Annotated in this window: 107 protein-coding genes, 5 tRNA genes and 3 pseudogenes (1 of these 115 running past the window's edge); 66 read left to right on the plus strand and 49 right to left on the minus strand. The window is 59.0% G+C overall.

All coding sequences use genetic code 11. The annotated features are described in order from the left end of the window. Positions 1-106: 106 nt before the first annotated feature. Complete coding sequence (locus tag V5D86_RS05550) at positions 107-451, minus strand: hypothetical protein (RefSeq protein ID WP_414595700.1); 345 nt, start codon at positions 449-451, stop codon at positions 107-109. 179 nt (positions 452-630) lie between these two features. Between V5D86_RS05550 and larA the strand changes: the two genes are divergently transcribed. From larA to folP, 3 genes and pseudogenes are all read left to right on the plus strand, one after another. Then, positions 631-1,872 (plus strand): nickel-dependent lactate racemase, encoded by a 1,242-nt coding sequence (gene larA / locus V5D86_RS05555; protein ID WP_414595701.1) that lies wholly within the window; start codon positions 631-633, stop codon positions 1,870-1,872. A 1-nt stretch (position 1,873) separates the two neighbouring features. Further along, positions 1,874-2,983 carry a (Fe-S)-binding protein gene (locus V5D86_RS05560; RefSeq protein ID WP_414595702.1) on the plus strand — a complete coding sequence of 370 codons (1,110 nt, stop codon included), beginning with the start codon at positions 1,874-1,876 and terminating at the stop codon, positions 2,981-2,983. A gap of 41 nt (positions 2,984-3,024) precedes the next feature. Then, positions 3,025-3,747, plus strand: a pseudogene (folP, locus tag V5D86_RS05565) (dihydropteroate synthase); the annotation flags it as partial. Positions 3,748-3,777: 30 nt separating this feature from the next. Here folP and V5D86_RS05570 read toward each other — a convergent pair. Then, positions 3,778-3,990, minus strand: a complete 213-nt coding sequence (locus tag V5D86_RS05570; protein ID WP_414595823.1) for a DUF2116 family Zn-ribbon domain-containing protein — start codon at positions 3,988-3,990, stop codon at positions 3,778-3,780. Positions 3,991-4,089: 99 nt separating this feature from the next. Between V5D86_RS05570 and V5D86_RS05575 the strand changes: the two genes are divergently transcribed. Together V5D86_RS05575 and V5D86_RS05580 are read left to right on the plus strand one after the other, a co-directional pair. Then, entirely contained in the window at positions 4,090-4,320 is a 231-nt protein-coding gene (locus tag V5D86_RS05575; RefSeq protein WP_414595703.1) for a hypothetical protein, read from the plus strand. Positions 4,321-4,364: 44 nt separating this feature from the next. Beyond that, the gene (locus V5D86_RS05580) at positions 4,365-4,709 is read left to right on the plus strand and encodes a hypothetical protein (RefSeq protein WP_414595704.1); all 345 of its coding nucleotides are present in this window, start codon (positions 4,365-4,367) and stop codon (positions 4,707-4,709) included. Here V5D86_RS05580 and V5D86_RS05585 read toward each other — a convergent pair whose 3' ends face one another. Beyond that, complete coding sequence (locus V5D86_RS05585; protein WP_414595705.1) at positions 4,710-5,246, minus strand: SIS domain-containing protein; 537 nt, start codon at positions 5,244-5,246, stop codon at positions 4,710-4,712. Position 5,247: 1 nt separating this feature from the next. Beyond that, positions 5,248-6,291, minus strand: a complete 1,044-nt coding sequence (locus tag V5D86_RS05590; RefSeq protein WP_414595706.1) for a TIM barrel protein — start codon at positions 6,289-6,291, stop codon at positions 5,248-5,250. A 115-nt stretch (positions 6,292-6,406) separates the two neighbouring features. Between V5D86_RS05590 and V5D86_RS05595 the strand changes: the two genes are divergently transcribed. The 12 genes from V5D86_RS05595 to V5D86_RS05650 all read left to right on the plus strand — a co-directional run bounded on the left by V5D86_RS05595 (position 6,407) and on the right by V5D86_RS05650 (position 15,628). Beyond that, the gene (locus V5D86_RS05595) at positions 6,407-7,006 is read left to right on the plus strand and encodes a hypothetical protein (RefSeq protein WP_414595707.1); all 600 of its coding nucleotides are present in this window, start codon (positions 6,407-6,409) and stop codon (positions 7,004-7,006) included. Beyond that, complete coding sequence (locus tag V5D86_RS05600) at positions 7,003-7,701, plus strand: hypothetical protein (RefSeq protein ID WP_414595708.1); 699 nt, start codon at positions 7,003-7,005, stop codon at positions 7,699-7,701. The genes V5D86_RS05595 and V5D86_RS05600 overlap by 4 nt, the downstream gene beginning before the upstream one ends. Further along, positions 7,694-8,983, plus strand: coding sequence for a glycosyltransferase 87 family protein (locus tag V5D86_RS05605; RefSeq protein WP_414595709.1), 1,290 nt, complete (start codon positions 7,694-7,696; stop codon positions 8,981-8,983). The genes V5D86_RS05600 and V5D86_RS05605 overlap by 8 nt, the downstream gene beginning before the upstream one ends. 91 nt (positions 8,984-9,074) lie before the next feature. Next, positions 9,075-9,440, plus strand: coding sequence for a 50S ribosomal protein L7Ae (gene rpl7ae, locus V5D86_RS05610; RefSeq protein WP_414595710.1), 366 nt, complete (start codon positions 9,075-9,077; stop codon positions 9,438-9,440). A 12-nt stretch (positions 9,441-9,452) separates the two neighbouring features. Continuing rightward, the gene (locus tag V5D86_RS05615; RefSeq protein ID WP_178197452.1) at positions 9,453-9,665 is read left to right on the plus strand and encodes a 30S ribosomal protein S28e; all 213 of its coding nucleotides are present in this window, start codon (positions 9,453-9,455) and stop codon (positions 9,663-9,665) included. A gap of 5 nt (positions 9,666-9,670) precedes the next feature. Further along, on the plus strand, positions 9,671-9,910 hold the full coding sequence (locus V5D86_RS05620; RefSeq protein WP_414595711.1) for a 50S ribosomal protein L24e: 240 nt from the start codon (positions 9,671-9,673) through the stop codon (positions 9,908-9,910). A gap of 5 nt (positions 9,911-9,915) precedes the next feature. Next, complete coding sequence (ndk, locus tag V5D86_RS05625; protein ID WP_414595712.1) at positions 9,916-10,365, plus strand: nucleoside-diphosphate kinase; 450 nt, start codon at positions 9,916-9,918, stop codon at positions 10,363-10,365. A 56-nt stretch (positions 10,366-10,421) separates the two neighbouring features. After that, positions 10,422-12,170, plus strand: a complete 1,749-nt coding sequence (gene infB / locus V5D86_RS05630; RefSeq protein ID WP_414595713.1) for a translation initiation factor IF-2 — start codon at positions 10,422-10,424, stop codon at positions 12,168-12,170. Positions 12,171-12,182: 12 nt separating this feature from the next. Further along, on the plus strand, positions 12,183-13,538 hold the full coding sequence (locus V5D86_RS05635; RefSeq protein ID WP_414595714.1) for a phospholipase D-like domain-containing protein: 1,356 nt from the start codon (positions 12,183-12,185) through the stop codon (positions 13,536-13,538). A 79-nt stretch (positions 13,539-13,617) separates the two neighbouring features. Then, positions 13,618-14,028, plus strand: a complete 411-nt coding sequence (locus V5D86_RS05640; protein ID WP_414595715.1) for a 30S ribosomal protein S6e — start codon at positions 13,618-13,620, stop codon at positions 14,026-14,028. Then, positions 14,028-15,266, plus strand: a complete 1,239-nt coding sequence (locus V5D86_RS05645; protein WP_414595716.1) for a translation initiation factor IF-2 subunit gamma — start codon at positions 14,028-14,030, stop codon at positions 15,264-15,266. The genes V5D86_RS05640 and V5D86_RS05645 overlap by 1 nt, the downstream gene beginning before the upstream one ends. A 5-nt stretch (positions 15,267-15,271) precedes the next feature. Beyond that, positions 15,272-15,628, plus strand: a complete 357-nt coding sequence (locus V5D86_RS05650) for a PIN domain-containing protein (RefSeq protein ID WP_414595717.1) — start codon at positions 15,272-15,274, stop codon at positions 15,626-15,628. On the opposite strand, the gene V5D86_RS05655 is transcribed toward V5D86_RS05650, so the two are convergent. Then, positions 15,629-16,459 (minus strand): methanogenesis marker 8 protein, encoded by an 831-nt coding sequence (locus V5D86_RS05655; protein WP_414595718.1) that lies wholly within the window; start codon positions 16,457-16,459, stop codon positions 15,629-15,631. A gap of 95 nt (positions 16,460-16,554) precedes the next feature. Beyond that, positions 16,555-17,034, minus strand: coding sequence for a peptidylprolyl isomerase (locus tag V5D86_RS05660; protein WP_414595719.1), 480 nt, complete (start codon positions 17,032-17,034; stop codon positions 16,555-16,557). 93 nt (positions 17,035-17,127) lie between these two features. Between V5D86_RS05660 and V5D86_RS05665 the strand changes: the two genes are divergently transcribed. Continuing rightward, positions 17,128-18,564 (plus strand): NCS2 family permease, encoded by a 1,437-nt coding sequence (locus V5D86_RS05665; protein ID WP_414595720.1) that lies wholly within the window; start codon positions 17,128-17,130, stop codon positions 18,562-18,564. A 27-nt stretch (positions 18,565-18,591) separates the two neighbouring features. Here the strand turns inward: V5D86_RS05665 and V5D86_RS05670 are convergent. From V5D86_RS05670 to V5D86_RS05690, 5 genes and pseudogenes are all read right to left on the minus strand, one after another. Beyond that, a pseudogene (locus tag V5D86_RS05670) lies at positions 18,592-19,755 on the minus strand (AAA family ATPase); the annotation flags it as partial. Positions 19,756-19,830: 75 nt separating this feature from the next. Further along, positions 19,831-21,177, minus strand: a complete 1,347-nt coding sequence (locus tag V5D86_RS05675) for an ATP-binding protein (RefSeq protein WP_414595721.1) — start codon at positions 21,175-21,177, stop codon at positions 19,831-19,833. A gap of 252 nt (positions 21,178-21,429) precedes the next feature. Further along, a complete protein-coding gene (locus V5D86_RS05680; protein ID WP_414595722.1) occupies positions 21,430-23,424 on the minus strand; it encodes a hydantoinase/oxoprolinase N-terminal domain-containing protein in 1,995 nt (664 codons plus the stop codon). Positions 23,425-23,532: 108 nt separating this feature from the next. Next, entirely contained in the window at positions 23,533-23,949 is a 417-nt protein-coding gene (locus V5D86_RS05685) for a winged helix-turn-helix transcriptional regulator (protein WP_414595723.1), read from the minus strand. An 8-nt stretch (positions 23,950-23,957) separates the two neighbouring features. Then, positions 23,958-24,770 (minus strand): hypothetical protein, encoded by an 813-nt coding sequence (locus V5D86_RS05690; RefSeq protein ID WP_414595724.1) that lies wholly within the window; start codon positions 24,768-24,770, stop codon positions 23,958-23,960. 186 nt (positions 24,771-24,956) lie between these two features. Between V5D86_RS05690 and V5D86_RS05695 the strand changes: the two genes are divergently transcribed. Together V5D86_RS05695 and V5D86_RS05700 are read left to right on the plus strand one after the other, a co-directional pair. Then, on the plus strand, positions 24,957-25,973 hold the full coding sequence (locus V5D86_RS05695; RefSeq protein ID WP_414595725.1) for a radical SAM protein: 1,017 nt from the start codon (positions 24,957-24,959) through the stop codon (positions 25,971-25,973). A gap of 304 nt (positions 25,974-26,277) precedes the next feature. Then, positions 26,278-27,354, plus strand: a complete 1,077-nt coding sequence (locus V5D86_RS05700) for a hypothetical protein (RefSeq protein ID WP_414595726.1) — start codon at positions 26,278-26,280, stop codon at positions 27,352-27,354. Positions 27,355-27,934: 580 nt separating this feature from the next. Here V5D86_RS05700 and V5D86_RS05705 read toward each other — a convergent pair. From V5D86_RS05705 to V5D86_RS05715, 3 genes are read right to left on the minus strand one after another with little or no spacing between them, the layout of a single operon-like run. Then, positions 27,935-28,723: an endonuclease gene (locus tag V5D86_RS05705; protein ID WP_414595727.1), complete on the minus strand. Its 789-nt coding sequence runs from the start codon at positions 28,721-28,723 to the stop codon at positions 27,935-27,937. A gap of 1 nt (position 28,724) precedes the next feature. Next, the gene (locus V5D86_RS05710; protein WP_414595728.1) at positions 28,725-29,957 is read right to left on the minus strand and encodes a DNA methyltransferase; all 1,233 of its coding nucleotides are present in this window, start codon (positions 29,955-29,957) and stop codon (positions 28,725-28,727) included. Then, a complete protein-coding gene (locus V5D86_RS05715; RefSeq protein WP_414595729.1) occupies positions 29,950-30,531 on the minus strand; it encodes a hypothetical protein in 582 nt (193 codons plus the stop codon). The genes V5D86_RS05710 and V5D86_RS05715 overlap by 8 nt, the downstream gene beginning before the upstream one ends. Before the next feature lie 256 nt (positions 30,532-30,787). On the opposite strand from V5D86_RS05715, the gene V5D86_RS05720 reads away from it, so the two are divergent. Both V5D86_RS05720 and V5D86_RS05725 read left to right on the plus strand, forming a co-directional pair. Continuing rightward, a complete protein-coding gene (locus V5D86_RS05720; RefSeq protein WP_414595730.1) occupies positions 30,788-31,522 on the plus strand; it encodes a hypothetical protein in 735 nt (244 codons plus the stop codon). Between the two features lie 5 nt (positions 31,523-31,527). Then, entirely contained in the window at positions 31,528-31,752 is a 225-nt protein-coding gene (locus V5D86_RS05725; protein ID WP_414595731.1) for a hypothetical protein, read from the plus strand. A gap of 119 nt (positions 31,753-31,871) precedes the next feature. Here the strand turns inward: V5D86_RS05725 and V5D86_RS05730 are convergent. Beyond that, a tRNA-Lys gene (locus V5D86_RS05730) sits at positions 31,872-31,948 on the minus strand. 152 nt (positions 31,949-32,100) lie between these two features. Here V5D86_RS05730 and V5D86_RS05735 point away from each other — a divergent pair. Further along, on the plus strand, positions 32,101-32,586 hold the full coding sequence (locus V5D86_RS05735; protein ID WP_414595732.1) for an HPP family protein: 486 nt from the start codon (positions 32,101-32,103) through the stop codon (positions 32,584-32,586). Then, positions 32,586-33,344 carry an MBL fold metallo-hydrolase gene (locus V5D86_RS05740; RefSeq protein ID WP_414595733.1) on the plus strand — a complete coding sequence of 253 codons (759 nt, stop codon included), beginning with the start codon at positions 32,586-32,588 and terminating at the stop codon, positions 33,342-33,344. Before V5D86_RS05735 ends, V5D86_RS05740 begins: the two co-directional genes overlap by 1 nt. Here V5D86_RS05740 and V5D86_RS05745 read toward each other — a convergent pair. After that, the gene (locus V5D86_RS05745; RefSeq protein WP_414595734.1) at positions 33,334-34,173 is read right to left on the minus strand and encodes a hypothetical protein; all 840 of its coding nucleotides are present in this window, start codon (positions 34,171-34,173) and stop codon (positions 33,334-33,336) included. The two genes, V5D86_RS05740 and V5D86_RS05745, sit on opposite strands and share 11 nt — an antisense overlap. A 49-nt stretch (positions 34,174-34,222) precedes the next feature. On the opposite strand from V5D86_RS05745, the gene V5D86_RS05750 reads away from it, so the two are divergent. From V5D86_RS05750 to V5D86_RS05770, 5 genes are read left to right on the plus strand one after another with little or no spacing between them, the layout of a single operon-like run. Continuing rightward, the gene (locus tag V5D86_RS05750) at positions 34,223-34,552 is read left to right on the plus strand and encodes a DUF167 family protein (RefSeq protein WP_414595735.1); all 330 of its coding nucleotides are present in this window, start codon (positions 34,223-34,225) and stop codon (positions 34,550-34,552) included. Further along, on the plus strand, positions 34,542-34,946 hold the full coding sequence (locus V5D86_RS05755; RefSeq protein WP_414595736.1) for a Toprim subdomain protein: 405 nt from the start codon (positions 34,542-34,544) through the stop codon (positions 34,944-34,946). The genes V5D86_RS05750 and V5D86_RS05755 overlap by 11 nt, the downstream gene beginning before the upstream one ends. 38 nt (positions 34,947-34,984) lie before the next feature. Beyond that, positions 34,985-35,578: a dTMP kinase gene (gene tmk / locus V5D86_RS05760; RefSeq protein WP_414595737.1), complete on the plus strand. Its 594-nt coding sequence runs from the start codon at positions 34,985-34,987 to the stop codon at positions 35,576-35,578. A gap of 1 nt (position 35,579) precedes the next feature. Beyond that, complete coding sequence (coaBC, locus tag V5D86_RS05765; RefSeq protein WP_414595738.1) at positions 35,580-36,767, plus strand: bifunctional phosphopantothenoylcysteine decarboxylase/phosphopantothenate--cysteine ligase CoaBC; 1,188 nt, start codon at positions 35,580-35,582, stop codon at positions 36,765-36,767. Positions 36,768-36,769: 2 nt separating this feature from the next. Then, positions 36,770-37,636: a pantoate kinase gene (locus V5D86_RS05770; RefSeq protein ID WP_414595739.1), complete on the plus strand. Its 867-nt coding sequence runs from the start codon at positions 36,770-36,772 to the stop codon at positions 37,634-37,636. Here the strand turns inward: V5D86_RS05770 and V5D86_RS05775 are convergent. After that, the gene (locus tag V5D86_RS05775; RefSeq protein ID WP_414595740.1) at positions 37,620-37,922 is read right to left on the minus strand and encodes a DUF357 domain-containing protein; all 303 of its coding nucleotides are present in this window, start codon (positions 37,920-37,922) and stop codon (positions 37,620-37,622) included. The genes V5D86_RS05770 and V5D86_RS05775 overlap by 17 nt on opposite strands. A 114-nt stretch (positions 37,923-38,036) precedes the next feature. Between V5D86_RS05775 and V5D86_RS05780 the strand changes: the two genes are divergently transcribed. The 5 genes from V5D86_RS05780 (at position 38,037) to V5D86_RS05800 (ending at position 42,687) form a co-directional block, all read left to right on the plus strand. Further along, positions 38,037-38,420, plus strand: a complete 384-nt coding sequence (locus V5D86_RS05780; RefSeq protein ID WP_414595741.1) for a carboxymuconolactone decarboxylase family protein — start codon at positions 38,037-38,039, stop codon at positions 38,418-38,420. Positions 38,421-38,425: 5 nt separating this feature from the next. Beyond that, positions 38,426-39,250 (plus strand): 4Fe-4S binding protein, encoded by an 825-nt coding sequence (locus V5D86_RS05785; protein ID WP_414595742.1) that lies wholly within the window; start codon positions 38,426-38,428, stop codon positions 39,248-39,250. 251 nt (positions 39,251-39,501) lie between these two features. Then, positions 39,502-40,356, plus strand: a complete 855-nt coding sequence (locus tag V5D86_RS05790; protein ID WP_414595743.1) for a ribose-phosphate diphosphokinase — start codon at positions 39,502-39,504, stop codon at positions 40,354-40,356. Between the two features lie 5 nt (positions 40,357-40,361). Beyond that, positions 40,362-41,765 carry a proline--tRNA ligase gene (gene proS / locus V5D86_RS05795; protein ID WP_414595744.1) on the plus strand — a complete coding sequence of 468 codons (1,404 nt, stop codon included), beginning with the start codon at positions 40,362-40,364 and terminating at the stop codon, positions 41,763-41,765. A gap of 1 nt (position 41,766) precedes the next feature. Next, positions 41,767-42,687: a MarR family winged helix-turn-helix transcriptional regulator gene (locus V5D86_RS05800; RefSeq protein ID WP_414595745.1), complete on the plus strand. Its 921-nt coding sequence runs from the start codon at positions 41,767-41,769 to the stop codon at positions 42,685-42,687. A gap of 17 nt (positions 42,688-42,704) precedes the next feature. Here V5D86_RS05800 and V5D86_RS05805 read toward each other — a convergent pair whose 3' ends face one another. From V5D86_RS05805 to V5D86_RS05820, 4 genes are read right to left on the minus strand one after another with little or no spacing between them, the layout of a single operon-like run. Further along, positions 42,705-43,445 carry a class I SAM-dependent methyltransferase gene (locus tag V5D86_RS05805; RefSeq protein ID WP_414595746.1) on the minus strand — a complete coding sequence of 247 codons (741 nt, stop codon included), beginning with the start codon at positions 43,443-43,445 and terminating at the stop codon, positions 42,705-42,707. Next, complete coding sequence (locus tag V5D86_RS05810; RefSeq protein ID WP_414595747.1) at positions 43,442-44,206, minus strand: ABC transporter ATP-binding protein; 765 nt, start codon at positions 44,204-44,206, stop codon at positions 43,442-43,444. The genes V5D86_RS05805 and V5D86_RS05810 overlap by 4 nt, the downstream gene beginning before the upstream one ends. After that, positions 44,200-45,327, minus strand: a complete 1,128-nt coding sequence (locus V5D86_RS05815; protein ID WP_414595748.1) for a FecCD family ABC transporter permease — start codon at positions 45,325-45,327, stop codon at positions 44,200-44,202. The genes V5D86_RS05810 and V5D86_RS05815 overlap by 7 nt, the downstream gene beginning before the upstream one ends. Further along, complete coding sequence (locus V5D86_RS05820) at positions 45,327-46,601, minus strand: hypothetical protein (RefSeq protein WP_414595749.1); 1,275 nt, start codon at positions 46,599-46,601, stop codon at positions 45,327-45,329. Before V5D86_RS05820 ends, V5D86_RS05815 begins: the two co-directional genes overlap by 1 nt. Before the next feature lie 161 nt (positions 46,602-46,762). Here V5D86_RS05820 and V5D86_RS05825 point away from each other — a divergent pair, with 161 nt between their 5' ends. The 8 genes from V5D86_RS05825 to V5D86_RS05860 all read left to right on the plus strand — a co-directional run bounded on the left by V5D86_RS05825 (position 46,763) and on the right by V5D86_RS05860 (position 56,777). Continuing rightward, complete coding sequence (locus V5D86_RS05825; RefSeq protein ID WP_414595750.1) at positions 46,763-47,533, plus strand: tRNA (adenine-N1)-methyltransferase; 771 nt, start codon at positions 46,763-46,765, stop codon at positions 47,531-47,533. Between the two features lie 202 nt (positions 47,534-47,735). Continuing rightward, positions 47,736-47,812: transfer RNA gene (locus V5D86_RS05830), tRNA-Lys, on the plus strand. 103 nt (positions 47,813-47,915) lie between these two features. Then, entirely contained in the window at positions 47,916-48,188 is a 273-nt protein-coding gene (locus V5D86_RS05835) for a DNA-directed RNA polymerase subunit H (protein ID WP_414595751.1), read from the plus strand. A 4-nt stretch (positions 48,189-48,192) separates the two neighbouring features. Further along, on the plus strand, positions 48,193-51,795 hold the full coding sequence (locus tag V5D86_RS05840; RefSeq protein ID WP_414595824.1) for a DNA-directed RNA polymerase subunit B: 3,603 nt from the start codon (positions 48,193-48,195) through the stop codon (positions 51,793-51,795). Beyond that, positions 51,792-54,611, plus strand: coding sequence for a DNA-directed RNA polymerase subunit A' (locus V5D86_RS05845; RefSeq protein WP_414595752.1), 2,820 nt, complete (start codon positions 51,792-51,794; stop codon positions 54,609-54,611). The genes V5D86_RS05840 and V5D86_RS05845 overlap by 4 nt, the downstream gene beginning before the upstream one ends. A 1-nt stretch (position 54,612) precedes the next feature. Continuing rightward, positions 54,613-56,055: a DNA-directed RNA polymerase subunit A'' gene (gene rpoA2 / locus V5D86_RS05850; RefSeq protein ID WP_414595753.1), complete on the plus strand. Its 1,443-nt coding sequence runs from the start codon at positions 54,613-54,615 to the stop codon at positions 56,053-56,055. Then, positions 56,055-56,342, plus strand: a complete 288-nt coding sequence (locus V5D86_RS05855) for a 50S ribosomal protein L30e (RefSeq protein ID WP_414595754.1) — start codon at positions 56,055-56,057, stop codon at positions 56,340-56,342. Before rpoA2 ends, V5D86_RS05855 begins: the two co-directional genes overlap by 1 nt. 6 nt (positions 56,343-56,348) lie before the next feature. Further along, positions 56,349-56,777 carry a NusA-like transcription termination signal-binding factor gene (locus V5D86_RS05860; RefSeq protein WP_414595755.1) on the plus strand — a complete coding sequence of 143 codons (429 nt, stop codon included), beginning with the start codon at positions 56,349-56,351 and terminating at the stop codon, positions 56,775-56,777. 40 nt (positions 56,778-56,817) lie between these two features. On the opposite strand, the gene V5D86_RS05865 is transcribed toward V5D86_RS05860, so the two are convergent. Next, positions 56,818-57,876 carry a radical SAM protein gene (locus V5D86_RS05865; protein ID WP_414595756.1) on the minus strand — a complete coding sequence of 353 codons (1,059 nt, stop codon included), beginning with the start codon at positions 57,874-57,876 and terminating at the stop codon, positions 56,818-56,820. Between the two features lie 53 nt (positions 57,877-57,929). Here V5D86_RS05865 and pyrF point away from each other — a divergent pair, with 53 nt between their 5' ends. From pyrF to V5D86_RS05880, 3 genes are all read left to right on the plus strand, one after another. Beyond that, positions 57,930-58,574, plus strand: coding sequence for an orotidine-5'-phosphate decarboxylase (gene pyrF, locus V5D86_RS05870; protein WP_414595757.1), 645 nt, complete (start codon positions 57,930-57,932; stop codon positions 58,572-58,574). 150 nt (positions 58,575-58,724) lie between these two features. Beyond that, the gene (locus V5D86_RS05875; RefSeq protein WP_414595758.1) at positions 58,725-64,346 is read left to right on the plus strand and encodes a hypothetical protein; all 5,622 of its coding nucleotides are present in this window, start codon (positions 58,725-58,727) and stop codon (positions 64,344-64,346) included. After that, positions 64,343-65,170, plus strand: coding sequence for a hypothetical protein (locus V5D86_RS05880; protein WP_414595759.1), 828 nt, complete (start codon positions 64,343-64,345; stop codon positions 65,168-65,170). The genes V5D86_RS05875 and V5D86_RS05880 overlap by 4 nt, the downstream gene beginning before the upstream one ends. Positions 65,171-65,509: 339 nt before the next feature. Here V5D86_RS05880 and V5D86_RS05885 read toward each other — a convergent pair whose 3' ends face one another. From V5D86_RS05885 to hypB, 3 genes are read right to left on the minus strand one after another with little or no spacing between them, the layout of a single operon-like run. Continuing rightward, a complete protein-coding gene (locus V5D86_RS05885; RefSeq protein WP_414595760.1) occupies positions 65,510-66,286 on the minus strand; it encodes a tRNA pseudouridine(38-40) synthase TruA in 777 nt (258 codons plus the stop codon). After that, the gene (purD, locus tag V5D86_RS05890; protein WP_414595761.1) at positions 66,283-67,605 is read right to left on the minus strand and encodes a phosphoribosylamine--glycine ligase; all 1,323 of its coding nucleotides are present in this window, start codon (positions 67,603-67,605) and stop codon (positions 66,283-66,285) included. The genes V5D86_RS05885 and purD overlap by 4 nt, the downstream gene beginning before the upstream one ends. 11 nt (positions 67,606-67,616) lie before the next feature. After that, on the minus strand, positions 67,617-68,267 hold the full coding sequence (gene hypB, locus V5D86_RS05895; protein WP_414595762.1) for a hydrogenase nickel incorporation protein HypB: 651 nt from the start codon (positions 68,265-68,267) through the stop codon (positions 67,617-67,619). Positions 68,268-68,681: 414 nt separating this feature from the next. On the opposite strand from hypB, the gene V5D86_RS05900 reads away from it, so the two are divergent. The 5 genes from V5D86_RS05900 to V5D86_RS05920 all read left to right on the plus strand — a co-directional run bounded on the left by V5D86_RS05900 (position 68,682) and on the right by V5D86_RS05920 (position 74,187). Beyond that, on the plus strand, positions 68,682-69,239 hold the full coding sequence (locus V5D86_RS05900; RefSeq protein ID WP_414595763.1) for a hypothetical protein: 558 nt from the start codon (positions 68,682-68,684) through the stop codon (positions 69,237-69,239). Further along, on the plus strand, positions 69,224-69,622 hold the full coding sequence (locus V5D86_RS05905; protein ID WP_414595764.1) for a hypothetical protein: 399 nt from the start codon (positions 69,224-69,226) through the stop codon (positions 69,620-69,622). The genes V5D86_RS05900 and V5D86_RS05905 overlap by 16 nt, the downstream gene beginning before the upstream one ends. Positions 69,623-69,708: 86 nt before the next feature. Beyond that, positions 69,709-71,004: a Glu-tRNA(Gln) amidotransferase subunit GatD gene (gene gatD, locus V5D86_RS05910; protein WP_414595765.1), complete on the plus strand. Its 1,296-nt coding sequence runs from the start codon at positions 69,709-69,711 to the stop codon at positions 71,002-71,004. After that, positions 70,997-72,865, plus strand: a complete 1,869-nt coding sequence (gene gatE, locus V5D86_RS05915; protein WP_414595766.1) for a Glu-tRNA(Gln) amidotransferase subunit GatE — start codon at positions 70,997-70,999, stop codon at positions 72,863-72,865. Before gatD ends, gatE begins: the two co-directional genes overlap by 8 nt. Before the next feature lie 113 nt (positions 72,866-72,978). Beyond that, entirely contained in the window at positions 72,979-74,187 is a 1,209-nt protein-coding gene (locus V5D86_RS05920; RefSeq protein WP_414595767.1) for an MFS transporter, read from the plus strand. On the opposite strand, the gene V5D86_RS05925 is transcribed toward V5D86_RS05920, so the two are convergent. From V5D86_RS05925 to V5D86_RS05935, 3 genes are read right to left on the minus strand one after another with little or no spacing between them, the layout of a single operon-like run. Beyond that, on the minus strand, positions 74,099-74,755 hold the full coding sequence (locus tag V5D86_RS05925) for a HemK2/MTQ2 family protein methyltransferase (protein ID WP_414595768.1): 657 nt from the start codon (positions 74,753-74,755) through the stop codon (positions 74,099-74,101). The genes V5D86_RS05920 and V5D86_RS05925 overlap by 89 nt on opposite strands. Before the next feature lie 4 nt (positions 74,756-74,759). Then, positions 74,760-75,266, minus strand: coding sequence for a hypothetical protein (locus tag V5D86_RS05930; protein WP_414595769.1), 507 nt, complete (start codon positions 75,264-75,266; stop codon positions 74,760-74,762). Between the two features lie 5 nt (positions 75,267-75,271). After that, positions 75,272-75,676: a hypothetical protein gene (locus V5D86_RS05935; protein WP_414595770.1), complete on the minus strand. Its 405-nt coding sequence runs from the start codon at positions 75,674-75,676 to the stop codon at positions 75,272-75,274. Positions 75,677-75,769: 93 nt separating this feature from the next. On the opposite strand from V5D86_RS05935, the gene V5D86_RS05940 reads away from it, so the two are divergent. Together V5D86_RS05940 and V5D86_RS05945 are read left to right on the plus strand one after the other, a co-directional pair. After that, on the plus strand, positions 75,770-76,033 hold the full coding sequence (locus V5D86_RS05940) for a hypothetical protein (RefSeq protein ID WP_414595771.1): 264 nt from the start codon (positions 75,770-75,772) through the stop codon (positions 76,031-76,033). Between the two features lie 11 nt (positions 76,034-76,044). Continuing rightward, positions 76,045-76,215 (plus strand): hypothetical protein, encoded by a 171-nt coding sequence (locus tag V5D86_RS05945; RefSeq protein ID WP_414595772.1) that lies wholly within the window; start codon positions 76,045-76,047, stop codon positions 76,213-76,215. Positions 76,216-76,236: 21 nt separating this feature from the next. On the opposite strand, the gene V5D86_RS05950 is transcribed toward V5D86_RS05945, so the two are convergent. Genes V5D86_RS05950 through V5D86_RS05960 form a run of 3 tightly spaced genes read right to left on the minus strand, consistent with a single transcriptional unit; the run spans position 76,237 to position 79,446 of the window. Continuing rightward, positions 76,237-77,616: a hypothetical protein gene (locus V5D86_RS05950; RefSeq protein ID WP_414595773.1), complete on the minus strand. Its 1,380-nt coding sequence runs from the start codon at positions 77,614-77,616 to the stop codon at positions 76,237-76,239. Between the two features lies 1 nt (position 77,617). After that, positions 77,618-78,385, minus strand: coding sequence for an ABC transporter ATP-binding protein (locus V5D86_RS05955; protein WP_414595774.1), 768 nt, complete (start codon positions 78,383-78,385; stop codon positions 77,618-77,620). Further along, complete coding sequence (locus V5D86_RS05960; protein WP_414595775.1) at positions 78,382-79,446, minus strand: FecCD family ABC transporter permease; 1,065 nt, start codon at positions 79,444-79,446, stop codon at positions 78,382-78,384. Before V5D86_RS05960 ends, V5D86_RS05955 begins: the two co-directional genes overlap by 4 nt. Before the next feature lie 165 nt (positions 79,447-79,611). Between V5D86_RS05960 and V5D86_RS05965 the strand changes: the two genes are divergently transcribed. Continuing rightward, positions 79,612-80,346 carry a class I SAM-dependent methyltransferase gene (locus V5D86_RS05965; protein WP_414595776.1) on the plus strand — a complete coding sequence of 245 codons (735 nt, stop codon included), beginning with the start codon at positions 79,612-79,614 and terminating at the stop codon, positions 80,344-80,346. On the opposite strand, the gene V5D86_RS05970 is transcribed toward V5D86_RS05965, so the two are convergent. Then, a complete protein-coding gene (locus V5D86_RS05970; RefSeq protein ID WP_414595777.1) occupies positions 80,330-81,076 on the minus strand; it encodes a class I SAM-dependent methyltransferase in 747 nt (248 codons plus the stop codon). The two genes, V5D86_RS05965 and V5D86_RS05970, sit on opposite strands and share 17 nt — an antisense overlap. Positions 81,077-81,163: 87 nt before the next feature. Between V5D86_RS05970 and V5D86_RS05975 the strand changes: the two genes are divergently transcribed. The 3 genes from V5D86_RS05975 (at position 81,164) to V5D86_RS05985 (ending at position 84,310) form a co-directional block, all read left to right on the plus strand. Next, positions 81,164-81,736: an MBL fold metallo-hydrolase gene (locus V5D86_RS05975; RefSeq protein ID WP_414595778.1), complete on the plus strand. Its 573-nt coding sequence runs from the start codon at positions 81,164-81,166 to the stop codon at positions 81,734-81,736. 96 nt (positions 81,737-81,832) lie between these two features. Next, positions 81,833-82,513: an HVO_0476 family zinc finger protein gene (locus V5D86_RS05980; RefSeq protein WP_414595779.1), complete on the plus strand. Its 681-nt coding sequence runs from the start codon at positions 81,833-81,835 to the stop codon at positions 82,511-82,513. A 219-nt stretch (positions 82,514-82,732) separates the two neighbouring features. Further along, positions 82,733-84,310, plus strand: a complete 1,578-nt coding sequence (locus V5D86_RS05985) for an ATP-binding protein (RefSeq protein ID WP_414595780.1) — start codon at positions 82,733-82,735, stop codon at positions 84,308-84,310. Here V5D86_RS05985 and V5D86_RS05990 read toward each other — a convergent pair. The 3 genes and pseudogenes from V5D86_RS05990 to V5D86_RS06000 form a co-directional block, all read right to left on the minus strand. Continuing rightward, complete coding sequence (locus V5D86_RS05990; protein ID WP_414595781.1) at positions 84,216-84,944, minus strand: HAD-IB family phosphatase; 729 nt, start codon at positions 84,942-84,944, stop codon at positions 84,216-84,218. The two genes, V5D86_RS05985 and V5D86_RS05990, sit on opposite strands and share 95 nt — an antisense overlap. A 121-nt stretch (positions 84,945-85,065) precedes the next feature. After that, positions 85,066-85,839: pseudogene (locus tag V5D86_RS05995) on the minus strand (ABC transporter permease); the annotation flags it as partial. Between the two features lies 1 nt (position 85,840). Next, the gene (locus V5D86_RS06000; RefSeq protein ID WP_414595782.1) at positions 85,841-86,731 is read right to left on the minus strand and encodes an ATP-binding cassette domain-containing protein; all 891 of its coding nucleotides are present in this window, start codon (positions 86,729-86,731) and stop codon (positions 85,841-85,843) included. A 71-nt stretch (positions 86,732-86,802) separates the two neighbouring features. On the opposite strand from V5D86_RS06000, the gene V5D86_RS06005 reads away from it, so the two are divergent. Continuing rightward, positions 86,803-87,513 (plus strand): TraB domain-containing protein, encoded by a 711-nt coding sequence (locus tag V5D86_RS06005; RefSeq protein ID WP_414595783.1) that lies wholly within the window; start codon positions 86,803-86,805, stop codon positions 87,511-87,513. Beyond that, positions 87,510-88,166 (plus strand): FAD-dependent thymidylate synthase, encoded by a 657-nt coding sequence (gene thyX / locus V5D86_RS06010; protein ID WP_414595784.1) that lies wholly within the window; start codon positions 87,510-87,512, stop codon positions 88,164-88,166. Before V5D86_RS06005 ends, thyX begins: the two co-directional genes overlap by 4 nt. Positions 88,167-88,184: 18 nt before the next feature. On the opposite strand, the gene V5D86_RS06015 is transcribed toward thyX, so the two are convergent. Beyond that, on the minus strand, positions 88,185-88,661 hold the full coding sequence (locus V5D86_RS06015; protein WP_414595785.1) for a nitroreductase family protein: 477 nt from the start codon (positions 88,659-88,661) through the stop codon (positions 88,185-88,187). Between the two features lie 170 nt (positions 88,662-88,831). Between V5D86_RS06015 and msrA the strand changes: the two genes are divergently transcribed. The 3 genes from msrA (at position 88,832) to V5D86_RS06030 (ending at position 89,738) form a co-directional block, all read left to right on the plus strand. After that, positions 88,832-89,392: a peptide-methionine (S)-S-oxide reductase MsrA gene (gene msrA, locus V5D86_RS06020; protein ID WP_414595786.1), complete on the plus strand. Its 561-nt coding sequence runs from the start codon at positions 88,832-88,834 to the stop codon at positions 89,390-89,392. Positions 89,393-89,434: 42 nt separating this feature from the next. Beyond that, positions 89,435-89,626 (plus strand): 30S ribosomal protein S17e, encoded by a 192-nt coding sequence (locus V5D86_RS06025; protein WP_414595787.1) that lies wholly within the window; start codon positions 89,435-89,437, stop codon positions 89,624-89,626. A gap of 35 nt (positions 89,627-89,661) precedes the next feature. Then, a tRNA-Arg gene (locus V5D86_RS06030) sits at positions 89,662-89,738 on the plus strand. Between the two features lie 124 nt (positions 89,739-89,862). On the opposite strand, the gene V5D86_RS06035 is transcribed toward V5D86_RS06030, so the two are convergent. The 3 genes from V5D86_RS06035 to V5D86_RS06045 form a co-directional block, all read right to left on the minus strand. Continuing rightward, positions 89,863-90,354: a hypothetical protein gene (locus tag V5D86_RS06035; protein WP_414595788.1), complete on the minus strand. Its 492-nt coding sequence runs from the start codon at positions 90,352-90,354 to the stop codon at positions 89,863-89,865. Positions 90,355-90,438: 84 nt separating this feature from the next. After that, the gene (gene rqcH, locus V5D86_RS06040) at positions 90,439-92,376 is read right to left on the minus strand and encodes a ribosome rescue protein RqcH (protein WP_414595789.1); all 1,938 of its coding nucleotides are present in this window, start codon (positions 92,374-92,376) and stop codon (positions 90,439-90,441) included. Between the two features lie 38 nt (positions 92,377-92,414). Further along, the gene (locus V5D86_RS06045) at positions 92,415-93,104 is read right to left on the minus strand and encodes a TetR/AcrR family transcriptional regulator (RefSeq protein WP_414595790.1); all 690 of its coding nucleotides are present in this window, start codon (positions 93,102-93,104) and stop codon (positions 92,415-92,417) included. A 153-nt stretch (positions 93,105-93,257) separates the two neighbouring features. Between V5D86_RS06045 and V5D86_RS06050 the strand changes: the two genes are divergently transcribed. Then, positions 93,258-95,918: an MMPL family transporter gene (locus V5D86_RS06050; RefSeq protein ID WP_414595791.1), complete on the plus strand. Its 2,661-nt coding sequence runs from the start codon at positions 93,258-93,260 to the stop codon at positions 95,916-95,918. 175 nt (positions 95,919-96,093) lie between these two features. Then, positions 96,094-96,168, plus strand: a tRNA-Thr gene (locus tag V5D86_RS06055). A 115-nt stretch (positions 96,169-96,283) separates the two neighbouring features. On the opposite strand, the gene V5D86_RS06060 is transcribed toward V5D86_RS06055, so the two are convergent. After that, positions 96,284-97,474 (minus strand): DUF1015 family protein, encoded by a 1,191-nt coding sequence (locus V5D86_RS06060; RefSeq protein ID WP_414595792.1) that lies wholly within the window; start codon positions 97,472-97,474, stop codon positions 96,284-96,286. Positions 97,475-97,561: 87 nt separating this feature from the next. Then, complete coding sequence (gene hypE, locus V5D86_RS06065) at positions 97,562-98,608, minus strand: hydrogenase expression/formation protein HypE (RefSeq protein ID WP_414595793.1); 1,047 nt, start codon at positions 98,606-98,608, stop codon at positions 97,562-97,564. Positions 98,609-98,695: 87 nt separating this feature from the next. Here hypE and V5D86_RS06070 point away from each other — a divergent pair. After that, a tRNA-Arg gene (locus tag V5D86_RS06070) sits at positions 98,696-98,767 on the plus strand. Positions 98,768-98,843: 76 nt separating this feature from the next. Here the strand turns inward: V5D86_RS06070 and V5D86_RS06075 are convergent. The 7 genes from V5D86_RS06075 to V5D86_RS06105 form a co-directional block, all read right to left on the minus strand. Continuing rightward, positions 98,844-99,341 carry a YbhB/YbcL family Raf kinase inhibitor-like protein gene (locus V5D86_RS06075; protein WP_414595794.1) on the minus strand — a complete coding sequence of 166 codons (498 nt, stop codon included), beginning with the start codon at positions 99,339-99,341 and terminating at the stop codon, positions 98,844-98,846. Then, positions 99,342-99,866, minus strand: a complete 525-nt coding sequence (locus V5D86_RS06080; protein WP_414595795.1) for an adenine phosphoribosyltransferase — start codon at positions 99,864-99,866, stop codon at positions 99,342-99,344. 542 nt (positions 99,867-100,408) lie between these two features. Continuing rightward, positions 100,409-101,506 (minus strand): SPFH domain-containing protein, encoded by a 1,098-nt coding sequence (locus tag V5D86_RS06085; protein WP_414595796.1) that lies wholly within the window; start codon positions 101,504-101,506, stop codon positions 100,409-100,411. Beyond that, on the minus strand, positions 101,506-102,018 hold the full coding sequence (locus tag V5D86_RS06090; RefSeq protein WP_414595797.1) for a hypothetical protein: 513 nt from the start codon (positions 102,016-102,018) through the stop codon (positions 101,506-101,508). Before V5D86_RS06090 ends, V5D86_RS06085 begins: the two co-directional genes overlap by 1 nt. A 32-nt stretch (positions 102,019-102,050) precedes the next feature. After that, positions 102,051-102,419, minus strand: a complete 369-nt coding sequence (locus V5D86_RS06095; RefSeq protein ID WP_414595798.1) for a hypothetical protein — start codon at positions 102,417-102,419, stop codon at positions 102,051-102,053. 10 nt (positions 102,420-102,429) lie between these two features. Continuing rightward, complete coding sequence (locus V5D86_RS06100; protein WP_414595799.1) at positions 102,430-103,971, minus strand: hypothetical protein; 1,542 nt, start codon at positions 103,969-103,971, stop codon at positions 102,430-102,432. A gap of 2 nt (positions 103,972-103,973) precedes the next feature. Beyond that, entirely contained in the window at positions 103,974-104,906 is a 933-nt protein-coding gene (locus tag V5D86_RS06105; protein WP_414595800.1) for a hypothetical protein, read from the minus strand. 292 nt (positions 104,907-105,198) lie between these two features. On the opposite strand from V5D86_RS06105, the gene V5D86_RS06110 reads away from it, so the two are divergent. Both V5D86_RS06110 and gltB read left to right on the plus strand, forming a co-directional pair. After that, positions 105,199-107,385 (plus strand): glutamine synthetase III, encoded by a 2,187-nt coding sequence (locus V5D86_RS06110; protein ID WP_414595801.1) that lies wholly within the window; start codon positions 105,199-105,201, stop codon positions 107,383-107,385. 24 nt (positions 107,386-107,409) lie between these two features. Beyond that, positions 107,410-111,816 carry a glutamate synthase large subunit gene (gltB, locus tag V5D86_RS06115; protein ID WP_414595802.1) on the plus strand — a complete coding sequence of 1,469 codons (4,407 nt, stop codon included), beginning with the start codon at positions 107,410-107,412 and terminating at the stop codon, positions 111,814-111,816. A gap of 174 nt (positions 111,817-111,990) precedes the next feature. On the opposite strand, the gene pyrG is transcribed toward gltB, so the two are convergent. Continuing rightward, positions 111,991-112,895 carry the 3' portion of a glutamine hydrolyzing CTP synthase gene (gene pyrG, locus V5D86_RS06120; protein WP_414595803.1) on the minus strand. It continues 712 nt past the right edge of the window, so the window shows 905 of its 1,617 coding nt (coding positions 713-1,617); the start codon falls outside the window, past its right edge — the gene reads right to left on this strand; its stop codon occupies positions 111,991-111,993.

Below are 112,895 nucleotides of genomic sequence, written 5' to 3' on the forward strand. Positions count from 1 at the left end.
ACCGTTTCAAATCCACGAGGATGTCTATATGACACCAGAATTAGGAAACACACTACTATCAGTATGGATCGGATGGGCCGGGGTCGTCCCCGGCCCTGGAAAATAATCAGTTCTTGGCCTTCTTTTTGGACTTCTTCTCCTTGCCCTCGGAGACGACGTCCTCCTCGAAGTCGAGCCTTCCGTAGAAGATCTCGCGGCACTCGAACATGCGCTTGCCGATGGACTTTCCCTTTGCGGTGAGGGTGTATATCTTCATCAGGCGCCTTCCTGCCTCGAGGTGCATCTCGAGCAGACCCAGCTCCACAAGTTCGTCGGCGGTCTTGATGACCGTCTTGTAGTTCTTGGCGATACGGAGCATGTCCGTCGCCATGATCTTCTCGTTCTCGTAGATGAGCGAGATTATGTCCACAGCGTACCTGCTGGACAGAGGAGACTGATAATCTGTAATCATGGTCTGCGGGAGCGCTTGCCGATTATAAATCGTTTCGGGCATTACAGATGTACGTCCAGAACGCATCCATGGCACAATCGTGTGATTCACCGCCAATGGATTGGCCCATGACACACGCATCGCTCACGCGCGTGTGCGAAGTCTTATAATTGAAGTCCACGCATCAAGTCGTGATTCAAATGATCGTTGATGTGAAGTACGGAAAGGACGGGGTTCAGAAAACCAGCATCCCCGATCCGAACTACATCGGCACATTCTACCCAAAGGATGTCGTCTGCGGTGACCCGGACGAGGTCATCGGGAGCTCCATCGACAATCCCCTGGGCTATTCTTCGATGGAGGAGTTCCTGGAGGGCGGTGAGGATGTGGTCTTTATCGTCAATGACGGGACGCGCCCCACCCCTACCGCGAAGGTGTTGGATGCCCTGTCCAAGAGAATGGACCTCAGGTCCGCCCGCTATCTGATCGCGACCGGCACCCACAGGGACATGACCCGTGAGGAGTACGACATGGTCTTCGGATCCCACTACGAGGAGCTGAAGGACAGGATAATCTGCCATGATGCCAAGAAGTCCGAGTGCGTCAACCTCGGGACCTCGAAGAACGGCACCCCCATGGAGGTCAACAAGATCGCCGTGGACGCGGACCGTCTGGTCATCATAACGTCCGTCGAGCCCCACTATTTCGCCGGATACACCGGCGGAAGGAAGTCCTTCCTCCCCGGAGTCGCATCCTACCGCACAGTGGAGGCCAACCACAAGCTCGCGATGAGCGAGGCCGCGCAGTCCCTGGCCCTCGACGGCAATCCCGTCCACGAGGACATGATGGACGCGCTCGAAGTGATCAAGGGGAAGAGGATCTTCTCCATCCAGATGGTCCTCGACAGGCACCAGAACATATTCAAGGCCGCCTCCGGGGACCTGAACGAGGCATTCCACAAGGCGATCGGGTGGGCTAACGAGGTCTTCTCGGTGCCGATCCCCGAGAAGGCGGACGTGGTCGTCTCCGTGGCACCGTATCCCATGGACGTCGACCTGTACCAGTCCCAGAAGGCCCTCGACAACGGGAAGTGGGCCCTCAAGGAGAACGGGAAGATCATCATGGTCTCCAAGTGCAGGGAGGGTACCGGCAGCGACACCTTCCTGAAGCAGCTCTCGACCTCCAGCGACCCGTTCGAGGTCCTGGAGAACCTCAAGGCCGAGTACAAGCTGGGGTACCACAAGGCCGCTAAGATGGCGGAGATCGCCACCTGGGCCAGTATCTGGGCCGTCACCGATCTGGAACCCTCGTTGCTGGAGGGTGCAAACATCAGACCTTTCCCATCAGTCCAGGCGGCTGTGGATGAGGCACTTAGGGAGAATCCGTCCTCCAGGGTCATGGTGCTCATGGACGGAAGCGTCACCATACCGAGGCTTGAGTGAAATGTCGGACACAAAGGAGTTCAAGGCGGACAGCCTTGAGAAAGTAAGGAACGCCGTCAACGTGTGCACGATGTGCGGGTTCTGCAAGAGCGTATGCCCTTCGTTCAAATCGATCGGATGGGATTCCGCATTGTCGAGAGGACGCATCGTCCTGACATACGGTCTTCTCACCGGGGACCTCGAGCCGGACGAGTCGGTGGTCAGGAACATGTACACCTGCACCACCTGTGCGGACTGCGTCCGCAGATGCCCCTCCAAGGTGGACATCGTGGACATCATCGAGCTCTGTCGCGCGGACCTCGTGAAGGCGGGACACATCCTCCCCAAGCACAAGGCGATGTGCGAGAACATCCTCGAGACCGGAAACCCCTTCGGGGAGAAGGTCAGCAGGGAGGAGGCACTTGGAAGGAAGCCCCACAAGGCGAAGGTCGGATACTTCGCGGGATGCACGGCGACGTACCGCTCCAAGGAGACCGCCCGTGCGACCATGTCCATACTGGACAAGATGGGCGTGGACTTCACGACCCTGGACGAGCTGTGCTGCGGATCCGTCATGCAGAGGGTCGGTTGGTCGCAGGACGACGTCACCGACCTCATGAGGAAGAACGTGGAGGCCATCAAGGCCCAGGGCGTGGAGACCCTCGTGCTCTCCTGTGCCGGATGCTACAGGATGTTCAAGCACGAGTATCCCAAGTACGTCGATGTCCCGTTCGAGGTCCTTCACATAACCGAGTTCCTGGCTGACAAGGACCTCAAGCTGAAGCCCATGGACGGGGTCGTCGCCACGTACCACGATCCCTGTCACCTCGGAAGGCACTGCGGTGTCTATGATGCTCCTCGCGCCGTCATCGCCAAGATCCCCGGCCTGGAGTTCAAGGAGATGGAGTTCAACGGGAAGACCAGCCATTGCTGCGGCGGGGGCGGAGGGGTACGTTCCGCATATCCCGAGGAGGCGATGGACATCGCGTCCACCAGGCTGGACGAGGCCTCCTTCGCGAAGGTCCTCATCACCTGCTGCCCCTTCTGCGTCAACAACCTGAGCGCGGCCACGGGCGAGAGGGACATACAGGTCCGTGACCTCGTGGAGCTCATCGACGAGTTGATGGTTTGATCAAAACCCTCAGGCGGCCCCTCGGGGGGCCGCCCCTTATCATGGGGATCCTCAACGTGACCCCAGACTCCTTCTCGGACGGCGGATGCTGGGCGGACCCCTCCGTCGCGGTCCGTCATGCCATGGACATGATAGATGCCGGGGCGGACATCATAGACATAGGCGGGGAGTCCACCCGTCCCAACTCGGAGCCCGTCTCCGCGGACGACGAGATCGCCAGGCTGGAGCCGGTTCTGAGGGATCTCGTACCGTCCGTCAGCGTCCCCATCTCCGTCGATACCATGAAGACGCGGGTGGCGGAGCGTTGCATATCGATGGGCGTAGACATCGTCAACGATGTCTACGGGCTCCGTGATGCGGGGATGCCGGAGCTCTGCGCGTCCGCCGGCGTCCATGCCGTCATAATGCACATGCACGGGATGCCGAAGTCGATGCCGGTCGCGATGCAGGGGGACTTCATGAACGAGATCCGTGATTTTCTCAGGGAGAGGACGGAGGTCGCACTCGATGCCGGGATCCGTGCGGACCATCTGGTCATGGACCCCGGCATCGGTTTCGGTAAGGATCCCGATCAGAATCTCGAGATACTCGAGAACAGTTCGTTCTTCTCGGACGGGTACCCGGTACTCTCGGGATCATCCCGGAAGAGGTTCCTGGCCACCAAGTTCCCCGGTATGGGCCGGGACGAAGCCTCTGTCGAGGCGGCATTGGTGGCCTCCGGGTCCGGTGCGGACATAGTCCGCGTCCACGATGTCGCGTCCGTCTCCAAAAGAATGAGGTGCCCGGACGTCCGATCATGCGAGCTTCATGATCACGCCGACCGTGACCACGATGGCGCATACAATGACCGCAGAGCCCCAGAAGCGGTATTCCTTGCGCTTCTCATCCCTCTCGCGTTTCGTCTCCCCCGATCTGCATTCCTTGTCGCAATACTCCTCGCCGAAGGGGATGGGATCCCCGCAGAATCTGCAATGGGAGTGTTCGGGAAGTCTAAGACCGGCAACCATGGGGCACGATATAACTTCGCTAATAGATAAACCGTAACTGATGTGTTCTTAAACCCGGCGTACGAATCCAATCGTCGCTGCTGTATGCAGGGTGGTATCATGGTAAGATTCACATTGCTGAACAGGTCCACCAACGCAAGGATGAGGTTCGATGCGTTGCAGGGGGACAAGGTGGAGGAGGTCATGTCCGCGGCCATAGACGTGTGGGGGTGTGAGAGCGGGCTGGTGCTGAGGGACGGGTACTCCCTTCTGAGTCCGGATGTGGATGTGGACGACTGCATATTGGACAATGATGTGGTGGAGGTCCTTCCAGACCCGTTCCGCCGATGACATGAAATACGGCCTGTGTGTGGGGGCGTCCCGGAGTTCTTCAAATGATCGGGAGGATGGGTACTACGGCAGACGTCGTGTTCGGTCCGCATGCCATGGCATCTATATTCGATGCGGTCGAGAGGTCCTGCATGTCCGGCGGTCTGACCGGCAGCATTGAGGCCGATGACAAGGGACGGTTCTGCGTGGTCACAGGCGCCGGCACCAATCAGGTCGGCATGTTCTTTCCATCGGAGGGGACGGAAGCGACCAAGGAGATGATCGACGAATTCAAGAGGCATTCCGAGTCGGGAGTCCTGATCGTTATCGATCCAGAGATCTCGGAGCTCGCGATATATTCCGTGAAGGGCGGCGATGCGACGTTTGCTTCCGCCTTGATGTCGGAGTGATCAGACCCATATGGCATGACGATAGCGCATGTCCTGTTCGCTGATCCCTTTGCGTTCCATGATCTCCGCGACGATGATATCGAACAGTATCAACGCGGAATCCTCGAATATCGTCCCCAGGGGGGCCGTCTTGCGGATCTCCTCGCTCTCCGGCACTTCCATGATCAGTGAGACGTCCGACGTCCCGGTGAGCGGGCTGGAGGCGGTCCCGGTGATGCACACGGTCTCCGACCCGATGTGTCTGGCTATCTCGGCGGTCTGAACGACGGACGAGGTCTTGCCGGTGAAAGATATCAGGATCGTGAGGTCCTCCTTCCCGATTATGGGGGTCGTCATCTCGCCGACGAAATGGACGTCCAGGCCGAGTTGGACCAGACGCACGGCGAACAGCTGTCCCACCAGTCCGGACCTGCCGGACCCGTAGATGAAGACCTTACGTTTCTCGAGGATGCTCGCGATCAGCGATTCCTTGGAATCAGGGTCGACGGATCCGACGGCCAGTCTTATGTTCTCGAGAAGGCCGTCGGGTTGTGTCAAGTCACTCACCGGCGGCTGCCGCGGCTTCCGACTTCTTCTTCTCCTTGAGGTCCTTAGCGGCCTTCTTCGCAAGGATCCTCTCCTGGATGATCCTCATGTACATCGCATCGTGTTCGAGCAGCGGCGATGTGGAGATTATCGTGCAGTCGGGCCTCATCTCCATGAGCGCCTCTGCGAGGGGCTCGAACTTCAGGTCGCCCTTCTTGATCGGTGTGAGCCTCTTCTCGTTGTTCTCGTAGTACTCGACTCCGGCGAAGGCCGTGTGAAGGGGACCGTCGCAGTACGGTGCGACGTTCTCGATGAGATCTATGAAGTCGTCCGGGTCCAGAAGGGTCCCGTTCGTGCGGGAGTGGTAGTGGGAGAAGTTGATGACCGGTGTGAGTCCATCTATGTCGCTGCAGAGGTTGAGCACCTGCTCCAGGGACCCGAACACATCCTGCTGGCCGGTAATCTCTATCCCGAGCCTGGGCTTCAGTCCGTTTCCCTTCCACCAGTCGACGATGGCGCCGATGTTCTGGTATATGTTCTCCTCGATCTCCTCCGAGGGCTTGTTCTCGTCGTATATGCCGAGGCTGGTGACGACGATGTCCCCGTCCAGCGCATCCAGGATGAGCCCCGCGTGCCTTATGTTGTCCATGCAGGAGTAGGTGAGGACCTCGTCGTCCCCTCCGATGTCCATGTAATAGGGCGTATGGATGGACAGTTTAACGTCCATCCTCTTCGCCATGTGCCCGATGCCGCTCAGGCTCCCGAACGTGTTGGCCACGGGGGACGGCATGTACAGGAGGTCGTCGTCCTCGTCGATGGGCTCGTCCGGGTCGCTGATAGGGTCCCCGTCCCTCAGGATCTCGACGACGAAGTCCTCCGTGATGTCATTGATCGTGAGGCCGACCTCCTCGTCTTCGGGAGGACGCGGATATGCTCCCGCACGAACCATCTGTATCTCCAGAGCGCTGAGGCTGAGGTTGTGCACATCCTCGATACCGTCTTTTAGGGTGCGTCCTTTGCAGGACAGCGGTATGCCGGCGGGGCCGAACCTTATCATGAGTCTCGCAAATCCCCTTAAGTAAATAAGGGGTTCGTTCGCAACGGGTTGTTTCGCCGCATTACGGTCGCGTAGTGAATAGGATTATAATCAGAATGCGTTTCGTCCCCCTACAATGAATTCCGGAAGACTAGTAGCGACGGCAAGTGCTATCCTAGCGGTAGCGTCGTTGGTCGTCGCTTGGTGCAACTACGAGGGCATCATGGCGGTGATATCGTTCTTCGCTCTTGTCTTCGGAATCGTCGCATCGAAGCGCTGTTCGGCCAGGATGAACGTCTTCATCATGATCGCCGCGGCAGCGTCCCTGGTGTGCACGTTCCTCTCGGTGACGATCCTGTCCCCGGAGGGCTTCTCCAACGAGGCAGGTGAGCCGAGCACGTTCTGGTTCGTGCTCATCGGACTGGTCCACAGCGTCCCGATGATGCCCCTGACGATGTCCATGTTCGTCATCATAGCATCGGTCACGGGTGCGTCCTACAACTGGGCGATAGTCCTCGGTCTCAGTCCGTTCATAGGCATGGGCATGGAAGTGCCAGGGTTCGTACTCGAGTACGTCTTCGAAGGTGCGGACAACTGGATGACCGACAACGGGTACATCCTGCACCATTTCCTGATGACCTGCCTGGTCATGATCCTCTACGCGTGGTACCTGTCCCATGACCTCAGGAAGAAGGGACTCATCATCACGGAGCACGGCATGGAGGTGCTGGAATGATGACCCCCGAGCAGAATGCGAGGGAGGTCAGGACCGCATGGGCGATGCTGGTCCTGTGTCCCCTGTCGTTCATGGTCATAGCCATCTTCCCCATACTGGGGATCGCGCCTGGGATAGAGGCGGGGCACGACCCCATCTATCTGATCGCGACCTGCATCGCATGGGCGCTCGTCTCGATGCTCCTGCCGGTGCTCAGGCTCGCCCGGCTGGTGTCGATGCCCAGGATGTTCCTCCTGGCCGTCTACGGGAACATGTACTTCTACGTGATATCGCTGAACCTCGGGTTCTACCTCAACCTGAGCTGGTGGGGGGACATGGGCCATGTGATCTCGTCCACCATCGTCACGATGATCGTCTTCATCGCACTGTGCGTGATCGAATGCAGCTCGCCCAAGCATGTGACTTTCGGCCGCAGGACGGGGATGGTCGCTATGCTGGTGCTGGTCTCCCTGAGCTTCGGAGGCATATGGGAGATGATCGAGGGGTTCGTCGATTTCGCCGGCGGAGGCTCCTACATGGTCTACAGCGCCCGTGACACGATGGGCGACCTGACCGCGGACCTTCTGGGCGTGATCATCGTGGCCGTCCTGACATACTGGTATCTCGGAAAGCACACGCCCTGGGACATATTCTCCAGTCTGAGGTTCGGAAGGGATGCGTTCGAGGTCTCCGGATCGGAAGATTCAGATGTCTGACATCAAGCGCATCCTATGGGGGGACGATGTCCGTCGCGCCACCACCGTCATGGCGGCGCTGTTCCTGGTCGCCTGCATAGTGTACCTGCTCGTCGTGTACTTCGCGGGCATCGAGACGGAGGTCATCCGCGACAGGTTCTGGAAGAACGCGGAACCGCTGTTCAACGGGGAGTTCCCCGTGATGGAGTATCCTCCCCTGGCGATAGTCTTCATAGCCATACCCAGGTTCTTCGGGAACACGCCCTGGAGCTACGAGACCGCGTATGTGGCGGAGGTGTTCGTATTCGTCGTCATAGGCCTACTGCTCGTGTCCAGGCTGGCCCGCGTCCTGGGGTATGACCGCATCAAGGCGATGATGGCCTACTCCATACTCGTGGTCCTGATGATCGAGTTCGTCCTGGACCGGTTCGACATATTCGTCATGGTGATCACGCTCGCATCCGTCCTGATGTTCGCCGAGAGGAGGTACAACTGGGCGTTCGTCCTGCTGGCCGTCGGCGTCCTGGTCAAGCTGTACCCGGCGATCCTGTTCCCGGTATATGTCCTCCTGATGATGAATCAGGGCAGGATGCGCGAGATGGCCGTCGGAGCCGCGTCGTTCGTGACGGTCGGGCTGGTGGCGGTGGCCGTATGCTGGGTCATAAATCCCGAGATAATAACCAACTTCCTGTCCTACAATTCGGGCAGGCCCCTCCAGATCGAGTCGGTGGCGGCCTCCGTGATCTACTTCTTCTCCCTGTTCGGGGTGTCAGACATGTGGATCCAGGAGGCATCCGCCGAGAGCTTCTGGTCGGACAACCTCCGCGGGGCGATCCCGGACGCGGTGTCGGAGGTCCTGCTGACGTGCACGGTCATCGGGCTCATCGCGGTATGGGTCCTCTCCGCGTACCTTCTGAAGCGTCATCCCGGACAGGGATCGAGGCTGGCCGCACTCGCGATGCTGGCATGCATGCTGGTGTTCCTGGTGGTCAACAAGGTGTTCTCCTCGCAGTACGTCATCTGGCTTATCGGCCCGGTGCTGCTGGTCATGCTGGTCTGCAACGACGGGTTCGGGAGGAGGGTGTTCATGCTGACCGTCGCCATCATCCTCCTCACGCAGCTGAACTTCGCATACAACATAGGGTACCTGGGAGGCGGGGACGCCATCAATTCCCTGGGGATGGCGATCCTGTTGGTCAGGAACATCCTGACGGTGTACATGTTGGCGGTCGTCCTCCGCAGGATGTTCTCTGTCGGTGACGGGGATGCGGACGGACAGGGGTCCGACGCCGTCCTCGCCTAACCATTAAATAAGAGCATCAGATAGGTCGGGCCTGCTCTCAGAGCCGATGAATGATGAAGGCGCGCTTGAGCGCCGGAAAGAGGTAATTGAAATGTCCGTATACGTGAAATTCGAGACTCCCAAGGAGATTTCTGACAAAGCCTACTCCCTCGCCGAGATGGCAAGGGATGGCGGCAAGATCAAGAAGGGAACCAACGAGGTCACCAAGGTCGTCGAGCGCGGCAACGCCGCCATCGTCATCATGGCCGCAGACGTCGAGCCTCCCGAGATCCTCGCCCACATGCCCGCACTGTGCGACGAGAGGAACGTCCCCTACGTCTACGTTCCCAGCAAGACCGAGCTCGGTACCGCTATCGGCCTCGACAAGCCCACCGCTTCCATCGCAATCATGGATGTCGGAAAGGGAAAGGCCCTCTGCGACGAGATCGCCCAGGCAGTCAAGAACCTGAAAGGCTGAAGGTGAACTGGAATGGTAGACACCGACAGCATACCCGCCGAGGTCGTCGAGGTCATCGGCAGGACCGGAATGACCGGGGAGGCAACCCAGGTCAAGGTCCGTGTCCTCGATGGACGCGACAAGGGCAGGATCATCACCAGGAACATCATGGGACCCGTCAGGATGGGAGACATCCTCATGCTGAGGGAGACATCCAGAGAAGCCAGGAAACTGGGAATGAGGTGATTCGAATGGTCGACACTTCCAGGAAATGCTCCTTCTGCGGGGCATCCATCGAACCCGGTACCGGCAAGATGTACGTCAAGAAGGACGGGACCATCCTGTTCTTCGAGTCCAACAAGTGCTACAAGAACATGATCGAGCTGAAGAGGGTCGCCAGGACCACCCTGTGGACCGAGAAGGCACAGATCGAGAAGGCGACCAAGCTCAAGGCCCTGGAGAAGTCCGAGGCCTCCGATAACGCGGAGTGATCCCGATGGAGCAGACCTACCTCATGGTCAAGCCCGACGGAGTCCAGCGCGGACTCTGCGGCGAGATCGTCTCCCGCTTCGAGAAGAAGGGGCTGAAGATCGTCGGCATGAAGCTGATGACCATCTCCAAGGAGACTGCGGAGAACCACTACGGGGAGCACAAGGGCAAGCCCTTCTTCCCCTCGCTGATCTCCTACATCACCTCCGGGCCCGTCCTCGCGATGGTCCTCGAGGGAGAGAACGCCGTGACGATCTGCAGGGGAATGATGGGGAAGACCAACCCTGCCGAGTCCGCACCTGGGACCATACGCGGAGACTACGCCATGGTCACCGGCATGAACATCATCCACGGTTCCGATTCCGTCGAGTCCGCCAAGAGGGAGATCTCCATCTTCTTCAAGCCCGAGGAGCTCATCTCCTACGAGAGAACCTCGGACAAGTGGATCTACGAGTGATACGATCGCGAAACTCCTTACCAAAACCACTTATCCTATTACTGAGGTGTTTAATTATGGCCATAAGGCAACCCGTTGTCAGCGTTCTGGGTCATGTCGACCACGGCAAGACCAAGCTTCTTGACCGCATCAGAGGCACCTCGGTCCAGGCAAGGGAGGCCGGCGCCATCACCCAGCATATCGGCGCCACCGAGGTCCCCATCGACCACATCTACAAGATGTGCGGTTCGATCATCGGAGGGAAGAAATTCGATGTCCCGGGACTCCTGTTCATCGACACCCCCGGGCACCAGTCCTTCGTGACCCTCCGTGCCAGGGGAGGGTCCCTTGCCGATCTCGCGGTCCTAGTCATCGATGTGAGGGAGGGCCTGATGCCCCAGACGATCGAGTCGATACGCATCCTGAGACAGTACAAGACCCCCTTCGTCATCGCCCTCAACAAGATCGACACCATCGAGGGGTGGATCTCGGAGGAGGGAAGGCCCTTCATCCTATCGGAGAGGCAACAGCAGGACCACACGCACGCGGTCTTCGACGAGAAGATGTACAATGTCATCGCGCAGCTCGCTCAGGAAGGCATCTCGTCCGACAGATACGACAGGATAGACGACTTCACCAAGGCCGTGGCACTGGTGCCCATCAGCGCGAAGGCCGGGGAGGGGATACAGGACCTCCTGCTAGTCCTCATCGGTCTGGCCCAGCGCTTCCTGGAGACCCAGCTCGAGAAAGGGGAGGGACCGGGGAAGGGGACCATCCTGGAGATCAAGGAGGAGCGCGGACTAGGAAAGACCCTGGACATGATCCTCTACTCCGGTACACTGAGGAAGGGGGACACCATCGCGATGGGGACGCGCGGCGCACCCGTCGTCACGAAGATCAAGGCCATCCTGAAGCCGAAGCCTCTCGATGAGATCCGCGATCCCAGGGACCGCTTCGACTCCGTCAAGGAGCTCCATGCCGCCGCAGGGGTCAAGATTTCCACTCAGAACTGCGAGGGAGTCATCGCAGGTGCTCCCATCATCGTGGTGAAGGGTCCGAACGACCCTGCCATAAAGGCTCTCGCCGAGGAGACCAGCATCAAGATCGAGACCCAGGAGAACGGCGTCACGATAAAGGCGGACGCCATCGGGTCGCTGGAGGCGCTCGCGTACGAGGCTAAGGCGCACAACATCCCCATCAGGAAGTACGGTATCGGGGAGATCACGCGCAGGGACATAGTCGAGACCGCGTACGCGGACAAGAAGAACTGTGTCATCCTGGGGTTCAACTCCGCCCTGTCCAAGGATGCCGAGGCCGAGCTCGCCAACCACGAGGACCTGAAGGTCTTCAGCAACCAGATCGTGTACCAGCTCATCGACGACTACATCGAGTGGGTGGAGGAGAGCAAGAAGCAGACCGACTCCGACAAGAGGGCGGTGTTCTCGTTCCCTGCCAAGTTCGTCGTGCTTCCCAACTGCATCTTCCGCGCCAGCAAGCCCGCCATCGTCGGTGTCAGGGTGCTTGCCGGCAGGATACGCCCCGGGGAGAACCTCATAGGTCCTGACGGACGCGACATGGGGAGGATCAAGAGCATACGCATCGGCGAGGACGTCCAGAAGGAGGCCAAGCAGGGCGACGAGGTCGCGGTCGCCATAGAGGGTGTGACCGTCGGGAGGCAGATCGACGAGGAGAACGTCGTGTATGTGGACCTCATCGAATCCGGATACAAGCAGCTCCAGGGCCTCGAACTGACAGCCGACGAGAAGATGACCATGGAGGAGACCGTGGCCATCAAGAGGAAGGAAGAGCCTTTCTGGGGAATGTGACGGGGGCGACCCTTGACATATCTCACAGTCCCCTTCTTCACGTACATCTTCGCAGTGCTGCCGGTCTGGCTGCCGCTATTGGCAGTGGACCTGGCGGCGCTGTACATACTCCTGTTCAGGGAGAGGTTCGATCCCAGGACCTTCGTGTTCTGGGTGGCCATAGTGTTCATCCTGCCGTTCGCGGGGTTCATACTGTACCTCATGTTCGGATGCACCCTGTTCATGCGGTCGGACGGGAGCAGGAAGCACGCATCCGACCGCAAGTACATGGCCGGTGTGCAGTCGGACACCCCCGATGGCGACACCCGCCTGTCCCGCATCCTATCGGAGTCCGGTGCCGACATATACACGTCAGGCAACGATGTGAGGCTCCATTGGGACATGGGTGCGGACGGACGCGACTTCCTGAGCATCATCGAGACGGCCGAGAGGACCATACACCTGGAGATATTCGGCCTGCCCCGCGACAAGGCACTCGTGCAGGCCCTGGAGAGGAAGGCACGGGACGGCCTGGAGGTCAGGTTGATCACATCCGTCGTCGGGTTCGGAAGGACCCCTGGGCTGCACGCCCTGAGGTCCGCAGGGGTGAGGCATGCGACGTTCCACAGCGGGTTGAACTCGCTGTTCATGATCAAGACCGCGAACCGCTGTCTCAGGGAGATCCTAGTGGTCGACGGCGACCACGCATTGACCGGGCTGGGGGCGGGGATCGAGATCAAGGGTCCCGCGGCCGCCCGTCTGGACCGCAGGTTCATCGCGGACTGGGAGCACGCCTCCGGAGAGGTCTGCGACATCGTCGACTATGACGGAGGGCCCAAAGGCGGATGCGGGGTCCAGTGCGTATCGTCCGGGCCGGACTCTCCCGGTCTTCCCATGTTGCACGGCTACTCGGAGTTGATCTCCGGCGCGAGGCAGAGGCTGTACGTCACGTTCCCCTATCTCGTCCCGACGGACGACATGTACAACGCGGTGAAGCAGGCGGCCATAGCCGGCACGGATGTCAGGATACTCATCCCCGCCAAGTGCAGGCATTGGTATCAGGCATGGAACTCCCTCGCGGCATCCAATCCCCTGATGATGTCAGGTGTCCGGGTGTACTTCGCCCCCAAGGCATTGGTCAAGTGCCTGGCGGTGGCGGACGGAAAGGTCTGCGCCGTGGGATCGGGGATATTCAATTCCCGCTCCATGAGGGCGGACTACGGGGAGAACGTCGTCGTGTTCTCGGAGGATGCGGCAGGGGATGCCGAGCGCGAGTTCCTGTCCGAGCTGGAGGATGCCACCGAGTGCCTGCCCGAGGAGTACAGCCGTCGCAGCTTCACGGACATGCTGAAGATCGCGGTGTCCCGCATGTTCATGTTCTTCAACTGAGTCCCGGGCCCGGCGTCGTGCTTTAAAAGCAATACCTTTATTAATGCGCCCCTGATAGCCGACCCCTACAGGTGTTCAAATGGCAGACTTCAAAGTCATAGTGAACGATGTTAAGACTGGAAAGTCTTACAATGTCGCGGTCACCGGTCACCACGCGAACTCTCTGATTGGCGTAAGCATCGGAGAGGTCGTCGACGGAGTGTTCGTTGGCCTTCCCGAATACAAGCTCAAGATCACTGGCGGATCCGACAGGAACGGAACTCCCATGAGGGGGGACCTTCCCGGAAACAAGAGGGTCAAGCTCCTTCTGTCCGACGGTCTCGGATTCCACGAGATCTACCACGGTGAGAGGAGGAGGGTCGCCGTTCGTGGTGCCACGATCTCCGACGCAATCGTCCAGATCAACATGAAGGTAACCGAGTACGGACCCAAGACCATAGAGGAGATCCTCAACCCCGCACCCGAGGGAGAGGCTCCCGCGGAGAACTGATGAAAGTTCCAAAGCAGCCCGAGATCAACATCGGGATGATCGGGCACGTCGACCACGGGAAGACGACCCTCACAAAGGCTCTCTCCGGCGAGTGGACAGACCGTCACTCGGAGGAGTTGAAGAGAGGGATCTCCATCCGTCTCGGGTATGCTGACGTCGCGTTCTACAAGTGCCCCGAGTGTCAGGGCGCAGCTTGTTACGGCACCACCAAGAAGTGCAAGAACTGTGGCGCGGATGCCGAGTTCCACAGGGCGGTGTCGTTCGTGGACGCACCGGGCCACGAGACTCTCATGGCCACCATGCTGTCCGGAGCCGCCCTGATGGACGGGGCCCTGCTGCTGGTCGCGGCCAACGAGAAGTGTCCCCAGCCCCAGACCAAGGAGCATCTGATGGCGCTGTCGATCATCGGCATCGACAAGGTCATCATCGTCCAGAACAAGATCGATATCGTCACCAGGGAACAGGCGATCGAGAACTACAAGCAGATCAAGGAGTTCGTCAAGGGGACAGTCGCGGAGGATGCACCGATCATCCCGATCTCTGCCAACCGCGGCGTCAACATCGACATGCTCATCGAGGCCATCGAGGAGCACATCATCTCCAAGATCGTAAGGGATCCCGATGCGACCCCGCTCATGCACGTCGCACGTTCCTTCGACATCAACTCCCCCGGTGCGAAGCCGGAGGAGCTGAGGGGCGGAGTCCTCGGGGGCAGCCTCATGCAGGGTACCCTGAAGGTAGGGGACGAGATCGAGATCGCTCCCGGAAGGAAGACCGAGGTCGCAGGGAAGACGGTCTACGAGAATATCCGCGCGACGGTCACATCCCTCGAAGCAGGGGGCAAGTCCGTCAAGAAGGTCGTCCCCGGGGGGCTTATCGCCATCGGGACCGGACTGGATGCGGCCATAACGAAGTCGGACGGCCTTACCGGAAGGGTCATCGGACGCCCCGGAGAGCTACCTCCCGTGGTCCATGACTTCGAGATGAAGACCGTCCTGCTGGACCGTGTGGTCGGTTCGTCGGCAGAGCTCAATGTCGACGAGATCAAGAGCAACGAGCCCCTCATGCTGAGCGTGGGAACGGCAACCACCGTCGGCGTCGTCAAGAGCGCCAGGGCAGGTTCCGCCGAGGTCACCCTCAAGATCCCCGTATGCATCCTGCCCGGGCAGAGGGTCGCCATCTCCAGGCGCATCTCCAACAAGTGGAGGCTCATCGGATACGGTATCGTCGAGCAGTGATCGTCATGCAGACGGTCGTGCTCGACACAAACGCCTTACTGATGCCTTTTGAGATCAGGATCAATCTGGACCTCGCCCTGCAGGACCTGCTCGGCGAGGCCAGGATCGTCGTCCCCGGACCGCTGGTGGGGGAGTTGAAGCATTTGGACCACAAGTTCTCCGGTGCCGCGCTGGCTCTGGCCCGCAAATACGAGATAATCCCGACCGAGGCCACCGGGGACAGCGCCGTGGTGGAGCTGGCGAAGAGGGAGAACGCCTATGTCCTGACCAATGACAAGGAGCTCCGCAGGCGCCTCAGAAGGGAGAAGGTCCCGCTGATCTATCTGAGATCGGGGACCCATCTGACCATAGAGTCGTACTGATCAGATCAGCGGGGACGGAGGCTCCTGAGATCCCTGGCTGGGGTCCCACGCCTTCTTCCCGAGTTCATCCAGCTTGTCCTGCACGAGTTCCTTTCCTGCGGCGCTGGTCCCGTAGACGGGGACCTTGCGGCCTGCTATGAGGGTATCGGGCCTGTTGGACGCCTCCACACGGAGATACTTGGATGCGCAGGATGTTATGACATCGAACGTGTCGAATGCGAGTCTCGCGTCCTCTTCCGACATACCGGTGGTGTGGACTCCGACGAGGATCAACCTGTCCCCGTACTTCTGGCGCATACTGACGGCATCGCGGACGAACGGCGTGGTGACAGCGACCTTTCCGAATCCCATCGAGAACGCCTTGTCCACACCGGCGACCATGTCGATCCTCGCGGTCTCCGGGTCGAGCATGTTCTCCGGTCCGATCGCCTCGACGACCTTGGGTATCGGTTCTGTCTCACAGATCCCTGATATGCGGCCACCCATCCCCTGGACGAGCTTCGGGTCCGTGAACACCGCGGTTCCGCACCCGTCCGCGGCTATGACGGCCGCGTCGATCTTCCCGTTCATCAGAGCGAAGCTGAGTATCTCGGAGATCCCGAACGAGAGGAAATTGGCCATCTCGGTCTCCCTATCCTCGTTGCACATGCCGAAGTGCTCTATGCGGTACTCGATGTTCTTCCTTATGGATTCACAGTTGAGTTCCTCTATCCCGCGTTTCTCCGCGAAAAGCGGGCAATGCTTGACGCGGGGCTCGGTGACCTCGACGACCTTTCCATCCACGATGGTCACTCTGCTCAATCCAAGGCATTCCATCACGTGCTTCGACATGGGTTGACTCCGGTCGGGAATCGATGGTCAGAAAAAAATAATCTTCGTTCCGATGGGAATGGAAATGGTTTCGTGCCGGGTTCCCGGCACGGGTCTCACTCGACGACCTCGGCCTTCTCGATAACGACATCGCTGAGAGGCTTGTCGTTGCGGTCTGTCTCGACGCGTCCGATCTTGTCGACGACGTCCATCCCGGAGACGACCTCTCCGAAGACGGGGTGCGCGTAGGGTGTGCGGGGGTCCTCCTTGTCGAGGTACGTGTTGTCGACGGTGTTGATGAAGAACTGGCTACCTCCGGAGTTGGGCCTGCCGGTGTTGGCCATGGAGATGGTCCCCCTCCTGTTGGAGTGGCCCTTTCCGAACTCGTCCTGGATGGTGTATCCGGGTCCGCCCATTCCGGTTCCGTCGGGGTCTCCGCCCTGGATCATGAACCCGTCGATGACCCTGTGGAAGATGACGCCGTCGTAGAAGCCCTCTTTCGCGAGCTTCACGAAGTTGCCGGTGGTGATGGGCATGTCCTCGTTCATCTTGAGGGTGATGTCCCCCATGTTGGTGTGAAGGATGACCTGTGTCATTGTGCCAGGGAAACCATCGGTCGATTTATGGTTGTTGTCTGTCCGTCACGGGCACTGACCCTTCAAATACGTACATGACCGTCCAGTCTTCGGATGCGTGACATATTCGGGCTGAAGGAACATGGGACCACCCCCATGAAGGAGGCCGTGGCGGGATTGACGACATTCCTGTCCATGGCGTACATCCTCATCACCGTGCCGGGGATACTGGGCGATGCCGGGATGGAATGGGGCGCGGTCTTCCTGGCATCCGCGATATCGTCCATCGTCGGGACCCTGGTGATGGCCCTCTACGCTAACGTCCCGTATGCTCTGGCCCCCGGCCTCGGGATGGCATCCTTCTTCACGGTGACCGTCTGCGGATCGATGGGATTCTCCTGGCAGGAGGGTCTTGCCATAGTCTTCATATGCGGTCTGGTGAACATAGCGATAACATTGACGAACGTCCGTAGGAAGATCATCGCGTCCATTCCCCGGAGCCTGCAGTACGCCATATCCGGAGGGATAGGGCTCTTCGTCGCGTACATCGGGATCCTGCAGGTCGGTCTGATCGACCTGAGCGCCGGCGTGCCGGAGCTGGCGAACCTCGCACAACCGGCAGTGGCACTCTTCATCCTCGCATTGGCTCTGGTGCTCATCCTGATGGGGAAAGGGGTCAACGGCGCGCCATTGATTGTGATCATCGCGATATCCGTGATCGGCATCCCGTTGGGATTGACCGACATGGGCGATACCGTCAGCATATCCGATGCGTTCTCGCAGCTTTCCGGTTCCGTCGGTGCGATATTCTCCGGGGAGGGGATCCCCGCGCTCTTCACTGATGCCGACAGACTCCCGATGGCCGTGGTGGCGATCATCTCGTTCAGTCTCGTGGACACCTTCGACACGGTGGGGTCCTTCATCGGGACCGGTAGGAAGAGCAAGCTGTTCACCGACGAGGAGCTGACATCGGAGGGGGAGGGCGGGTTCAACACCAGGATGGACCGTGCCCTGGTGGCCGATTCGGTTGCGACGTCCGTCGGGGCGTTCGTCGGGACCACCAACACCACGACCGTCATAGAGTCGATGGTCGGCATATCGGAGGGCGGCAGGACGGGTCTCACTGCGGTCGTCGTCGCGGTGTGCCTGGCGGCGACGATGTTCGCATCACCGTTGATAAGCGCGATCCCCGTGGCGGCATACTCCGCGGTCCTGGTGGCCGTAGGGATACTGATGATGTCCTCGTTCAGGAACATCGACTGGGAGGACTTCTTCGAGGCGGTCCCCGCATTCTTCGCGGGCCTGTTCACCGCGCTCTGCTACAACATCAGCTACGGGATAGGACTGGCCTTCATAACGTTCTGTCTGATGAGGCTGGTGTCCGGAAGGGGGAGGGAGGTCAGTCCGATGATGTGGGGGATTTCTGCGGTGTTCGTTCTGATGTTCGCCGTCCAGGCCCTCGTGCGATCGTCCCGATCGGTTCTTCTTGAGCTTCCTGCCGACCATGGACAGGTATGCCAGCAGACTCTCGATCTGGATGCGTTCCAGTGAGGCGCTCTGCATCCCCGAGCCGCATTGGGCGATGCGATAGTCGGTCTCGCCGATCTTGTCCATCAGCCTCACCATGTCCGCATCCCCGAGTCCTATGCCCAGTGCCTGCTGCTGGATCCCAGATATCACCTCGCGGCCGGTCATCCCGCCCTCGATCATCATGGTGTCCAATGTGTCGCGGGCCTTCATGACATTCCCGGAAAGGGCCTCCTCGATCATCTTCTGGGTGGCGTTCGTGGCAGGGGTCTCCACCAGTCTGAACACCGTGTCGAGGTCCACCTTCCTTCCTGATGCCGACGAGGCCTGCAGTATCCCTAGGGCCACGCGCATGTCCCCTTCGGATGCGCGGGCTATGCCGTCCGGGACCCCCTCGGAAAGCTGGACGCCCTCCGTCTCCGCGATCTCCGAGACGCGCTTGGCCAGAACCTCGCGGGGGATCGGATTGAAGGTGACGGTGCTGCACCTGGACCTCACGGGGTCTATGATCATGGACGGATGGTTGCAGGCGAGGATGAACGCGCAGTTCCCGGAGTACACCTCCATGGTGCGCCTCAAAGCCTCCTGAACCTCCTTGGAGAGGGAGTCCACCTCGTCAATGAACGCGACCCTGAACCTGACGCCGTCTATGGACGATGTCGTGGCGAACTCCCTGATCCTCCACAGGGGGCTGGAATCCTTCCTGATGACCGTCTTGGACGATGAGTTCCCGTCCTCGTCGACATCGGACTTCTGCTCCACCGGCCTGGATTTGGTGAGGTCCGAGGCATCGATCTCCAGGAAGTTCCCTGCGGTCATGCCTCCCAGGACCTCGCGTGCCAGTATCAGTGCGCATGTCGTCTTCCCGGACCCGGGAGGACCGGAGAGGAGGAGATGGGGGAGGCTGTCGCCGGACGTGAACGATCTCAGTCTGTCGACAGCTTGAGGCTGGCCGATAACCTCGTCCAGGCTCTGCGGCCTGTACTTCTCCATCCAGACAGAATCCATCTTGATCATGGGGACATGTCGGTGTCCGTTATAGAACTGGCGGATGGGCCTCCTTCGGAGGTAATCACGGAGGCGCTTGTCAACAGAGTGTACAATGTCGAATGCAGGATTGTCGATGACGGGGGAGTCCCGCACGTTATATTGGGGTCTGCACTGTCCCTGAGTTAAATCTTTTAGGCCCAGGGCTTGAGGGAGCACGCATCTCATGAGCCCTGGGGTTTTTGGACGATCGAATCCGTTTCAAACAGCATCCGAGGTTCGGGAGATCGATCCCCTCACTTTTTAGATGAACGCCGCCATGTAGAGTGGCAGGCACCGAATGCCATCCACCTCTCTCATGTCTTTCGTATATAGGATGAATGAATCTCCGAGGCGCTTTCCAAACTTGTTCCGGAATTTATCCAGGGATGAGTGAGAGAGATGATCCGATGATTTTACTTCAATGGGACAGATCTTCCCATTTCTTACGACCAGGAAATCTATCTCGATGTTGCCTTTGCTGTCATCACGGTCGTATCTGTGATAGAAGAACAACCTGTGGCGGTTCGACACGAGCATCTGAGATACCACATTCTCCATAAGCATCCCTTCGTTAATGTTCAGACGGTCACTGAGTATGGCACGATACAGTTCATTCTCGGTAAACCTGTTGTCCGCAAATGCCATGGTGGTTAGAAGTCCCGTGTCCGCCATGTAGCATTTCTGTGTGGAGATGTCCAGGTTCATCGTCAGTCCTGTTTGAGGGTCTGTGGAATTGAAGCAGATGTTTACGACTCCGGAATCCGCGAGCCACATGAAAGAATCTTCGTAATCGCGGGTGCGGGCATCCTTTCCTAGCGATGAAAGTCTGAATGTCTTCTCCTTTTTAGACAGCTGTCCAGGTATGAGGTCAAAAATGCCACGGACCTTCATAGCATACCCATTGGCAAATTTCCCTATGTCGTTACGGTACAGCTCGAGGATTTTTCTCTTCTCATTGTCTGCGGATTGAAATCTGCCTGTGTCCTTGTACAGGGAAACGACCCTGGGCATACCTCCCACTAGAACATACTCCCTGAAACGTGTCATCATGCGGCGGTGAAGCATTTCTCCCATAGGGGTCATGTCATCGAAGCATTTCTTGGCGAAATCATACAGCGAGTCATCGCCCATGGCCCACAGAAATTCCTCGAAGTCCAATGGATTCAACGCATATTCCTCTTCTTCTGAAGGTATCAGTATGTCTTTGACATTTGCTCTGACGGAGATCAGGGAGCCTGTCTCGATGTAGTCATACCTTCCATCTTCGACCAATGTTTTTATGCGCTGTCTTGCAAGGGGAAAAAGTTGTACCTCATCGAAAACTATGAGCGATTCGCGATCATACAGAGGTGTACCGAACTCTATGGACAGCTTTTCGAAGAACATGTCCAAGTTCCTCATGTCATTGATGAATGCATCTGTTATGCCTGGACTGACATTGGAAAAGTCAATCATGATGAATGATCTGTACTGTTCTTTTCCGAATTTTTTCACCAAATGGCTCTTACCGACTCTTCTTGCACCTGTTATCAGCAGTGCACTGGTGCCCCTGCTTGTTTCTTTCCATTCCAGCAGGTCGTCGTAAGCTTTCCTCCGGAGTTCCATCATAATTCGAACAGAGAGATGGTATGTATTTAAACATTCACGAATTCAAAGATTTTAGAACCATGTATTTTCACGGATTCAAAAGTTTTGTATGTGCAGCTCTTCACGGATTCAAAGGTTTTGGACATACGTGATCCGAGCGGTCTTCTCGATATTCACCATCCCATGATGCGAGCCCATGTTCTGGTATGGGGTGCTTCGCGACAGTCTCCATCGCGCAGAGATGCTGAAACGACCCGGGTGGAGGGACGGATGTCACTCGCGTCCCTCGAAGGGCCCGGAATGTCCGGTCGCGGTCATGGTGACCTCGATCTCCGACAGTATCTCGCGCCCCCTGCTCCACATGGTGCTGGTCTTCTCCGATGTGCTGATGCGTATGTTCTGGGCGTTCGCCGCCTTCAGCATCTCCGCGAGATGCTCCCCGCAGTGCTCTTCGACGAACCTGTGCGCCTCGTCCAGGCTCTGCACGAGGTGCCTCCCGTCGAACGTGAATATCTCGAACGGGGACGAGTCTTCGTCCAGGTTCTCCGGCCTTATCGTGGTGACGATGGATTCGGACAGTGTCGCGGTTATCGCCCCGACCGCGTTGCCTACGTCCGAGTCCGGATGTATCAGGACCTCCGCGTCCAGCGCCTCCCCGGCCCACCTGACCAGTACCCCTGCGGGGGCCCCGATGCCTATCATGGGCTTGTTCAGGTGTATCCTGCATCTGAAGTCTAGGCCATCCTTCGACAGGACAGCCTTTCCGAGCATCCTCTCCCCGGCGGAGCCGAGGTCGCAGCTGCCCATCTCCTCCTCTATGAGGTCCCTCATGACCTCCGTGCAGATCCTCTGCTTGATGCAGTCCTCAGCGTCCTTCAGGAACTCGTCGAGGGTCTTCCCGCTCCTCTTGGCGAGATATTCCGCACCGAGGACGGAGGCCTCCCTGTCGTAGTCCGAGAACCTTCCCAGCACGTGCAGGAGGTCCGTGGGGGTGAACGCTATCCTCTGTACGAGGTCCTTGTTCTCCAGCCAGGCGCTGTTGATCGATGAGGTGTACGTGCCCAGCTCTGCGGCGGCCTCGTCGGCCGTCAGCGGGCGCTCCCTCAGGAGGTCCATGAACATGCGGTCGGTGTCGGTCATGTGTTCGATGCTATCCGGGTCGCAGATCGGGGTGAACAGCTCGCATCCCATGGCCTGTGTGAAGGGGTCCCTCTTCTCGCGCAGGTCCGTGTTGCACAGCCCCATCGCATCGTTGAGCGACCTCTTGACCGAGTCCCATCTCATCGATGCCACGCACAGCGGTATGGCGCGGACCGAGCTCTGTACGACCTTCCTGCCGTTGACGAGTATGCGGCTGTCACCGCCTATCCCGGCGGTGGCCACGCGAGCGGCATTGATGTGCGTGAGCGTACCCCCTATCCTCATGCCATCGGATGTGAGTCTCGGGGTGCCGTTCCTGAGCACGCCGATGTCAGTGGTCGTCCCTCCGATGTCCAGCACGACCGCATCCCTCCTCCCGGTCAGGGTCATCGCCCCGATGAGGCTGGCGGACGGTCCGGAGAGCACGGTCTCTATGGGCTTCTCCTTGGCCAGGGACTCGCTCATGAGGGAGCCGTTCCCGCGGACTATGGTCAGGGGCACATCCAGACCCATGTCCGAGAACACCCTCTTCACGGACGAGATGAGCCTCTCCATGATCGGGATGAGCTTGGCATTCACGATGCATGTGGATGCACGGGTCCCCACCCCTAGCTTCGACGACAGGTCGTGGCCGCAGACTGCGGGGATGTCCAGGACCTCCCTGACGATCGCACGCACCCGGTCCTCGTGGCTCGGGTTCCTGGTGGCGAACACCCCGGTCACGGCGACAGCGTCGACCTTCCCCCTGACGGATCCGAGGAACTCCCGGACTGCCGTCTCGTCCAGGGTATGCTCCTCCCCGCCGTGGTTGTTGTGGCCTCCCGCGACGGTCGTGCGGGCGTCCACGTGGACGGAGACCTCGCATTCCTGGCCGATGCAGATCAGCGCGACCCTGCAGCCCTTCCCCTCGACCACGGAGTTCGTGGCCAGCGTGCTGGACAGGGATGCGACGGAGACCTCTCCCAGAAGCGTCTGGTCCAGTGATTCCAGTGCCTTACGGACCCCTATGCTCAGGTCCTCCTTCGTCGTGGGGGATTTGGCCTTGGAGAGGACCTTGTCGGTCTCCAGGTCCATGATCACGGCATCCGTGTTCGTCCCGCCGGTGTCGAGACCCAGTCCCAGTGTCATGGTTGAGCAACGGGCGTTCGGAAGATAAATGGTGGGGTCTGGGAGACAGATGTTAGGCCATTACAGGATGACAGAAAAATCGCGAATCTGGAATGATTCTCCACGATATTAAGTCGGAGATGCAGTCATCGTTTTCGAGTACGGCATGGGTCGTGTGATCGGACATCCTCGGGAGCGTGTCCCTCGGGGATGTCCGATGCGGGCCGATCGCCCATGATTTTCCCGATACCATTCGCCCCATGAGCACATGGTCTCGAAGATCGGGGTAAAGCTACGACCCAGGTCCGTCACGCTGTGTTCTACACGCGGTGGGATCTCCGCGAACGCCTGACGGGATATCAGCCCATCTGTCTCCAGCTCCCTCAGCCTGTTTGTCAGGACCTTGGAGGAGATGCCTGGAACCGATTCTCTCAGTTCGCTGAACCTCATGGTGCGTTGGCGCAGGTCTCTGAGAATCAGGATCTTCCACCTGTCGCCTACGAGGCTCACCGTAAGTTCGACCGGGCATTCGGGAAGCTCGCTCATTGTATCGTTCACCGTAGGGGTTGCTGGGGGAAGAATGCATCGGCCGTCATTTCCAGATAGTTCTTTCCGCTGTAGTCGGGGAACTCGGATATCATGGTTCCTATGAACTCATCTGACGATCTCGATCCGGATGCAATGTCCCTCAGTCTCGAGATGTATGCGATTTTCGTCATGACGTCCTCTCTGGTCTCCGGTCTGTAGTGGGAGGTGAGGAACAGCTCATACCCTCTGTCGAGGTACCTTTGTAGATTGGATATTATGATGTCCGCGTGGTCAGGGCCCCCCACTATGGAATGGCAGTCGTGTCCGATCATGTGGACGTATGCCGCCCTTGCCGTAGGGATCTCGATCTCGTATGCCTCTTGATCCGGATTGATGATCACACGGATGCCGGCGATCTCGAGCGGTCCGCCTCCGATGATCGTATCGGTCGTGCAGGGTCCACCATCGAACGTCTTTCCGAACGTCCCGGAGAACTTTTTGACCATGGCTCTTCCGGCCCCGATGTTCGTGAAGTCCAGTGCCCCCTGAGTCATCATCTTCTCCACATTCGGCATGAATCTGTTCCCGCCGCCATGGTATGCCAGAAGCTGTGCCGCGAGTCTGATGCCATTCATACGGATGTACTCCGTTAATTCCGTTATCGATTCGTCGAACCCCGGATGCTCGATCGCGAATGCATCCCTCGTCTCGATGTTTTCTATTATGATGGCCTGATCGTCCAAGGGGTCTTTGGTGTCATACGAGTGGATCCTGATGCCGTCAAGGTCAAAGACGGTCACCTCCCCCACGTTCAGCTTCTCCACTCTTCTCGTGCTCATTGTATCTTTCTCGAACCGTGTTGGTCCCAGGAAGTAGCATGCCTAAGGAGTATTGGTATCGTCAAGAACCCGATGGGACTCTTGGTTCCCGTACGGAAACCGATGGGAGGGCGCAGATATGGGTTCCCGGCGCGTCTAATTCGGAGATGTAAACGAGAAATACTATGTTCGTGTGGTATCCATGTCATGGATGGACGTACCGGGGAATTATGCAGGAAGGCCCTTTCAGCAGGCGTCCTGAGCAGGTCGGAGTGTCTCGAGATGCTCGGTCACGACGAGACCTCGGTAGAATCGGACCTCATAATCGCCACGGCAGACGATGCTGTGCGTGGGAGGAACGGCAACTCCTGCAGCATAGGGGTCCAGATCGGAGTCGTGACCGGGCCTTGCATCGCGGACTGCGGGTTCTGCAGCTTCGCCGCCAGCACCACGGACGCGGACGACTACGTCATGCCGCCCAGGGTTCTCCGCGACTATCTGGAACATGTCACGGCATACGACGATGTGGAGTCCGTGTCACTCATGACGATCCACAATTTCGATCCGACCGACCTCATGGAGGCTGTCGACACAGCCATGGAGACCGTCCCGGGGCACGTGTCCGTATGTGTCAATACTGGGGACGTGACCGTCGAGGAGGCGAGGGAACTGAAGCGGGCGGGGGTCCGCAGGGCCTATCATTCGCTGAGGATCGACGAGGGCGACGATACACGTCTCAATCCGATGGACCGCTTCAACACGATCAAGGCGCTGATATCCGCGGGGATCGAGACCGTGACGTGTGTCGAGCCGATCGGCCCGGAACATTCCTCGGAGGACATCCTCCGCGGTTTCCTCACCGCGAGGGACTCAGGCTGCTCACATTGCTCCGCGGGCCGCAGGGTCGATGTGCCGGGGACCAGGATGCATGGCCTGGGGGAGATCGGCCTGCGTCGTCTGGAGCTGATAAGGTCGGTCCTCCTGCTGTCGTCGTTCCGTGACGGTTTCTATGGAGGCTATTATGGGGGATTCGACATGGACTATGCCGAATATGCCGGCAGCCCCAGGGACACTGCGGATTATTCTGAGCTGAACAACGGGAACACGGTAGAGGCGGTCAGGAGGCGCCTCTTTGCCAAGGGATTCACCTCAGTGAGGTGCGGTGACAATCGCCTCGTGGCATTGGATGCGGATCACCTGAGAGCGACGAAATCCATCCTGTGACGTCTCTGCGTCGTCAGAAAATCCATGATACGTTCGTCGTAACCGAACATCCTGCCTTGTGTGAGAATTCCTCGCGGGGCAGTGTCTGAATCCATGATGGCACAGCCTCAGAGAGTGCGAGTGGGAAAATGGCGGGCCTGAAGGGATTCGTTACGATTCTTGTCCAGCTTTTGAATCCATGATTCTATCGAGCCCCCTTTGAGCTCCAATAGGACGTTTCGAATCCCTGGCGAAAACCTATTAGATGACGGTTCCAAAAGCGTCCGAAACCTCTGCATTAGCCGACCCTCCAGATGGCCCCTCTTTGAGGGTCAGTCTGTCGGAGATCATCAGGAATGCCCCTGCTATCGAACGCCGTGCGGGAGAGTCCGGATGTTGGCCTTACGAGCCCGAGGAACTCATAACCAAGCTCGTCAACGGAGAGATGTCGATAAGCGATCCTCACCTGCAGGCCATACTTCTGGATTGGATTGAGTCTGCGGATTACAACAAGTTCCTGAATCTCGAATCCGGAGATGTGGTCTATGCGCAGGCCGCCAAGAGGGGGAACGTGGTCTATGCCACGAGGAAGACGAAGAAGAGGGATGCCCTCAAGACCGCATTAGATGGCAAGGTCTTCGACGAACCCCTCAAAGGGTTCAGGAACAGAAGGAGGACGAGATTGCTGCTATGCACTGTGAACTTCGACAGGTCCCGGTTCACTGCAGAACAGGCATGGGCCGCACTGCGTTCGACTCCCGTCGAGGGTTTGGATTACACATACAACGTGATGAACAGCCTCAATGCGAACATCAGCAAGATCTTCGGGAAACACGGCACGCTCACATCCAAGGAGGCACAGTCCTCCGGGTATCCTGCACCTCATTTGATCTTCGTCCTTGATGAACCCGTCATGGTGGAACGCCACATCGGGAAGGGTGGAAACATCTCATGGAGGATATGCGACCATAGGATTCTGAACAGGATCGGCAAAGGATCTCTCATGAGAAAACTCGCCAGAGTGGATCATCATGCGGCCATAGATCTGAATCCGATCTGGAAGCACGGTTTCATCGATTTCGAGGGCATAGTCTCCGAGGACGGTTCCAACTCCATCAAAGGCGTTCCCGACATCAATTCAGTGAAGGATAAAGACAAACGCACTATGCTTTTCACACATCTCGGAAACAAGTGCTTCAGGACGAGGGACGTTTCTTTCGGAAAGGGATTCAAAGATCGCATCGGCATGCTGCCTGAAGAGAAGCCCTCCGAAGCTACCAAGTGGAAGAGGGTCAGAACAGTGACCGATCTCGAATACAACCTCATCAGCGCTTACAACGAACAGCTCGCAATCGCCAGATTCAGGGATGCGATGGGGTTGCAAAGCGGTGAACCAACATGATCCTCTCAAGGTTTAGGAGTGTTCTTTCAGCTGTTCTTCACAATCTTGCCAGTTATTCACATCAGGCCATCCAGCATTTAGTACAGGCTTCAACCGGGTTTGTTCTCCAAGCATTATCCGACATCTCTGAACTATCCTACAGTTTCTTTTGCAGTCACTGCGAGGCATACAAGAGAAAGGTAGCTGACATAGCATCCTGCACGTCTTACATCAAAGATATCAACGGAATGAGACGCAAGGTCGTTTCTCCCCCTACCAGGGAGTTTCGCCCAATCAGTTTCAGACCGCCACTATGGCGTCATTTCAGGCGATTGTAGCAGCAACGTTGTTGTTATCCCGATAGCTCGTGCACGGCCACGCGACGGCACGGCCCCCGAGGGCCTCCGGCCAGGGGGCGCCGGCGAGTGGACGGCACGAAGGTCGAGGCAGAGCGAAGCGCAGCCGAGGCCTCCATTCACGGTGCCGAGCGCAGCGAAGGCAACGGGAATGGGTAGCATACGTCCCGAAGCGAGCGCAGCGAGCGAAGGGCGTATGCCGACTTGATACAGATAACCTAAGTTAAAACCACTATCAGTGGTAATCACTTCTCGATAATTGTATCATTTTCAACGTACAGAGATCCCTTGTGCGTTAATCTGTAGTGTTTTTCTTTCTTTTTTACTATGTGGCCGTTTTCAATATTCAATTCGAACATGGCTATTATTGTATTATCTATGAATTGACACCCAACCGGAGAGCAGATTAGATCGGGGTAGTATTGGTTGCAACATTTGATGTCTTGTTCCAGCTGGACGTATTCTAGTTTTTCTTTTCCATGTTTTGCTTGAACTGGAATGATGTAACCATTGCCATCACTATCGGTACCTACATAAATTTCATCAACTTCGATTTGTCCGATGCCTGTAACTTGAGTTCTCCAATGAGATTGCAACGTGTGACACGTCATTCCTAAAAATGTATCGATTAGGCGATTGTATCTGATAATGGCCAACAATGCTTGTTCGTCACTCTTAATATAATTAAGAACAATGTCTGGCGTGGAATCAAATATGCTTATGATTTTCAATGAAGGATCTGGTTCTACGTTGATAGCTTCTGATAAAAAGAATTGATATGTGGCAGTAGATACATTTCTAATAAGCCATTTTTTTCCTTTTGGAGCTGTGGATAGGATGGAATTGGGTAGTGTTTGGCGTCCACTCTTAAATGCTGAAACCAGATCGCCAATGTTTTTTGGAACATTTATATCCAGTGTATTTGCTGCATTTGTTATTTCTTCTCTATCAAAGCGAAAAGAATCTACATTTTCCTCATAGTGACTGAAGAAAATATGCTCGATGATTCTCTTGTAAATGTTAGTTTTAACCATCTTATCCTTCGTATGTTAGAACGAGAACGTTTTCATTTAAATATTCTCCACTTCCTGTGGCAAATCTTGTTCTGAACGTATCTATGCGCTCAACTCTGTATCCAACGTCTTCAGCTATTATTCCTAGCAATTCTGCTGTCCGAATGGGTATTTTGTAATATGATCCTTGGTCGCCAACGACGTATGCTAATTTTGCACCAGGGTTAAGAATACTCTTTAATGAAATGAGATGCCTAGCCATTCCTCCAAAATAATTGAGGAAGACTTTTGAATATAGGCGCTCAAAGCCCGAGTCTCTATTCAATTCTATTCTGTGGGCTTCTATTTTCTGACTGATTTCAACAATTTCTGGATATTTAAGAACATAATCGCTATCCGAATCACCTTTGTATATGTTTTTTGTGTTCGAACGAAGTAGTTGTTGTTTGATAGAACGCATTTCTTGTTTGTTGTGAACAAAACCAAGAATGACTGTTTCAAGTCTTGTAGTTCTAGAGTAGTCTTTTTCATTAGGGTAGGGCGGTGAAGTAATAACGGCATCTATTTTCTGAGTTATGTTAATAGATTCAATGTCCCTGGCATCTCCTTTATATATTGTACACGGTGTATCAAAGAAAGATCTAAATGATTGCCAATCCTTAGCAATGGTCAATACTTCATCAAGCCAAACTTCAGTGACGTTTGCATTTTTCGGCTTATTTTTAACTACACTAATCTCTGGGCTAAATTTTAGATTGCTGAATGTATTCACTGCACATTTTGCCAGTGCAAGATTATAATGATTGCAATATCTTGAACTGCTTTGGTCTATCGTATTCTTTAGTATCAATAAGTCGCTTAGAATGTTATTGTCTATCGATCCACGAATGAGCAATTTATATTCATCATCATCAAGATTCTTTATTTCACCAGAGTGTATCCTTGCAGATGCCTTTTCTGCTATAGATCTGGCATCTTTCAAGAATTGCGGATAATTGTCTATGGAGCTTGTTTTTACCGAACTTGCAAAGTAAGTCATAATATTGGCTTCAATACCAATAGATGGAATTCCGTTTTTCATGCATTCGACATTAGTTGTGCCAGTTCCACAAAATGGATCTAGTACACATTTTGTGTTGTCTATTCCAAAATCGTTAATATAATGGCGAACCAGATGAGGTGGATACGATAATACAAAACGGTACCATGAGTGTATGGCCTCATCATCAGATTCGATTCTGTTTGAATTATTCATGTTTGATCCCTGTAGCTGAACTGATTCCAGACATCTCTTTTTTCATTTTTTCTATTTGTTCTTTAAGTTCAGATGTCGATTGATTACTCCGAAGATAGTTTTCCGTGAGCGTAGCATTCGTGTTCTCGGCACCGATCTCCCTCAGAAGATAAACTACTGAGCACTTCACGAATTCCTGATGGTTCCTGAAGCACCCGGTACGTTCCACGGTACGGTCTATCTCAGCCGCCAGCCCCTTCGGGAGACTGAGTAGCACATCCACATCCTTCTTCGATTTCGATATGGCGCTTGTTACAGCTTTCCGGTACGGTTCGGTGCTGGACCTGATAGACTCTTTGTAGAATTCGAGACGGACATCGCGGTCTGCATCGCTCTTTTCCTGGAGGTAGAGCATGATTTCCGCTTCCGTGTTGCAGATGAAGTGGATGAATCTGCGGATCCCATCGATGACGCAATCCGGTCTGGACGAATGGGTGTTTCCTACCATGTTGTCGATGGCAAAAGCGAAACCGTCCGGTACCCTAACCATGAGGCTCGCGTTCTTTTTGCCATTGTCTTTTGTGATTATTCCCATATATCTATCCAAATTAGTGAGATTCTTCTAACTTTATAATTCTCATGTTACTAATAAATATCATTAAATAGATTTTATGTGATGATATAATTACAAAATACGGAGGCCGTGATAAATGGTTTACATGGACGAGTGGGAGTACAACCTATGGTTGGAGCTCCACAAAGACGAACTTCTGGCAGCAAAGGGTGCTGGATCCAAGGACTAGGAGAATCAGAAGCCGAAGGTTTCCGTATTATCGGAGTGTGAGTAAGAAATGGGAAGATATCCGTTCACAGAATGCATAAACGAATACCTGCCCACTGAAGTGGGCCACCTGTCTGCCGAGACGATCTCTACCAACGGCAGGCGTCTGAGGCAGATCGCCACGATCTTCAACCAGCTGAAGGTCGAGGGAAAGGTCAGCACAGACAATCCCCGGAAGATAACCGCCCAGGACATCGACGTGTTTGTCGGATACAGGCGTCAGACTGTCAAGGCATCCACCGTCAACAAGGATCTCAGCATCCTGATCAAGATGCTGATGTACTTCGACAACGACGCCGTCCTCAAGTTCAAGATCAAGTATCCCGCGCATTATTCCAAGCGGTACAAGAAGCGCGGAGCTTCGCTGGAAGAAGAGAAGGTCCAGGCGATTTTCGACAGGGCCTCCAAGATTAATGTCGGGAACTGGGAGCTCATGGAGGCATACGGGCTGGTCTGTCTGTCCATAAGCACAGGGTTCAGACCCAAGGAACTCCGCATGCTCTCGTTCCGCAACGTGAACAAGACGGAGCACGGCTACGAGATCCTCGCCGAGCATGTCAAGGGGGAAGGAACATACGGCAACGCCCGTTGGGTCCCCGTCCATCCGGACGGTACCGCGGCCTTCGAGAAGTATCTAGAGGCCAGGAGGATCCGTCTGGGGAGGGCCGGGAAGTCCGAGGATGCCCTCTTTCCTCCGATCAAGCACAACGGCGGATACATCTCGACGGGAGGATCCGCACGCTGAAGAGCATGGTCGAGGACGATCTCGAGATGAAGTTCGACTACAGGAAGTGCAGGCGCACTTTCGGTCAGAGGGCGATCGACGAGGAGCAGAGCATGCATGATGTTTCCCTGATCATGGGGCATGCGACCACCGCCACGACTCAGAAGGATTACTGCGACAAGGACGAGCACAACGCGGCCCGCGATATGCAGAAATACTGGTCCGGCAAAGGGGCAATAGAGGAGCAGTGATGAATCCACTTGCGTTCGAACCTACCCTTAGATTCGAGCGCACTTCTCAATATCGGAGGCGCTAAAGGCCTCGAAACGTCGAAACAATAGAATTTTTTCAGAAAATCTGGATGAGTAAGTGGCGGGCCTGAAGGGATTCGAACCCTTGGCCGTTCGATTAAGAGTCGAACGCTCTACCTAGCTGAGCTACAGGCCCACTACAAAATCTGCTCATATCACGGTATTATTTAAACTTTTGCATAATCTCGTGATCTTCGAGTTCCATTCCAGTATCCCATATATCACATATGTTCACTATCTGTGATTCCGGGCATAGGAATATATGCCGAGGCCTGGATACCGCATCCGATGTCCAAGATGAAAGTAAGGGATCTGATGACCACGCAGATCGTGACCCTCAGGCCGGACGAGACCGTGAAGAAGGCAGTTATCAAACTGGCCCTGGACAACGTCTCCGGTGCACCCGTGGTTGACAACAGGAACCACCTTCTTGGAATTCTGAGTGAGAATGACATCCTCAATATCATTCTCAACTACCAGTTCGAGCTGGACAAGGAGAATTCCGAGGCGGTCATGCTGACCTATTCGATGGACTCCTCCAGCGAGACCGACGAGAAGCTCAAGGCCATAACGGACGAGATCTCCAACATTCCCGTCTCCGACATAATGACCCGCACCGTCCTCACGACCACTCCGGACACCTCCATCATGGAGGTCCTGAAGGCCATGTTCGAGATGAAGGTCAACCGTCTTCCCGTCGTGGAGAAGGGTGTCGTAGTCGGAGTCATCTCCAGAGGAGACATCATCTTCGCTCTCTACAAGAGAAAGGTCTGATGTTGGAGGTACACGTACTCGCCAGCGGGAGCGATGGCAACTGTACCGTCATAGAGAGTGACGGCGAGGCCGTGATGATCGATGCCGGCATCAGCTGCAAGAGGATACTGGCACAGATGGACCGCGAGGGCGTCGACAGGGAGATCATCAAGGCGATCCTCATAACGCACGAGCACTCCGACCACGTGTCGGGGGCAGGGGCCACGGCCAGGAAGCTGGGGGTCCCGGTGATGTGCAACGAGCCCACGTTCTCCATGCTGAGCCTCGGGAACGTGGAGTACATCCCGATAGACCCGTCGGGGAGCTTCGACATCGGCCACATGCACATAACGCCGCTCCCGACGATGCACAATGCCGTCCAGCCCAATGCGTTCTTCACGGAGGTCGACGACATGAGCGCGCTGCTGGCCACGGACACGGGGATGCTGACGTTCCCCATAGAGGCCGCCCTAAAGAAGGCGGACATCGCGGTCATCGAGGCCAACTACGACACCAGGATGCTCACGGAGGGCCCGTACCCTCCCTCGTTGAAGCGTCTGATCGGAAGCGATCACGGACACATGTGCAACGTCGATACCGGCCGCGCGATCCGCGACACCATGACCGAACACAAACGTCAGATCTTCCTGGCCCATCTGAGCAAGACAAACAACCTCCCCGACATCGCGAGGGAGACCGTCGCGAACATAACCGGCATAAGGCGCATGTTCATAGACTGTCTCGAGTTCCCCGGGGATTCCAGGACGCTCAGGGCGTAGGCCTGATGACCGTCGCCTTCTCCGTGTTCACGAGCACGTCCGCCAGCACCTTGGGGAGCGTCACGACGTCCTCCTTCGAGAGGCTGTAGTCGCGGTCGGGTCCGGCGAACGCCGGCAGGTCCTCGAGGATCCTGATGAGTATGGGCTCCATGCCCCCATCGGGCTCTGTGCCGCTCCCGTTCTCGGGCTCCCGGACCGGTTCCGGCTCTATGTTTTGGACAGGTTCCGCCTCAGGCACGGGCTCAGGTTCCTGGACCATCTCCTGTGGGTCGTAGAACGGCTCCTCATCGAACGGCTCGTCGTCCAAGGGACCGAACTCGTCGTTCGGGTCTATCGCCGGTTCCTGTACCGGCTCCTCCACCTTTGCGGGGACCGGCTCGATGATACGGTCCCTGAGAGGCGGCTCGTCGATGCGCGTCCCGGTCGTGACCTTCTTGCCCCTGAGCCTGTCGACCTCGACCATGTGGCGTTTGCTGAGCTCCAGGATGCCGTCGTAGTATTCGCGTTCCTCGTCGGTGAGGTTCTCGATCGCCACGTTCGCCCCCCTGGCTCCGAGGATCGCCATGTTGCAGATCTTCTTCGTGCGGAGCGTGATGATGTCCTTGCAGGTCCGTTCGGCCTTCTTCTTGCGCTGTTCCGCGCCCTCGGCCATGATGGAGTCCGGGTCTATCGACATCTGGCGGTCGTATTCCTGGCGGAGCGATATCAGAAGGTTGGCCATGGCCCTGAAGAGGTCGCGCCTGGGCTGTGACAGGGACGTGTTCTTCATCTCTATCCTGTACTGCTCGCCCAGCTCGTCGTACGTCATGGGTTCAAGGACAGGACTCATCGAGAGCCCATTACGCGCACGATAGATAACGGCTTCCCTCGGCATATTGATGATTACCCTCTGCAATACGGTGAACATGAAGGTCTCGGACGTCTGCAGGTCAGGCAGCGGATACGTCGACGTGGACATCTCCGTCTCCCCGAGGTCAAACCGTCCGGGGCCGGACGGCTACGACGAGTGGCGCAGGAGGCTCATCCTCCGCGTCTCGGCGCCCCCTCTGGACGGAAGGGCGAACAAGGAGGTGTGCCAGTACTTCTCGGACCTCACCCGGATGAGGGCGGAGGTCACCAACGGGATGACCTCCCGTCAGAAGACCGTCAGGATATCCGGGGACCCGGAGGACATACTCGCGAAGCTGGTGGTCGTGGATGGACGATGAGGAGAGGCTTGGGGAGATACGCGACGTCCTGGACCGGTTGCAGGCCCTGGCCGCGGACCATGTGATCCTGGTGGAGGGGCTGAAGGATGTGGACGCCTTACACAGGGTCGGCATAGATGCGGAGTTCTACTGCGTCCAGAGCGGAGGCGGACCGCTCAAGGCGGCGGAGCACCTGTGGAGGGCCGGGAGGCCTGCAGTCATCATGACGGACTGGGACCGCAGGGGCGGGAACCTGGCGGAGAGCCTGAGGAACGACCTGGACTCTCTGTGCGTCCCGTACGACGACCAGGTCCGCAGGGACCTGTCCATCCTGTGCAGGCCCTATTCCAAGGATGTGGAGTCCGTGGACTCCGTCGTGGCCCTGTTGGAATCCCGTCTTCCTCCGGCGCCTTGATACAAATCATATAAATGCGCGCCTCATACCATCGGACGATGGGCGCCTTCATTGTCCTAGAGGGAATAGACGGTTCCGGGAAATCGACGGCCTGTGCGCGCGTCGCGGACGAGCTGAGGTCGAGGGGTCTGGATGTCATCCTGACCGCGGAGCCAACGCATGACGGGATCGGCGCCTTCATACGTTCCGGGAATGCCGGGAAGGTCTCCCAGCGGGCGGAATCTCTCCTTTTCACCGCCGACCGCTACGAGCACACGTCCGAGATCCGCAGGCAGGTCTCTGAGGGAAGGGTGGTGGTCTGCGACAGGTACTATCCATCCACCGTGGCGTACCAGTCCGCAAAGCTGGATGGGGACTCCGCGGACCTGGGATGGCTCAAGGGGCTCTGCGAGCCCTTCACGGACGAGCCCGATGCCGTGATCCTTCTGGACATGGACCCAGAGGAGTCCATGGGACGGGTCGAGGGCAGGGGCCTGGAGGAGAGCAAGTTCGAGAACATCGCGTTCCTCCGGCAGGTCCGCTCGGCCTACCTGGACCTTGCCAGGGAGTTCGGGTACAGCGTGGTCGACGCCTCCCGCTCCGCGGACGAGGTTTTCAGAGACGTCATGACGATCATTCAGGAGGTTGTTTGAGATGCATCCATCGGAGGAGATCTACTGCGAGAAGAGCACCAAGCTCAGGGGGAAGACTGTGGTCCTCGGGATCACGGGGAGCATCGCGGCCGTGGAGTGCTTCGGCACGATCCGCGAACTAGTCCGTCACGGGGCCGATGTCCAGGTGGTGATGAGCAAGGAGGCCGAGAAGCTCGTGACGCCCGATTCCCTGGAATTCGCCTGCGGTCACAGGCCGGTGACGGACCTCACGGGGATGACCGAGCACATCACGATGATGGCTGCCCGCTCCGCGGACCTCCTTCTGATATACCCGGCCACCGCGAACACGGTATCGAAGATCGCCAACGGCATCGACGACACGCCGGTCACGTCCTTCGCCACCGTGGCGATAGGGTCGGGGATCCCGGTGGCCATAGCCCCGGCCATGCACGATGCCATGTTCAGGAATCCCGCGGTCAAGGAGAACCTCGCCAGGCTGAGCTCCTGGGGCGTCATGTTCATCGGGCCCCGCATCGAGAACGAGAGGGCGAAGGTCGCATCCCGCGAGGAGGTCGTCGCATGGGTGTTCAAGATGCTCTCCAGGAACTACCTGCAGGGGAAGCGCCTGCTGGTCATCGGGGGCAGGAGCGAGGAGCCGATAGACTCCATGAGGATAATCACCAACCGCTCGTCCGGTACCATGGCGGTCGAGCTGGCCAAGCGTGCGTTCGAACGCGGTGCCGATGTCGAGCTCTGGATGGGAGGGAGCAGCGTCATGCTGCCGGACTACATCCCCACCAGGAGGTTCGCCAAGGTCAGCGACCTGGTGGACATGGTGGACTCGATCGACCATGACGCGGTCATAGTCCCCGCGGCACTGGCCGACTTCTCGCCCAGGGATGCCGCCGAGGGCAAGATACCGAGCGATTCCGGGTTCGAGCTGGAGCTGGACCCCGTTCCGAAGGTCCTCCCGCTGATCCGCAGGAAGTGCGATGTCGTGGTGGGGTTCAAGGCGGAGTCCGGGCTGTCCAGACAGGAGCTCGTGGACCGTGCCAGGTCCCGTCTGGAGAAGTACGACCTGGCGGCCGTCGTGGCGAACGACATCGACGTCGTCGGGAAGACCACGTCCGCGTCCATACTCGTGTCCGAGGACGATGAGAGGGCCATGTCCGGGACGAAGGCGGAGATATCCGACGCGATCCTAGATTTCTGCATGAAGAAGTTGTGACCATGGTAACCGCATTCTGTCCCGGCCATGTGTCCTGCATATTCCAGCCCATCACGTCGTACAACGTCCTGGGCTCCGGGTCCCGCGGGGTGGGGATCCGCCTCAGCGTCGGAGCGCACGCCAGCGTGGAGCCCAGGGACGACGGGGTGGTCAACATATGGATCGACGGCCAGCAGGCCATCGCCCACATAACCCGCATGGCGGCGGAGGACCTCGCACCCGGGAGGGGGTTCGACATACGCATAGACAACGACGTGCCGGTCAGTCAGGGGTTCGGTATGAGCGCCGCCGGCGCATTGGCGTCGTCCCTCTGCATAGCCGACATGACGGGGCAGTCCCGCACCAGGGCGTTCTCCGCGGCCCATGTCGCCGAGGTCAGGGGCGGCGGCGGGCTCGGGGACGTGGCGGCCATCGTAGCGGGCCGTGACATCCCGATACGGACGGTCCCCGGTTTCCCGCCTTACGGGAGGGTGGTGAACGCGGACTTCGGGTTCGAGGACCTCACCCTGCTCGTCCTGGGGGATGTGATCAAGACAGATTCCGTCCTGGGGGACGTTCGTCGCCTGAAGAAGGTGCGCGAGGCATCCTCCTCGTCGCTGGAGGCGTTCCTGGAGGACCCCTGTTACGACGTCCTCTTCCGCGAGTCCAACAGGTTCTCCCTGGACTCCGGTCTCGAGAGCCCGGCCATCCGGCGCGTGATCCAGGCGTTGAACGCCAAAGGGTACAACGCAGGCATGTGCATGCTCGGCAACAGCGTCTTCACGGATGCGCCCGAGCAGGTGGTATGGTCGTGCTTCGGCAGGGGCCATTTCAGGACGTTCCCCTGCCGTTCCAGCTCGAAGGAGATAATCCTCACTCATAGAGCGTGAACAGGACATCGTCGCCATCGACATCGAACAGGCCGATCCTGGCACCGCAGTCCAGCCATGCGTGCGCATAGTTCACCGCGGCGAAGGCCGTGACGTAGTCCCCCGCCTCCTTGAAATGCTTCGCATCCTCGTAGTAGCAGGTGGCCATCTCCATGAAGCTGTCCGCCAGTCTCCTGTTGTACGACTTGTCCGGCGCCGCGATCCTGATCTTGGCGAACGCCCTGGCGGTTATGTCCAGGTACTTCCCCATGCGCTCGTCCGTCACGGTGTCCAATCTCTCGGTCATGACTGTTCGCAGTGCGGGGCCCGTAATGGATGTATCGGTCCTCCGGTCATAGTGCGGGTGACGGAAGCGCACGTACCTGTCCGATTTATTATCGACGGAATCGATGACGTCCCCATGAAGGAAGATCCGAAGCAGAGGGAGGTCGCGGACAGGATCCTGGCAGCCATCGAGAGGGAGTACGGGTTCGTCCCGGTCGTCAATCAGGTGCTGTCGACCCGTCCGGACATATTCATACCTGCAGCGAACCTCTCCAAGGCCGTGCTGGAGGGCGAGGGCGACCTGGACAGGAAGACCCGCTACCTCTGCGCGATATCCGCGGCCGCCTCCAACGGAGGGGAATATTGCATAAACGTTCAGATCAAGCACGCGATAGAGGCCGGGGCCACGAGGGATGAGGTCCTGGAGGCGATGATGATCGGGTCGTACATGTCAATGACGCGCTCGCAGTCGTACGCCTTCAGGAAGTTCGCGGAGAACTTCGACATCGAGCTGGAGTGACGGTCATGACGGTAAACAGAGTGGTGTCCGTGTACTACAGCGCGACCGGATGCACGGCGAAGGTGTCCTCGGAGGTGGCGGGGAGGCTGGCGTCCTCGATCGGGGTCCCCCTCGACACGGCGGACGTGTCCATGCCCGTGTCGAGGTCCACCGGCCTGAGGTTCGGCCCGGAGGACCTGGTCGTCCTGTCCTCACCGACGTATCGCGGCAGGCTGCCCGCTGTCATAGTGGACTTCTTCAGGGACAGCGTCCGGGGCGATGGCACCAACGCCGTCGCGGTGGTCACGTTCGGAAACCGCTGTTTCGACAACAGTCTGGCCGAGATGGTGGCCATCTTGAGGGGGAACGGGTTCCTGCCCATCGCCGGAGCGGCTTTCTCGTGCAGGCATGCATATACGGATCGTTTAGGGACCGGGAGGCCGGACGAGGCCGACCTGGCCGATGCCAGGGCATTCGTGGACCGTGTTGCCGCGATGGCATCCGGGGACACGTCAGGGACCTTGGATGTTCCGGGCTCGGCCGATGCGCCTTACTTCACTCCGGTCGGACTCGATGGCATGCCCGTCGATTTCCAGTCTGCCAAGCCTGTCACGGATATGGGTCGGTGCGTATCCTGCGGGAGGTGCGCGGACCTGTGTCCGCTCGGTTCCGTGGACCGCTACGATTTCTTCGAGGTCGTTGGACGGTGCTTCAAATGCCAGGCATGCGTTCGTGGTTGTCCGGTGGGTGCAAAGTCCTTCGAGGACCCCGGGCTCATCTCGCACACAGCCCAGCTCGAGCGCGATTTCGCGGACCGCAAGGAGAACAGCTTCTTCTTCGCACGAGGTTGATCGGGTCCCGTTTTATGGTGGAAATCGCTCGTTCGACAGCTATCTTTATATGGTTGGATGATATATCCATAATTAGGCGTGGATCCCGAGGACCCGGACACAGCTTCCGGAATCGGGATCGTTACAGGCTCATCTGTGTAACCACGCTCCTCCTCCTTTTTAGGGGGCTCTGCCCCCTGCTGTTCCTTATCGTCGGACTTTCGTCCCTCCCGCGTACAATCCTTAAAATCCTTCATGTGTTACACGCGGTCATGATAATTGTAGGCGGCTCCTCCTCGAGGGACCTGGCAAAGGAACTTGCCGGGATTCTGGAATGCACTTACATCCAGGCAGCGTCCACTAAATTCCCCGATGGCGAGAGCTATACGAGGATCGACACCGAGACCCTGGATGACGACGTGGTGATCGTCCAGAACACATACCCCAACGACAATCTGATCGAGATGTTCCTGCTCCAGGACGCTGTCCGCAGGCTCGGGGCGAGGACGATCACCCTGGTCATCCCCTACTTCGGATACGCCCGCCAGGACCGTGTGTTCAAGCCCGGGGAGCCGGAGTCCGCCAAGGTCATGTGCAAGCACCTCGGCATGAACTGCGACAGGGTGATAACGATCGACATCCACAAGGAGGCCATCCTGGACTACTTCGAGTGCGACCACATGGACCTCAAGGCGGCCCCCGTCATTGCCGACTACTTCCGCGACAAGAAGATCGACCTCGTCCTCGCTCCCGACATAGGGGCGGCCAACCGTGCCAAGGACGTCGGGGAGAGGCTCGGGGTCGCGTACGACCATCTCGAGAAGACCCGCCTGTCCGGGGTGGACGTCAGGATCGCGCCCGCCAAGTTCGATGCCACCGGCAAGAACGTCCTCATCGTGGACGACATGATCGCCACCGGGGGGACCATCGTGGCCGCCGCGTCCGCTCTCCGCGAGGTCGGTGCGGAGTCCGTGTCCGTCGCATGCACCCACGGCGTGTTCGTGAACAACGCCATCGAGAAGCTCACAGGTTCTGCCCTCTCCTCGGTCCTCTGTTGCAACACCCTCGAGAATGAGGTCTCGCACATATCCGTAGCCGAGCTCATCGCCGGCGCGATCAGGGAGTGAGTGCGATGTCGATGAAAGAGGACGATTTCGCGGACTGGTACCTCGACATAGTCGAGAAGGCGAACCTCTGCGACAAGAGATACCCCATCAAGGGGATGAACGTCTGGACGCCCTATGGTTGGAAGATCATGAGGCAGATAGACACGTACATCAGGCAGGAGTTCGACTCCACCAACCATGACGAGGTCTGCTTCCCCCTCCTGATCCCGGAGACCGAGTTCGCGAAGGAGAAGGACCACATCAAAGGGTTCGACGAGGAGGTCTACTGGGTCACGCACGCGGGGCTGAACCCCCTGGACGTCAGGCTCGTCGTCCGTCCCACGTCGGAGACCGCCATGTACCCCATGTTCTCCCTGTGGGTCAGGTCTCATCAGGACCTCCCCCTCAAGACGTACCAGATAGTCAACACATTCAGGTACGAGACCAAGCAGACCCGTCCGTTCATAAGGGTCAGGGAGATCCATTTCTTCGAGTCGCACACCTGTCACGTCTCCGAGGAGGATGCCCAGTGCCAGGTCGAGGAGGATGTCGCCATCCTGGAGAAGGTCGCCAAGGCGATCTGCCTCCCGTACATGCTGTGCATACGCACCGAGTGGGACAAGTTCCCCGGGGCCCACTACACCGTGGGCATCGACACCTCCATGCCCAACGGCAGGACGCTCCAGATGGGGTCTATCCATCACTACAGGACGAACTTCTCCGTCCCGTACGACATCACGTACGAGGATGAGAACGGGGAGCACAAGCACGTCCATCAGACGACTTTCGGCATGTCCGAGAGGCTCGTTGGGGCGCTGATCGGTGTCCATGGGGACGACCAGGGGCTCGTCATGCCCCCCGGCATCGCGCCCTTCCAGTGCGTACTCATCCCGATATTCAAGAAGGACAACGCGGCACAGGTCGCAGAGGCCTGCCTGGCACTGATGAAGGTCCTGACGGACGCAGGCATCCGCGTGAAGCTCGACGACTCCGATGCCCGTCCCGGGGCCAAGTACTACGAGTGGGAGATGAAGGGGGTGCCCCTGAGGCTCGAGCTCGGAGGCAGGGACCTGGAGAACGGCGTGGTCTCGTTCGCGAGGAGGGACACCGGCGAGAAAGGGTCCATCGCGATAGACTCGCTGGTCCCCGGCATCAGGATGCTGCTCGACGTGATATCCGAGAACATGCTCGCCAAGGCCGTCGAGGTCCAGAGGTCGCGCATCCAGGACGTCGACTCGGTCGAGGACCTCCCCGAGGACAAGATCCTCAGGCTCGGATGGTGCGGTTGCGAGGAGTGCGGTCACAAGTTCGAGGACACCTACGGGTTCAAGATCCTCGGCCGTCCGTACCGTCCGGAGGAGTTCTCCGGAAAGTGCATCATATGCGGGAAGCCCGTGGACAAGGCCGCATACGCAGCACACACGATGTGATATGGACGAGGTCGACCTATACTACCAATATTCGAAGAACTCGCTGCTCGCCATGGATTACATGCACGACCATGTCCGGCCCAAGGATCTGGCGGGCAGCGAGTTCCACGCGCTATGCATACTGGGTCGCTACGGGCCGGTCCCGATGACCGTCATCGCCAGAGCGATGGACATCCGCTTCAGCGGTATGACCCGGATAGCCGATTCGCTGGGATCCAAGGGGCTGGCGGCCAGGGAGCAATCGGGAGACGATCGGCGCATCCAGACCCTTGCACTGACCTGTGCCGGCACATCAATGTTCCGGTCCATCCTGGAGATGCAGAATCGCATCCATGCATATTGTACCATGGACCTGTCCGATGACGAGGTGTCCGTCCTGGAGAGGTTCAACGAAGGCATCGAGACGGTCCTCGCAAGGGACTATGAGACCTTCTATTCCGGGGCATCCGCCCTCTTCTGGGATTCAAAGGACGATCGGGAATCCCCCGGGTACAGGTCGTTCCTATTCGAGCGCAACCTGATCAACGGCATAGTGATGCGGCGCATCATAGCGTCCATGGCGAAGTCGAAGGGCATCAGCAAGGTGGAGTACGGTCTGCTGGAGGCCGTATACATGCTGGGGGAGAGACCCATCGGGGATCTGGCGGACAGGCTGCTGGTCCTAAGGAGCGACATGACCTACACATTGGACAAGCTGGTCTCCAGGGGCTTCGCGGAACGTAAGACGTCTGCGGACAACCGGCGTGTGGTCATGGTGGGTCTCACGGAGTCGGGTTGGGACATGGCGGAATATCTGGTGTCCGAGCGCGACCGTCTTGTGAGGTCGTTCCTGTCAGGTCTCACCTACGATCAGAAGGTGAGCATGTCCACCGTCGTCGTCAAGCTGCGCAGGCGCATAGACATGCTCGATACATTGGGTTGAGTCCGCAATGCCGTTCCTCACGGCCTCCACCAGATCGCATTCTTCTTGAACGGGATGCGCTCCTCCACCCTACCATTCACGGATTTGGATTGGAAATACCCGTGGATCCTGACATCCGTCTCCTCATCAGTCCCGTCCGGGAACAGGCGCGCACGATAGAATGACGCTATCTCCTCCACGCTCCTGGACATCCTCTTCTCGGCATCCCATGTTTCGACGGATGGATCGTGTCCCATCCTCTCGAGCAGGTCCAGTATAGGAGGGGATTCCGTGCAACGGCGTTCCACCTCCAGCATCTCGCAGACCGCATCCATGTGCGGGTCCATGGAATCCGTCCCGATGACGACATAGCATGTGCCCGTGCAGAGCTGGCACATGCGATCCAGTGAGCTTTGCGAGATGATCGCGGGGGTCATGTTTGCCAGAATTAGGTCATAGGAGCGGTCCAGCCCCCCTCTCCATCCGTCACTGTTCCAATCAGATGACATGAACTCGGCGTTCGGCACCCCTTCGGACTCTGCCAGCCTCTTCGCCTCGTGTATCATCGCCGGCGAGATGTCCAGACCGGTGACGCTGGAGAACCTAAGGGACAGTGCGATGGAAACCTGTCCCGCTCCGCACCCTATGTCCAATGCCGACCCGTATCCGCCTGTGTGCGTCCGACCTATGCACATCAGGAGCGCGTCCGATCTCCAATCGGGTATCGGCAGTTTAGCGAAGTCCTTCGCTCTGGAGTCCCATATCGTTTGCTCGTTCATGTCTGTGCCTCCACACTCGGAACGATCAGTGGGACCCCGTCCGATTCCGTGACCTTGCAATCCATGTCGTACACCTTTCCTATGAGGTCCGGTGTGATCGTCTCGCACCCTCCGGCGGACAATATCCGGCCATCCTTCATGAAGACGAATACGTCTGCATAGTGGACCGCCAGGTTGATGTCGTGCATGCTCATCACGGTGATCGTCCTGCCGTTGGATGCGGTGCTTTTGATGAGTCTCATCGTCTTGTGGGAGTTGGCGATGTCCAGGGCGCTGGTCGGCTCATCCAGGACCAAGAGGTCCGGTTCCTGCACGAGCGCTCTGGCGATCTGCACCTTCTGGAACTCCCCTCCGCTTATCTCGTCCGCGTAGCTGAGCGACAGCTCCGACAGGCCTATCCTGGAAATCATCGAGCTGGTGAGGTCCAGGTCGTTCCTGCAGTAGTTGATGTTCATGTAGGGGCGTCTTCCAAGCAACACCGATTCGTACACGGACATCTTGGCGGAGATCGCGTTCTGCGGGACGTAGGCTATCATCCTGGATCTCTCCCTGTTGGAGAGGTCGTGGACGTCCGAGCCGTTCAATGTCACATGTCCGGATTCCGGGTTTATGAAACCCATCATGCAGCGGAGCAGGGTGGTCTTCCCCGCACCGTTGCATCCCAGGAGCGCTACCGTGCTGCCGGGTTCGACATCGAACGCGGCCTTGTCCAGTATGCGCCTCTTGCCATACGAGAATGATACATTGTCAACATTCAGCACCTTCTACTCCTCCTTTTGCTGCTGGTGTACAATATGAACAGGAAAAGCGGCCCTCCCAGCGCAGAGGTCAGTATGCCGACCGGAAGGCTGGTGTAGAGGATGTCCGAGAACGCATACGATGCCACCATGCTGGAGACCAGCAGGACGGCGGCTCCGACCAGCGCGGACCCTGCCAGGACGAAGCGGAAATCGTTTCCGACGAGCTTTTTCACGATGTGCGGGGCTATGAGCCCTATGAACCCGATGATGCCTGTGAACGAGACCGCTAACGAGGTCACGAGTGCGGACACCACCAGGGCGACGATGCGAGTGCGTTCCAGGTTTATGCCGAGGCCTCTGGCAGTCTCGTCGCCCGTCTCCATGGAATTGTAGTCCCAGGCCTTGAATGCGAAATATGCCAGTGCGACCGATGTGACCGTCGCGATTATCGCGATGTGGTCCCACGACACCTTGTCTATGGACCCGAACTGCCAGAACACTATCATGGCCATGGACTGTTCGTCGGCCATGTACTGGAGGAAAGACAGTCCCGCCCCGAATATCGATGTGATCGCCATCCCTGACAGGACGATGGTCTCCGGTGTCGCATTTATGGCCTTTATCAGCCCAAGTATTATGCAGATCGACAACAGGGCCGCCAGGAACGCACAGATCGTGACGAACATCTCGTTCTGCACCAGAGGGTAGGACGATTCGACATTGGTCACTACCACCCCTCCTCCCAGCACTATCCCTATCGCTGCGCCGAATGCGGAGGCGTTGGACACTCCCAATGTGAACGGGGACGCCATCGGATTGCGCAACACGGCCTGCATTACCGCTCCGGATATCCCGAGGGCCGTACCTATGACGAGCGCCGCCACGGTCTTGGGCAGACGGGAGTCCCAGATGACGGACGAGTTCCAACTGCCGTCGGGGTGCAGGATGTAGTGTACTATCTCACCGTACGTCAGGTCGGTGGCACCTAGACCTATGGAATACGTGGCCATGACGACTATCGCCATTGCTATGGCCACAAGGATGAGGGATTTCCTCCCGGAATACCTCAGATATCCTTCAGTGAGGGAGTTCTCCTCCTCTATGTGAGGAGGGATAAGGGGTTTGTTCTGGGGGTCGGACATCATATCTCGACAAGTACGAATTTATCGTTGTCGACGGAGACCGCAACCTCGTTCAGCAGGCTGTACTCGTTGCCTCCACCCACGCTGTCATAGAACTTCTGCATGTCCTCCAGGGCACCCGATGCCCTGTCGCCGTAGAACACGGACAGGATCGAGCCGTACTTCTCCTGGAGCTGCACGTCGGTCATATCGTGTCCGTATGCCAGATCCGACACGTAGTACGCGTTGAGGAGGGTGGTCTCCCACGTGGTCCCCACGGACACCGCCGGCAGGATGATGTGCACGCGGATGTCGTTGTCCGGGTCGGAGTCGCCATTGATGGAGTGGATGTACTTCAGTGCGTTCTGGCTGTTGGGCGTGTTTATCTTGACATAGGTGGACGGGTCGATGAAGACGTCCGTTATGTCGTATTTCGACAGTTCCTCCGCGGAGGCGAGCTGGTTCATCACCTGGTTCGCGCTGCCTGCCGGGACCGCGCTGTCGACACCGTTTATCGTCAGTGCTATGTTGTTCGGGAACACTGACAGCAGGTCATTGAGTCCACGATAGGGTATCCCGGTCACATACCCCTTCACGTCCGTAGTTTCTCCACGGAGTTCGGAGATCTCGCCCAGGATCTTCTCGAATCCGGATATTATCTCGTTCGCGCGTTCGGTGTCTCCGAGGACCTTCCCCATGAGCTCGAAGGTCGCCTTGAACTCCTCGGTCAGCTTGTAGTCCTCCGTCCAGAAGGGTGTGGTGTCGTACCCTCCCATGTCATCGATGACGACGAGGGCGAAGTGCTCTGCCAGGTTGTCGCAGACATCCTTGCACGAATTGTATGTGGTGTCGTTCACTATGATCAGGCTAGGGGACAGTTTCCCGATGTTCTCGTAGTCCGCCGAGCTTATGTTGTCGGTCTCATGCGTCTGAGCCTTGGAGATTATGTCCCTGTACTCGTCGATGTATGCGTAGGTGAGTCCTGATGGCGCGTTGACGGTCTCCGTCTTGATCACCAGATCAACCATCTTCAGGTTCTGCATCCCCTCATCGAAGTAGGAGAGCATCCTGACGGATCCGAGCTTACCGACAGTCACGATCCCATCGTCCAGGTTCGTGGGCACTTCCACGGTACGACCGAGGAAATCGGTCACCGTGATCGTCTCGCCGTCGGGGGTATTGTCGTCGCCACCGTCCTTTGATCTATCTTCTGTCAATATGACCGCGGCACCTGCGATCACAATGACGATCGCAACCGCGGCTGCGATGATGATCCTATGGTCTATTTTCATCATTGGATTAATCATCCAATTCTATATTTGAATATTTCTTATTTTGAAATATCTGCAACGTTTCCCTACGACCAGATTGTATGTCCGGTCCGGCAGTCATGCCCATGTTTGCCCGCGGGTCCTAGTCACGGAAAACATTTCTATCGTGATTGTGTGCGAGTGGTATGACGTTCAAGGAAGGCGAGACCGTATTCCTGGAGGGTGCGGACGGGAAGAGACACTGGCTCAAAGTGTCGTTCGGAATGGTCAAGGTCCAGGGACTGGGCGCGTTGGACGGTTCCAAGCTGGACGGTCTCGATGACGGGGACACGCTCACGGTGGTCGGTCGCGAGTACACGGTGTTCCGTCCCGGTGCGATGGACCTGGTCGGGTCCCTGGAGAGGGGAGCCCAGATTATCACCCCCAAGGATGCGGCATCCATCGTCATGAACTGCGACATAAAGTCCGGCGACCGTGTCCTGGAGATAGGCGCTGGGTCCGGAGGGCTCACCACGGTCCTTCTGACCGCGGTCGGACCGGAGGGCCTCGTCCACACGCTCGAGCTCAAGGATGAGAACGCCAAGAGGGCCGGGAGGAACGTCGCACGCACAGGCCTGGACGGTAACTGGTCGTACACCATCGGAGATGCGCGCGAGGCGAAGCCGGACATAGACTGGCAGGCGGACGCGCTCACCATCGACATGCCGGACCCCTGGCTCGCGCTCGACAACCTGGACCCGTGCCTCAGGAACGGCGGGAGGATCTGCGCATACGTCCCCAACATGAACCAGATGGAGGCCATCGTCATCGCCCTTCGCGACAAGGGATACTCGGACGTCCGTGCCCTGGAGAACATCCAGAGGTTCATGGAGGTCCACAAGGGAGGGGTCCGCCCATCGTTCGATACGCTGGGGCATACGGCGTACCTGATCTTCGGCAGGAAGAGGTCGTCCTGATTCCGATGTCCGGTCCGGCCGTCGGTGTGCGGTCGGGCCTGATAAATACTGAAATGGTATTGTCCGAAACCAGACCTTATGGTCTGCCATCGGTTTCTTTTGACCGATATTCGCATTTTTCCGAGGATCGGTGAATTCCGTCTTCCGAATTTATTATATATAAGTAGCCGTTGAGTGCTCATACAGCTTTAAGCTATCCATTGGGCCTGTAGCTCAGCTAGGTAGAGCATCTGACTTTTAATCAGGTGGTCAAGGGTTCGAATCCCTTCAGGCCCGCCATATGGACTTCATGAGCGATCAAACGGCGGATCAAGTATGAGGAAAGCATGCATGGCATTTCTCTGAAACCATTATCCAGCTGGACCGGGCTGGGCAGAAGTAGGTGAATCACTTGGCAGCAGAAACTAACTTCAATGTGCTCAAGCACGTGCTCGTTCCCGAGCACCACCTTCTCGATCCCGAGAAGGCAGACGAAGTGCTCCAGGAGATGGGGATCACCAAAGGGCAGCTTCCTAAAATCAGGAAAAGCGACCCGGGGATCAAAATCTTGGAGACCATTCACGGACCCATCGATGAGGGGAGGGTCGTGAAGATTGTAAGGAAGAGTGAGACCGCGCAGGAGTTCGTGGTCTATAGGCTCGTTACGAGGGGGTGAGTGACTGAGGGACCTAGTAGATCTTTATTTCAGCGAGCACAACATTGTAAATCACCACGTTTCTTCGTTCGATGATTTCCTTGCGACGGCTGACAACCTTGACAGCAGGATGCAGAGGATCGTCGACGACATTCGTGTTCCGACCGATGACGCCGAGAGGGGGATCATCAAGCTGGACCCCGAGAGGACCGGCGGAAGGAACATCGAGATCCACATCGGAAGGGCCAGGGACGAGGACGGCAACGTCGACCTTCAGGCGAAGCCCACCATCCGCGTCGAGGAGCCCAAGGCCATGGAGGCCAACGGTTACAGCCACGAGCTCACGCCCATGGAGGCGAGGCTCAGGAACCTCAACTACATGTCCCCCGTCTTCGTCAGGTTCGACGTCTACGAGGACGGAGAGGAGAAGGACATCCCCGAGAACGAGAAGTGGATCCATGTCGGAGACCTCCCCATGATGGTCAGGTCCTCCGGATGCAACCTGAACCGTCAGGTCATGGAGAGGCACGCTGAGCGCGCATTCACCGACAAGGAGTACATCGACGAGCTCGTCAGACAGAGGGAGGACCCCAGGGAGCCTGGAGGATACTTCATCATCGGCGGGACCGAGAGGGTGCTCATCACGCTCGAGGACCTGGCCCCCAACAGGGTCATGGTCGAGTACAACGAGAAGTACGGCGCCGCCGTGGAGGTGGCGAAGGTGTTCTCCCAGAAGGACGGATACCGCGCACTGACGCTCGTCGAGAAGAAGAAGGACGGCATGGTCATGGTCTCCGTGCCCGTCGCCTCCGGAAGCATCCCGCTCATCGCCCTGATGAAGGCGCTCGGGATGGAGTCCGACGAGGAGATCTTCGAGACCATCGTGTCCGACGATGCCATGGCGAACATCGTCTATGCCAACATCGAGGCATCCTTCGACAAGAAGACCTACGCCCCCAACGGTTACCACACCCAGGAGGACGCCATCCTGTTCCTCGAGAGGAACTTCGCCGCCGGTCAGGCAAAGGAGTACAGGACCAAGAAGGTCGAGAGCATCCTTGACAGGTCGCTGCTGCCGCACCTCGGGGACTCGCAGGAGGACCGCATGAAGAAGGCCATCTTCCTCGGCCGCGTCGCGCGCTCCGTCCTGGAGCTCGGACTCGGGAAGAGGAAGGAGGACGACAAGGACCACTACGCCAACAAGAGGCTCAAGCTCTCCGGGGACCTCATGGAGGACCTCTTCAGGACCAGCTTCAGCAGCCTCATGAAGGACCTGAAGTACCAGCTCGAGAGGAACTGGGGAAGGAAGAAGTCCGAGATGAACATCGCCTCCTCCATCCGTCCCGACCTGCTGACTCACAAGCTCCTCCACGCCCTGGCCACAGGAAACTGGGTCGGCGGACGCGCTGGAGTGTCCCAGCTCCTCGACAGGACGTCCAACCTTTCCGCGATGTCCCACCTCAGGAGGATCACCTCCTCGCTGACCAGGAGCCAGCCTCACTTCGAGGCCCGTGACCTTCACCCCACCCAGTGGGGAAGGCTCTGTCCGTCGGAGACCCCGGAAGGACAGAACTGCGGTCTCGTGAAGAACGCCGCGCTCATCATCGACGTCTCCGAGGGATTCCCCGAGTCCGATGTAAAATGGATGCTCAGGGAGCTCGACCTGGAGACCGTCAAGTCCGGTACCGGTGCGAGGGTATACGTCAACGGGGACCTCGTGGGAACTCACGCGGATCCCGTGAAGCTCGTCTCCGACATCAGGGAGCGCAGGCGCTGCGGACTCATCTCCGACGAGATCAACATCCGCTTCGATTCTGATCTCAACGAGGTCATCATCAACTGCGACGAGGGACGTCTCAGGAGGCCCCTGCTCATCGTCAAGAACGGGAGGCTCGCCCTCAACCGCAAGCACATCGAGGGCATCCGCGAGGGCAAGGTGAAATGGAACGACCTGTTCCGCGAGGGCATCATCGAGTGGCTCGACGCGGAGGAGGAGGAGGACGCGCTCGTCCTCATCGACGCATACGACGTGCCCAGGAGATGCCCCTGCTGCGAGCATGCGCTCTCCAGGACCGACGTCGACTGGATGAACCCCGGCAAGGACGGCGACGCCGTCCTCAAGTGCAGGTGGTGCAACGACGAGTTCGACGTCCCGACGAAGGTCGCCGCCGGATACACCCACATGGAGGTCGATCCGATGGTCATCATCGGTGTCGCCGCCGGAATCGTCCCATATCCCGAGCACAACTCCGCACCCCGTATCACCATGGGTGCCGGAATGGGTAAGCAGGCCCTGGGTATCCCCACAGCCAACTACAGGATCAGGCCCGACACCCGCGGACACCTCATGCAGTACCCCCAGGTCCCGATGGTGCAGACCCAGACCATGGAGTACATAGGATACAGGCACAGGCCTGCGGGACAGAACTTCTGCATCGCCGTCCTGTCGTATCACGGATACAACATCGAGGATGCCCTCGTCATGAACAAGAGCTCCGTCCAGAGAGGACTCGGAAGGTCCACGTTCATGAGGTCCTACCGTGCGGAGGAGCGCCGCTACCCAGGAGGGCAGGAGGACCACTTCGAGATCCCCTCGCCCGACATCATGGGTGCCAGGGCCGATCTGGCCTATGCGGAGCTCGGAGAGGACGGTCTCATCGCCCCCGAGAGCGAGGTCCACGGCTCCGATGTGCTCATCGGTAAGACTTCGCCCCCCAGGTTCCTCGAGGAGGACACCGACTTCCTCACCCCCCAGAAGCGCAGGGAGACGTCCGTCACCGTCCGTCCCGGGGAGAAGGGATACGTCGATTCCGTCATGATCACCGAGTCCGAGAACGGATGCAGGCTCGTCCGTGTCAAGGTCAGGGACGAGAGGATCCCCGAGCTGGGCGACAAGTTCTGTTCCAGGTTCGGACAGAAGGGTGTCGTCGGAAGGCTCGTCGACCAGTGCGACATGCCCTTCACGTCCGACGGTGTCACCCCCGACCTGGTCGTCAATCCCCATGGAATACCCTCTCGTATGACCATCGGGCACGTGCTCGAGATGATCGCAGGGAAGGTCGGGTCCATGGAGGGCCGCATAATCGACGGTACCGCGTTCTCCGGCGAGAACGAGGACTCCATCCGCGACGGGCTCGTGAGGAACGGGTTCAAGAGGGACGGCAAGGAGGTCATGTACGACGGAAGGACCGGGCGCATGATCCAGACCGAGGTCTACACCGGGGTCATCTTCTACGAGAAGCTGCACCACATGGTCAGCGGGAAGATGCACGTCAGGTCCAGGGGACCTGTCCAGATCCTCACCAGGCAGCCCACCGAGGGACGTTCCAGGCAGGGAGGTCTCAGGTTCGGAGAGATGGAGAGGGACTGTCTCATCGGTCACGGTGCGGCCATGGTCATCAAGGACAGGCTGCTCGACGAGTCCGACGGTACAGTCCAGTACATCTGCGGCAACCCCAAGTGCGGACACATCGCGATCAAGGACAGGAACGGGGTGCTGTACTGCCCTGTGTGCAAGAACCACACCCACATTTACCCTGTCCAAACATCCTACGCTTTCAAGTTGCTGATGGACGAGCTCCTGAGTATGGGTGTCGCCATGAGGCTTCAGCTGGAGGACCTTAGATGACAGCAGGAATCACAAAGAGGATCGGATCGATCAAATTCTCCTGCGTCTCGCCTGACGAGATCAGGAAGATGTCTGCGACGAAGATCATCACCGCGGACACCTACGACGACGAGGGCTATCCCATCGAGATGGGTCTCATGGACCCCCACATGGGGGTCATCGAGCCCGGACTCCGCTGTAAGACATGCGGATGCAAGGTCGACGAGTGTCCCGGTCACTTCGGGCACATCGACCTGGCCATGCCCGTCATCCACGTCGGTTTCATCAAGGACATCAAGATGCTCCTCGAGTCCACGTGCTGCCAGTGCGGCAGGCTCATGCTCTCCGAGGACCAGATCAAGTCCCGTCTCGAGAGCATGGAGAAGATGGAGGAGTTCGGCGGGGACACCGTCGAGTTCAAGAACTATTCTAAGGAGACCGCCAAGGACGCGTCCGGGAAGGGCGTGTGCCCCTACTGCGGCGCCGAGCAGATCAAGATCAAGCTCGACAAGCCCACCACCTTCAGGGAGGTCAACGACAACCACAAGATGACCGCCAAGGAGGTCCGCGAGAGGCTCGAGCGCATCCCCGACGACGACCTGAGGGCCCTCGGCATCGATCCCGAGACCTGCAGGCCCGAGTGGATGGTCCTGACCGCGCTCGCGGTCCCTCCCGTGACCGTCAGGCCGTCGATCACGCTCGATTCCGGAGACAGGTCCGAGGACGACCTCACCCACAAGCTGGTCGATGTCCTGAGGATCAACCAGAGGCTCAGGGAGAACCGCGACGCGGGTGCTCCCCAGCTCATCGTGGAGGATCTCTGGGAGCTCCTGCAGTACCACGTCACCACGTATTTCGACAACCAGACGTCCGGCATCCCCCCTGCCAGGCACAGGTCCGGCCGCCCGCTCAAGACCCTCGCCCAGAGGCTCAAGGGAAAGGAGGGGCGCTTCAGGTCCAACCTGTCCGGAAAGCGTGTCAACTTCAGCGCGCGTACCGTCATTTCGCCCGACCCCCTGCTCTCGATCAACGAGGTCGGGGTGCCGGTGTTCGCCGCGAGGGAGCTCACCGTTCCCGTCCACGTCAACGCTCACAACATCGAGAAGATGCGCGAGCTGGTCGCCCGCGGCCCCAACCCCGGGTCCGACGACCCCTATCTCCCCGGTGTCAACTATGTCATCCGTTCCGACGACAGGAGGATCAGGGTCACCGAGAAGAACGCCGAGACCGTCGCCCAGGACATAGACATCGATTATGTCATCGAGAGGCAGCTGGTCGACGGGGACGTCGTGCTGTTCAACAGGCAGCCCTCCCTGCACAGGATGTCCATGATGGGTCACCGTGTCAGGATCATGAACGGCCGCACGTTCAGGTTCAACCTCTGCGTGTGCCCCCCGTACAACGCCGACTTCGACGGGGACGAGATGAACCTCCATGTCCTCCAGAGCGACGAGGCGCGTGCCGAGGCACGCATCCTGATGCTCGTTCAGGAGAACATCCTGTCCCCCAGGTACGGAGGTCCCATCATCGGGGCCATCCACGACCACATCACCGGAGCCTACTTCCTCACCCACGGTGTGGACGGAGGCCCCAGGTTCGACAGGTTCGAGGCATCCAACATCATGTTCAAGCTCGGGGACATAGACCTTCCCGAGCCGAAGGTCGACGAGGCGACCGGGGAGAAGTACTGGACCGGGAAGGACCTCTTCTCGACCGTGCTCCCCGACGACTTCAACACCACGTTCAAGGCTAACGTCTGCCAGAGCTGCGACCGCTGCGAGAAGGACAACTGCCCCTACGACGCATACGTCAAGATCAGGGACGGGAAGCTCGTCTGCGGTACCATCGACGTCAAGGCGATCGGGAATAGCAAGGGGAAGATCCTCGACAGGATCGCCAGGGACTACGGGGCGGACCGCGCCGCGCAGTTCATCAACCAGGTCACCAGGCTCGCGCTCGGCTCGATCATGAACCACGGGTTCAGCACCGGTATCGGCGACGAGGACATACCCGAGGAGGCCGCGCTGCAGATCGCCAACAACACCCAGGACTGCATAGACAAGGTGTCCAACCTCGTCCAGTCGTACCAGGACGGGACCCTCGAGCAGATGCCCGGAAGGTCCCTCAGGGAGACCCTCGAGGTGTCCGTCATGAAGACCCTCGGAGAGGCTCGTGACGGTGCCGGAAAGATCGCAGGGAAGCACCTCGGAATGTCCAATCCCGCGGTCATCATGGCCAAGGCCGGTGCCCGTGGGTCCATGCTCAACCTGTCCCAGATGGCGGGTTGCGTCGGTCAGCAGGCCGTCCGTGGAGAGAGGCTCTCCAGAGGATACTGGAACAGGACGCTCCCCCACTTCCAGAAGGGTGACCTCGGAGCGTACGCGAGGGGCTTCTGCTCCAACTCGTACAAGTCCGGGCTCTCCCCCACGGAGTTCTTCTTCCACGCCATGGGAGGAAGGGAGGGACTGGTCGATACCGCCGTCCGTACGTCCAGGTCCGGATACATGCAGAGGCGTCTCGTCTCCGCGCTGGAGGACCTTAAGCTGACCGCCGACGGAACCGTCAGGAACACGGCCGGCACCGTCGTCCAGTTCTTCTACGGGGAGGACGGGGTCGATCCCTCGAAGGCCGTCCGCGGAAGGGCGATCGACATGGACGACCTGTTCTTCGAGGTCCTCGGAGACGATTACGCGGAGCTCCTGCACCTCGACACGAAGGATGTCGGAGGCGACTACGGATCCCTCGAGAAGGACGAGATGGAGTACACCGAGGACGAGGATTCCGAGGATTACGACGAGGACAGCATGGGAGACGACTACGAAGGAGGAGGTGAGTGATATGGCAAGGAAAGACACGCTCAAGGCGCTGATCACCAGGGAGATATCCGAGGAGACGGCCGCCCTGCTGCTGACCAAGTACACCTCCCTGACCGCGATCGCCAATGCGGAGGTCGCGGACCTGGTCAACCTGGGACTCATGGAGGAGGAGGCCCTATCCGTCCAGGCGAAGATCGGGAAGAGGAAGCCCACGACATCGTCCAAGGCCAAGAAGGAGGTCGAGGAGGTCGTCCCCGTCGAGCCCATGGAGGAGGTCGTCAAGGAGTACGCGCTCAACGAGCTAGAGTCCAAGCTCAGGGACATGGCGGTCGACCTAGGCGTCAGGCTGCCCCTGAAGGTCATAGTGGACATCGCGGGACGCATCAAGAACGCGGACCTGCCCGAGGACAAGATGCAGGCCCTGCTGGTCCATGCGTCCGAGATGTACACCAGGCACATGATGGACCAGAACGAGTCCGCAGGGGTCATGGCCGCCCACTCCATCGGAGAGCCCGGTACGCAGATGAACATGCGTACGTTCCACTACGCGGGAGTCGCGAACGTCAACGTCACCCAGGGTCTGCCCAGGTTGATCGAGATCGTCGATGCCAGGCGCATCCCCTCGACCCCGTCGATGAACATCCCCCTGATCGGTACCGCCGCCCAGGATGAGAACATCGCCAAGTCCGTCGCCTCGAACATCGAGATCACGACGCTCCTGGATGTCGCATCCGTCGAGACGGACATCACCAACATGAGGCTGATCATCGTCCCCGAGCCCCGCAAGATGGATGCGAAGGGATTGACCGACGACGACATCGTTGAGAAGCTCAAGAAGGTCAAGGCGGTCAAGGGAATGGTGGAGAAGGACGGGTTCGATATCGTCGTCACGTCCGACGAGCCATCCTACAAGAAGCTCCAGCTGATGTTCGATGCCATCAAGAATGCCAAGATCAAGGGCATCGACGGCATCACAAGGGCCATCCTGTCCAAGACGGAAGGTTCCTGGAAGATCGTCACGGAGGGAAGCAACCTCAAGGAGGTCCTGAAGGTCGAGGGCGTCGATGCTGAGAACGTCATGACCAACAGCATCCTGGAGGTGGCCGACGTCCTCGGTATCGAGGCCGCAAGGAACTCCATCATCCACGAGGCTATGGGAACCCTCGGAGAGGCTGGACTGGACGTCGACATCAGGCACATCATGCTTGTTGCCGACCTTATGACGAATGACGGATACGTAAAGGCGATCGGAAGACACGGAGTCTCTGGTAAGAAATCATCCGTGCTTGCAAGAGCAGCCTTCGAGATCACCGCAGCACACCTGCTGCACGCCGCAATGGTGGGCGAGACCGACCCCCTCGAGGGAGTCACCGAGAACATCATTGTCGGACAGCCGGTTACACTGGGTACCGGCGCTGTAAACCTTATTTACACCCCCAAGAGAAAAGACGGAGATGAAAACTGATGAGTGACGAAAAGATCGATATTAGCAGGGCGCTGAAATCCGCTATCACCACCGGAAAGGTGGAGTTCGGCGTCGACCAGACCGTGAAGGCCGTCAAGGACGGAAAGGCCCAGATGGTCATCCTTGCGAGGAACTGCCCGTCCGCTGAGCTGACCGGCAAACTCGATGTCAAGGTCCACGTCTACGACGGTAACAACATGGAACTCGGCGCACTGTGCGGAAAACCCTTCTCTGTGTCCGCCCTCGTGATCATCGACAAGGGCAGCTCCAACATCCTTACGCTGTGATGAATCATGCCAGCCGACATCGTGCTAACAGAGGACACGCTGAGGTACATATCCCTCTTCGAGACCGTCACCAAGACGAGTGCCATCGACTGCATGGACACCGAGGACAAGCTCGTGTTCATCGTGGAGAAGGGGAAGGCCAACATCGCTGTCGGGAAGAAGGGCGAGCACGTCATCAAGCTCAAGGAGCTGACGGGAAAGAACATCCAGGTCGTCGAGTATTCCGAGGACCAGGAGCAGTTCGTCATGAACGTGTTCCACATCTACGGCCCCCAGAAGGTCGTCATCGAGCAGCGCGGGAACATCACCCATGCCACGGTCACCGTGGATCCCAAGCTCAAGGGACGCGCGATCGGCAAGGCAGGGAAGAACCTCCGCCTGGCCAGAGACATCGTGAACAGGCATCACGACATCCAGAGCCTAAGTGTGGAGTGATCCGGCGGCTTCCGCCGGAAAACTCTCGAGAAACCGTTTATCACGGCCCCTCTCGGTTGAGAGGGGTCCTTTCCACTTCCAGATTGTCCGCCGTCGGGTACTGTTCCGACAGCCAGGCCTTCCTTCCCAGCCTGGGGGCTATCCTCTCGAGGACCCAGGGTGCGACCTCCACGTTCTTCCCGGATGCGTCGTAGAGCTTCTCCGGCACGTCCAGTCCCCTCAGGATGTCCACGACCTCCGATGCCTCCCCAGCCACGAACCCGCGGACGACGGTGCCGTCCTCCGTGACCTGCTGGTACGGGGCGGAGGTGTTCAGGGCCCTGCGTATGAGGCGTCTCCTGAGCTGCACCCCGTCCTTGAAGGACGATGAGCAGAAGTGGATGTCGATCCCCTTGACCTTCTTCATGACCTTCAGCGCGGTCTCCTCGGACCCCGCCACGGCGGACGATGTCTCGTCCTTCACGGCGTAGCCGTGGACGTCCATCATGTCCCAGTTGCTCTCCGAGAACTCCAGCTCGTTTAGGTTCACGAAGCTCACGCCGACCGATCTGGCATATTCGATCATGGCGATCAGGTCGTCCTCCCTGCCGGGCAGTGCAGGCACCTCTATGCCGACCCTCATCCCCGTCCCGTCCACGGTCTCGGACAGCCTGGTCTCGGGCATCCTCGACCACATGGAGTCCATGGGATGGAAGCGTATCTCGTCCAGACCTGCCTCCTCCAGTGCCCTCGTCTTCTCAGGGTCCATGGTGGCGGTGTACAGATGGATGTGATGGTCCTCGCCGAACCTGTCCTTGAGGAGACGTATGAAATGGATGGTCCTGTCCATGTCGACCAGGGGATCCCCGCCGGTTATGCCGGTGCCTCTGGCGTCCATGGCCTCGGCCTCCGCTATGACCTCCTCGTCCGTGTGGACCCTCCCCTCATTGGCGTACATCACGTCCAGTCCCTTCTTCTCCAGGGACACGGGGCAATAGTCGCATCCCCATCCGCACTTCCCTGTGACCAGGAGGACCATCTTCGACCCTTCGATGCAACGGGTGCAACCCTCGGAGACCTTTCCGCAGCGTGCGGATCCGCACTCCATCTTTCTGAGCATAGTCCTGCGAGGGTTCGATTAGTTAATATTGGTAGTGGGTCGTGAGGGTCATCATGAGAAAGGAGAGCAGGTTGGTCCTGGCGCTCGACGAGACGAACGGCGAGAAGGCGCTGGCTATTGCAAATTCCGTGTCCGGCGTCGTCGATGCCATCAAGATCAACTGGCCTCTTGTCCTCTCCGAGGGACCTCAGATGATAACCCGTCTCGCGGAGCTATCCGACGTCATCTGCGACTTCAAGGTAGCGGACATACCGAACACGGTGCGCCTCATCATCGAGAACTCGGTCTCCAGAGGGGCGTCCGCGGTCATAGTCCATGCCTTCACAGGGGACGATTCCCTGAGGGCGGCCGTCGAGGCGGCGGACGGTGCGGAGATATACGCCGTCACCGAGATGAGCCATCCGGGTGCCGTGATGTTCACGGCCAAGCACGCGGAGGAGATGGCAAGGCTCGGGGTGGAGTGCGGCGTGGACGGGTTCATAGCCCCCGCGACCAGGCCCGACCGCATACGTGCCATCCGCGCGATCGCCGGGGACAGGAAGATCCTCTCCCCGGGGGTCGGCGCGCAGGGCGGGAAGGCGTCCGACGCCATATCCGCCGGTGCGGACTATGCCATAGTCGGCAGGGCGATCTACGGTTCCGACGACCCCAGGAGATCCGCCGAGGCCTTCGCGGAGGACATAAGAACGGTCATCTGAGGCCGTCGGGGCATCCTGATCGTCCGTTTTAATACGCGTGCGCGCGTGTGCGTACCTGCGCATCTTACGTAGAACAAAGAACAGCAGTGGACTCTTTTTATACAAGTTCTCGTATGAACGCACATTCTAAAGAGACGGAGACTTATTAGAATGCGCAAGTTCAGAAAAGAGTCTACCGCTCCCGAAACGATGGGAGCCGACCGCGATAGCGGCAACGGGTGGCTTAGCGGCCGCCGGTGTGCACTCGTGCTGGGTGCGATTGTAGTCGTAGCGTTCCTGCTACGCTTCGTTTTCGCATACGGCGTTTCTGCTGATGGGAATTTCGCCCTATCCGGTGGATCGAGTGCACAGTATCACCTGCATGTGATTGAAAGCATCCTCAACGGAAGCTGGTCCCTCACGGACGCTGCCGTCAACTATCCCATCGGAGGCTCCCTCTACATCCCGCCCCTCATGGACTTCCTCGCCGCAGGCGTCGCGTCCATCTTCCAGGGCAGCATGGGAACCACCGAGGCCGCATCGTTCGCACTCGGAGTGCTGAACCCCATCTTCGGGGCCCTGGCATGCATCCCGGTGTTCCTGATCGGCAGAGAGATGTTCGACAAGACGATTGGTGTGGTTGCAGCCCTGGTGTTCGCATTCATGGCTCTGCCTATCAGCACGGCGGTCTTCTCCAGCGGAAACGAGTACGCCCTCGCAGCGTTCCTTCTCGCATTCATGGCGTACTTCGCCGTGAAGATGGTCAAGTCCCTCGATTCCGAGAACTCCTCTAAGAAGGGCGTCCTGATCAACGGTGCCCTCGCAGGGGTGTTCCTGGCGCTGAGCGCCCTTACCTGGAACGGTTTCCGCATAGCGGTCGTTCTCCTCGCTGTCGCGATGGTCCTTCAGGCAGTAGCTGCCCGCATGGGAGGAAAGGACGTCATGGGAGCAACCATCGGCTACGCAGTTGCTATCCTGGTCGGGACCCTCGTTCCCGCCGCATACTACCTGCCTGCCGGTCTGATGGACGCGGTTTACTCCGGACCCCTTCTCATCGCCATCGTCTCCGTCGTGTTCGTGTTCGTCTTCGCGGCGCTCAAGGCCAAGCCTTGGATCGTCACGATCCCCTCGCTCGTCGTTGCCTTCATAGTCCTCTGCGTGGCCCTCATGTTCGCCGCACCGGACCTGTTCAACGACTTCATCTTCGGAAACTCGGTCTACACCAACTCCATCATGGCCGAGCTCGCCAGCAACCGTGTCTCGATGTCCAACGTCGCCGCCTACTACGGATGGCTCACCATGTGGCTGCCCATCTGCCTGGCGATCTACGAGACCTATGTGTACCTCAGGAAGGACCACAGCTCCAGCCGCCTGTTCATGGTCGTCTGGCTGTATGTCATGTTCTTCGCAGTCTGGACCAGCTACGCCAATGCGGCGGTCGTCGGCAGCGTCTTCGCAGTCGGATCCGCAGCGGTCATCGTCAAGGTCCTGAAGTCCGCGGACCTCAGGGAGTGGGTGGCCACCATGAAGGCGGCCGGGTTCCCCGGATGCCTCAGGAAGCTCATCAAGCCCCTGCCCTTCGTGTCCGTGCTCGTCGTCGCACTCCTCGTCGTCGTGCCCAACGTCAGCTTCGCTGTCGATGCGGGTCAGCCTACCAACACCGAAGGAGACCACTACTTCACCGGGAACACGAGCTTCACCATCAAGACCGGGGAATCCTACCCTCTCGAGGGAATCTGGGAGAGCTACGCCGACGAGCCCAAGGACGGGGCACTCGTCACCTGGATCGACACCGCGTACGACGCCGTCGCCCAGGGCAACTTCAGCACCGTCACGGACGGTATCGGCGGAGGCTCGTCCGCCGCCGCGCAGGTCTATCTCGCCGATGGTTCCGTCGGAGCGATCGCCGCGATGATGCTCCGCATCATGATGGCCAACCCCGATGCGGACTACTCCTCGGCATTCGGGGACCACACCGACGTGTACAGCGCCATCAAGGCGTTCATCGACAACCCCCAGTCCGCAGTGGACGAGATCACCGCCAACCCCAGCGTCTACGGGAACGTCAGGACCGACATCACCGATGAGAACGCCGTGTACCTCGCAGGGATCAACGAGCTCGCATCCTCCATGAACCAGAAGGACCTCATGGACGCGTATGACGGGGTCTGTGACGCCAGCGGGGAGAAGATCGGATACATCCTCGTCGACGGTTCCATGCTCCCCCTCCAGTACAACGGAGGCGACAGCTTCTCGACCATCGCCTACTTCGCCGACTACAAGGTCGACAGGTACGGTGCTGCCACCGAGTTCTACTCCTACAACACCTACTACGGCTCCACGGTCTACACCGAGGCCATCTACGATACCCTCCTCTGGAGGGCCCTCATCGGACCTTCCGCGTCCGAGGCAGGGTTCACCAACTCCTACAGCTACCTGGTCGCCCTTTCCGTCAGCGACGGGAAGGAGGGATCCGCCAAGGCGATTCCCGGATACGGTCTCGCCGGATTCGATGTGAAGAACTGGAAGGTCATGTACAACGCCGACAACGACGCCACTGTCAGCAGCGACGGATGGGAGTACATGCCCGGACAGGATGCGATGAAGAAGCAGGCCGAGGAAGGAGGGGTCATCAACTACCTCAGCGGACTCGCGATGCTCGAGTACACCGGGTCCACCGAGTCCTCGACCATCTACTCCGGAGAGGTCGTCTCCTCGTCCGGAACCGGCATCTCCGGTGCCACCGTCTCCGTCTACCAGTACAGCGAGACATTCGGAAAGGAGGTCGTCTACTCCGAGACCAAGACGTTCGACGGTAAGTACGATGCCCTCGTCCCCGCAGGAAGCTACAGGATCGAGGTCAAGATCGGGAACATCGTGATGCAGTCCTTCAGCTCCGCGAACCCCATGTCCACGGTCACCGTCCAGGACTCCGAGGTCACCGGGGCCGTCGTCGTCAACGGCGAGGTCTACAGCGGGGAGAACATGCTCCTGACGCTCGAGAGCGATGCGACCTCCGAGAAGGTCCAGATCACGGACGGGTCCATCCTCATCAAGGGACTCCTGCCCGGATCCTACAGCTACGTCCTCTACGGCGAGTCCGGTTCCTCTCTCGGCACCGGGACCATCGAGGTCTACCCCGGTGCGTCCGTCGGTCTGGAGGTCGTCCCCAAGACATACACCATCACCGCCACGGTCGAGGACATCTTCGAGAACGTCCTCAACATCGATGGCCTGACCGACATCCCCGTCGTGTACGCGACCAACGAGAAGACCGGATTCCAGTTCAGCGCCGAGGTCGGAGAGGACGGGAAGGCGGTCATCACCGTCGTTCCCGGCAAGTACACCATGTCCATCGGGAACGGGTTCGTCTCGATCAACTCCACCGTCCAGAACGCGTCCAGCGGAAACAGGACGGTCACGCTGAAGGCATACGAGTCCACCACCGTGCATGTCGACAATGCACCCGACACGGTCCTGACGGTATCCGCGGGAACGTTCAGCACGGTGTCCCACTCCGATTCCGACGGGAACGTCTACTTCGACATCCCCAAGGGACTCGCCACGGACAACGTCGCATACTCCGTGTTCGGCATCGCCGACGGAAGGACATACAGCGCCGTGTACGACGGCAGCGGATCCGTCACCCTGACATCCGGAAACCTCTCCGAGGTCACCGGGGAGCTCAAGGACGGAGACGACGCGGCCTCGGGAATCGTCACACTTTACGACAGCAACGGGTTCCAGACCACGGTCAGCACCGACAAGGACGGGAAGTTCACAGTGCTCGTTCCCGCAGGAAGCTACACCATGTACGCTCACAACGAGAGCGACAAGGTCGTCCTCATGGACGTGTCCGCCAACGGGAACACCGACGTCGGGTCCGTCTCCATGGTCGATGGAAGGAAGGTCACCGCCAACCTGAAGTACGACCCTGCCACGAGCGACAGCAACCAGAACCTCCCGTACGCGCTCGCACTGATCATGTTCGAGTACGAGGGCAGGGACTACACGCTCACCTCCATGACCAACACCGGAGGCGCCGCGATCTTCTACATCCCGGACGACCTGGAGGCCACGACGTCGTTCAACAACGCCGAGGGAACCCTCGACAACGGCATCTTCACCTGCACAGACATGACCAAGGAAGTCACCAAGGGAACGTCCCAGACGTCCACCACCGTGACCATCCAGTACTACGGCTACGAGGAGGACCAGAAGTACTACGTCAACACGGTCCCCATAACCGCTGGATGCGACATGGAGCTCGAGTTCTACGAGAGCGACGACGGCGAGAAGATCACCGTCAAGGAGGGTGAGACCATCGAGCTCTGCCCTGGTCAGTATGAAGTAAAGATCGACGGAGAATCTGGGTTCTACTTCGACGGAACGGCGTACCTTTACCCCGGATCCACCGAGTTCGTCGGACTGGATGCGGTCGAGGTCATCTCCATGGCAATCGAGAAGAACGAGGCTGACAAGATCTCCATAAGTACCGAGGACGGCGAGTACCACGCGTTCAGTGGCGGATATTACTTCGCGGTCGGATATGTCTACAACATCACCTCTACCGGGACCACCGGTACCGGTGATGATGTTAAGGACACCATCAAGTACGCGACTCTCGACCTGACCGGAGACTACAGCGGAGTGGGCGACTCCATCGACATGAGGGCCACCGCCGCGGAGATGAAGGTCACCGGATACGTCGGAATCGTGGCGGACGGAACCATCACCGTCAAGTACGGAGACGTCGAGCGCGAGTTCAGCGTGGCGGACGGGGCATACACCCTTGTCCTGCCGTCCGATGTCGGTTCCGTCGATGTCACGGTCTCCGTCAGCAAGACGATAGACTCCGAGGAACAGTGGTACTCTGCAGACGGAACGTTCACCGGAATGAAGGACGGAAGCATCAGGAACATACCCGTCGTCAACTCCGACAAGCCCGAGGGCGAGGAGGAAGAGGACGAGGATGCGCCCGAGTTCGATGTAACCATTGACAGTGCGATGTTCAGCGAAGGGGATGCGATCGTCGACTTCACCATCGAGAACCTCTCCGATGTCGACAGGACCTACTTCGTCACCGCCGGTTCCGCATGGGCTCTCGACAGTGCGTACAGCTTCACCGTCCCTGCAGGACAGAAGCTCGCCTGCCAGGTCTGGGGAACTTATGACGAGTCCCGCGTCGCACCCGGTCTCGACGACGTCACCCTGATAGTCAAGGACATCAACGGAACGTCGACCATCACGGAGGAGATCACGGAGAACTCCGCAAGTTCCTCCAGCGACAAGGGAATGGACATCATCACATCCGAGGACGATAAGGAGCTCGGAGACAGGGTCTCCGCATCCCAGTACATGTTCGCCGTGAAGTTCGTCAACAAGGACGTCAGCTCCAAGGACGTCACGTTCAGCTTCACCGTCCCCCAGGGATGGTATGCGACCATCTGCGACGAGAGCGGAAAGATCGTGGGAGCTGTCGATGATGTCTACACCATCTACGGGCTCCAGACCGTGACCTACTACATCGCACTGATGCAGCAGTCCTCCGAGGCGGATGCCGAGAAGGTCGATGTGCCCACCGTGAACGTGAAGGTCGACGGCAAGGACCTCGAGCTCGAACCTACCGAGGTCAATGTTGAGAATACCGACTCCACAGTCAGCGGAGGAGGTGCGCTCAACGAGAGGTCCGGAGTTCCATCCGGAATCTGGATCCTCGTATGCTTCGTGATCCTCATGCTGATCGCCACATTCTGGCTTGCCAGTAAGAGGGGGGTGTTTGCACGCAAGTGAATACTAAGCTCATGGCGGCATTCGCTGTGATGGCGATGCTGGCGATATGCATCATGCCCATGTCGGATGTGGACGCTGTCTACACCGACGTGGACGGGGAGACCGTCGTCGGAACCGACAAGGATGCGGACTACGACATAATCTACACCAACCACGACTACGACGACAGGGAGAACCTCTCCATGTCCGTGGAGTACTCCGCAAAGCTCGTGGATTCCAGGGGCGAGACCGTCAGCAACGGCGTCAGTCCCAGCTCCGGAAGTCTCGACAACGGGATCGCGAAGACCCTGACCGTATCGGCCCCCAAGGATGTCGGCACCTACAGGCTCGTAGTCTCCTATGAGCCCACGGTGACCTACACCGACGAGGACGGGGAGACCGTCGAGGTCCCCGAAGAGGACCTTCAGAGGGAGGAGTCCATCAGCATAAAGGTCGTCGCTCCGATCACCATGAAGATCACCCTGAAGAACGACTCTAACACCGATCTCAGCGGGTTCGGGGTCTACTTCTTCGTGAACGGCGAGAAGATCGAGGACAGCTACAAGACCGTCGACCTCGCAAAGGACGGGACAGCCACCATCAGCTACGAGTACATCGCGGACCTCGGAAACGGCGAGTACAGGTACCACGTGGAGCCTGCCGACTCCGGACAGCTGATCAAGATCGAGGGACTCGAGACCGAGCACATCTTCTACATCGGGGACAACAGCTACTCGATGTGGACCGCTCTGCTGGTCATCGTCATCGTGCTCCTCGCACTGATCATGCTCTGGGTCTACAGGAAGCCCGTGAAGAACTACGGAAAGCCCAAGTCCAGGCGCTGAAACGTCATAGGGGGGCCATCCCCCCCCCCTCAAACCTCTTGGAAACACCTTGACTTTCTTCTTCATTTTCCGACCTACGTCCAATCATTCTTAATAGTCATAGCCAGATGACCCTGCCGAACAAAGCAGAAGGGCCTCCGGGCCCGGCGAGCGTGTTCTGTGAAACCCCTCCGGGGATCACATGACGTTGGGGTTCTCCGGCCCTGGCGTCAAGCTGGACCATCTGGTCCGGTGAAGTCAGGCGACTCTCCGGTCGTTTGTCTTCAACCCCTGTAAGTGGTGATCGGTCTCAGGTTCAAACCTCATCCAACCGGTCGTCGGGCTGCAGGGGCCCCGGACTTACAAATTTCTGTAAAATCTATCGGTCAGTGCGGCTTCGTACAGACCGTTCGCACGTCTGATCCTGAGGGCCGGGTCTGTGGACGGGATGAACTCCAGGCCGTCGTATCTGACCTCTGTCAGTGTCAGACCCTCCGCCGGGGCTATCCCGAAGTTCGACCATCCCCCTGAGACGGCCTCCTCGACCTTGGACATCGGCATCCTGCCGGATGCGACGCGGATGACCGTCGCCGTTATCCGTCTCACCATGTTCCATAGGAAGTGGTCCGCTTGAAGTGTCAGGACGATTGTCTCCCCATGCTCTTCGGCATCGGCCCTGACGAGGTCTATCACCGTGTCCTTGCCTTCGGCCTTACAGAATCCCGCGAAGTCCCTGCGCCCTCTGAAAAGGGACAGGCATTCATTCGCCAGGCCCAGGTCCATGCCGTCCGATCTCAGGACGTACTCGTAGGTGCGCATGTCCGCATGCCTGGGAAAGAAATCATCACCAACGGGCGCGTATGCGGTGCATAGGACGCCGCCGTAGATGGAGTTGAGTGCTTTCAGAAGTTGGACGGGGTCCGCCCCGTCCGATTCGAAGGAGGCGACATTGCCTGTGGCGTTCACGCCCTTATCGGTGCGGCTCGCCATCCTCAGACATATGTCGTCCGGTTCCATCTCCAGGACCCTGCAGAGGGAGGAGAGCAGGGTCCCCTCCACGGTGCGCAGCCCGGGCTGTATCTGCGACCCGGAGAATCCATCGCCTCTATAGGCGATCCTCACTGCAAGGTCGGTCATGCGTTGCGGAGGGCGCTCATATGGTCGACCCTGCGCTGGACCAGCTCGCGGGTACCGATGTCATGGCGGACGAAGATCGCATCGCACTTGACATGCTTCAACGCGGCCTCACAGTTCCTCTCGGCCTCTTCGATGCTCGGCCCCTCTCCCACGACCCCGATCGACCTGGACGTCCCGGTGACGAGCTTCCCGTCCTTCATGTCGACGTTGGCGTAGTACGCAATGGCACCGCATCCGCGGATGGCCTCCTCGTCGACCGAGATCTCATGTCCGGACTCCGATTTCACGCCGTATCCCTTTGGCACCACATATTTGCACACGGTCGCTGCCTTGGCGAACTCCACACCGTCGCCAAGGGTCCCGGTGGCCATCCTCATGCAGATGTCCTCGAAGTTGGACCTCAGGACCGTGAGGACGTTCATTGCCTCTGGGTCACCGAACCTGGCGTTTATCTCGATGATCTTGGGACCGTTCACGGTGAGCATGAACTGGCCGTACATCACCCCGCGATAGGGGCATCCTTCCTCGGCCAGTGCATCTACGATGGACTGGACGATCCTCAGGGCATCCTCCCTGTCTCCTTCGGTGACGAAGGGCAGGAGGTGGTCCGCATCGGTATAGGAGCCCATACCGCCGGTGTTGGGTCCGACATCGCCGTCATAGGCTCTCTTGTGGTCCTGGACAAGGGGCATGGGGATGATATTCCGTCCATCGACGAACACCATCTGGGTGAACTCCTCTCCGACGGCCTTCTCCTCGATTATGACTCCGGCCCCGCCGATGTTCCCGTCGAAGATCTCATGGACATACTCCATGGTTTCCTCGAAGGAGTGGAGATGCTCTCCCTGGACCTTGACGCCCTTCCCTCCGGTCAGTCCTACCGGTTTGACCACTATCTCGTGGTCCAGTGTCCTCAGGTAGGCCTCTGTGTCGTCCGCGTTGTCGAAGGATGCGAACGACAGGTTCCCGTCTATGCCGTGATCCCTGACCAGCTGTCTCATGAACTGCTTGGAGGTCTCTATCCTGGCGGCATCCTTGGTAGGCGATGCGCATTTGATGCCCTCCTTCTCGAGGGCATCGACGATGCCCACCTCCAAGGGGGCCTCCGGTCCGACGAATGCGAGCTCCACGCCGTTCTCCTTCGCGAACGCGACCACCCTGTTGACATCCTTCTCGTCGCACAGCAGGTGTTTCTTCGATCTCGCTATGATGCCGGGATTGGCGTTCTTCATAACACAGTAGAGCTCGGATCCGGAGCGGTAGAGAGCCTCGACTGCGGCATGCTCCCTCCCACCTCCTCCAACGGCCAGGACCTTCATGATTGTGCACCTCAGAGCTTCAGGGCGGCAATGATCTCATCGAGCCCCTCGTCCTTCTTGACGCTGCACTTATAGATGTTCTTTACCCCGCCCGTGAGCTTGTTGTAGTCCTTGGCGATGACCTCGGGATCGACGTCCACGGCGCTCGCGATGTCGACCTTGTTGAGGACCGCGATGTCGGAGTGTATGAAGATGTCGTGGTGCTTCCTGACCATGTCGTCACCCTCGGTGACGGAGACGACGACCACTCTGAGGTCGGTCCCGAGGGGGAAGTCCGCCGGACAGACGAGGTTCCCGACATTCTCGATGAATATGACGTCGTAGTCCTCGAGCTTGATGTTGGCGAGCGTCTTCTTGATGAGGTTGGCATCGAGATGGCATTCGTGACCGGTGTTGCAGTTCACGGACTCGAGGCCGGATCTCTCGAACCTGGAATAGTCGTCGTCCCCGGTGACGTCCCCGGCGATGGCACAGACGCGGACCCCCTTGGCGCGGAGCTTCTCGGCCAGCTTGATGATCATTGCGGTCTTCCCAGCCCCTATGGATCCCATGAAGTCTATGGATTTGATGCCGTTCTGTTTCAAAAGGCGATAGTTCTCGTGGGCTATCTTGTTGTTCTCTTTCAGAACGTCGATCTCGGTTCCGGGCTGGACTATATGCATGGGTAGGTGTATGTACGCATACTAATAATACTATTCGTGCTACTTGAGTCGATCATCCCGGGAAAGGTTCTCCATGTGGTGGTCGAAGCATCCGGTACGTTGGATGATTCGTCGCATCATGGATGATATGTTGTCGATATCGAATAAACTATTTACTGTCATAGATTTTGACAGAGCCTCGGATTGTCGATTTCGTGCGTGAATCATATGTTGTTTGAGCTAATGCACGGGAAGTTGCTCGTTGCTTTGGTGGATTTGAGCGAATCAGACGGCACGTTCTACTCTTTGAGAGCAGTACATGATACGAGCCATATGCCGATGGGAACGGTTGTGGAAGGGACAGTTCGTGCGGACCGTCTTTCAAAATGGTGGTCGGGGAGATCAATTCCAGCGACTCGCTCAGGATTGCGCGAGGTGTTGGAACGTCTGGACATCGTCCGCACGGAGGCGCTCCTGATGAGATCGTACGGTCTCAGCCTGTCGGATCAGTACTGGATACGCCCTGCGGGATCCGGATTGGATTGGGCAGACGTGAACTTCTTCGACAACGGCTTCTCCGACGACATGGGGGATCTGCTGTTCGGGAAGGAGGTATGGCAAGGTTTATTGGACCTGACCTCTCCGGACAATGCATCGGATGGTCTGCTCATGAAGCGCTGGAAGATCATCGGAGGGAAGCGTTATCTGATGAAGTCGGGGACGATGCCTTTCATGCAGGAGCCATTCAACGAGGTGATGGCCTCCATCATCGCCGATTCCCTCGGGATGCCGCACATCGACTACGGGATCGTCGAGCATGAGGGGGCGGTCTGCAGCATATGTGAGGATTTCATAACGCGGACACGGAGCTCGTGTCCGCGCACGCGGTCATGCGTTCCGAGGTCCATGAGCCAGGCATATCCCTGTACGATCACTATGTCACATGCTGCGGCCGTCACGGCCTGGACGTGGTCCCGATGCTCGACAGGATGATGGTTCTGGACTATCTGATAGCCAACGGGGACCGTCACACAAACAATTTCGGGGTGATCCGTGACGTGGGGACGTTGGAGTGGATGGGGCCCGCGCCGATCTACGATAGCGGGTCCAGCCTGGGATACAACCAGGACACGGCCGACCTCGGCGGCGTCACGTTCGTCGGATGCAAGCCGTTCTCCGACATATGGAGCGTCCAGATGGGGTATGTGCGCGACACGGACTGGATCGATTTCACGGCGCTGGACGATGCGATAGACAGATGCGGTGAGCTGCTCTCGTCCGTGGGAAGGTACAGGGACAGAGGCCGCGATGCCGCGATAGAGGGGATGTTCAGGTCCAGGGCATCCGATCTGAGGGAGTGGGTCCGCACACGCTGATGCCGTGTTCCCGAAGGCCGCCTGGTGCCGTGTCCTCCGGACGTTTATAACAACCGTCATAAACGACGCCCGTATACTTCGGTCCAATGTATTCAGAATCGCTTTCGAACCTCCTGACCTCGCTGGGTGCGACCGAGGGCACGAAGCTGAAGGTCACCAAGGACGGGAGGGCCTTCGAGGGCACGTTGATGCCCCATCACGAGTTCAGTGCCCCGGACGTGCTGATCCTCAAGGTCAAGAGCGGATACAACGTCGGTGTGAAGGTCACCGGATCCGCTGAGGTGACCGTCGTCGAGAGGCCCGTGGAGAGGACCAAGAAGGATGTGCCCATCGAGTTCAAGAAGGGCCTTCCCAAGATCGTCCTGATCGGGACGGGCGGGACGATCGCCTCCTATGTGGACTACAGGACCGGTGCGGTCCACCCCGCACTGTCCACCTCTGACATGGTCAACGCCGTCCCGGAGATACGCGATATCGCGAACATAGACGCCCGCGTACTGTTCTCGATATTCTCCGAGAACATGGACCCCGCCCATTGGCAGGAGCTCGCCAAGGCCGTCGCGGAGGAGATAAACGATGGTGCGGACGCCATCATAATCCCACACGGGACGGACACCATGGGGTACACCGCTGCGGCCCTCGCGTTCATGCTCGGGGACGTTCCCAAGCCCGTGATCCTCGTGGGCGCCCAGCGTTCCTCTGACCGTCCCTCCTCGGACGCTTCGAGCAACCTCATGGCATGCGTCCGCTTCGCCACAGGGGCCGACCGCTCCGGGGTCTTCGTGGTCATGCACGACACTCCCGGCGACGACTCCTTCGCCGTTCATATAGGGCCCAGGGTCCGCAAGATGCACACCTCCCGCAGGGACGCGTTCCACTCCATCAACGCGCTTCCCGCAGCCCATCTGGACAAGGACGGGAGGATGGACGTCCGCATCGATGGGCCGAGGGTCCGCGACGGGAAGGCGGTCGCCAACATCGCCATGGAGGGCTCCGTGGTGCTGCTTCAGTACTATCCCGGGATGGACCCTAAGCTCTTCGAGCCCGTGTTCATGGGGTCCAAGGGTATCGTGATCTCCGGGTCCGGGCTCGGTCATGTCTGCGAGGGGATGATCCCGCTCATAGAGAGGGCGACGTCCAACGGGTCCGTCGTCGTCCTGACGAGCCAGTGCCTCAACGGGAGGACGAACCTCAACGTCTACAACACGGGGAGGGACATGCTGAAGGCAGGTGCCATAACGGTCCTGGACATGCTTCCGGAGACCGCCTATGTCAAACTGATGTGGGCCCTGGCCAATTCCGATTCAGTGGAGCAGGCCAAGGAGATCATGCAGACGCCCCTCGCGGGCGAGATGTCCGACAGGAGGGTCATCGATGAGTGATGAATACGAGATGATGTGCGGTATCGAGATCCATCAGCAGCTCGATACCAGGAAGCTCTTCTGCGATTGCGAGAGCCATCTGTGCGAGGACGGGGAGGGTGCGTACTTCAGGAAGCTCAGGCCGACGACCAGCGAGATGGGAGAGGTGGACCGTGCCGCGCTGGCGCAGTTCCAGAGGCACATGGGGTACCGCTACCAGTCCTGCGAGGGGACGTCCTGTCTGGTCGAACTGGACGAGGAGCCACCGCACAGCGTCAACGCCGATGCGATGCAGGTCGCCCTGACATTCTCGGAGATGCTCGGATCCAACATAATCGATGAGATCCACTTCATGAGGAAGATCGTGGTCGACGGGTCCAACACCTCCGGGTTCCAGAGGACCGCGCTCGTTGCCACCGATGGGCACATCGATGTCGGGGACAGGAAGATCTCGGTGCTGTCCGTGTGCCTCGAGGAGGATGCGGCCAGGAAGATCGAGACCAAGGGGGACGAGATCCTGTACAGGCTGGACCGTCTGGGGATCCCGCTCATCGAGATCGCCACCGGCCCGGACATGAGGACCCCTGAGGAGGTTCAGGAGGTCGCGTACCGCATAGGCACGCTGCTCAGGGCCACCCGCAGGGTCAAGAGGGGCATCGGTACCATCCGTCAGGACCTTAACATATCCATCCCCGGCGGGGCACGCATAGAGCTCAAGGGAGTGGGGGAGCTCAGGCTGATCCCCGACTACGTGAGGAACGAGGTCAACAGGCAGAGGATGCTCATCAGGGTCAAGCAGATCCTGACCGACAGGGGTACGGCGGCCGTGGAGTTCGCCCCCGAGGATGTCACGGACATCTTCGAGACCAGCGAGTCCAAGGTCATCCAGGGGGCGCTCTCGTCGAAGGGACGCGTCCTGGCAGTCCGTCTTCCCGGGTTCGCGGGCGTCATGAACGGCGATGACGGCAAGCTCCGTCTCGGGTCCGAGATGGCCCAGAGGGCGAGGACCCGCGGTGTCAAGGGTATATTCCACTCGGACGAGCTCCCCAACTACGGCATCGAGCAGCCCTACGTCGATGCGCTGAGGGAACGTCTGGGCATGACGGGCGGGTTCGACGCGTTCGTCATCTGCGCGGCACCCGAGAAGAAGGCCAGGGACGCATTGGACGTGGCGGTCGCCAGGGCGAACGAGGCCCTCGTCGGGGTGCCCGAGGAGACCCGCGACCCGCTTCCGGACGGCACGACGAAGTACTCCAGACCCCTGCCCGGAGCGGCCAGGATGTATCCAGAGACGGATGTCCCCCCGACCACGATCACCGAGGCCAGGATGGACGCCATCCGTGCCAACATGCCGGAGTTCCCGGAGCAGATAGAGGCCCGTCTCGTCAAGGACTACTCACTGAACCCCCAGCAGTCCAGGCAGATCGTCAGGAAGGGTCAGGACGAGCTCTTCGAGATGCTCGCCGCCGACGGGATGGCATCCATCGCGGCGACCACCATCCTGAACACGTTCAGCGAGCTGGAGCATGACGGCACGGACCCCGGGGCGATCCCCGAGGATTCGCTCATCGAGGCGTTCGGCATGCTGAGGGAGGGACGCTTCGCGAAGGAGGCGCTGCCCGCCCTGCTCAAGGAGATGTGCTCCGGGACCGCTCCCGACAAGGCGATCGACAAGCTGGGGCTCGGGGCCGTGGATTCCAGCGAGGCCGAGACCATCATAGACGGGATCGTCAACGAGCGTGCCGATTTCGTGAGGTCGAAGGGGATGGGGGCCATCGGGCCCCTGATGGGTCCCGTCATGGGCGCCCTTCGCGGAAAGATCGACGGGAAGCAGGCCAACGACCTTCTCTCCAAGTCCATCGGAAAGCTGCTCGGTCAGTGATCCGGAAACCATTTCCCGGCCCTCGGGCCGGTTATGCACAATCGATGCCCATATCATGGAAACGGGTAAATATCGGATGAAAATCGACGTCCTATTCTGAGAGGCGTCATGTGATGGCGGACATCAAGACGAGGATAGGGTTCGTGGCGGCCGTGGGCTCGCTCGTCATCCTGTACTTCGCTTCCGGTTCGCCGATATCGCTGTACTCCATGTGGCAGGAGGAGCTCGGACTCACGCACGCCCAGCTCTCCATGGCGTCCATGTGGTACCTTCTGGGGACTGTGATCCCGCTGCTGTTCCTCCCCCGCATATCGGACCATCTGGGAAGGCGTCCGGCGACCATCATGATCCTCCTGGTCTCCATGTGCGGGGTGGTCACGTTCATGATGGTCGACAGTCCCGAGATGATAATGCTCGGGCGCCTGGTCCAGGGCATAGCCAGCGGTCTCGGGTCATCCACTGTCGCCGCCTATGTCGTGGACCTCTCGTCGGACCTCCCGAGATGGGTCGGACCGATGATCACCAGCAGTGCGCCGACGCTCGGGCTGTCCATCGGGGCATTCGTCTCAGGCGGGCTGGTGAGCCATGCGGGCGTCCCATCAGCATCGTACTTCGAGGCGGTCATCGTCCTCGTGGCGATCTTCCTGGTGCTGGTACTGTTCTCCAAGGAGACCGTGTCCAGGGCCCCGGGCCTCATGAGGTCCTTGGTGCCGAAGTTCACGCTCCCCGCACGTTCGGGGCGTCTGTTCGCCGCATGTGCCATGATCTTCGTCGGGACCTGGGCGGTCGGCGGTTTCTCGCAGTCGTTCAGTGCCACGATCGCCTATGAGTATCTCGGGTCCACGGACGCGCTCGTCGCAGCGGTGGTGTTCACGTCGCTGCTCCTTCCGAACGCGGTCGGAAGCTACTTCGCGAAGAGGTTCGAAGTGAGGCAGGCCCAGATGTGGGGCATGGGGGCGTATGTCGCATGCGCCGCACTGATGTGGGCATCCTTGGCGATGTTCCACAGCCTGTTGCTGTTCTGCACGTTCAGCGTCGTGGCGGGATTCGCACAGGGTATCGCTTTCGCCGCCGGGGTGACGGAACTCATGGGAAGGGCGACGAAGGCTCAGAGGGCCGGCACGTTCTCGACGATCTACCTGATGTCCTACGGCGGTTCGGCCATACCCAATCTCATGGTCGGCATGGTCGCGGGGAACACCCCTGTGGAGACGATCTTCTCATGGTACGTGATCATGCTCGCGGCGATGTTCGTCGTGCTGGCGGTGCTGGCGTCCAGACCGTATCCCAAGGCGGAGGCCTCGGAGGTCCTGGCATCCTGAATCGGTGTCTCAGCTCGAGGACGGAGAGCTTCTCGAAGAACAGCTTCTGCTCGCCGATTATCTTCACGCCCCATCCATCCAAGGCCATCTCGAGCTCGTGCCCGTCCATGAGGGACGAGACGACTATGACGATACGGCCCCCCGGTGCCAGGTGCACATCCGATCCCGACAGGAGCTCCGGCAGGGGTCCGAGACCGTCCGGGCCCCCGGACCACGCCTTGGCGAGCAGCCCCTCCTCGTCCACCGGCAGATACGGCAGGTTGAAGACGATCGTGTCGAACACGCCCTCCACGGTGGAGTACACATCGGTCTCGACGACATCCATGGAGATTCCCGCATCGTCCGCATTCCTGCGTGCGAGGTCCACGGCCTTCGGGTTTATGTCACCGGCGCAGACGACGCATCCGTTCTTCGCACAGTGTATGGATACGACGCCCGATCCGCATCCGACCTCCAACACCCTCTCGCCTTCGCGGACGTCCATGGACTCGATCAGCAGGATGCTGTCCTCGGACGGGGGGTACACGTCCGGGTCGGATGCCATTCTGATCTCCGGATCGTACTTCACGGCATCACCAGAGCCACGATACGTCCTTGACTATCGGGAGGCGCTTCCACCTCTCGTTGAGGCCGTATGTCTCGAACCCGCCGAGCCAGTATATCGTGAGTACCGCCACCGCGTAGAGCACGTGGTAGTTCACGAGGGGATTGTCGTCGGGAGGCAGGTTGAGGGTGAACATCAAGAGGACCATCACGACCATCCCGATGGTCGACAGTTTGGAGGCTATGCCGAGCATCATGCCGATGCCCACGCCGAGCAGCCCCAGCATCAGGGCGATATCGATGACCGTGTTCCCTGCAAGCGCATTCCAGATCCCGGAGAACGGTCCCGAGACCAGTTCGGAAAGATAGTATTCCGTGGGGGACCCCCCGTTGATCATGGCGACATCGGGGGGAGAGGGATATCCTAGTCCGAACATCTTGTCCAGGAATGCCCAGATCATCATCCATCCCAGGATGATGCGCATCGCCGCGAGGCAGAGCGACCCCTTGTCACTCGGTTCGGACAGTTGTATCATGGCCCTCACACCAGTTCGATGTCCCCGCTCATCTTCTCGACCAGGACGGACTCGATGCCGAACTCGGTCTTGGCGTGGTCCACGAGCTTGTCTATGAACGCACCGTCCGTGAACGCGATCATGACGACGAGGGTCCTCTCGTCATGTATGGGATTGCCGTCGGGTCCGATGTATCCTCCCTCCGCCCAATGCATGGTGTATCCGAACCCGTTGTCGATGATGAAGCCCTTGATGGCCGTCTCGAACGCGTCGTAGCTCTCTTCGGTTCCATCGTTTATGCCGAAGTACAGGGTGTACTTCGTGTCCATGTCCCCGTCGTCGGACTGGGAGAACCAGATGGATGCCCCTCCTATGACGATGGATATGCAGATCAGGACGATGGATGCTTTCAGCAAGGTGTCGCTGTCCATGCCCCTTTGACGAATTTTCGGGTTATAACCGTTGGCATCGGGTGACTGGCCTTGACGGCTATAAAGAAATAATTGTCGGCCATATGGGATCGTATGAACCGTATGGCTATTGCCCTTGCAGCGGTGGTGGTCATCGTCCTCGTCGCAGGTACCCTGGTGACCTTCGGGATAGGGTCGATCCTCAGCGATGACGAACCTCGCGAATACACGGTCGAGGGCAGGGTCGGCGACCTGGAGGTTACCGGGAGCGTGGTCTGCGAGGACACGGGGGAGTCCGGGATCGAGAACGTCCTGAGATTCACATACAGGCTGACATACGGGGCGAGACCCACGTCTCCGAGTCGTACCTCATCGTAGGCGGTGACGGGATGCCGAACGGGGACCTCAACACCTTTGTCGGGCAGAGGTCCGTGAACGGGGAGACGGTAGACGTCTGGCAGGCCGACGTCCATCCAGGGTATGCATTCTGCCTTTCCACGGACAACTCCATCGTTGCGATCGTCATCACGATCGACGGGGACGAGCTGGTCGCCCTGTGAGGCGGGCCTTCCGGCCGCGCCTCAGGCGATGTAGAAGAACTTCTCGATGTCCGAGACCTCGTCCGAGTAGTCCTCGGACGCGAAGGTATCGAAGTAGTGGTTGAACAGGTCCTCGTAGTCTATCCCCGCGGATTCGGCGATCTCCGGGTACATCGCGCAGACGTAGAACGCGAGCTCGACCACGTACAGCGGACTGTTGCCTGTCTCCCTGGCCATGGCGAGGTACCTGACGTCCGTGTCGGAGGACGCCAGCATCTCCTTGTCGGCCTCCACGCAGTCCTTCAGCGAGTACTGTCCCCTCATCCCGTCGTGCGCATTGTCCATGTAGAACATCCTCCCGTGCTTGGAGTTCTCCTTGACGACGGTGATGACCTGCTCGGGAGTAAGCGTCTGATAGTTCTTGCCGAGCGTCGGGCTGTGCTGCCCCACCGCATGCACCCCCACCCATTCGGCGTGGATGTTGTTGGTGTTGTCCTTGCCGGTGATGCTGATGCCTCCTGTGGAGTACAGGGGTGACGAGCGGGCCATCATGAATGCTTCCTTCTCATCGTCCGTCAGCGATGCGGTGGCATCCACGAGGGTGCTCAGGACCGAGTCGTGCCATTCCAGATACTTGTACGTCTTGGACATGTCCCCTTGCAGGAGGTATGCGAACATCAGGATGGAGCGGTCGATGTGCTCGTTCGGATAGTCGACACCGCTGTTGTCGGCGGTGGATATGAACATGACATCTACCCCCGCAGGGTTCAGCTTCGAGTTGGAGATCCTGTCCGCCTCCTTGTCGCAGTACCCCACGACGTACACGTCGATGCCGGCGCCGATGATCTTCTCGTAGTTCGGCGATTCGGTCGTCCCATAGGACTCCGAGCTGCGGAAGTTGGAGTTCATGACGTTCCAATACTTCTCGATGGTCGTGTCAACCATGTCGACCTTCCCGCACACGCCCGTGACGTCTGCGGTGTATGCCCCGCTGCAGTAGCCTATGGCGACGGAGTCGACCGGCCAGGTGACCTTGGCGTTCAGGAAGTAGTTGTCGATGTAGTACACGTCCATCATGTTCCCGAGGATCATGCTCCTGACGTGTGCGATGTCCGATGCGTCCACGGAGCCGTCCAGGTTCGCATCGCTGAGCTGCGTGGGACCTCTCGTTCCGGCGATGACCTCCTCCAGGTACCTCACGTCCGCGTCGTCTATCACATCGTCCTCGTTCGCATTGCCGTACACCCAGAGGCGGGAGCCCTGGTCGGGGAAGTCGTCCTCGGACACCTCGTCCCCGACGAGCAGTCCGCTATCGGCCTCGGCGTGGTGGTGATACTTCTCATTCTCCGCACGCACGTACATCAGCGATCCCGCCAGGATCACGAAGACGACCAGTGCCAGGATGGCGTATTTGTGTCTCATCTCAATCGACCTCCGGCAGAAGGATCACGTGTGGGGACCCCTCGACGTCTATCACCTTTGACCGCACACCGTACACGGTCGAGATGTTCGATTCCGTCATCACCTCATGGGACGTGCCGTCCGCGATGATGCCTCCGTCGCACATCATGATTATGCGGTCCGCGAAGGCGGACGTTATGTTCAGGTCATGGCACACCATGAGCACGATCACCCCGTTCTCCCTCGCGTACCCCCTCAGGAACCTCATGACATCCATCTGGTTCTTCACATCCAGATTGGATGTCGGTTCGTCCAGTATCAGGATCTCGGGCTGCTGTGCCAGACCCCTTGCGATCATGACCCTCTGCAGCTGACCCGAGCTCAGTTCGCCCAGGTCCTTGTCGGACAGGTCCTGCAGGTCCATGCGTGTGATGATGGAGTCCACGATGTCCAGGTCCTCGTCCGATGTGCTCCACTGGGCGTGGGGGAACCTGCCCATGAGCACGGTCTCCGACACCGTCGTCCTGAACGTGGTGGTGGCATGGTTCGGGACGAATGCCATCTTCCTGGCGACGTCCATCAGCCTCATGCCGGACAGGTCGGTCCCATCCAGTAGGACGGTGCCTCCCGTAGGTCTGAGGAGCCTGTTGAGGCACTTCACCAGGGTGGTCTTCCCCACCCCGTTGGGTCCGAGGATGCATACGAGCTCGGGTCTGTCCAGGTCGAATCCGATCCCGGAGAAGAGCGGGGTCTGGCCGTAGGAGAACGACAGGTCCCTGACGGACATCATCGGGACCAGGCCTCCTTGTTGCTCCTGAGTATCAGGAACATGAACAGCGGTCCGCCTATGCAGGCGGTGACGACCCCCACGGGGAGCATGAGGTCGGAGACGGTCCTGGAGAGTATGTCCGCGGCGAGCAGCAGGAGCGCACCTATCGCGGCGGAGGCGGGGAGCAGGAACCTGTTGTCGGAGCCCACCAGCAGTCTGGCTATGTGTGGGGACACGAGTCCGACGAACCCTATGATCCCGGTGAAGCTGACCACGGAGGCCGCGACAACGGTCACCAGTATCAGGATCAGGAGCCGTTCGGTGTCCACGTTCACGCCCAGGGTCTTCGCGCTCTCGTCCCCCGCACCGATCACGTTGAGGCGGTTGGCCAGGAGCTGCAGTGTGATCACGCCGAATGCGGTTATCAGGAAGATTATGAGGAGATTGCCATAGGTAAGGCTGTCCAGGGTCCCGACCATCCATTTGTACACCACGGACAGGTCCTCCGGCTCCGCCACTATCATGAACAGCTGGGTGAGGGCGTTGAAAAGGTACATCAGGGATGTCCCGCACAGGATCATCATGGTCGGCGTCGCACGTCTGAACTTGCTGAGGAAGATGATTATCGCCGTGGGGATCATCGCGAACACGAACGCGTTGATCACGACACCACCGCCTGCGAGCAGTTCGATACCGAGGATGAGGGCGAGCGCGGCCCCGAATCCAGCTCCAGAGGATATCCCCATGGTGTACGGGTCTGCCAGGGGGTTCTTCAGGATGCTCTGCATGGCGACACCGCAGATCGCGAACGCCACTCCGCACACTATCGCACCCAGGATCCTGGGCAACCTGAGCTGCAGGACGACATGTGCGGCCTCCGCGTCCGTTTGCGGCATGTTGATCAGGGCATTCCACAGGATGTGGTATACTTCGGAGAAGGTCAGGGGGTACGGCCCTAGGGTTATGGCATATATGGATACGAACAGACAGGCCAATATGCACCCTGCAATGAACAGCACCTTGTAGGAGACCATCCTGCGATATGTGCTCCTGAATCCGCTTCCGCCCTCTTCTTCCATCATCGAGACCAACCAGTGTTACTAATTTTATTTTCTTATGCATCATTATCTGCGTGGGATATTAAAGGTTTGTCCGAGAATCGGAGAGATCGACGCATAATCCGTGTTTTTCATGGTATCGGTCGACATTAGGTAACATTAAATGGATAATCGTGTTACCGCTATCCGATGACCCGCTTGGATGACATCGGTGGATATTGGACGCTTCGTGCGGAGGGATACTCCGAGGATATCGCCGAGTCCATAGATTCCGGCCGTTCGAACCATTGGCTCAACATCATGAAGGAGCAGTTCGAGGACGACAGGAAGCTGAAGGTCCTCGACATAGGGACCGGGCCCGGTTTCTTTCCCATAGTCCTCGGTCGCGAGGGCCACGACATCACGGCGATAGACTATTCTCCGGGCATGCTCGAGCAGGCCGCCGAGAATTGCAGGAAGTACGGGGTCGAGGCAAAGCTGATGAGGATGGACGCCCAGCATCTGGAGTTCGAGGACGGACAGTTCGACCTGGTCGTCTCACGCAACGTGGTGTGGAACCTGGAGGACCCTCTCGGAGCATATCGCGAATGGCTCAGGGTGGTGAAGGATGGTGGGAAGCTGATGATATTCGACGGGAACCACTATCTCCATCTGTATGACCGAGAGTTCAGGGAGGCAGGCGGCGGGAAGGATGCCGAGAAGCATCCTTGCATCAAAGGTGTCGATCCCACGATAATCCGGGACATAGCCAAGGAGTTGCCGCTCAGCAGGGAGAGGCGCCCCCAGTGGGACCTCGACAACCTCATAGAGCTCGGTGTCCAGAAGGTGCTCATAGAGACCGATGGTCGCGATTCGTTCAGGATCGAGAAGGACGGGAACACGATCTATCTGCCGTTCTCGTTCTTCATCAGCGTGACGAAGTGATACCTTTCCTCGCGGTCACCGTGAAATGGTCGTTGGTGAACCCATAGGCGTAGTAGCGGGTGCCATGCAGGACCTTCTTCTGGACACCATGGATCACATGTATGTCCCGGAATCCGGCGTTTTCCAGCATCCTCATGTCGTCAGAGGGACGGTCCGCCGTGCGGGACCAAAGATCGGATCCCCTGAACTCGGGGTCGTCGTCATCGCATGAGGATCTGTTTCCGCAGAGGTTCAGGAACATGTCGGAGATCCTGCACCGGAGCGGCGTGGAGAGCGGGTCGTTGAACCAGTCGCCGTCCGTGTATGCCAGTATGCCGTCGTCCTTCAGGACCCTGCTCCATTCGGAGATGACCTTCTCCGGGTCCGGGACGGTCCAGAGCATGTAATCGCTCACCACGGCATCGAACTCGCGGTCCGGAATGTCGAGGCACATCGCATCGCCCTTGCGGAAGTCTATGCTGAGCCCTGCGGTCTCCGCGTTCCTTCTTGCACAGGACAGCATCTCGTCCGAGAGGTCGACGGACGTGACCCTGTGCCCGAGCTCGGCCAGCTGCATCGACACGATCCCCGGGCCGCATCCAACGTCCAGGATGTTCAGCGGGGCATCCCCGAGTATGGACGTGAAGTGGTCCTGCCATGCCCTCCGTTCCTTCAGGTCGGCGAACCCCTTGACGACGAAATCGTTGTAGGATGCCGAACGGCGATTCCAATGTGCTTCGATGCAGTCCATCAGGACGACGTATCGCATAAGAATTTAAAAAACGTATTACTTGACGGTCGGGCAAACGTTAAACCGCTCATACACACTGGTCGCATCATGATCCAACTAGATGTCCTTTGCATAGGGTTCCTCGAGCGTGATTTCGAAGGCGAGCTCACTGCCGCTCATTCCACATCCACGCTCATCCGTGCGGAAGGGAGGAACATCGTGGTGGACGTCAGCACACCGTACATGTGGCCCGCGGTGAAGACCTCGTTCAGGCAGATCGGGATCTTCCCGGAGGATGTCGACACCGTCATTCTGACCCATACGCACAGCGACCATGTCGGTAACCTGAAGAGGTATCCGAAGGCGAAGGTGTATGTTCACAAGGGTGGGAAGAGCGAGATTTCCGGTGCCACGGTCGTGGAGGATGACGAATTCCAGATATGTCCCGGGGTCAGGATGGTCCACACCCCGGGTCATTGCACCGAGGAGTCCAGCGTGTTCATCGAGGCGGACCGCCGCTACGTGTGTGCGGGCGATGCCGTGCCACTGGAGGGGAACCTGAAGGAGAACAAGGCCCCGGCGCTCAACACGGACAGGAGGCTCGCGCTGGAGAGCATAGAGAGGATAAGGAGATACGCCGACGTGGTGATCCCTGGCCATGGTGCGCCGTTCATCGTATGACCTTCGCAGTGTTGCAAAGCTTTAAACGCGGGGTGGACTACTGATTGCCAGTCATTCGGGGTTCGGGACTCCGGTCATGGCGGATTCGTGGTAACAATGATCCAGAGAGAGATGCCGGACACGATAGTCTACATGTGTCCCGACTGTGATGATGATACTGAGCACCAGATCCTCAAGGGAAGGATGGGAAAGGCGACGATCGAGGGCACGTTCAAATGCAACGAGTGCGGAAAGGTCACGTCCGAGACCATCAAGATCCCCGCTCTGTTGGAGGTCCCCGTGGTCTACAGCGACGGGGAGGTCTCGGAGACCACCGTGACCACCCTCGAATCGAACGACATAGTCCAGCTCGAGGACGAGTTCGAACTCGACGACGGGAGGCCCGTCTGCGTCACGTACATCGAGGTGGGCGAGGGACGTAGGGTCAAGAGGTCGATCGCCACCAAGATCAAGAGGCTGTGGGTCAAGAGGTTCGACATCCTCAGCATCAAGGTCTCCGTGAACGATGTCGGGAAGACCTATCCGCTGAGGGTGGAGGCCGAGCCCGACGACGAGTTCGTGGTCGGCACCCTTCTGAGGTTCGACGATTTCGACTGTTTCATACACGCCATAAAGACCAAGGGCAACCTGGTCAAGCACGGTTCCGCAGAGGCCAGGGACATCGTCAGGATCTACGGGAAGATCCGCAAGAAGACCTACGACGTTCTCGACTTCGAGGACGACTTCGACGAATCGGACTACGTCATCGACGATGACGACGATTACGTGGACGAGTGACCGTCCCGAAGGATCGGACCTGGGTGGCCCTTCCGAGAGGTCACCCGGTCATTGTCATTCCGATGTTGCGGTGTTCGGTCGGTTTTTTGGGCGCTATGACGTTATTTTGAAAAAGTAGTTTTCACACTACTTTTTCACAGTGAAAAACTAGTTTAGAAACTACTTTTTCAAGTTAGCGATTGAGCAACCATTATTATCCATCATCGAGATACAGATCTCATGAAGCGGAAGATGACGGATTTCCTCAGGAGTTGGAAGGCCGATCCCAGGAAGAAGGGTCTTGTCATCGTCGGTGCCCGGCAGATCGGTAAGACCTATGTCGTCGATGAGTTCGGAAGGTCGGAGTACGATCATTATCTGAAGATAGATCTGGATGGGAGTGAATCTTCACGGAGGATGTTCAGGCGGAGCATACAGGCGGATGACCTGTTGGATGAGATCCGTCTCATCAACCCATCCTTCAAGGTCGTTCCTGGGCACTCGCTTCTGTTCCTCGACGAGATCCAGACATGCCCTGATGCGAGGGCGGCAATCAAGCCGTTGGTCCAGGATGGTCGTGTGGATGTGATCGCGAGCGGCTCTCTGCTTGGAACATTGGGGTTGAAGCGTGCCGATGACGAAGGTATTTACTGGAACACCGATGATTGGACACATACAGGATTCGGAGAATATGTCCACAACGGTGAATCTGAGTCATTGGATGAGTCTGTGGAGACTGAGAGGTCACAAGCGACCATACGTGAGACTCTAGATGAGGGGAGGAAGAGGTTACGCCCTGTCGGATATGAAGACATGGTCCGGATGTTCCCTTTGGATTTCGAGGAGTATCTCTGGGCCTTGGGGTATTCTTCCGAGCAGACGACATCCATTCGCAATCATTTTGCCAACCGTGTCCCGTTCTCAGATTCTACATTGGAGGCTCTGGAGGGTTTCTATCGTCAGTATGTGGTCGTTGGAGGTATGCCCGATGCCGTTCTTGAGTCCTTGGCCAACGATCATGCGGGTGTCATGGGCGTCCATAGCAGGATCAATGATGGCTACTCGCATGATATTCTTGAGTACGCCCCGAGCGATCTCCGCGACAGGGTGTACGGGTGCATCTCTGCTATTCCCCGGAATATGAAACGTCGTAGTAGGAAGTTCAGATTTTCAGATGCCAACGGAAAGGAGAATGTGGGCTGGAGGGAGTATGCCGACCCCCTGTCCTGGATCGATTCCTCTGGAATGGTCACCGTCTGCAGTTCGGTCACGGAGCCGTGCCGTCCTCTGAGGACGAACGTGGGTCGTGATTTCAAGATCTACATGGGAGACACTGGCCTTCTGTTGGAGAGATTGGATGCATCGGATTACAGGGCGGTCCTCTCCTCAGAGAATGGAATCAACGTCGGAGGGATTACGGAGAACGCTGTGGCCAACATGTTGGAGCGTTGCGGTATCGATCTGTTCTATTTCGAACGCGACCGTGTCGGGCCGGATGGAACCAGGGATCGCATCGAAGTGGATTTCATCGTGGACCTGGGCCCCGATATGACGGCTATCGAGGTGAAGTCTGGATCCAACCGTGCATCCCGTTCGTTCAATAAGATTAGGACGGACCCGAGGTATTCCCAGTATCCGATAACGAGGTTCATTCGTTTGTCGCCGGGTAACATCCTGGTTGACGGGAACGGTGTTGAGCACTATCCTCTGTTCGCCGCCGCGTTCATGGACTCCATGTACGAGGCCCAGAGGGTGGACTACAAGGGGTACGAGCCGCTGGACCTCCGAATCGGTCCTGATCCCCGTCGCCGAGGATGAGGTCCAGGACGTCGGCGATGTTGTCGGACCTGACGGTGTGGGTCGCGGCCTCCGAGGTGTACTCGTCCGTGGGATTGAACGCTATGGACAGTCCCGAGCTCTCGAACATGGGGATGTCCGTGAACGAGTTCCCGATGGATACGGTGCGCTCCTTGGTCGTGTAGTACTTCTCTATGAACTCGCGGACGTTGATCCCCTTGTCGTGGAGGTCTAGGTGCTGTCTGCCCTCCCCCGTCAGTCTCCCGCACTCGTCGCAGCAGATCTCGTCCGCTATGTACTCGTCGAATCCGAACTCGTCGCATAGCATCTTGGCTGCAAGGTCTATCCCGCCGCTGACGATGACGCAGGCGATCCCATTGTCCCTGAGGCATGCGACCGTCTCCTGGATCCCTCCGATCAGGGGCATGGTCTGGAACATCCTGGCTATGTCGCCTATGCGCAGGCCGGGGTTCTTCTCCAGCCATAGGCCGATGTCCCTGCGCATGAACTCCTTCTCGTCGATCTCGCCGTTCACGAATGCTTGATATGCGGGCTCGTTGTCCACATCGAGGCACTCGTGGATCCATCTCCAGGAGCTGCGTACGGTGGTGAGCGTTCCGTCCATGTCGAAGCAGACGAGATCGTATTTGCGCATGGCTGGTCAATGGGGGAGCCTGTATAAAGCGAGCATCCCGTCGCTTCCGCTTAACGGCCAGTGCGGATACCGCGAAGAAGACTGCCGTCACGGCCAGGACGTACGCGATCATGGTCGCGGCATCGAACGTGTAGCCTCCGAGATGCAGGTCGAAGCCCATCTCGTTCCTGAAATCCGTCAGCACGTCCGCGGGGGCTCTGGCGAAGACGTCGTTCAGCGCCTCCGATGCCATGGTGTCCCTGAACAGCGCCGCCATGTGGCTGGCCGGGACGAGGGTCCCGATGGTCTGCATCACGGACGGCATGGTGCCCATGGGCATGTAGATCCCGGCGAGGAACCCTATGAGGACGCTCACGACCGTGAACAGTCCCGAGAACGCCCCGGAGCTCTTGATGAACGACACAAGGGCGTACATGATGATCGATGCGGACAGTGCGGAGGGGACCACCAGGACCGCGGACACGGCCGTACCGACCAGAGACAGGGGGCACCCCGTCGCAACCAGGTACGCGATGCAGAGTGCCAGCAGGATGTAGCTCATCAGCAGTCCGACGATGAACGTGCTGAGTACATGGCCTGCCGCGATGTGCATGGGTCTCACAGGGGTGACGAGGATGTCATGGTCCCTTCCGTTGACCCTGTCGTCGACCATGGTCTGGAGGGCCCCGGCGCACGTTGTCACCGGGACTATCCCCAGTATCCCTGAGAGGACCCATGCGTCGATCAGGTTCCCCATGCCGTCCATGTCCGGATATGCATCCACGAGCATGTTCCTGAGGAACAGGAGATAGAGAAGGACGACGATCAAGACTCCCATGAGCGAAAAGAACACGCTCTGTCTGTCGCGGAAGTATGATAGGACATCCCTCTTCGCGATGGCGGTTATGGCGTTCATGTCACTCGCCCTCCGTGATCGAGATGAACGCGTCGTCCATGGTGCCGGTCTTCACCTCGAACGATACGATCTCATCCTCCAGGGCGACGGCCAGCGGGATCGCGTCCTTGGTCGAATCCAGGGGGATGGTCACGATCCCGCGGGACTCGGTGAAGACCACCCCTTTGGAGGCGAGCATGCCCTTCACGAGGTCCAGGTCCTTCGGGACCACGGTCATCCTATCCGAGCTGTAGCGCTCCTTCAGTTCTTCCGGCGTGCCGTGCGCGACTATCCTGCCATGGTCCATGACGACGACATCGTCGGCGTTGGCAGCCTCCTCCATATAATGCGTCGTCAGGAGAACGGTGATTCCCCGCTCGCGGTTCAGGCCGTAGATGGAGTCCCATATGGCCTTGCGCGTATGCGGGTCCAGTCCGGACGTCGGTTCGTCCAGTATCAGTAGCCTAGGGTCGTGCAGCATCGCGCGAGCTATGTCCGCCCTGCGCCTCTGTCCTCCGGACAGGGAGCCGTACCTCCGGTCTGCGAATTCGCCGCAGTCGGCGGCCTCCAACGCGCGTCTCACGGCCTCTTCCACGTCATCAATGGGATACATGGACGCCCTGACCTCGAGGTTCTCGCGGACCGTGAGCATCCTGTCCAGCTTGGGATCTTGGAACACCACGCCGAAGTACCGTCCGACATCAGGTTCCGAAGGGTCCATGTCGAAGATCCGCAGCTCCCCGTAGTCCCTCTTCAGCAGGGAGCAGATCATGGATATCGTGGTGGACTTGCCTGCACCGTTCGGTCCCAGGAAGGCGAAGAACGATCCTTCCGGCACATCGAACGATATTCCGTCCACGGCACGGACGTCACCGTAGCTTTTGACCAGGTCGCGGACGGTCACGGCATTCATGCCGATGTCATGCATCGGTCCCGATTTATTTCCTGCGCAATGTTTTCATCCCGTGCGCCTTACCCCTGGTTATGATAACGATCGTCGGCACAGGTCACGTGTTCAATCTGGCGGAGCCCGTAGCCTTCATCGTGAAGAACACCTGGCCCGATGCGATACTCGTGGAGCTCGACATGGGAAGGCTGAATGCCATGACGGCGAACCCGGACGAGGCCAAAGAGGGGTCGGAGAAGCCGTCAGCCATATACATGCAGACCTCCCGCTATCAGCAGCGCATGTCCGAGGAGCACGGCGCCCAGCTCGGCGGCGAGTTCCTGGCGGCGATCAACGCGGGAAAGCTCGTGGGGGCCGAGATAGTCCCTATCGACACCGATGCCATGCAGGTCATGAACGACATGTGGAGGGAGATGTCATTCATGGAGAGGTTCAGGTACAGGATCTCCGGAATATCCGATTCCATCGGCGGCAAGAGGAAGGTCGCCAGCGTCCAGAAGAGCTTTGCCGATAACGAGGAGGCGTACATCGAGGGCATGAGACGCAAGTACCCCACACTCGTTCGCAAGCTGATCGACGAGCGCAACCAGTACATGGCCAATCAGATCAACGAGTGTTCGGAGAGGTTCTCCAACATGGTAATCATAGTCGGCGATGCCCACGTGGAGGGCATAGTGAAACTTCTTAATGAGACGAACATCCGCAAGGTCCGCCTCGCGGACCTGATGGACCGGGAGAGGATGGACCGTATCAGGAGCGCTATCTGGAAAGGGGAGATGAACGAATGAGGGTGGAGCTACTTTCATACACCAGGGATGCGGACAGGATATGCGCGGCGGCGGGGAACTCCTGCTATTCCGAGCTTCCGGCGTCCGAGATCATGAACGACATCGATGCCGAGAGGACGCTCTCCCGTATCGTCGGCATGGGGCACCTCTCCGTCGTGGAGCACGCGGTGTTCACGTTCTCGGTCGAGGGCGTCTCCCGTGCGCTCACCCATCAGCTCGTGAGGCACAGGATCGCCTCGTTCTCCCAGCAGAGCCAGCGTTATGTCTCCATCAAGGAGCCGACCTTCGTCACGCCCCACACCGTCTCGGACGACCCCGAGGCGTCTAGGGTCTTCGACGAGACGATGGACGCCATATGGGAGGCGTACTCGAAGCTGGAGGCGATGGGCATCCCGGCGGAGGACGCTAGATACCTGCTGCCCAACGGGTGCACCACTAACATCACGATCACCATGAACGCACGCGAGCTGATGCACTTCTTCTCGCTCAGGTGCTGCAACCGCGCCCAGTGGGAGATCCGCGAGATGGCCGACAAGATGCTCGCATTGTGCAGGGAGGTCTCTCCGGTGCTGTTCTCCAAGGCGGGCCCCTCGTGCGTGAGAGGCCCCTGTCCCGAAGGGAAGAAGTCCTGCGGGAAGCCGCGTCGTCCCTGACGGATCTCCCGGGGAGGATCAGTATCCGTTGTAATGTATCCTCGATGGATCGAACCTGTCCTGGTGCGGTTCCGTCCTCTCCTTGGGATGGCCCATCGCGACTATGGCGAACGGGAGCAGGTTCTCATCGAGGTCGAACATGTCGGTTATAGCGTTCATACGGTCCCTGATCGGTGCGATCCCTATCCACACCGCCCCCAGTCCCGCCGACGTCGCTCCCAGCAGGAGGTTCTCTGTGCATGCGCCCAGGTCCTGTTCCCACATCTGGGCCACCTTCATCCTGTCCCTGTTCCCGAGGACGACCACCGCGAGGGGCGCCTTCGATACGGGGCCCGCATACGGGGACACCTTGGCAAGCTCGCTCAGCATGTTCTGATCGTCAACGACCAGAAACTCCCATGCCTGCTGGTTCATCGCGGACGGGGCGTTCATCGCAGCCTTCAACACATACTCCGTGACGCCCTTCTCGATCTTCTCGTCAGTGAAGTCCCTCACGCTTCTTCTCTCAAATAATATGTTCATCTCAAGACCCGATGGTCAGATTCCGTGTGCAGGGATAAAGCTGACCGTCGCCCGGGCCGATTGTTCCAGGCGTTAACACGGGTCCGTGGACCATCGGACGGGATGCGACAGAGGATATACGCAGGACGCATTCCCGATCCGAAATGGCGCAGGGCGAGATCTATCTGGCGGGAGGCTGCTTCTGGGGGTTGGAGAAGGCCGTCGAGGACATCCCGGGGGTGACGTCGACGGAGTGCGGATACGCCAACGGGGACCCGCACTTCGAACCCGATTACATGCTGGTCTGTTCCGGGAAGTTCGGATACAGGGAGACCGTGCGCGTGACATACGATCCGGACATCCTGCCCCTCGAGGACATCCTGGCTGTGTTCTTCTTCCTGATAGACCCTACTCAGGTCATGAGACAGGGGAACGATTTCGGCATCCAGTATCAAACCGGCGTGTATTGGACGGATCCGGGGTCAGAAGCTATGGTTAGGAAGGTCTTTGCGACGGAATCCGCCAAGCATCCGGAATTCCATACGGAGTCCGGACCTCTGACCCAATGGCATCCTGCGGAGGAGAGTCACCAGAAGTACCTGGACCGGAACCCCGGGGGTTACTGTCACATCCCCGTGTGGAAGATGGTGGCCATCAGGGAGATAACATCCGCCGGGAGGAAGGGCGGGATCGAGCGATCGTATTTTCAAGATGGGCAGGTTTAAATATACCATCTATATAGACGGGTCATTAACTCGGTGAATGATATGGGAAGAATAAGACCCACCTACATCAAGAGAGTCTCCATCGAACTCGTCAACAAGTACCCTCAGGCTTTCAGCAAGGACTTTGACGCTAACAAGGAAATGGTCAGTACTCTCACTGACGTCACATCCGTGAAGATGAGGAACAGGATCGCAGGATACATCACCCGCTACCTGTCCCATCCCGAGGCATGAGACAAACTCCTTAAGCCAACCTTTTTTGGCATTATGCCCGCGTGGGGTAGCTTGGATATCCTGTGAGATTGCGGATCTCTTGACCCGGGTTCGAATCCCGGCGCGGGCACCATACTTTACTTTTGTCCGATGGTGCACCATCTTTCCACGTCCAATTGAACACTGCGACCCGATCTCGGAGGACACGGGCAGGATATCGAGAATAATCGGCCCCGGGGGGCCGTAAGAGGTTGTGATCACTCGGAGTTGGCCTTGACCTTTCCGATGATATCGATGATGCCACCGATAGCGAGGATGGCTCCTCCGGCGAGGGAGATCCATGCTCCGATTCCAGTGGATGCCTTGACTCCAACTCCGATGAAGGTGAAGTCGAAGGAGCCGACCTCTCCGTTGTAGACGACGATCAGGACGATGGTCACGATCGCGAGGATCAGGGAAACGATCCCGAGGATCCTTCCGATGTTCTCCATGTGGAGGACTGTGGGAAGTATGGTGGTGAGGATCGCGATCACACCTGCAACGAGTGCGACGATGGGTGCGTAGTTGTACGCGAGTTCACTGAATTCCTCATCAGTGAATACAGTCCATCCGGAGTAGCTTTCGGTTTCGCTGAAGCTTGCAATGACCGTCGAGATGTCTATCCAGCTGAGGAAGACGCCCACGATCATCAGGATGGCTCCGAGAAGCCCGACGAGACCGAGGATATTGGCTTTGCTGATTTCTGCCATGTTAAAACCTCACGGTTTTGTCCGCGCTCAAAGATTGGCCACAGGAGTATATAGTGCTATGTATGCAAACCCACGGATACGTCCTCATTCCTCGTCCGTATCGGGCTTGGGCCATACCTCGCGCACGACCTCCAGGTCCCCGGGCGGGACGATGCGCGAGATCTCCTCCTCCGGGACCTCGAACCTCTTTGCGATATCGTTGGTCCTCCTTCCGGACTTCGGCTTTCCCGGGCGGATGACGATGTACTTCTCGCAGTTCCCGAAGCAGTCGACGGGCCCGCACATGACCTTTCTGGACCCTTCGTGGTAGACCTCCCCGATCGCCAGCTCCATCGGAAGGTGGTATTCGTAGTTCCTCTTCCCGCGGACTATGAACGCTCCTCTGGGTACGAACTCGCCGGGATTGGGGGTCTTGCTGACCTGGTCCGGGAACACCCAGAACGCTCCGCCCTCGGACATCACCGCGATCCATGCCTTGGACTGTGCGAGAGCGAACAGGCACGCCTGGCGGAGCTCCTCCGAGGATGCCTTCGCCCCGTCCTTTATGACGACCGAAGGGGCCCCGTGGACGTCGGCATGGGCATAGAGGTCCCCGTCCTTCAGGTGCTTCTTGACCACGTTGTCGTTGCTGTGCGTGTCCCTCCCGGCCATGACGAGGCGTCCGCCGGTGGTGATGAACCACTTGTATCTTTCGAACCAGAACTGCTTGGTGGGTGCGGCGCGCTCTGCCGCGAGCGCCTTCTCCCTGTCGATGCCCTTCTGCAGTTTGGAGAGCTCGTCGCGACTCTGCTTCAGAGCGTCCTCGGCGCGCTTCGCCTTCTCCCCGATGTCCTTGCCCTTCTGGTAGAGGTCTGACGCGTTGGCGTCCACCCCTTTCGTCCAATCCAGCGTCACGGTCTCGCCGCTCATGACGGCGGTGACGCGGGTCTTGGCGGGGTCTATGGACTCGACGTATGGTATCTTCGACGCCCCTTCCTTCAGCTTCTCCCAGGTGATCTTCCTGGACTGCTCGTCCAGGACCTGGATGAGTCCCGCCGCCTTCTGGTAGTCCGCATAGAGCGCCTCGGCCTTCCTGCGGTACTCCTCCTCCTGGAGCTTGTAGTCCAGCAGGGTCTCCTCCTGCTTGGATATCCTCTTCTCGAGCCTCTCGACGGCCGGGTCCACATAGGCCTCCTCGAGCGCCTCCCCGGTCTCCTCGAGGTATGCCTCGATCAGTGCGGACATCGTGTTGTAGTGCTTGGACTCCAGGTATGAGCGGGACTGGAGCATGACGGGGGCGAAATCCTCGATCTTCCCGTCCTTGAGGTATGCCGTGGGTTCTGGGACCTGCAGCACATGGCCGACTATGTCCTCCACCGCGGAGTACATCCTCGACACGGTGGCATCGTCCACGTCCTTGGATGGTGTGGACTTCTCGAGGCCCACGCGCGTGCAGACCTCCTCGGAGTACTGCCCTCCAAGGTTCACGGAGGTCGCCAGGGTCCTCACGGCATCCGCGTCGGACGCCCTGAACGATGACAGGAAATCCGCCTCGGTGGACCTAGTCGGGTCGAAGCGTGACTTCGGCATCACGTATGGTTCTCCGGGACGTGTCTTCCTGTCCTTCAGGGTCTTCTGGACGAGGCAGTTCTGGATCATGCCGTCCTTCACGAGGAGGACGTTGCCCCCTCCGAACATCTCGAAGATTAGCAGGTAGTCCCCGTCGGACTTGGACAGTTCCATCGTGACGATCCTGTCGAACCCGACCTGCTCGACCTTCCCGATGCGCGCGTTGTCGATGTACTTCCTGAGATACGATGCGAATGTGGTGGGCATCGTGGGGGTCTCCGGCTTCTTGGAAGGGCAGTAGAGCCATTTCCTGTCCTCGAAGAGGAGTTCCGTCTTTCCCTGGCCCTGGACATTGAGTCTGAAAAGCACGTTCCCCGCACCCCAATGATGGATCTTGTCCATGTGGGCGCCTTCCAGTGATGCCAATTCCGTCACGATGGAACGGACGTCGAAGGAACTCATCTCTTTCTTCATGGCTTACGCTATCGATGGGAGATAATTAATGGTGTGCTTCAGAGTATGCGGATGCCTGCGATGGTCATCTCGCTTCTGGAGAAGCTTCCGAGCAGGGCGCCCACGGTCTCGGCGGCCTTGGACTGGACCTTGTGGAGGAGGGCGTAGACAGTCTCGACGACGACTGTCATCGCGGCCCTCTCGTCGACGCTCCCCGGTTCGTTGGCCATCTTCTCCATGATAACGAATGCCGCACCCATGCACGCGTCCAGTCTGAGGTACGGATTGTCCACGTCGAGGGGTGCCGACCCGTTGGCGTTCGCGACGCTGACCCATCTGGCCACCATGTCGTTGACCCTGGTGCGGATCTTCCAGTTCTCGTTGGCTATGCAGAGCAGCTCGGCGATACGCTGGGAGCGGTTCGATATGTAGACCTCGATGCAGAGGAGGTATGCCAGGGTGTCGGCCTTATCCGTATCGTCCGATATGTGCTTGGGCGCCTCGGCCATGACTTCGGACAGGGACATCATGATGATGTCCGAGAATATGTCCTCCTTGCTCTTGTATATGTTATAGAGGCTCCCGTTCAGGATGCCAACGTTCTGAAGGATCTGCCGGGTGGTGGTCTTCTCATACCCCTGCTCCACGAACAGCTTTATGGATTCCTCCAGGATCCTCTGACGCATCTCCTCGGTCTTGCCGCTGCGTCTCTTGTAACGCGGTTCCGAATGGGTGATCGTCAATGTCATCCTTCATTCCCCTTGTCGTTGTTACTCCTTTAAGTTATCGGTGGGCCGCACCTCATCTCGGCCTTCGATGGTATCGTCATCCCGATGATCGTCTTGTTTCGTGATACATATTGAGCATGTTCAAAATATTTAAATATGATTTAAAATTTGAGCATGTTCAAGGTGAAAGGCGTGTTCGAGAGATATGCTCAGCATGTTCGGAAGCACCCAAAGGCGATCATAGCCGTGTGGGTTGTCGCCCTTCTGGTAGCGCTACCTTTCGCAGCGCAGGTCGGCGACGTCCTGAATTATGACATGACGTCGATGGGCGGTCTGGATTCCGAGTCCTCAGAGGGACAGGAACTCGTAGACCAGTATTTTGACAGTTCTTTGAATACAGATACGGTCCTGGTGATACCGTACGAGGACGTGAGTCAGCTTTCGGAGATCAAACAGAAGCTGATTGGGTCGGGAGTCTTATCGGACTCATTGGAGGACAGATTCGGTTCCGACATCTCATACAATATCATGGGAGCATTCAGTCATGAGGGCTCCAGCGGCGGTGCATACATGATCGCCGTCGCATTCGGAGGGGACCTGTCCGCGATGGACGAGGTCGGGAACCTCAGGGAAGCCGTCGCGGATGCGATGGATTCTGCCGGACTTTCCGAGAGGACGTATGTGACCGGATCCGTGCCTATCGCATACGATACGCTGGAAGGTGCGAATGCGGACATAGCGAAGATCGACCCCCTGTCGATCCTCATAATCCTCGTCCTACTGGGACTGTTCTTCTACACTCTGGTGACCGCTCTCGTGCCCCCGATGGTCGTCGGAACGGCATACGGGGTGGTCCTTGCACTGACATTCGCCCTAGGACAGGTGTTCGACATATTCTACATCACGAAGACGATCGTCCTCGTATCGATGCTCGGGGCAGGATGCGACTACTTCATATTCATCATCGCGAGATACAGGGAAGAGCGCAACTACAACGGGAAGAGCAAGGACGAGGCCCTCACGGAGGCAATCAAGTGGGCCGGGGAGTCCGTGTTCACGTCCGGACTGGCCGTGATAATCGGGTTTGCCGTGATGTCCCTCTGCTCCTTCAGCCTCGTCTCCTCGATGGCCGTGGTGCTGGCTATCGGGATAGTGCTCGCCATGCTCGCGGCGCTCACACTCATACCCGCAATACTGGCACTTGTCGGGGACAGGATCTTCTGGCCGAGGAAGATGGACGACTATACCGGACAGAGCAGGATGCGCGGTGGGTTCTACGGACGTGCAGTCGGCGTTTCCAGAAGATATTTTGGCTGGGCGGGCAAGTTCTCTGTGAAGCATGCCAAGGCGATCGTGGCAGTGGCGATACTGCTGACCGTGCCCCTGGGATGCGTCGCATTGACCTCCGAGGACTCCTTCGACATGATCAGCGTCATGCCCGATTCCGAGGCGAAGGAGGGTGTCGACGCGATAACATCCAACACCGATGGCGGATACATGATGCCCACCTACATACTGATGGAGGCGGACCAGCCCCTTGTGGAGATCTCGGATCTCGGCAACGGCATACATACGTTGACATGGACGGATGCAGGGATGCGGTACGTCTCCGCCATACAGGCCGGGTTGGTCGGTTCATCACTTGTCGGGGGAAGCCCGGGGGCGATCCAGGAGGCGGACGACAACATCGGGACCGTCCTGGGTCCGACACCCTGGACGTACCTGTACTCGACGGCCGAGGGGATGGTCTCCGCACAGACGTATCAGCAGCTCTTCGACGCGTCATTCGAGCAGGCGAAGGCGATGGGAATGACGGACGAGATGGCGAAGGCCGCCGCGGAGCAGTATGCCGCCGCTCATCTCTCTGAGTATGTCACGCCGAGCGTCGTGAACCATGCGATCCTGGAGCAGGCAGGGCTTCCGGAGATGGTCACTGGGCCTCTCGGACAGTTCTTCGATACATATCATGCGTGGGACAAGGCCCCCTCGGACATCCTCGCTCCCACGATGCCCGTCACGGTGGCATCGCTGATCGACTACCAGGTCAATGTCGGTGCGGGGCTGATATCGTACAAGGCGGACAGTCCCGAAGGCAACGGGAGGTTCGTCCAGATAATGCTCATCGTCAAGGACGAGCCCATGTCCAAGGCATCCATGGACTCGATCGGAAGTGCCAGGGATGTCATGGCCTCGTTCGTCGGGGAGAACCCCTGGGTCCAGGGATCCTGGGTCGTGGGGACCGCCGCCGTCCTCTATGACATATCGGATGTGGTGAACTCCGAGTTCAACTGGATCGAGCTGGGCGTCATGGTCCTGATCTACATACTGCTGCTGTTCGTCCTCGGGGTGTACTTCACACCGATCAGGTCCCTCGTGACCATCATGATGAGCGTCCTATGGACGCTCGGCACGTTGCACCTGGTGTTCGTGAACGCACTCGGCCTCGAGGTCATCTGGATAGTCCCGATAGTCCTGTTCGTCATCTGCCTGGGGCTCGGGATGGACTACGACATCCTGCTCACCACCCGCATAAGGGAAGGCAAGCTGAAGGGCCTGTCCAACGATGAGGCCATAGAGAACGCACTGTCCTGGTCCGGTTCGATCATAACCCTGTGCGGCCTGGTGATGGGCGGGACGTTCCTCACGCTGCTCGCCTCGGGGTCTAGCATGTTGCAGGAGCTCGGTTTCGCACTGGGATTCGCCATATTGGTGGATTCGCTGATCGTGGTCCCGTATGTGGTTCCCGCCCTGATGCATCTGATGGGCGATTGGAGCTGGAAGGGTCCGAGATTCCTTGCGAAGCGCAGAGGGGAATCCGTCTCGGATAAGAGCTGAGGCCCATGTGCCCGGGATGTTCCGGGCATTCAAACCTCTTCCATCCGTCCGGATTTCCGGACGGTTCTCTGTGAAAACAATGGTTTCCTCCTGTTTTCGACGGTCGTATCCATTGGTCCGGCACAGTCCGACAGTAACCTTTATCAAGAAGTTGTCAATACGCTGGATTACAACTGCCGCCGTGGCTAAGGGGTATAGCGACGCCTTGGTAAGGCGTAGGTCGTGGGTTCGATTCCCATCGGCGGCTCCATGTTATCTTTATCCAGACCCCATTCCAGCACACCCTTCGTCACAGGGTCCGTTCCATATCGGTGCTCTTGATAGAAATTCCATGAGGAAGGGGCGGGGTGTCCCCCGCATTATTGTCAGTGCATGCTGTACAGCACGAATCCGGACCAGATCTTGGGGAAGAAGTATGTGGTCTTCTTGGGCATGCGCTTGCCGTCCATCGCAAGTTCCCAGATGGTGTCCAGGCTGGGGTCGTTCAGTATGATCGCGGCCTCGTACTTCTTGGAGTCCATCTTCTCGAACGCCGAGTCCATCTCGGCATCGTATGAGACCTCCGCCTTCCCCTCGTCGGACTTGAAGATGCCGTAGAGTACCTTCTGCTGTGCGACATAGGTGTCCAGTCTGAGGAGTCCGTTGTCCCCCTCGGACTCGGGATCGGCGAGGAAGCACCTTCCCGACTTCAGGACTATGCCCATCATGTGGTCCGGAAGCTGCGCCACCATCTCCTCCCTGGAGACCTCGGCGGTCTTCAGGACAGATTCGATGCCCTTCACGATGTTCTTCTCGGAGATGTTGTCGGACCTGACCATCCTGTGGGTGGGCCAGATGACGAGTCCCTCGTCATCCGAGGGGACGAGGGTCGCGAGGACATACTGCTTCTTCGGGTCGTCCGGGTTCTCGAGGGCATAGTTGAGCGCGGTCTCGTAGCGGTGGTGCCCGTCCGCGATGAGCATCTTCTGGTCCTTCATCTCGGCGGAGATCGCAGATGTGATCTCCGGGTCGGAGAGGACGTAGTATCTGTGCTCGACCCCGTCCTCGTCGACGAACCTGCAGACCAGTCTCTCGTTGTCCCTGATCCTCCTGTTGAGCTCGGGGGTCAGGCCTGTGAAGATGCCGAAGATGGACTCCAGGTGGGATTCCATGTCCCTCAGGAGGTTCAGGCGGTCCGCCTTCACCTTGGAGAACGTCTCCTCGTGGGGGATGATGTTGCCGTCCTCGTACCTCTCGGTCCTGAGGATCCCGACGATGCCCCTGCGAACCCGGGTCTTCCCATGGTCGTCGAAGGTCTGTTCGTAGATATAGAATGATGGGTCGTCCTGCTTCAGCTCGTTGTCGGCGATCCACTGGTCAAGTTCTTTCCTTGCGCTGTGATACCTCTTGTCGGCATCGGGATTCAGGGTGAGCCTGGTGATGTTATGGGGCTTGGATTGCAGCTCTTTGAGATAGTCGGGACCTATGACGTCATACGGCGGCGAGATGCGGTCTCCGATATGGTCTCCAGCTTTGAGATTGGGCCTGAGGCCCTCGAACGGAAGGAACTCCACCATCTTATCCTCGGGTGTCCGCACGCACCCGCACTATAATTGGATTCTGGACGTCCGGAGGGCCGGGACCTGTCGTCCCGGCCGGTGCCCTCAGCAGATCCTGGGGACGGGATCTCCGGCAGGGGCCTCGAGGATGCGCTTCCCTCCGACCTCGGTCCTCATGACGACCCTCTCCGGACCGTCGACGGCGCGGCCGATGATCGCCGCATCTTTGCCTTCCGGCGTGGACCTTATCGCCTTCAGGACCTCGTCCGCCATGTCGGGAACGACCCCGATGACGCACTTGCCCTCATTCCCGATGCTCAGCGGGTCTATCCCAAGGAGCTCGCATGCGTTGACGACGCCATCCCTCAGGGGTATGGACGGGTAGTCGATGTCCATGCCCACATGGGACTTCGCGCACCACTCGTTGAGGGTGTTCGCCAGACCTCCCCTCGTGGGATCCTTCATCGCCACGATCCCTCCGGCCTTCAGACCCTTGGCGATCATCCTGTTCAGGGGGGCCACGTCGCTCTGGACCTCGCTGTCGAAGCCGTATCCCTCGCGGAAGGAGAGTAGCGCCACCCCATGGTCCCCCATGTATCCGGACACTATGATCGCGTCCCCCGGCCTCACATTGGAGTCCGTGCACCAGCGGTGATCCACCTTGCGGTATTCGGCGGCCTTGGCGAAGTTGGCGTCCAGGTCCGCAGACCTCTTCCCGATGGCGGATGTGGACATGACCATCTGGTCCACGGCACCGGATTCCACGACCTTCGTGTCACCGGTTGCGATGGGAACGCCCGCATCGGCCGCGGTCCTCCCCATGGAGTCCATGACTCTGTCCACGACATCGATGTCCAGGCCCTCCTCCATGATGACGGAGCAGGCCAGTGCCAGGGGCGTTGCGCCCATGACGGAGATGTCGTTCACGGTCCCGGCGACGGAGATCTTGCCGATGTCCCCTCCGGGGAAGAACAGCGGCTTGACGGTGTGCCCGTCTATGGTGAATACCACGTCATCCACGACAGCGGAGTCGTCCATCGAGTCGAGCGGGACTTCCGCATCCATCTTCGGGAAGTGTTTCGTGATATGGTCGGACAGGAAGGTCTGCATGAGCTCCCCGCCGGCTCCGTGGTTCAAAATCACCTTTGGCATGAGGCAGGGCATCCACGCCGCGTGTTATACACTTTTCCAGGTTGCCGCACCAATCGGGTTATATCGTTCTTCAATAATCGGATGGCGGGCCCTGTGGGGTAGCGGATAGCCTGTCAGTCTTCGGACCTGACAATCCGGGTTCGATTCCCGGCAGGGTCACCTTCTGATAGAACGAGTGGTGCCGATGCCGAGGGTCCGCCGTCCCCGGCGATGCCCCCGGACATCCGCGGAAATGTCATTCGGTGCTGTACTTCCCGATCGTCTTGCAGTGGCCGATGATGTGCCCGTCCATCGCGAAGTAGAGGTCGTTGAGCCTGAACCCGCGGGGGAGGTCCAGCACGGTGTCCAGGGCAAAGACCTTCAGGGTGTACCTGTGGGTCCCGTTGGGGGGTGCGGGCCCGCCGTATCCGGTGGCCTTCTCCCTGTCGAGGTCCCCGAGCGCGCTGAACCAGCTGTTGGCACCTTCCGTGAACGGAGGGTCGTTATGGGATGCTCCCTCCTCCACGGAGGTCCCCCTGAGGTCGGAGATCATCCAGTGGACCCATAGGAATCCGCTGGCGGAGCACGCGTCGTAGTCGTCGAAGATGACCGCGAAGCTCTTGGTCCCATCAGGAGCGTCGACGATCTCGAATCCGGGGGAGAGCGAGGGCATGCCGTTGACGAACCGGTCGCCCTTGGCACCGTACTCGTCGCCGAACCATCCGTCACGGATCGCGGGGCACACGATTCTCATTCAGGCACCTTCGTACGTCACGAGGGATTCCACGTCGTACTTCTTGAGCTTCTCCCTTCCCTTGAGTCCGGCGAGCTCCATGACGAAGCAGATCTTCACTACCTCCCCGCCCTCGCGCTCGACCATCTTCACTATGGCCTCGGTCGTCCCGCCGGTAGCGATGAGGTCGTCGACGATGATGACCCTCTGACCGGGCTTGATGGCGTCCTTGTGCATCTCGAGGGTGGCGCTGCCGTATTCGAGGTCGTAGTCCTCGGATATGGTCTCCCTAGGGAGCTTGCCCTTCTTCCTCACGAGGATGAATCCCTTGTTGAGGGCGTATGCGACGGGGGTCCCGAAGATGAAGCCTCTCGATTCGGATCCGACCACCAGGTCGAAGTCCAGGTCGCGGACCATGTCCACAAGTCCGTCTATGGACAGTTTGAGTCCGTCAGGACTGCTCATGATGGTGGTGACGTCCCTGAACATGATCCCGGGCTTGGGGAAATCGGGGATGTTGGTGATGTAATCCTCAATGTTGCTCATCGGAATGGTCACCGTGGCGTGAATTAAAAAGCTTCTTCACACGCCCTGTACGCACAGGGGGCAGTCGGGTGACGGTATCGCTCGAGAATACCCGGCTCCTTGTCCTGTGCTCCCTGTCGTTTCTCTTCCAGAAGGTTCCCCCGAAGGGTAATGGTGTTTGTCGCGGTCATCAGTCGAGTCTTGCGAACTGTCGCGACCCACACAGGAGACAAGTGTCGAGCGACCGGTCTTTCTCCGCGCAGGTCCTCAGCTGGCAGTTCTCGCCGCAGATCTGGATCACTTTACGTTTACCGATGTTTGCTTACCTCCTGAGTATGATATGTGTGTCCACAATATTTCAATGTTTCTATTGACTCATATGGATTTCGAAGGAATGTTGTCGGATAATGCTGTAATCGTATGATTATAAACGAAATTCGTAGAAATATTACCGTAATCTTTGGTAGATGGATGTATGATGTCCGATCATGGGATCCACAGTATGCGGTGGATGAGAAGGTCCAGGGTCCGCAGACCCTGTAAGGTCTCCCGCCAGGGATGTTTCAGTACAGCTGTTCCGAGCAGTACGGGCAGAACTTGGGGGTCTTGGGAAGACCGCTGATGTTCTGTCCGCAGTAGGGGCAGTTGTTGAATCTCGGTGCACCGCCCGGCGCGGGAGCGGCGGCCTGAGGCTGAGGGGGCTGTTGGCTCTGGGCCTGGGGCGAGGGCTGCCCGCAGTTGTTGCAGAACTTGTACGGGTAGTCGTTGGGCGACCCGCAGTAGGGGCACAGGACCTTGGGCTGCTGCTGCATCTGGGCGGCCGCGGCCTGCTGGCCCTGGACACCGTACAGGGGCTGCTGTTGGAGCTGCTGGTACATCTGGGGGAACAGGAGCATTCCCGTGCCCATCGCCGCACCGCCCTCCGAGTTGCCGATGGCGTCGGCCATCCTGTCCATGACCTCGTACCTCTTGAACGCCTCTCCGTTGGCGCTGCTGAACTGGAGGTACTCGAAGATCTTCTTCTGGTCCTCGTCGGTGGTGCGCACCTCGGAGATCTTGAGGCTGAGGAGTTCGACGCCCCTCTGCTGGAAGTACTGCTCCACCATGACCTTGGTGGTGGTGGAGGCCTTCTCGAGGTTCCCGTACACGTCCATGTAGCACTGCTTCGTGAGCTGTTGCGTGATCTGCTCGTTGATGAAGCTCTTCATGAACATGTTGACGTCACCGGTGGTGTAGGACTTCAGCCCGCCCAGGACCTGCGTGTAGAACACGGGGATGTCGTTGATGCGGAACTGGAAGTCCCCGTTGGACATCAGTGTTATCGGTACCTCGTAGCCCTGGGCCGCCTTGATCATGGCGCGGATGCCCCATTTCCCGTTGAACATCTTCAGGGACACGAATATGATCTGCACCTTGAACGGGGTCTCCTTGTAGCCGAGCGCGAGGTTGTACAGCTTGGTCAGCCAGGGGATGTTCGAGGACGTGATCATGTGCCTGCCGGGCTCCAGGACGCCGGTGAGCTGTCCGTCCCTGGCGAATATCGCCACGGCGTGCTCGGGGACGGTGACCGAGGTCAGGGTCCTGAGGTCGTCGTGCTCGTACGCGTATATGATGTCGTCAGGCCCCTGGTTCTCCCAGAATACAACGTTGGTCTTTCCCATCATTCATCATCTCCTTCCGTGGCGAATCCTCTCATGACAGTCTCCCTCTGGTCGTAGTCCTCGATCATGGAGTCCACTCCCCTCTCGAGGTTCCTCATCTCGGCCTTGGCCTCCGCCCCGAGATCGACCGTTTTCAGAAGGTCCGAGGTGGCCTCCCTGAGCAACAGGATGTCCTCTATCAGCTTGGCATCCCATCTCACCAGGGCGTCCAGGTCGGACTCGTCGATCTTGACGGCGGTGTGGAATCCGGAGTATCCATTGACCGCTTTCCTGACCTTGACGTCGTACCTGTCGATCTTGGTCCTGATCCTCTCCATGTCCATCATGAGCTCCGGCTGATCGACGAGCTCTCTCTGGATGGTCGAGAGGTCGGCCTTCGTTCCCTGTATGGACCTGGCGACCTCGTTCCTGACGGCCCTGTCCTCCTCCCTGCGGAGGTTCTTCTCCTTGTATCCTCTGTATATGGGGATGTACAGGGCGATCCTCTCGGTGAGGGACATCTTGTCCTTCATTTCGGATTTGACTTTCTCGTCGATGGACATGTTCACACGTTCCTGTTCTTCATTGCCATTATGATCCCGACCACTGCCAGTATTATGATCAGCACCGCCACGGTGATCAGCACCTCTCCGGTGAATCCCCAGACGAGGCATGTGATGCCGACGCCCGCGACTACGGTCCCTGCCGCGAGGGCGGCATCGGCATCGGAGGGTCCGAAGTTGTTCTCCCCTCCGCTCTTGAGGAAGCTCGTCCCCGCCATGTATATCCCGTAGACCAGGAGCAGCGTCCCGAAGGCGCAGATCAGGTCTCCCTGGTACCAGTACAGTATGATCGCAAGTGCGGCCGCGATGAGGAGTGCCCCTACCGCGACAGCGTTCCATGTTCTGGGTTTCAACCCGTTTTCGTCTGTCATCTCGTTCCTCTCACAGTTTGATCAGTTTGTCCGCTCCGGAGCCCAATACCCTGGGCTCCAGGCCGTTGAATGCGTTCGGCAGGGCCACGCGTCCGCCCTCGATCGAGCACGGCACGTAGATCAGCTTCTTCACGTTGGGTCTGCTGAGCTTCAGCTTCGAGTGCGACTGGGCACATTGGGTGAGGTACATCTCCACGAGCCTGGACGCCTCCGTCTTCGTGCACAGGGGCACGACAATGGTCCTGGACCCGGGCGAGTTGTCGGCCGCGGAGTCCGCTAGCCTTCCGATGCCTGCGCCGCCGCTGATGCTCTGCTCCTCTCCCTTTAGCCTGTTGAGGATCGAGCTCTCCGGTGCAGCGGCGAATATGTCCGTCAGGCCGGTACGCGGGTTCGACAGCGCCTCGGGGGATATCGTGAACGTGGCGGGGATCAGGAGGTCCTCGCTGACAACCACCGACTTCTTGGAGAACAGGGACCCCGTCGTGAAGCTGTACTGCAGGTCCACGTCCCAGAACGGGAACAGGACATCGCCTCCGCCAGTGCATATCGGGAGGGTCCCGCCGTTCCTGCCCGTCACTATGTCCCTGACGTATCCGAACAGCTCGTAGTCCCTGTCCTCGCGGGACAGCAGCCTGTCCCACTGTGGATTGGACGGGAGCTTGAGCGATGAGATCTCGGTTATGAGGTTCAGTGTCTTGAGCGGGTCCTTGGAGGTCCCGTTGTTGACCATGTCCGCCACGTTCTTCAGTGTCCTGCTCTGTGCGATTTCGAGGTCGACCGCACGGAGCGTCATGGCAAGCTTCGGGTTCGCGAGGAGCTCCCTCTTGGCGGCCTCCAGCTTGGAGATCGCCTCCTCCGCTTTGGCGGAACAGCCGAGGGCGTCGCCGTTGAGCACCATGTCCGATGCGGAGCACACCTCCGACAGGGCATTCAGCCTGGATCCGAGGGGCTCGTACCCCTCGCATCCGGATATCGCATCTGCGGACTCCTTGAAGTTCTTGGACATCAGGGCGAATCTGCCCGGCACGGTGTCCGACAGGAGCTTGGAATTGTTGACTATCAGGGCGTACGCGTTCGCTATGCCCTCTCCCGCCCTTATGGAGGCGCGGCTCTCGTCGTCCACCGCGAGGGGTGCTACGCTCTTGAGCCTCGCATCGAACTCGAACGCCTGTGTGGACGTGTGGTTGGACCTCACCGGCTCGCCTTTGCTGAAGGGGAGCACGATGAGCGGGGATGCGATCACGGCGTTCAGGGCGAACCTGTACTCGTTGATCTCCACCTCCACACGCGGTTTCACGTTGTTGATGAATATGTTGTGCCTTGCGATGGGATCGACGTTCTCGCTCTGGCCCATCATGAAGCCGCCGGGGATCGTCTTCGAGATCCAGCTCTGGATCTGCCCCATCATCTGCTCCATGTACTTCTTGGCGTCCAGCCTCTGCTGGGTGGTGCCGCAGCTGGGGCACGTGACGTACGGGGATTCGGACTCGATGTCCCTCCTGTCCAGGGGTGCGCCGCAGTACTTGCAGCGCAGTTCGACCATCTCGTCCATGTTCATCTACCCATTCTGGCGAAGGCGATCTGTGTCTGCAGGGCGGCGATCTCCGCCTGGAGCCTCGCCTCCATCGCCTGCATGTGCTGCATCGTCTGCTGATAGTATGCCCTGGAGATCTCGTCGGACCTGTTGGAGATGGCCGTGTAGCACGCGCGACAGATGTATATGTGCTGGCTGTCGGCCCTGGATGCGGCGGCGGACGAGGCCTTGTCCTCGAGGGACGGGGACACCTCCGCCGGTGCGGAGTAGAAGTGGATCCCCTCTCCGATGGCGATCCTCCCGCACATCCAACAGGTGCACGTACGCGAGTACTCCTGGACCCTGCGCATGTTCTCGTCCGTGGACTGGCCGTTCTGCTGGCGGTATCCCGCGGCGATCTGCTGGTATTCCGCAGCCTGCCTGGGGTCGTCGAACACGCATCCGTCGGCCATGGACTCGTATGCCACGGCCATCAGGTTGTAGAACTCCGTGTTACCGGTGATGGACGTGTCCTTCTTGAAGAGCGAGATCGCGATGAGGCTCTTGCCCCCGATCCTGGACTGGTAGTCGGCCGCGAGCTCCTGGAGCGCCTTCCCCTTCTCGACCAGCGCATTGCCGCTCCCGCCCGAGGACAGGAGCTGGATCTTCCTTACCGTGAGCTCGCACTCGGTCTTCATGTCCTCGACATCTATGACGTCCAGGCCGAACTCCACCTCTTTGGCGGAGGTCAGCTTGTTCAGAGACGTGAGGAGGTTCTGGTACGCGGACGCGTTAGTGAGCCTGCCGCTGAGGTCGATGAGCGCCACCTGCACCGCGGCCACGTCATCGACACCGCCGTCTTTGTCTATCGACTTGATGAGGTATTCGCGCGCTTTGGCGAATTCACCTCTCTTGATGAGCTCCTTGCTGCTCTCATAGAGCTCATCCCCGTTCTTGAATAGCTTGAACGCCATCCTTAATCCCTGCTACCTGTATCGATGAATAGGTAATAAAATCCCGTCCTAGCCCGTTCGGGATCCGGGAGGATCCGGGCCCGCGTGCAAGGGATGGAAGCCAGGCCATGTACGCAGGTCGCACCTTCTGTCACGTATCCCTCCGAACGGTCCCCCCACGCATCCCATTGTACGTCGATAGGTTGTGGTTATTCAGTTTTGATTAGATATTTGTCTAATCTGCACGCTGATAACTGGATTTTCATCATAAAATTACGGAATGTTTATATTCAGGTAAGTATGACTGGGGATTATGACTTACACTAGGTTCGACGCCGTGGAAGAGGCCTTCATGAGGCCGTCCGTGGATGCGGTCCCCCCTGCGCCCGCAACGTCAGACTACTTCGGCTGCAACGTCTTCAACAGGAAGAACATGAGAAAGTACCTCTCCGCCGATACCAGGCAGAAGGTGTACGAATCGATCGAGCAGGGGATCACTCTCCAGAGGGACGTCGCCGAGCAGGTCGCCGCCGGTATGAAGCGCTGGGCCATGGACATGGGGGCCACCCACTACACCCACTGGTTCCAGCCCCTGACCGGCGGAACGGCGGAGAAGCACGACTCCTTCGCGGAACCCTACGGGAAGGGAGAGAGCCTAGAGGAGTTCACAGGGAAGCTCCTGTGTCAGCAGGAGCCCGATGCGTCCTCGTTCCCTTCAGGAGGACTCAGGAACACCTTCGAGGCCCGCGGATACACCGCATGGGACCCCTCGTCCCCCGCATTCGTCCTGGGGGACACCCTGTGCATCCCCACGGTATTCATCTCATATACCGGGGAGGCCCTCGATTTCAAGACCCCTCTCCTGAGGTCCGAGACCGCCGTCGCGAAGGCGACCGCCGATGTCCTCAAGTACTTCGGCATCAAGGACGATGCCGTCTACTCCTTCCTCGGATGGGAGCAGGAGTACTTCCTCGTGGATGCCGCGCTCTACGCGCTCCGTCCCGACGTGATCATGGCGGAGAGGACGCTCGTCGGCCACAACTCCGCCAGGAACCAGCAGCTGGAGGACCACTATTTCGGATGCATCCCCTCGAGGGTCCTCGAGTTCATGAAGGACCTCGAGTTCGGAGCCTACAAGCTCGGGATCCCCATCAAGACCAGGCACAACGAGGTCGCGCCCAACCAGTTCGAGATCGCGCCCGTGTTCGAGCAGGCGAACCTCGCCATCGACCACAACCTCGAGCTGATGGCCCTCATGAAGACCACCGCGGAGAGGCACGGGTTCAAGGTCCTCCTCCACGAGAAGCCCTTCGCAGGGATCAACGGGTCCGGAAAGCACTGCAACTGGTCCCTCGGCACCGAGTCCGGGATCGGGCTCCTGTCCCCCGGGAAGAACAACAAGGAGAACCTCAGGTTCCTCGTGTTCATGGCCAACGTCCTCAAGGCCGTCTACGACAACAACGCCCTCCTGAAGGCGTCCGTCATGACCGCCAGCAACGCCCACAGGCTCGGGGCCAACGAGGCGCCTCCCGCGATCATCTCCTGCTTCCTCGGGACCCAGGTCACCAACGCCTTCAAGGAGCTCCTCAAGAGCAAGGACATGGTCAAGATCGCCGGGAAGAGCAAGTACAGCCTCGGGATCCCCCAGGTCCCCGAGCTCCTGATCGACAACACGGACAGGAACAGGACCTCCCCGTTCGCGTTCACCGGCAACAGGTTCGAGTTCAGGGCCGTGGGGTCATCCGCCAACTGCTCCAGTGCGGTCACCGTGCTGAACGCCATCGTCGCCTACCAGCTCAAGCAGTTCAAGGAGGCCGTCGACAAGAGGATCGCATCCGGAACGCCCGTGACACAGGCACTCCTGGAGGAGACCAAGGAGACATACAAGAAGTGCCAGAAGGTCTGCTTCGACGGTAACGGATACTCCGACGAGTGGAAGGCCGAGGCGAAGAAGCGCGGACTGGACTGCGAGACCTCCGCACCCGTGTGCTACGACGCGTACCTCTCCAAGCAGACCGCCATGATCTACGAGGACGTCGGGGTCATGTCCGATGTCGAGCTGAAGGCCAGGACCGAGATCAACTGGGAGATCTACAACAAGAAGATCGAGATCGAGGCCCGTGTCCTCGCAGACCTCACCGCCAACCACATCCTGCCGGTCGCCACCCGCTACCAGTCCGTCCTCCTGGACAACGTGTCCAAGATGAAGGAGATCTTCACCGACAGGAAGGAGTTCGAGCAGGTCGCATGCGGGGAGATCCACATCATCAAGGACATCGCCATGCACTGCAGCGAGGCCCGTTCCAAGGCAGAGGAGATGGAGGCCGAGTGCGACAGGATAGAGGACCTTCCCGGTGAGAGGGACAAGGCCATCGCCTATCACGACAAGATCACCGTCTACCTCGAGCAGATCAGGGAGCATGTCGATGCCCTCGAGATGATCGTCGACGACGAGATGTGGCCGCTCCCCAAGTACCGCGAGCTGCTGTTCATCCGCTGATCCGATGGAAAGGTGGACACGACGATGAACGGAGGACTCTACGACCCCGCCAACGACCGTGACAGCTGCGGAGTGGGACTCGCCGTCAACATGGACGGCGCCAGGTCCCACCGCATCGTGGAGACCGGTCTGAAGCTGTTGGAGAACATGGCCCACAGGGGTGCCGAGAACGGCGACGGCAAGACCGGCGACGGTGCGGGCATCCTGGTCCAGATTCCACACGGGTTCATCGGGAAACTAGGGGTCCCGGTCCCGGAAGCCGGAAGGTACGGGACCGGACTCATCTTCCTGCCGAGGGATCCGCCCTCGGCAGAACGCTTCATCGAACTCTTCAAGGCCGTGTGCCAGAGGTTCGTGGTCAGCGTCATCGCGACGCGCGAGGTCCCTGTGGACCACTCGGTCCCTGGACCCATGGCACTGGAGGGCGAGCCCCGCATCGTGCAGGTGTTCGCATCCTCGTACGATTCCCCGGAGACCCTCGAGAGGAAGCTGTACAGGATAAGGAAGGTCGTCAGCAACAGCATCGCGGCCTCGGACCTCGACGGCAGGGACGATTTCTACATATGCTCCCTGTCGACCAGGACCATGGTCTACAAGGGGATGCTCACGCCCGAACAGCTCCGCGACTACTACCTGGACCTGTCCGATCCCGATTTCGAGTCGGCCATCGCGATGGTCCACTCGAGGTTCAGCACCAATACCATGCCCGCATGGAAGCTGGCACAGCCCTTCAGGATGCTCTGTCACAACGGCGAGATCAACACCATCCGCGCCAACCGCTCATGGATGCAGGCCCGCGAGAGCGTCATGCAGACCGAGCAGATCCCGAACATCGAGGAGATATTCCCCGTGATGCAGGCGGGCATGAGCGACAGCGCGACCCTCGACAACGTGTTCGAGTTCCTGACCATGACAGGGAAGAGCATGCCCAACGCCCTGTCCATCATGATCCCGGAGTCCTGGAACGACAGGAACCCGATACCGGACAGTCTGAAGGCGTACTACGAGTACCATTCCATACTGATGGAGCCGTGGGACGGGCCCGCGGCCGTCATGTTCACGGACGGGACCCTTGCCGGCGGCATGCTGGACAGGAACGGTCTCCGTCCCGCCAGGTTCTCCGTCACATCCGACGGAATGATGATCCTGGCATCCGAGGCGGGGGTCATCCCTCTGAGGTCAGAGGAGGTCATCGAGACCGGGCGTCTCAGGCCCGGGAAGATGCTCCTCGTCGACACGTCGAAGGGACGCATCCTGCGCGACACGGAGATCAAGGAGGCCCTCGCGAAGGCGTACCCCTACCGCGACTGGCTCGAGAGGAACCGCCTCGACCTGGACAAGCTGTCCTCGGGCAGGCAGGTGGGCCGCGCCGTCGAGGGATACGGGCCGAAGCTCGCCGAGTTCGGGTACACCGCGGAGGATTTCAACAAGGTCATGGAGCCCATGGTCTCCACCGGGAAGGAGCCTATCGGATCCGCCGGATTCGATGCGCCGCTGGCGATCATGTCCGATCGCCCCCAGCTCCTGTTCAACTACTTCAGGCAGATGTTCGCCCAGGTCACCAACCCTCCGATCGACCCGATCAGGGAGGAGCTGGTAATGTCCACGATGGGGTACATCGGCTCGGTCCACCAGAGCATCCTGGACCCGACGCCCAAGCACTGCAAGGTCGTCAAGGCCCGTCACCCCGTCATCACGAACAGGGAGCTGGACCTCCTGAGGAGCCTCAGGTACAGGGGGTTCGATGCCGTAACGCTCGACACGACGTTCCCCGCGGATCCTGCGCCCGGGACCCTCGAGAACGAGGTCGCCAGGCTCTGCAGGGAGGCGGAGGCGGCCGTCGACGGAGGTGCCTCATACATAATCCTCTCCGACCGCGGGGTGTCCGGGGACAGGGCCGCGATGCCCTCCCTCCTCGCCCTCTCGGCGGTGCATCAGCACCTCGTCAGGGAGAAGAAGAGGCTGCAGACCGCCATCGTGGTCGAGTCCGGGGAGCCCAGGGAGGTCATGCACTTCGCGCTCCTCGTCGGATACGGAGCCAATGCCGTCAATCCGTACATGGCGCTCGCCGCCGTCCAGGACATAGTCGACTCGGGCCGTGTGAAGATGGATGCCGACACCGCCGAGGCCAAGTACCTCAAGGCGATCGACAAGGGTCTGCTCAAGGTGATGTCCAAGATGGGCATCGCGACCATACGCTCATACCGCGGCTCGAGGCTGTTCGAGACCATCGGGATAGACCGTGCGGTCGCCTCGAAGTACTTCGGGGACACCGCCTCGCCCGTCTGCGGGATAGGGTTGGACGACATAGCGTCCGAGTATCTCGAGATGCACCGCAGAGCGCTCGCCGGGGACGATGTCCTCGCGGAGGATGCAGGCGTGTACGCAAGTCGCAAGGGAGGCGAGAGGCACAGCTGGAGCACGGACGCGGTCAAGGCCCTGCGCTCGGCGGCCAGGACCGGGAGCCCTGACGAGTATGCCAGGTTCGCGTCGGTCGTCGACAACGGCCGTTTCTTCATCCGCGACCTCCTGACCGAGAGAAGGGGGAGTCCCGTTCCTATCGACGATGTCGAGCCGGCGGAATCCATCATGAGGAGGTTCGAGGTCGGTGCGATCTCATTCGGCGCCATCAGCAAGGAGGCCCACGAGACCCTCGCGGAGGCGATGAACTCCATAGGGTCCCAGAGCAACACGGGGGAGGGCGGGGAGGACCCGGCCAGGTTCAGGGTCGGACCCGACGGCAGGAACCTCCGCTCCGCCGTGAAGCAGGTGGCATCCGGAAGGTTCGGGGTCACCGCAGAGTACCTTGTCAATGCGGACGAGCTGCAGATCAAGGTCGCCCAGGGGGCCAAGCCCGGGGAGGGAGGTCAGCTCATGGGGTTCAAGGTCGACAAGGTCATCGCGGCCATCAGGCACACGATCCCGGGGATAACCCTGATCTCGCCGCCGCCCCATCACGACATATATTCCATCGAGGACCTGAAGCAGCTCATCTACGACCTCAGGTGCATCAACCCGACCGCCAGGGTCAGCGTCAAGCTCGTCTCGGAGGCGGGAGTGGGGACCGTCGCGGCAGGGGTCGCCAAGGCAGGTGCGGACATGATCCTCATCTCCAGCGGCGACGGGGGCACGGGCGCTAGCCCGCTGTCGTCCCTCCGGTACGCCGGGTCCCCCTGGGAGACCGGGCTCGCAGAGGTCCAGCAGGCGCTCGTCGCCAACAACCTCCGCGGCCGTGTGACGGTGCAGGCGGACGGTCAGTTCAAGACAGGGCGCGACGTCATCGTCGCGGCCCTCCTCGGAGCGGAGGAGTTCGGATTCGCGACCGCACCCATGGTCGCCATGGGATGCATCATGTGCAGGAAGTGCCAGACCAACACATGTCCAGTCGGCATAGCGACGCAGGACCCCGAGAGGAGGGCCAGGTTCGCCGGGACGAAGGACGATGTGGTCAACTACTGGAGGCTCATGGCGGAGGACGTCCGTTCGAGGCTCGCAGGGATGGGTTTCACCTCCCTCGACGAGGTCATCGGACGCGCGGACCTGCTCGAGAGGGTCCCCGCGGACGGGAAGGTGTCCCACCTGGACCTGTCCCCTCTGTTCTTCACACAGGAGGGCGAGAGGAAGCGCTCCGCCGGACAGCCCGACATCGTCGGCGACGTGATCGACAGGAGGATGATCGCCGACGCGAAGGATGCCTTGGACACCGGTAGGAGGGTGGACCTCCTGTACCAGATCACCAACGTGGACCGTTCGGTCGGGGTGATGCTCTCTGGCGAGATAGCGCGCAGGGAGCTCGATCTGAAGGAGGACACCGTGAGCGTCACGTTCAACGGCGCCGCCGGACAGAGCTTCGGAGCGTTCCTCTCCAAGGGGGTCAGGTTCGACCTCCGCGGCATCGCCAACGACTATGTCGGGAAGGGGCTCTCCGGAGGGAAGATCGTCGTCACGCCCGAGGGGGAGATCCCTGAGTGCAACGTCATCGCGGGCAACACCATCCTGTACGGCGCGACGTCCGGGGAGCTGTACATCAACGGCTCCGTCGGAGAGAGGTTCTGTGTCAGGAACAGCGGTGCGACCGCCGTCGCTGAGGGCGCCGGGGACCACTGCTGCGAGTACATGACGGGTGGAAGGGTCGTGGTGCTGGGGCGCTGCGGGAGGAATTTCGCGGCCGGCATGTCGGCCGGCATAGCCTACGTCTACGATTTGGACGGGGACTTCGACAGGCACTGCAACATGGACCTGGTCGAGCTGACCCTGGTGGAGGCACCGGAGGACGTCAGGGAGCTCAGGTCCATAATCGAGAGGCATCTCGAGTACACCGACTCGCCGAAGGCGGCGAAGATCCTGAACGACTGGGAGGAGGAGCTTCCCAGGTTCATCAAGGTCATGCCGGTCGGGTACAAGCTGCTCCTGGAACAGGAGTCCGAGTGACCCGATACCGGTATCGGAGCGGACGGTCTGTGCGACCATCCGGGGGCCCTCGGGGACCGCGTCCCACGAGGGCCCTTATATTTCTCAAAGTGCCAGAACGTCCCGTCCCCGGATGGACGGGGATATAGGGCGGAAGAGGTTTCCGGACCGTCCGTACCCGGAGGTCCCGGGCGGTCACTTGGATCCCGAGTACCTTATCGCGGCATTCACGAGTCCCTGATGGAGGGGGGACGCGCATTCCGGCTTCGACTTGAACTCCGGGTGGAACTGGGACGCGACGAAGTACGGATGGCCCTCCAGCTCCCCGATCTCCATCCTGGTGCCGCACTCGGACCTTCCGGTGAACCTCCATCCCGCGGCCTCCATCCTCTCGATGTAGTCGGGATTGACCTCGTACCTGTGCCTGTGCCTCTCGGAGATGAGGGTCCTGCCACCGTAGAGCTCGCAGGCCTTCGACCCTTCCCTCAGGACGACGTCCTGCGCACCGAGGCGCATGGTGGCCCCCATGTTGACTATGCCCTTCTGCTCGTTCATGATGCAGATTATCGGGTCGGGGGTATCGGGGTCGAACTCGGTGCTGCTGGCCTTCCCGAGCCCCAGGACATGCCTGCAGAACTCGATGGTCGCGATCTGGAACCCGAGACACACCCCGAGGAACGGGATGCCGTTCTCCCTGGCGTATCTCGCGGCCTCTATCTTCCCCTCGACGCCCCTTATCCCGAATCCGCCTGGGACGAGGACGCCGTCGACGTCCCCGAGGAGCGATGAGGGATCGTGGGCGACCAGCTCGTCACTGTCGATGAACTTGATCCTTACCTTGCACTCCGCCGCGGCACCCGCATGCGTGAACGCCTCAAGGTGGGACAGGTAGGAATCGGCGAGGGACGTGTACTTCCCCACCAGGGCGATCCTCACCTCCCTCTTCGGATTGACCACGCGGTCGACGAAGCCCTCCCACCGGGCCATGTCCCTTTTGGTCGTCATCGGTCCGAGCTTCATCTTGTCGATGATGTAGTCCGCGACGCCCTGCTTCTCCAGGTTCAGAGGGACCTCGTAGATCGAGCGTGCGTCCGGGGTGG

Origin of the sequence: Candidatus Methanoprimaticola sp. MG2 (assembly GCF_047501175.1) — an archaeon.
Classification (GTDB): domain Archaea; phylum Thermoplasmatota; class Thermoplasmata; order Methanomassiliicoccales; family Methanomethylophilaceae; genus Methanoprimaticola.

What these genes read in the sequence shown, in the direction of transcription:
- V5D86_RS05550 (WP_414595700.1), bottom strand. Translation starts at nt 451, where the DNA reads ATGATTACAGATTATCAGTCTCCTCTGTCCAGCAGGTACGCTGTGGAC.
- larA (WP_414595701.1), top strand. Translation starts at nt 631, where the DNA reads ATGATCGTTGATGTGAAGTACGGAAAGGACGGGGTTCAGAAAACCAGC.
- V5D86_RS05560 (WP_414595702.1), top strand. Translation starts at nt 1,874, where the DNA reads ATGTCGGACACAAAGGAGTTCAAGGCGGACAGCCTTGAGAAAGTAAGG.
- V5D86_RS05570 (WP_414595823.1), bottom strand. Translation starts at nt 3,990, where the DNA reads ATGGTTGCCGGTCTTAGACTTCCCGAACACTCCCATTGCAGATTCTGC.
- V5D86_RS05575 (WP_414595703.1), top strand. Translation starts at nt 4,090, where the DNA reads ATGGTAAGATTCACATTGCTGAACAGGTCCACCAACGCAAGGATGAGG.
- V5D86_RS05580 (WP_414595704.1), top strand. Translation starts at nt 4,365, where the DNA reads ATGATCGGGAGGATGGGTACTACGGCAGACGTCGTGTTCGGTCCGCAT.
- V5D86_RS05590 (WP_414595706.1), bottom strand. Translation starts at nt 6,291, where the DNA reads ATGATAAGGTTCGGCCCCGCCGGCATACCGCTGTCCTGCAAAGGACGC.
- V5D86_RS05595 (WP_414595707.1), top strand. Translation starts at nt 6,407, where the DNA reads ATGAATTCCGGAAGACTAGTAGCGACGGCAAGTGCTATCCTAGCGGTA.
- V5D86_RS05600 (WP_414595708.1), top strand. Translation starts at nt 7,003, where the DNA reads ATGATGACCCCCGAGCAGAATGCGAGGGAGGTCAGGACCGCATGGGCG.
- V5D86_RS05605 (WP_414595709.1), top strand. Translation starts at nt 7,694, where the DNA reads ATGTCTGACATCAAGCGCATCCTATGGGGGGACGATGTCCGTCGCGCC.
- rpl7ae (WP_414595710.1), top strand. Translation starts at nt 9,075, where the DNA reads ATGTCCGTATACGTGAAATTCGAGACTCCCAAGGAGATTTCTGACAAA.
- V5D86_RS05615 (WP_178197452.1), top strand. Translation starts at nt 9,453, where the DNA reads ATGGTAGACACCGACAGCATACCCGCCGAGGTCGTCGAGGTCATCGGC.
- V5D86_RS05620 (WP_414595711.1), top strand. Translation starts at nt 9,671, where the DNA reads ATGGTCGACACTTCCAGGAAATGCTCCTTCTGCGGGGCATCCATCGAA.
- ndk (WP_414595712.1), top strand. Translation starts at nt 9,916, where the DNA reads ATGGAGCAGACCTACCTCATGGTCAAGCCCGACGGAGTCCAGCGCGGA.
- infB (WP_414595713.1), top strand. Translation starts at nt 10,422, where the DNA reads ATGGCCATAAGGCAACCCGTTGTCAGCGTTCTGGGTCATGTCGACCAC.
- V5D86_RS05640 (WP_414595715.1), top strand. Translation starts at nt 13,618, where the DNA reads ATGGCAGACTTCAAAGTCATAGTGAACGATGTTAAGACTGGAAAGTCT.
- V5D86_RS05645 (WP_414595716.1), top strand. Translation starts at nt 14,028, where the DNA reads ATGAAAGTTCCAAAGCAGCCCGAGATCAACATCGGGATGATCGGGCAC.
- V5D86_RS05650 (WP_414595717.1), top strand. Translation starts at nt 15,272, where the DNA reads ATGCAGACGGTCGTGCTCGACACAAACGCCTTACTGATGCCTTTTGAG.
- V5D86_RS05655 (WP_414595718.1), bottom strand. Translation starts at nt 16,459, where the DNA reads ATGTCGAAGCACGTGATGGAATGCCTTGGATTGAGCAGAGTGACCATC.
- V5D86_RS05660 (WP_414595719.1), bottom strand. Translation starts at nt 17,034, where the DNA reads ATGACACAGGTCATCCTTCACACCAACATGGGGGACATCACCCTCAAG.
- V5D86_RS05665 (WP_414595720.1), top strand. Translation starts at nt 17,128, where the DNA reads ATGCGTGACATATTCGGGCTGAAGGAACATGGGACCACCCCCATGAAG.
- V5D86_RS05675 (WP_414595721.1), bottom strand. Translation starts at nt 21,177, where the DNA reads ATGATGGAACTCCGGAGGAAAGCTTACGACGACCTGCTGGAATGGAAA.
- V5D86_RS05680 (WP_414595722.1), bottom strand. Translation starts at nt 23,424, where the DNA reads ATGACACTGGGACTGGGTCTCGACACCGGCGGGACGAACACGGATGCC.
- V5D86_RS05685 (WP_414595723.1), bottom strand. Translation starts at nt 23,949, where the DNA reads ATGAGCGAGCTTCCCGAATGCCCGGTCGAACTTACGGTGAGCCTCGTA.
- V5D86_RS05690 (WP_414595724.1), bottom strand. Translation starts at nt 24,770, where the DNA reads ATGAGCACGAGAAGAGTGGAGAAGCTGAACGTGGGGGAGGTGACCGTC.
- V5D86_RS05695 (WP_414595725.1), top strand. Translation starts at nt 24,957, where the DNA reads ATGGATGGACGTACCGGGGAATTATGCAGGAAGGCCCTTTCAGCAGGC.
- V5D86_RS05705 (WP_414595727.1), bottom strand. Translation starts at nt 28,723, where the DNA reads ATGGTTAAAACTAACATTTACAAGAGAATCATCGAGCATATTTTCTTC.
- V5D86_RS05710 (WP_414595728.1), bottom strand. Translation starts at nt 29,957, where the DNA reads ATGAATAATTCAAACAGAATCGAATCTGATGATGAGGCCATACACTCA.
- V5D86_RS05715 (WP_414595729.1), bottom strand. Translation starts at nt 30,531, where the DNA reads ATGGGAATAATCACAAAAGACAATGGCAAAAAGAACGCGAGCCTCATG.
- V5D86_RS05720 (WP_414595730.1), top strand. Translation starts at nt 30,788, where the DNA reads ATGGGAAGATATCCGTTCACAGAATGCATAAACGAATACCTGCCCACT.
- V5D86_RS05725 (WP_414595731.1), top strand. Translation starts at nt 31,528, where the DNA reads ATGGTCGAGGACGATCTCGAGATGAAGTTCGACTACAGGAAGTGCAGG.
- V5D86_RS05735 (WP_414595732.1), top strand. Translation starts at nt 32,101, where the DNA reads ATGTCCAAGATGAAAGTAAGGGATCTGATGACCACGCAGATCGTGACC.
- V5D86_RS05740 (WP_414595733.1), top strand. Translation starts at nt 32,586, where the DNA reads ATGTTGGAGGTACACGTACTCGCCAGCGGGAGCGATGGCAACTGTACC.
- V5D86_RS05745 (WP_414595734.1), bottom strand. Translation starts at nt 34,173, where the DNA reads ATGAGTCCTGTCCTTGAACCCATGACGTACGACGAGCTGGGCGAGCAG.
- V5D86_RS05750 (WP_414595735.1), top strand. Translation starts at nt 34,223, where the DNA reads ATGATTACCCTCTGCAATACGGTGAACATGAAGGTCTCGGACGTCTGC.
- V5D86_RS05755 (WP_414595736.1), top strand. Translation starts at nt 34,542, where the DNA reads ATGGACGATGAGGAGAGGCTTGGGGAGATACGCGACGTCCTGGACCGG.
- tmk (WP_414595737.1), top strand. Translation starts at nt 34,985, where the DNA reads ATGGGCGCCTTCATTGTCCTAGAGGGAATAGACGGTTCCGGGAAATCG.
- coaBC (WP_414595738.1), top strand. Translation starts at nt 35,580, where the DNA reads ATGCATCCATCGGAGGAGATCTACTGCGAGAAGAGCACCAAGCTCAGG.
- V5D86_RS05770 (WP_414595739.1), top strand. Translation starts at nt 36,770, where the DNA reads ATGGTAACCGCATTCTGTCCCGGCCATGTGTCCTGCATATTCCAGCCC.
- V5D86_RS05775 (WP_414595740.1), bottom strand. Translation starts at nt 37,922, where the DNA reads ATGACCGAGAGATTGGACACCGTGACGGACGAGCGCATGGGGAAGTAC.
- V5D86_RS05780 (WP_414595741.1), top strand. Translation starts at nt 38,037, where the DNA reads ATGAAGGAAGATCCGAAGCAGAGGGAGGTCGCGGACAGGATCCTGGCA.
- V5D86_RS05785 (WP_414595742.1), top strand. Translation starts at nt 38,426, where the DNA reads ATGACGGTAAACAGAGTGGTGTCCGTGTACTACAGCGCGACCGGATGC.
- V5D86_RS05790 (WP_414595743.1), top strand. Translation starts at nt 39,502, where the DNA reads ATGATAATTGTAGGCGGCTCCTCCTCGAGGGACCTGGCAAAGGAACTT.
- proS (WP_414595744.1), top strand. Translation starts at nt 40,362, where the DNA reads ATGTCGATGAAAGAGGACGATTTCGCGGACTGGTACCTCGACATAGTC.
- V5D86_RS05800 (WP_414595745.1), top strand. Translation starts at nt 41,767, where the DNA reads ATGGACGAGGTCGACCTATACTACCAATATTCGAAGAACTCGCTGCTC.
- V5D86_RS05805 (WP_414595746.1), bottom strand. Translation starts at nt 43,445, where the DNA reads ATGAACGAGCAAACGATATGGGACTCCAGAGCGAAGGACTTCGCTAAA.
- V5D86_RS05815 (WP_414595748.1), bottom strand. Translation starts at nt 45,327, where the DNA reads ATGTCCGACCCCCAGAACAAACCCCTTATCCCTCCTCACATAGAGGAG.
- V5D86_RS05820 (WP_414595749.1), bottom strand. Translation starts at nt 46,601, where the DNA reads ATGATGAAAATAGACCATAGGATCATCATCGCAGCCGCGGTTGCGATC.
- V5D86_RS05825 (WP_414595750.1), top strand. Translation starts at nt 46,763, where the DNA reads ATGACGTTCAAGGAAGGCGAGACCGTATTCCTGGAGGGTGCGGACGGG.
- V5D86_RS05845 (WP_414595752.1), top strand. Translation starts at nt 51,792, where the DNA reads ATGACAGCAGGAATCACAAAGAGGATCGGATCGATCAAATTCTCCTGC.
- rpoA2 (WP_414595753.1), top strand. Translation starts at nt 54,613, where the DNA reads ATGGCAAGGAAAGACACGCTCAAGGCGCTGATCACCAGGGAGATATCC.
- V5D86_RS05855 (WP_414595754.1), top strand. Translation starts at nt 56,055, where the DNA reads ATGAGTGACGAAAAGATCGATATTAGCAGGGCGCTGAAATCCGCTATC.
- V5D86_RS05860 (WP_414595755.1), top strand. Translation starts at nt 56,349, where the DNA reads ATGCCAGCCGACATCGTGCTAACAGAGGACACGCTGAGGTACATATCC.
- V5D86_RS05865 (WP_414595756.1), bottom strand. Translation starts at nt 57,876, where the DNA reads ATGCTCAGAAAGATGGAGTGCGGATCCGCACGCTGCGGAAAGGTCTCC.
- pyrF (WP_414595757.1), top strand. Translation starts at nt 57,930, where the DNA reads ATGAGAAAGGAGAGCAGGTTGGTCCTGGCGCTCGACGAGACGAACGGC.
- V5D86_RS05875 (WP_414595758.1), top strand. Translation starts at nt 58,725, where the DNA reads ATGCGCAAGTTCAGAAAAGAGTCTACCGCTCCCGAAACGATGGGAGCC.
- V5D86_RS05885 (WP_414595760.1), bottom strand. Translation starts at nt 66,286, where the DNA reads ATGACCGACCTTGCAGTGAGGATCGCCTATAGAGGCGATGGATTCTCC.
- purD (WP_414595761.1), bottom strand. Translation starts at nt 67,605, where the DNA reads ATGAAGGTCCTGGCCGTTGGAGGAGGTGGGAGGGAGCATGCCGCAGTC.
- hypB (WP_414595762.1), bottom strand. Translation starts at nt 68,267, where the DNA reads ATGCATATAGTCCAGCCCGGAACCGAGATCGACGTTCTGAAAGAGAAC.
- V5D86_RS05905 (WP_414595764.1), top strand. Translation starts at nt 69,224, where the DNA reads ATGCTCGACAGGATGATGGTTCTGGACTATCTGATAGCCAACGGGGAC.
- gatD (WP_414595765.1), top strand. Translation starts at nt 69,709, where the DNA reads ATGTATTCAGAATCGCTTTCGAACCTCCTGACCTCGCTGGGTGCGACC.
- gatE (WP_414595766.1), top strand. Translation starts at nt 70,997, where the DNA reads ATGAGTGATGAATACGAGATGATGTGCGGTATCGAGATCCATCAGCAG.
- V5D86_RS05920 (WP_414595767.1), top strand. Translation starts at nt 72,979, where the DNA reads ATGGCGGACATCAAGACGAGGATAGGGTTCGTGGCGGCCGTGGGCTCG.
- V5D86_RS05930 (WP_414595769.1), bottom strand. Translation starts at nt 75,266, where the DNA reads ATGATACAACTGTCCGAACCGAGTGACAAGGGGTCGCTCTGCCTCGCG.
- V5D86_RS05935 (WP_414595770.1), bottom strand. Translation starts at nt 75,676, where the DNA reads ATGGACAGCGACACCTTGCTGAAAGCATCCATCGTCCTGATCTGCATA.
- V5D86_RS05940 (WP_414595771.1), top strand. Translation starts at nt 75,770, where the DNA reads ATGAACCGTATGGCTATTGCCCTTGCAGCGGTGGTGGTCATCGTCCTC.
- V5D86_RS05945 (WP_414595772.1), top strand. Translation starts at nt 76,045, where the DNA reads ATGCCGAACGGGGACCTCAACACCTTTGTCGGGCAGAGGTCCGTGAAC.
- V5D86_RS05950 (WP_414595773.1), bottom strand. Translation starts at nt 77,616, where the DNA reads ATGAGACACAAATACGCCATCCTGGCACTGGTCGTCTTCGTGATCCTG.
- V5D86_RS05955 (WP_414595774.1), bottom strand. Translation starts at nt 78,385, where the DNA reads ATGATGTCCGTCAGGGACCTGTCGTTCTCCTACGGCCAGACCCCGCTC.
- V5D86_RS05960 (WP_414595775.1), bottom strand. Translation starts at nt 79,446, where the DNA reads ATGATGGAAGAAGAGGGCGGAAGCGGATTCAGGAGCACATATCGCAGG.
- V5D86_RS05965 (WP_414595776.1), top strand. Translation starts at nt 79,612, where the DNA reads ATGACCCGCTTGGATGACATCGGTGGATATTGGACGCTTCGTGCGGAG.
- V5D86_RS05970 (WP_414595777.1), bottom strand. Translation starts at nt 81,076, where the DNA reads ATGGACTGCATCGAAGCACATTGGAATCGCCGTTCGGCATCCTACAAC.
- V5D86_RS05975 (WP_414595778.1), top strand. Translation starts at nt 81,164, where the DNA reads ATGATCCAACTAGATGTCCTTTGCATAGGGTTCCTCGAGCGTGATTTC.
- V5D86_RS05980 (WP_414595779.1), top strand. Translation starts at nt 81,833, where the DNA reads ATGATCCAGAGAGAGATGCCGGACACGATAGTCTACATGTGTCCCGAC.
- V5D86_RS05985 (WP_414595780.1), top strand. Translation starts at nt 82,733, where the DNA reads ATGAAGCGGAAGATGACGGATTTCCTCAGGAGTTGGAAGGCCGATCCC.
- V5D86_RS05990 (WP_414595781.1), bottom strand. Translation starts at nt 84,944, where the DNA reads ATGCGCAAATACGATCTCGTCTGCTTCGACATGGACGGAACGCTCACC.
- V5D86_RS06000 (WP_414595782.1), bottom strand. Translation starts at nt 86,731, where the DNA reads ATGAATGCCGTGACCGTCCGCGACCTGGTCAAAAGCTACGGTGACGTC.
- V5D86_RS06005 (WP_414595783.1), top strand. Translation starts at nt 86,803, where the DNA reads ATGATAACGATCGTCGGCACAGGTCACGTGTTCAATCTGGCGGAGCCC.
- thyX (WP_414595784.1), top strand. Translation starts at nt 87,510, where the DNA reads ATGAGGGTGGAGCTACTTTCATACACCAGGGATGCGGACAGGATATGC.
- msrA (WP_414595786.1), top strand. Translation starts at nt 88,832, where the DNA reads ATGGCGCAGGGCGAGATCTATCTGGCGGGAGGCTGCTTCTGGGGGTTG.
- V5D86_RS06025 (WP_414595787.1), top strand. Translation starts at nt 89,435, where the DNA reads ATGGGAAGAATAAGACCCACCTACATCAAGAGAGTCTCCATCGAACTC.
- V5D86_RS06035 (WP_414595788.1), bottom strand. Translation starts at nt 90,354, where the DNA reads ATGGCAGAAATCAGCAAAGCCAATATCCTCGGTCTCGTCGGGCTTCTC.
- rqcH (WP_414595789.1), bottom strand. Translation starts at nt 92,376, where the DNA reads ATGAAGAAAGAGATGAGTTCCTTCGACGTCCGTTCCATCGTGACGGAA.
- V5D86_RS06045 (WP_414595790.1), bottom strand. Translation starts at nt 93,104, where the DNA reads ATGACATTGACGATCACCCATTCGGAACCGCGTTACAAGAGACGCAGC.
- V5D86_RS06050 (WP_414595791.1), top strand. Translation starts at nt 93,258, where the DNA reads ATGTTCAAGGTGAAAGGCGTGTTCGAGAGATATGCTCAGCATGTTCGG.
- V5D86_RS06060 (WP_414595792.1), bottom strand. Translation starts at nt 97,474, where the DNA reads ATGGTGGAGTTCCTTCCGTTCGAGGGCCTCAGGCCCAATCTCAAAGCT.
- hypE (WP_414595793.1), bottom strand. Translation starts at nt 98,608, where the DNA reads ATGCCAAAGGTGATTTTGAACCACGGAGCCGGCGGGGAGCTCATGCAG.
- V5D86_RS06075 (WP_414595794.1), bottom strand. Translation starts at nt 99,341, where the DNA reads ATGAGAATCGTGTGCCCCGCGATCCGTGACGGATGGTTCGGCGACGAG.
- V5D86_RS06080 (WP_414595795.1), bottom strand. Translation starts at nt 99,866, where the DNA reads ATGAGCAACATTGAGGATTACATCACCAACATCCCCGATTTCCCCAAG.
- V5D86_RS06085 (WP_414595796.1), bottom strand. Translation starts at nt 101,506, where the DNA reads ATGGGAAAGACCAACGTTGTATTCTGGGAGAACCAGGGGCCTGACGAC.
- V5D86_RS06090 (WP_414595797.1), bottom strand. Translation starts at nt 102,018, where the DNA reads ATGAAGGACAAGATGTCCCTCACCGAGAGGATCGCCCTGTACATCCCC.
- V5D86_RS06095 (WP_414595798.1), bottom strand. Translation starts at nt 102,419, where the DNA reads ATGACAGACGAAAACGGGTTGAAACCCAGAACATGGAACGCTGTCGCG.
- V5D86_RS06100 (WP_414595799.1), bottom strand. Translation starts at nt 103,971, where the DNA reads ATGGACGAGATGGTCGAACTGCGCTGCAAGTACTGCGGCGCACCCCTG.
- V5D86_RS06105 (WP_414595800.1), bottom strand. Translation starts at nt 104,906, where the DNA reads ATGGCGTTCAAGCTATTCAAGAACGGGGATGAGCTCTATGAGAGCAGC.
- V5D86_RS06110 (WP_414595801.1), top strand. Translation starts at nt 105,199, where the DNA reads ATGACTTACACTAGGTTCGACGCCGTGGAAGAGGCCTTCATGAGGCCG.
- gltB (WP_414595802.1), top strand. Translation starts at nt 107,410, where the DNA reads ATGAACGGAGGACTCTACGACCCCGCCAACGACCGTGACAGCTGCGGA.